The sequence below is a fragment of the Shewanella sp. MM_2022_3 genome, assembly GCF_022557375.1.
GTDB lineage: Bacteria > Pseudomonadota > Gammaproteobacteria > Enterobacterales > Shewanellaceae > Shewanella > Shewanella xiamenensis.
On record NZ_JAKZGV010000011.1, the window covers coordinates 1 to 114770 of the forward strand.

Sequence of the window (114770 nt, forward strand, 5' to 3'; positions counted from 1 at the left end):
CGATATCTAAACCGATTGTAGTAATCTTCATAGGTGGACCCGTCCTCTTTCTGATGAGTTTTAGCGACTACATCGTGGCCCATTGCGAGGCCGATTTAAAGTGGATGGGTCCATTCCATTATCCATGACCAACAAAACCAAAGGTATTGCTTAGAAATTAAGCTTACCTGGGATATCTTGAACCTTGGCTGAACCATAACCTTACTGCTCGTTACGCATCTCTTGGCATTGAAATCCCTGTTTACGGGAGTCAAAACCACATTTTAGACCGCATTCCCAAGGCACGTTATCGTAAAAAGATGATTGCTCTTTGGCAAAATCTCGACAGGCCTCATAGCTATTGAAATTATCAGTTTTTTTATACTTACCTGAATCATAACCATGGGTATAAATAAAAGATGACCAAGTTTCTGGGCGCGTGTCTTTCTCCCCTGAGGAGATAAACCAAATCGCGCTGGCAAAACAGGAAAGTAGGATCAATACAAATACAGGTACAACGGGGAATTTCATTTTTAATTAGAGGTCATAAAACAGTGTGCGAAGGATAATACTTTTTTAGGTAATATGCGCGTTAAAAAGTCACAAATTAATAACTTTATCCCTTATTGGGTATTGGATACAAAAAGATACGATATCATCTGAAATTTTCTATCATATTTACTAATTTATACAAAAGCTTACTGATTATGTGCTGTTAAGGGGAGCGTTTTGCATTAAGCTCGAGTTCAGGTTAGATTTTGTACGGTATAACGCAGAAACTATTAGGCCTAGGAGGCAAATATGAAAGTCCAGTTCCTATTACTCGCCGGTGTGTTGAGTTGCAGTAGTGTGTGGGCCGCCGATGAGGCGAAAACTGACCCTGTGACTGAAGACGGAGTGGTGAAGATTGTTTGGCAAAATCCAAAAGATTTTCGTGATATTAAATCTTCGGGCGAAATTCAGTCCCGTTATGAAAAGCGTTTATTCGATACCTTAACCACCAATATCAATAAAGAAGCCGTAAAAGTCTTAAAACCGAACCAAAAGTTGGAGATGACAGTTACTGATGTCGACTTAGCGGGCGATATGCGTCCAACCTTTGGGGCGACAGCTGATGATTTACGGGTGATAAAAGATCTTTATCCACCCCGTATAACCTTTAGTTATCAAGTGCTTGAAAATGACAAAGTGATCATCGCGGGGGATGAAAAACTCTCCGACATGGGCTTTATGTCCGGCATTCAGTCAGTGAATGATAAGCCATTTATGTATGAAACAAAAATGCTCAGCGATTGGTTGAAAAAAACCGTTGCGCCTAAGTTGTAGGCATTATTCCCATCTAAGCACTCAAGGCTTGAAGAGTCTCTTCTCGTTCTTCTAACAGGCAAAATCCGTTACTTGCGGATTTTGCCTGTTTTTTTGCCTTGGCACTTAAGGTCGATAGGCTGTGTTCATTGCAGTTAAAGGTATGGGCTGGTGTGAGTACGCCGACGCATAGGCTGATCAACTTGTGATAACAAGCTTGTCCTTGCCTGTCATCTGCCAGCATCTCTTGGGCTTGCCAATGTTCGGCACTATAGAAGAGAGGTTTATTGGTTTCAAAATCCGTCAATATCCGTTGGCAACGATCGATAAGTTGATTGCAGGTGCTGATTACCACAAAGTCATCGCCGCCCACATGGCCAATAAAGCAGTTGTCCGTCTTGTATTTCACTAATAGATTGGCGACCTCGCAGATCACCTCATCGCCGCGGCAGAAACCGTAAATATCGTTGTAAGGCTTGAACTGACACAGGTCAAAATAGGCCAAGTAGAAAGGCTTTTGCTGAGTTCTGAGACGTTTTAGTTCTTCTTGGATCGGCACATTACCGGGTAAATCAGTTAAGGGATTGGCATGTCTTGCCATCTTGATCCTGTGCTCGGTGATCCGCTGGAGCAAATCTTTGGTGTGGCCAATGCCGAGCAACTTGCCACGGCGCAGAATAATAAATTGCTGGGCGACGGTATTGGCGCTCTCCGAGGTCAATAACTGACTCACAATGGAGAGCGGTTCGTTAGCTTCAATTTGTAGCACTTGGTGATCCATCACCTCGCTAACCGCATGATTTTCATGAAGCGCCCGACCATAGGGGGTACTGAAAAGTTCGAGCAGAGTTGCTCGGCTAATAATCCCCAGCGGCAGTTGATCTTGCGCCACAACGACAGCTTGTAAGGTGGGTTGGGCGCTAAAGGTGTCGCTTAGGTGCTTCAGCTTGAGTGTCGGCACCACTGTTATTGCACTGGTACAGAGGCTTTCAGCGGATTCGCTATATCTTGGCTGAATTTGGGTGTTGTTAGGGACTAAGGTCGCTTTCATTGCGCGACTTGGTTGTGCCTCTGGACGTCCAAGCAAATAACCTTGGCAATAAACAATTCCTAGCTGCTTAAGTACGGCTAGTTCTTCTTGGGTTTCAATTCCTTCGGCAATCACTTTACAAGTAAGGCTTTGACAGAGTTCGACAATCGAGCGCACAAACTCTTGTTTAACTGGGGTCGAATCAATTTGGTGGATAAAGTGCCGATCGATTTTTACATAGTCGGGGGATAACTCTGACCACAGCCGTAAACCCGAATAGCCTGCACCTAAATCATCAATAGCCGTCATAAATCCTTGGCTACGATAGTGATTCAGGCAAGATTTGAGTAAATCAATGTCATCGGCGGGATATTGCTCCGACAGCTCAATTACCACTTGTGAGGGTGAAATCCCGAGTTGTTGCAACAGTTGCAGCGTCATACCTTTAGGGTGAGCCGGATCGAGCAGGGCTTTTGGGGAAATATTGATAAACAAGCGCCCTTGAAACTGACGTAGCTTAAATTGCTCCAGCGCAATACGGCGGCATAAGGTTTCTAACTCACTCAACTTGCCTTGATGCTCGGCGGTTTTAAAGAGGGGAACGGGTGAATAAAGTGGGCTGTGTTCTGGCCCACGACTGAGCGCCTCAAAGCCGTGGATCTTATGTTCCAATATATTGAAAATGGGCTGAAATAGGGGGCTGATTGCCCCCTTCGCAATTATCTTATCAAGCTCTTGTGCTAGATCTAAACTCGTCATTACTTCTGCCCCCGCAACAATGTTTGCGGAGTCTATGACTTAGAAATGACAAAATGATGACAATTTGTGCGGCTGAAAATCCACTCGTGGAAATGGAATTAACTTTGCTTTTTAAAGGCGTGCAGCGTTTGCAGCAGCGCGGCCAGTTGACGCACTAAGGTTTCGAGTGCGACGGGGTCAAGGCTACTGTGTTGCTGCAATTTAGTTAAGTCATCGACCAGTTCTTGCACGTATGGCAAAAAGCGATTGCTTGAAACCATAAACCCTTGTTCGGCTGTAAAGATACTCGTGAATTTTCCATGGCCAGCTTTTTTCAATTCATCTAACTTAGCGTCGGCATCGATGGCTTGGCGATAGGCGATTTGAAGATTTTCTTTCAGTTGCTCTATAACCTTAGTGTGTGGCATAACAGCGTCTCATTGCAAAATTTGCAGGAATTATAAGGGGCAAAGGATATGGCAACAAGTCGGTGGCGACTATTACTCGTACTCTTAAGTGTTACGCTGTTTGCAAGTGGGATAACTTGGGCTGCACCTTCGGATAAACCGCCATTTTATCGTGTGCAATGGCAGGGGAAATCAGCTTATCTGCTGGGCTCTATTCATATTGGTCGTGCTGATTTTTATCCTATGCCTGCACAAGTTGAGGCGGCGTTCGCCAAATCCAAAGGACTTGTTGTCGAAATCGATATGAATAAGGTTGATAGCCGCGCCTTATTGCAAAAATACGGTATGGCAAATTCAGCGCAAGGGCTTGATTGGCAAAGTAGAGATAAACAAACAGTCACTACAATGAACCAATATTGTGGGGATAAAGCGAGTTTATGTCAGTCAATTCAAGCTTTCGCGCCTTGGCTACAGGCATCTCAACTTAATCTATTACGCTACAATGGCTTAGGTTTTAGCACCGATTATGGTGTCGACATGCAGTTGCTTGGGCGCGGGGATAAGCCTGTTTATGAGTTAGAGACGGCTGAGTCACAGTTTCAATTACTTGCCTCCTTCGATAGTCAAATCCAGTGGGCAATGGTACGTGAAGCTATTGATGCGCCGGATGCTGAGCTGCTCTCACTGGTTGATGCATGGCGCAGTGGTGATGAAGCCGCGCTGGATACGCTAATGCAGGAGCAACTGGGTGGCGAGGGTGATACACAGATGCTGGATAAAATTCTCTGGCAGCGTAATAAAGTCATGGCTGATGGGATAATAAGATTGATGGGTTCAGTAACTGATAGCGAGCCTTTATTTGTAGTGGTGGGAGCGGGCCATGTGGTTGGCGATAAGAGTGTGGTGCAACTCCTTAAGCAGAAGGGCGCGACAGTAACCGCCTGTTGGCGTGAGCAATGTGACTGATCATACTGATATTTAGTGATTTGACTGGGATTGTGCTTGGGACTCTGAGTTTTAACGCACTTGGTGCACTGAGTTAGGAGCAAATCATCGGGTGATTTAATAATACAGGACGCCAAGGCGTCCTGTATTATTTCGCGATATTACTCAGATGCTTGGGACGTTGCAGCGCTTTGCCCTAAAAAATGCACATAACGACCGAGCGAAATATAGGGCTCGCGTTGGGAATATTCGAGCTCCATCGCCAGCAGTTTTTGATAGTCAAAATCCGCAGCTTGCTGTTTTTTCAAATAATCGTGGATCACTCGCACGCCCGACTCGCGCTGCAGGGTCATGTGCCATTCGGCAAACCATTGTTTAACATCATGGATATAAAGCGGGTGCGTTGGCGTGAGGCGTACCTTCTTCTTCACCTTTAGATCGGCGGCCACATAGTCGAAATTACCCGACACGAGCGCATGGAATCGCATCGCTTCTTTATTATAAAACATCAGCGAAAACAGCCCATTGGGCTTAAGCATGGTCAATAAGCCTTCCATGGTGGTCTTGGCATCGACTAGCCATTCAACCACGGCATGACAAAGGATAAGATCGAACATGCCATGTTCAGCAATCGATAAGGCTTGAATGGGCGAATGTACTAAGCTGATGGCCAATGGCGTGTCGCTGGCATCGATTTGCTCTTTCGCTTGGGCGAGCATTTCGGCGGAAATATCGCACAGTACGACTTCATGTCCGAGACGTGCTAGCTTTTGGCTGAAGTAACCAAAACCGCCGCCGGCATCTAAAATTCGTAATTTTTTATCGCCAAATTGCGCTAATGCAGGAGCAAGATCGCGCCATAGCACGGCAGCACGGATTTCACCTTTAGGCGTGCCATAAATATTCTTCGCGAATTTTTGCGCGAGTTTATCGAAATTCTTATCTTGCACGGGTTAACTAAGTTAAAGACTGGGGGCGATAGTGTCGCACAGGCGGCATATTTTCGCACTTTTCCTGTAGCTGCGATGATTGTTGCTTTAGGGGTTTAGTGTAACTTTTTGATTTTAAAGGTAGTAAAAAATCCTACTTTACTTAGGGATACCCAGAACTCGATCCTCTAGGGTATAATCATGCCGTTTTCGATAAACCTGACTCTAATATACCCAAGCGACCTGAAGATATGAGTTTCAGAGCGTCTAGGGGGCTTCAATTCAAGGCGCATCAATGAAGGAATGTGAACACCTTGTGAATTGATGCAACACCGAAGTGGAGTGCCCTAGGCGCTCCGTCTCGGCGGGTTTTAACGCTCTTTATGCTGTGTTGGTTATTTTTAACTTAGTCCACTAGGTCCGCAAATAACCGCAAGCGCCATGGAAGGCGTGAATGCCATTTATGCAGGAGCAATAGATGGCCTTGCCTAAAGAGCGTTACATTCCCGCTGAATCCTCATCTTCAGGTTGTTTGGGTATAATTGTCCATTCGGAGAGTCAGCATCAGCCCTTTTAAGACACTGTTTTGCCTGTTTTACACTCGTGATTTTTTGATTTTCCAGATGTTATGCATCTGTTCGGGGGTATTGCTGGCTATCCGTGCATAGGGATAGTTAATTAAAAGGTACTCAGACTTGAATAATGCATATTGTGTTGAATTGAACGCGATGCCGTCGCTGTTTTCTCTTTATCGCAAGATTTTCTTTGGCCGTAAACCCGGTTGGGATCAACAGCCGCTGCCTTATATCAAGGTGAGCGCGCCCAATGTGAAGGTGTCCGAGGCAAAAGTCAGCCAATATGCGCAAGTGTGTGGTTTTGATTTCGACGGTAAAATATTACCTCCCACCTACCTTTATGTGATGGCATTTCGCCTGCACGCGGTGATTTTTACCCATGATGGCATTACCTTCCCGTTACTTGGGATGATCCATTTAAAGAACCGTATTCAAGTCTATCGCCCGACAACGGTCGATGACGTGTTTTCCCTGGAATGCGCGCTAACAACCAGCCGTGAAACCGATTCGGGCTTAGAGTTTGAGTTTGTTTCTAAGGCCTTTGTGGGCGAAGAATTGGTGTGGGAATCGCTGTCGACTTACCTCTATCGCATAGAGACTGCCGGTCGTCGCGTTCGTCCACCAAAGGCACTTGAAATGGCCTGGGACTCGCCTCAATCTTGGGAGTTGAGTGAAGATTTAGGTCGTCGTTATGCCAAAGCGTCGGGTGACTATAACCTGATCCACTTGCATCCCGTGTTGTCGAAACGTTTTGGTTTTGACCGAGTGCTGGCCCATGGTATGTGGTCTAAGGCGCGCTGCTTAGCGGAATTGATGCCTGAGATTGGTGAGCGCCCCTTTGTGGTTGATGTTGCCTTTAAGCTGCCGTTACTGATGCCTGCCGAAGTGGGATTTGGTTACGAAAAGTCGCCAGACAAGTGGGTGTTTGAGCTGCGAGACAGTAAAGGTCGCAGACCGCACCTCAGTGGTGAAGTTCAGCTTTAAGCAGGATCAAGATAACGGCGCCAAGTGCGCCGTTATTGTTGGTGTTGTTTGAGGGGGATTTGCGGGGGTTAAGGCACGCTGTGTCCGGTTGATGCTTGCCAGATACTAAACCATTGCTGCCGGTCTAATGTGAGCGTCTGTGCGGCCACCGCGGTTTTTATCCTCGCGATATTACCACTGCCAATAATCGGTACGGGTCGACTCGGTAACATCCGCACCCAAGCATAAATCACTTGGCTGATATCTTGGGCGCCAATCTCATCGGCGATGACTGCTAAGGTTTGTTGCAAGCGAATGGCCTGTGGATGGCTATTGTCAAAGATTTTTCCGCCGCCCAAACATGACCAAGCCATCGGCCGAATGCGCCGCTCCTGACATAAATCGAGACTGCCATCGTGTAAACTCGCCATCATTAGCGGAGAGATCTCCAGCTGATTAGTGACTAAGGGCTCAGTTAATCTCGACTGCAATAATGACAACTGCGCATTGGTGAAGTTAGATACCCCAAAATGTTGCACTTTCCCTGCTTGTTTTAAGTCAGCAAAGGCATCGGCCACTAGATCGGCATCCATTAAAGGATCGGGTCTGTGGATCAGCAACAGATCTAAATAATCGGTTTTAAGCGACTTTAGTGATTGCTCCACGCTGGCAATAATATGCGCTTTGGAGGTGTCGTAATGGTTCACGTAGCGCTCGGGACGGCAATTGAAGGCGGGTTTTATGCCGCATTTGCTCACTAATTGCATCTGCTGTCTTAATGCTGGTTTTAGCGCTAATGCTTCGCCAAACAGGGTTTCGCACTGGTATTGGCCGTAAATATCGGCGTGGTCCATAGTGGTCACACCTAGGTCTAAATATTGTTCTATCAGGTTAAGTCGCTCGGCGGGTGACATTTGCCAACTGTGCATTCGCCAAAAGCCGGCAACAAACTCTGAAAAAGTAAAAGGGGATCCGTTCATGTTGTTTCTCTTTTGGGAATCTGTATTTTGTAGGGTGAAGGGCCTTGGTCTATTTATTTGATGCAGATTAAGGAATCGCTCATTAACCCTTTCGATGGCTATATATCTTAAAGCTAATCACCTACTATCCGCCATATTCAATCAGCGGTGGCTGATACAAACTGTTTGCACGCTTTTGTTCCGTATACTCATTTCCTATAAAAGTTTGTATACCAAAGTTCCAGAGGAAAATATTACCCATGCTAACCGATATGGAGATTTCGCGCCGCGCGCATCTAAAAGATATCGCACAACTTGGTGCAGAGTTTGGGTTGTTGCCCGAAGAGATGCAGCTATTTGGTCATACCAAAGCTAAGGTGGAGCCACAAGTACAGCAGCGCTTAGCCGGGCAACCAAAGGGGAAGCTGATTATTGTGACCGCAGTGACGCCAACGCCCCATGGTGAAGGCAAAACCGTGACGACTATTGGTTTAACGCAATCGCTCAAGGCGCTCGGCAACAAAGTCTGTGCCTGTATTCGCCAGCCAAGTATGGGGCCTGTATTTGGGGTGAAAGGTGGCGCCGCAGGCGGTGGTTACGCCCAAGTGGTGCCCATGCAGGAGCTGAATTTGCACCTAACAGGCGACATTCATGCTGTGAGTAGCGCACATAATCTTGGTGCAGCGGCGATTGCTTCTCGGCTTTACCATGAGACGCGTTTGGGGCGGGCGGAATATGAGCGTCAATCGGGATTAAGGTATTTAGATATTGAGCCTAAGGGTATTCGTTGGCACAGGGTGGTTGATCATAACGACCGTTGCTTGCGGGAAATTGAGGTGGGATTGGGTGAAAACAACGGTCCTGCTTATCATTCAAGATTTGATATTACTGCCGCTTCAGAGTTAATGGCGATTCTGGCGCTGAGCGGCAATCTGGCGGATATGCGCGCACGTATAGGTAAGTTAGTGCTAGCCCTTAATCGTCAAGGGGAAACCATTAGCGCGCAAGATCTTGGTGTCGCAGGTGCGATGACAGCGATTATGGCGGAGGCGGTAAAACCCACTTTAATGCAGACCTTAAACGGTGCTCCTTGTCTTATTCATGCGGGCCCCTTTGCCAATATCGCCCATGGCAACTCATCGGTGATTGCCGATGATATTGCGTTAAAGTTAGCCGATTTTGTGGTGACCGAAGGTGGGTTTGGTTCTGATATGGGCTTTGAAAAGTTCTGTAATATCAAGGCGCGTCAGTCGGGATTAACCCCGAGCGCCGCCGTATTAGTGACCACTTTGAAAGCACTTAAGGCCAATAGTGGCCTAACGTCCGATGCGGATATTAATGTACCAGACCAAGTCCGTCTCGAGGCGGGTTTTGCCAACTTAAACTGGCATATCAACAATGTAGCGCGTTACGGAATTCCCGTTGTGGTGGCAATTAATCGCTTTGCCACCGATACGGACGCCGAGCTTAACTGGTTAATTGAGGCTGTAAGTGCTACCGCGGCATTTGGTTGCGAACTTAGCGAGGCTTTTAGCCAAGGTGAAATCGGCGCCATTAGCCTCGCACAAACCGTAATCCGTGCCTGTGAGCAGCCAAGCGAGTTTCGGTTGTTATATCCTGATGATATGGACTTAGAAGCTAAATTATCGACCTTAGCTGAAGTGGGTTATGGCGCCGCAGGGGTGAGCTTATCCGATGCGGCTAAGCTGCAATTACAGGAGCTCAACTCGCTTGGTTATGGGCATTTACCTGTTTGCATGGCGAAAACACCCTTATCCATTAGCCACGATCCTCAGCTTAAAGGTGTCCCTCAAGGCTTTATGGTACCCGTGCGTGAATTGGTACTGCATGCGGGGGCTGGGTTTATAACAGCATTGGTAGGTAATGTGATGACCATGCCTGGGCTTGGGTTAACCCCTGGTTATTTAAAGATAGATATCACCGCAGATGGTGAGATTACTGGATTAGGTTAGTTTGTTAGCCATTTGAATCTAAAGATGAAAAGGCGCAATCAAAGATTGCGCCTTTTGTTAAGAATTTGCTTTGACGAAAGACTATTTACTGGTTTGGTAAATATGCACATCGCGCTGTGGGAAAGGAATGCTGATACCCTCAGCATCGAAGCGCATTTTCACCTCACGGGTGATATCCCAATATACATCCCAATAGTCTTCTGGTTTTGCCCAAGGGCGGACGATAAAGTCGACCGAGGATTCTCCTAATACGTGCAACTTGATGAGTGGAGCCGGTACTTTTTGCACTTTAGGATGCGCCTCAACAATCGATTTTAGTACCGCTTCGGCCTGCTCAATACTATCGCCATAGCCGATGCCAAATGTCATATCGACTCGGCGCTGGTGCTCGGCGGTAATATTGTTGATGGTATCCCCCCAAATCTTATTGTTGGGAATGATAAGTCTCTGGTTATCTAATGTTTTAATGGTGGTAGAGACTAGGCTCATATGGCTAACGCGCCCCGATACGCCAGCCGCATTAATCAAATCGCCGACATCATACGGACGATAGATCAAAATCATCATGCCTGAAGCGAAGTTGGATAGAGTATCTTGCAGGGCAAAACCGATGATCACACCCGCGATACCAAAGCCAGCCAGTAAGGGGCCTAATTCGATACCAAGCTGGGATAAAGCAATCAGTACGCCGATAGTAAATACTGCCTTGCCCGAGAGTGAGGTAAAGAAGTCTTGTAGTAACTTGCTGAAATTCAACTTAGAGTTGCTAACGGTATTACTGACAATTTTTTTCACCAGTTTGCCTGCAAGGCCAGCGACAAACAGGATCAGAGAGAAGATAAATAACTTAAAGACCAATGTTGGTCCATGATTAATGGCTTGATCCTTCGCAGTATTTAGCCATTGCTCTATTAAGCTCGATGCCACATCAATGTTTAATACGTCCTGCGTAATATCACCTGAAATACTAAACAAAGTCTTTTTCAGCAAGGCGGTATTTTGCCCTAGTGCATCCAGTAACTCGATATTGGTGCTGAGGCTCTGGCTGTTTTGTGCTAAACGTTCTTTTAGTTGTATCACGCGACTGGTTTGCGCTGCGGTAACGTCTTTCCCTGCATTGGTGGCATCATTTACCGCATTTTGTAACTGCTGTTGGGTGTAAGTGACAAAGCTGTCGAAGTTATCGGCGCGGTTAAGCAGGAGTTGGGTGAGCTGTGTTTTTTCAGCTGTTACATCTTGGCCAATTTGGGTTAGCCAGTTTAAGGTCTCAAGCCGTTGCTTGTAGTTATTGTCTTTGTCGAGTTCACGTTTGGAGATCTCGAGTAAGGTGGCCTCATCATCCGCTGTGCCAAGTTTTTGAGCCAACTTGGTGATGAGATCATTAAAGTAGTCGTTAATTTTCAGATTAAACTGCAATTGCTCTTGGATTAGAGCCAGCATAAAAGTTTTATCGTAAGTATTATCATCTAAGAGTGCTTTAATCTTATTGCGTAACTGTAAGGTCTTATTTTGAATGCGATATTCAACAATGGTGCGTAATTCACCTTGGTATTGAGCTAAGCGCGCAATGTCCTCTTTAATGGCGGTCTGAAGTGTGGTTAATTCACTTTGGGTTTCGTTTGATGCCGAAGCGGTTGGGCTGGTCGTAATGGGGTCTGGATCTGCAGCGAATACCTTGGCACTCATCAGTAGCGGAAAGCTTAGGGCAAGTATCAATATTAGCGAGCGGCGCATAGACGTTATCTTCGACAAAAAGAGGTAGGTATATGATAGGTGTAGAGCTAAACCCTGTAAAATATCAACAGCATAATAGACTAACAATGTTTAAAATTTGTGCGCCAGTTTACAGCTTTAGGCCATAGAATGAAGCTCTGAAACCTCGACGCTAATTAGTTCGACTGAATGGGATAAGGATCTGATAAACTTAGCGCCCCATAGTTAGGAATGTACTTTACATGCTGTGCTCCCAATGTCATCAGTCGATTAAAATTGCCCAAATTACCCAGCAGCGCGGAAAGGGCTTTCACGCCCAAGTCCAATGTCCCCATTGTTCAGCGTGGCTTGGTCATAGTCCTAAATTATTGAAGTTAAAGTTGTTTGGTTTTTATGCGAGTGCCCTGACGGGCTTATACAGTTACTTCGATGCCTCGACGCGGCATTTTTTGATCCCTGTGATGATCTTCTGTGTAATGTTGCTGCTGGTGAGCCATTTTATGGATCAACTGCAAACGATTGAGGCGCCAGAGAAGGAAGACGATAGCGATCAACGGCAAAAATATCGCTAGAGATGGGATGACACTGGTTTAACCCTGTCGAGCCGTTTAGGGGCCTACCACTGAGGCTCGACATTGTTTTACAGGGTGAACCTGTTATTGAATAACCTGTTCTTGACTCTCTAATGAGTGTTCTACGTAATAAATCCCGCCCAAAATGACTGCGCCGAAAATCACTATCCCTAAGATTAATCCTAAGTTTTCACGAAAGAATGCTAGCATTTTGGTTGCCTTTTGCTGGGTTGAATAGAATTAAATATTTAGCCTGTATAACACTGGGCACATAATAGATTCACTGACTTAAGCTAATCTTAAATAACTATTTTTGCCAATAATGTGCTCTTTTTAAGGCGCCATCAGTTGCAATGGTAAATATCTTGTAACGCATTGCTTGACCATTACCTTATTGCAACTTACTAGCGGCCTGACTTAAACTTGTGCCACTTTTTACTATGGGGACGACTGAGTGAGACTAGATAGTCACTTAAGACGCACAATTTCGATATGGCTTGCCGCCGTATTGATACTGCTGTCTTTTGTTGCCTCAGCCCATAGTGTGACTCACCTTGATGATGGGGCGAAGACGCACTGTACGCTCTGCTTCCATCAACATCAGCTAAATAAAATTCTGTTCACAGCTCCGCAGACGCTAAATTTAGCGATACAGCGATTTGATGTTTGTGAGTTTGTCTTACCCGTTACCTTCTTCAAACACGTCAGTGTTTACCTAAGTCGTGCGCCGCCTGTTCTCCATTAAATCAACTTTAATATTTTAACTTATTGTATTTCTTGATGACTTAACTTAGTCATCGAGTGCTAGTTGTATTTTGGAGATATCATGACTGTTTTTAACAACCGAATTTCTTTGGTGGCCTTGGCGTGCGCATTTGCTTCGCCGACGTTATTTGCCGCTGACTCAAGTTTAACCAATCCGGCGATCAGTGCGGTGCTGAATGGCTATTATCAAACGGCTGAACGCCCATTGGCAGAAACCGCCGAAGGATTTGGTTTAGGTGAAACTGAGTTGGCGATGAGTGCCAATATTGACGACATGTTCTACGGCAAAGTGACCGCCGTCGTTGAGATGCATGATGGTGAAACCGAGCTTAATCTTGAAGAAGCCTTTATCCAAACCATGGCAATGCCTGCGGGTTTTTCCATCCGTGGCGGACGTTTCCTGTCGGATATCGGTTATCTAAATAACCAGCATTTACATACCGATTCTTTCACCGACCGCCCGATTGCTTACCGTGCATTTTTCGGCGGCCACTACTTCGATGATGGCGTGCGCTTAAACTTTGTTGCTCCAACTGATCTGTATTGGACCATTGGCGCTGAAGCGTTCAAGGGCGACAGCATGCGCGCCGCCGATGAACATGGCGAACGTGAGTTTAAAAATGTCGGTGTGTACACCTTATATTCAAAAATCGGTGGCGATATAGGGGATAACAGTTCATGGCAGGCGGGATTGAGTTACTTACGTAACGAAAACGGTCAAGTCACAGCCCATGAAGAAGGCGATGAGCACGAAGACGAAACTGCCGAGGAAGGTCATGACCACAGCCATGCGGCATCTTACACAGGTAAAAACACCTATGGTGCTGATTTTGTGTATAAATGGGCTCCAAATGGTAACTATAAATACCAAAACCTGACGTTAAGCGGTGAGTATTACCGCGTGACTGACTTTGTGCCTACCGATCTTCATCCCGAAGATGCACCGAGCAAGGACTATCATCAAGGTTGGTATCTGAGCAGTGTGTATCAATTCACTCCTAGCTGGTCTGCGGGTGTGCGTTACGGCGAGGTAGATACCCAAGAGCTCCATGGCGAGCATTTTCATGGCCAGAAGTTAAAGGAATCTGAGGTGAGTCTAGCGTGGCATTCGAGCCATTTCTCGACAGTACGTTTCCAGTACACCAATCAGAAGGGAACTAACTTCGATGGAATCGAAGACGACAATGTTTTCACTATTCAATACATTATGTCTCTGGGGGCTCACGGTGCGCATCAATTCTAATGTTGTTAAAGCGGCCGCAGCGGCCCTGTCTTTCGCTTGTTCAGGCTTTGCCCACGCAGAGCTGAATGTGTTTGCCTGTGAACCCGAATATGCCGCATTGGCAAAAGAGTTGGCTCCAAACGCCAGCATTTATTCGGCAACCACGGCCTTACAGGATCCGCATCAAGTGCAGGCGCGCCCGAGTTTGATTGCTAAAATGCGTCAAGCGGATCTGGTGGTCTGTGCAGGTGCCGATTTAGAAGTCGGTTGGCTGCCGATGCTGCAAATGAAGTCAGCCAACGCTAAGGTTCGCTCTACCGATCAAGGGCTATTTTTCGCCGCCGATCAAATCGATACCTTAGATAAGTTAGCGAGTGTGGATCGCAGTATGGGCGACGTGCATGCTCAGGGAAATCCGCATATCCACTTCGATCCGCATCGTTTGCTTAGCGTCGCGAATGCGCTCAGCGCTAAGATGAGCCAACTAGATCCGAGTGAAGCGGCTAATTATCAAAAGGCCTTAGCGGACTTTAGCACTCGTTGGCAGGCGGCGATCCCTCGTTGGGAAGAGCAAGCCAAACCGTTAAAGGGTAAAAAGGTCATCGCCTATCACACCAGTTTTAGATATCTGTTCAACTGGTTGGGGATTGAACAAGCCGCTGATCTTGAGCCTAAACCCGGTCTAGCGCCGACCAGTGGCCATTTAGCAAGCCTGCTCAGCCGTGCCGAGCAGGGTGATATTCTTGCGGTGGTTGTGGCGTCCTATCAGGACGAACGTGGTGCTAAGTGGTTGGGTGAAAAAGCGAATTTTCCAGTACTGATGTTACCTATGTCTGTAGGTGGAAATGATAGCAGCCAAGATCTCTTTAGCCTCTACGACAGCGCGATTTCCCTCTTAAACGGGGTGAAATAAGCCTATGTTGGATCTGGAACTGATGTCGATCCTGCTGCCTGCTCTAGCAGCGGGGATCTTAGTGCTCTCAACGCACATTGTACTTGGTAAACAAGTGCTTAAGCGTGGGATTATCTTTATCGATTTAGCCATTGCGCAAGTCGCCGCGTTGGGAGCAATTGTCGCCCACATGGACCACAGGTTAGAAGACATGCCATTTTCTAATGTGTGGATGCCGGCCTTGTTCGCCCTTGCGGGGGCGGGATTTATCGCTTGGTTATCTAAGAGAATGGCGGGTGAGTTAGAAGCCATGATCGGTTGTTTTTATGTGCTATCGGCCGTGGCTGCTATGCTATTGCTGGCGAACGATCCCCATGGTGCAGAGCTGCTAAAACAATTGATGTCGGGCCAGATCCTTTGGGTGAGTTGGTCGCAATTAGTGTTACCGACAGTGGTTTATGCTGGGGTGTTGGCGTTGATTTTTTGGCGGCCACAAATATTAAATGGTGCCGGATTCTATCTCCTGTTTGCCCTAGTTATTACGTTGTCGGTTGAGCTGGTGGGCGTCTATTTAGTATTTAGTACCTTGATTTTACCTGCACTTGCTCTGAATAAATACCAAGGTAAAAACGGCTTGTTTTACGCCTATCTGGTCGGCCTTATGGGTTACTTACTTGGTCTGGTATTATCGGCAACCATGGATTTACCGAGTGGGGCGGCGATAGTCGCAACCTTGGCAGTCAGTGCACTGGTATTTCGTGTAGGCTTAAGCAAAATGGCTACAGTGAGTCAGATCTAACGCTAGGTTTTATGCTGAGTGTTAGGCGTTGATATTGATTTAAAAGCCCATCGATACGCTTATTGCGTGAGCAACGATGGGCTTTTGTTTGATTGTTAGCAACTCAGCTAACAGATGTAAACATTATATTGAGTCCCTAGGGCTGGGTGGCTATACTGTCGCCACTTTCACCCTTGGAGTATGTCGTGCTATTAATTGTCAGATCTGTGTTGTTGGCGGTGTCATTGTTACTTGCATTTATTTTTGGTGGTTTGGTTTGCCTATTACGACCTCGTCACCGTGACAATGTACATATGTTCGCCAAGATCTTTTCATCCGCAGCGCCGATTTTAGGGCTTAAAGTCATAGTGCGTCGGCCTAAGGAAGTGCAGGATGGCCCCTATATATTTCTTGGAAATCATCAAAATAACTTCGATTTATTCACACATACTAAAGCCGTACCTAAAGGCACTGTGAGCTTAGGGAAAAAGAGCTTAGTGTGGATCCCCTTGTTTGGCCAGATCTATTGGTTGTCAGGTAATATTCTGATCGATAGAAAAAATCGCAATAGTGCTTTTGATACCATGGCGAAAACGGCGGAAAAAATTAAGCAGAATCGTCTTTCCGTGTGGATTTTCCCTGAGGGTACGCGCTCACGGGGGCGCGGACTGTTGCCCTTCAAAGCGGGAGCTTTCCACACTGCGATTGCGGCTGGTGTGCCAGTCGTACCCGTGTTGACGTCATGCCAAAGCCATATTGATTTGAACCGTTGGGATAATGGTGTGGTGATTATTGAGATGATGGCGCCAATCCCGACTGAAGGTTTGGATAAAGCTGACGCGAAAGCCTTTTCGGCACAGGTGCACGAGATTATGTCGGCAAAATTTAACGAGATAAATCGCGAAGCGGCAACATTAATGGGTAAAACTATCCCGGCTGATGACGTATAATAACGCCAATTTGAGCCAGTTTTATCTTAACGGAGACAAGTCCATGTCTATTGAAAGTCAGTTAAAAGCCCAATTCGCCGAGAATCGTGACATAGTGCAAGCCTTGCTCGACGATGGCTCAGAGCCAGATGCTGAATACACCATTGAGCATCATTTTTCATCGAGCAATTTTGAGCGCTTAGAAAAGGCTGCGGTTGATGCATTCAAACTTGGATTTGAAGTCAATGATGCTGAAGAAATGGAATTGGAAGATGGTTCGGTGATTTTCTGTTTTGACGCTGTTGCTTATCACAAGTTAGAAATTCCATTATTAGACAAAGCGACTGAACAGTTATTGCAACTCGCAGCCAAGCAAAAAGTGGATTACGACGGCTGGGGAACCTACTTTGTTGGCGATGAAATCGACGATGAAGAAGACGACGAAGATGACGAACAGGACGATGGTTTTCCACATTAATACGTTGTCATAATTCTTATAAAGTAAAAGCCCATCAATGATGGGCTTTTACTTTATTAAGCCTAATTAAGTGGAAATTGGTGCTGCATGTAGGACGCTACAATTTCGACCTTTCTGTTTGGCCTCGTAAAGCGCTTTGTCTGAGCAGGAAATCCAACTTGAACTGCTCGTAATATGTTTGCCTATTTCACATACGCCAAGGCTGACAGTCACTTTAATCTTCAGCCCCTCATACACTACGGTGGATTCAGCGATCTTTTCCCTCAAACGCTCGGTAAAGTTGAGGGCATCGGTGCCACTGGTATTGGGCATGACTACCGCAAACTCTTCGCCGCCATAGCGACCGACACAGTCGGTTTCCCGCAATGAATGACTCAGAAGATGGGCGATATGTTGAATAACCTTATCACCTGCAAGGTGGCCGTAGGTGTCATTGATATTTTTGAAGTGATCAATATCAATCATCACCAAGCTTGCTATACCGGAATAGCGGGCATAGAGATCGTACTCGTGTTCCAAGCATAGTTGCCAATGGCGGCGATTATGCAGTTGCGTTAATCCATCGGTTTGACTGAGACGCTCTAACTGTTCGTTGGCGGCCTTGATCTGCAACTTATTCACGGCGATATCGGTGACATCATAAATAATCACACTGATATGGGTAATTTTGCCGGTTAATGAAGCGAGAGGCAGCAAAGTCACGTTCTGGTACATAAAATCGGCGCGCCCAGTAATTGGGCGATAGTTTTTAAACTGAAACACGTAAGGTCTTTGTTCCCAGCTAATGAAAGCTCGATTTTTAAGCATAAAAACCGATTCCATTTTTTGTTTTAACCAAGTTGCTGGCAAATCAGGGAAGCGGCTAAACAGGTTGTGACCTTTAATGGAATTGGGTGAAACGCCACTATGGTTTTCCATAAAGCCATTCCACAGTTGGATATTATAATCGCGATCTAATACCACAAGACCCACTTCTATGGTTTGTACCATATCGATAAGCCAATGGAGTTCGTTCATTGCGCTTTGATCGTTTGACATAAGGTAAAGTCCAACTGATTAATCGAGTAAATAACCGAGTTTATAGCTCAGTGTCGGAATAGAGTCTTCGGTAAAGAGCAACAGTAAGTCGCATTGAATATTATGATTTTCAATACGATAGTTGATTTCCATCGCTAATGTTCTGTGCCATTTTTCCGAATTATCATGGATAAGATCATTCACTGTACAGTGACGGCCCAACACCACAGGATGGGCTTGGCTGAATTTCATATCGAGTTGTTCTGAGATCCCATTCAGGAATGCACCAATCAATACGTTTCCAGTGTCGATCAGTACTTCAATCTCGGTATTCTTATCCTCAGGATTTGCAACCCCCATGAGCTTGGCCATATCTTTAAAGCTTGAATCATGGAATAACAACAGTGCTTCACCCGCAACTCCTGCACCAATAAATCCTTGGCAAAGTGCTGAAACAGTTGAGCTTTCTTCTGTTGCTTTCAGAGCCATGGTCAGTTCGCTGACTTCGAGCACGTTCACATTGGGGATAGGTAATAGGACAAATACGTCAAGTAATTTGGCGAGCAAATCGGCTGCACGGCCCATGGCAACGTTAGCGATCTCTTGGCAGGCATCACGCATATCGACTTTGATCATCGGCGTGTCTTCCACCTGATCTTTCTGCGTTAGGGTAAGAATGCCGTACTCTTGGAGGATATTACTGATGGCATCAGCACTGACGGGTTTTTGGATAAAGTCCAATGCACCTAGAGCTTTAACACGTTCATGAGCTTTAATTTGTATGTCACCCGAGACCACAATGATAAGGGCGGGGAGATCGTTTTGTTGAACGGTTTGTAGTACTTCATAACCATCCATTACGGGCATATTGAGATCGAGGAAGACTACTTCGCCTTTACCTGCGCGAATGGCATCTAACCCTTCGGCACCATTGGTCGCGTAGGTAATCTCGACATCCCATTCTTTGGGAAGGGTGCGAGCCATTTGTTTACGCGCCATAGCGGAATCGTCACAGATGAGTACAGAGATTGTCATGCTGACTACAGATCCTTATTTGCCCATTTATTGAAGATAACACTATTTCTTCATGTTTGAGTGACGAATTATGTGCTTCGGGCAAGTTTGATTTACATCATCTATATATAACTCATAGATTTAATTAGCTAATTTTATTTATCTTGCCATTAAATTCTAAAGGCATAGTGCGATTAAAATTGTGGTTAGCTAAGTTAACTTCGTTATTTATCGCAAAAAATACCTCGATTTTGCGACCATCTATATGCTTAATCCATCAACAGATGTCTACAGTATCGATCCTCTATCATGCACAGGTATACATGCTGTAGGTAAGCGGAGTTGCTAGAGATGCATTTTGTTCAAATTAGACGCTGGCATGGGCTGAACAGCATCGTAAATTTATTCTAACAGCTTCATAAATCAGAATTTGTTAGGTTTTAGATTGCAGCCTAACATAATCGCACACTAATACTTAACGGTGACTGACAATATTTTGACTAAAGTCAAAATTCGGCCTTATGTTACATGTTTTGGTTAATCATGCCAAACATGTTAACATTTGGTCTGGACTGACCAGTAGCAGGATATTTCATGGGTGAGCGTTGTGTGCAAGTTACGGTTGAGAATGGCATCGCAAATGTTGTGCTTAATCGTCCAGAAAAGTTCAATGCAATTAATTATTTGATGTTTAGCGAACTCGATAAAACCATCAAAAGGATTAAATCAGATCCGCGTATTCGGCTAGTAATTTTATCTGGCGCTGGAGGTCATTTTAGTTCTGGCTTGGATGTCAAAAGCGTGATGTCGGCGCCGATGCAAGCAGTTAAATTGCTGTTTAAAGGGTTGCCAGGCAATGCCAACCTAGCCCAAAGAGTATCCCTTGGCTGGCAGCGTTTACCTGTACCCGTTATCGCGGTATTGGAAGGCTGCTGTTATGGTGGAGGAATGCAAATCGCTTTAGGTGCGGATTTTAGGATTGCAAGCCCTGACAGTAAGTTATCCATTATGGAGGCCAAATGGGGGCTGGTGCCCGATATGGCAGGCCTAGTGGCATTGCGGCAAATTATGCCAAAGGATCAAGCGATGTTACTCAGTCTCACGGCAAAAGTGCTCTCTGGCGAAGAGGCTAAAACCTTAGGTTTAGTGACTCAGTTAAGTGATAACCCAATGTTAAGCGCGCAACAATTGGCGGAAGAACTCCTCAATACCTCCCCCGATGCGGCTGCGGCAATTAAGCTGAGTATTAACCGCAGCTGGACTGCTTCGGTCCGTGCGTTGCTATGCCGCGAGTCATGGAGCCAAGTGAGATTGCTGCTTGGCAAAAATCGTACTATCGCTGCGGTTCGTCAGTTAAAAGATCCCACTAAACCCTACAAGGATCGCCAGTCTGGCTGGTAACTTGGTTGATGCCCTTAGCGAGAAAGCCATGGTAAAGACTTCCTTAATGCTGAGGCAGCGTTGATGTGTCGAGCTTTATTTTGTACTAGCAAGCCGTGCTCGTAAAATCAGGGGATTCAAATTTCAATAGGCGCCGCTCATTCGGGCGGCGAATCCTCTTATGGCCGTTAAACAATTCTGCCAAGCGCTTTCATTATCCAGATTCAATGCCAGCGTTGTCTGCCGATAATTGGGTGCCTCTAAGGTCACTGCCAGCGTTTTACGTTGTTCAGCCGTTTCTAATGAGGCGGGGTGACCATCGGGTGATTGAATATCGAGTATCGGCATCGTGAGTTTAGCGAGCTTCTCGGCTATGGCTTGGTTGCGCGTTTCGTCTTCACTGTAGGGATTGATGACAATCAATACATCGGGATCGGCAATTTTCTTTTGGCTTAATAGGCTTATCAATAATCCAGCACTTTGATCGGCGGTGATCAGTACTCGTTTGCCAGGATAATCGCTACCAACGCTGTCGAGCTGTGACATGCTTTTAACGAGAAAGTCTTCTTGCTCAAGGAGATGCTTATTACTGTCTTCCGGCTTTACCTTTTGACTTGGTTTATTGGAAGGCGCGGTTAATTGCGCTGACCCCGCAGTCGCGACTTCAGTTGCTGGGGTGGCAAAATTGGGCGCTGGTGGTTCTGTTGGCGGCGTGAGGCTTAAGCTCGCCCAGCCAGCCGCATTGATATTACGTCGGACAAAGGCCATTAACCCGGGCGCATCGGCGGTGCCATTAGTGGCGGGTAAAATAATGGCTGCACCGAGTTTTTTCCGGCCTTCCCACGAGCGGACTAAGAGTTCAAGTGGTTGGTCATCAATGGTGATTTGTTTGATCTCATTGGCGGGTAAATAGCTGCTCGCTCTTTTAGCGGGCGTCGGTTTGTTGGGATTAGACTGAGCTGCTTCGGCACTTGGCTCGGGAGTTTGGCTACTGGGATCGGCGGCGAGTAAGCTCGCACTGGCTAGAGCTAAGGTGAGGCTCAATACCGAGGGAATGATACGCGCCATAGAATTGATAACCACCTGTGTAGTCTTATAAATTCAATTAGCTAGAGTATAACCTTAAGCAGCGTAGCAGAAGCAATTTTTGCTTGAGCTCGTGACGGCGACCGCGCACTGCGGCGCCTAGACAGACTTATGCGAAAAAAATGTTTATACAACAGAGAAAATAAAAACGCCCAGCGATTGGCTGGGCGTTTGTGTTTTAGCTTAAGCGAGCCGGATAAGGCTCGGTTTAATGCCAATCAAGATTAAACATGGCTAACTAGCACCATACGAATCGCATCAAGCTGCAACTGACTCGCATCGAGGTAAGTAGTCAGCTCCCGCATTTGGTTGCGTAGGTATTCTAATTCTTCCTCACGTATATTGGGGTTGACCGCTTTGAGAGATTCTAAACGTTCGAGTTCGCCTGTAAGCTGGCTGGTCATCTTCTCGCGCGCTTGAGCCACTAACTCATTGACGGCCACTTGGGCATACTCTTCGCCTTTAGCAAATAACGGATGCAGAATTGGCTGTGATGCAGTGACTAACTTGCTACCAATATGACGGTTTACCGCGCTTAACTGTTTGTCAAAACTGGTGTAATCGACCTTGGCTGACAGATCGTTACCATTTTTATCCAGCAGAATACGGATAGGCGTAGGCGGTAGATAACGATAGAGCTGGCTCGATTTAGGCGCCGAGGCATCTGCCATATAAATCAGTTCTAAAAACAGGGTGCCCGCAGGTAATGCCTTGTTTTTTAATATCGCAACACTTGTAGTACCGGTATCCGAGCTGGTGATCAAGTCGAGGCCGGTTTGCACCAGTGGATGCTCTTGGGTGATCAAGGCAATATCATCACGGGAGAGTGCAGTATCACGGTCGAAGGTGACCGTCACGCCATCCTCATGCAGGCCGGGATAAGTCGGGAACATCATATGTTCGCTTGGACGCAGGATAATCGAGTTTTCGCCTTTATCTTCCTGGTCGACACCGATAATGTCCCACAAGCGGATCACTGAGCCAATAAGTTTAGTATCTTGATCGCTTTGGGCTAAACGCTCGACAATCGCCTTGGCTTTATCGCCACCATGGGAGTTGATTTCCAGCAGTTTATCACGGCCTTGCTCCATGGCGTGTTTCAGTTCTTTGTAACGGCTTTGGGTGTGATTGAGCAGATTGGTCAGCTCGTCTTCATCACCGCCTACAAGAACATTTAACAATTCTTCGGCAAATTCACTGAAAAGTATATGGCCGCCAGGGCAGGTAAGCTCGAAGGCATTTAGACCTTGGTGATACCATTGGAGTAAACGCTCCTGCGCCGTATCTTGCAGATAAGGCAAGTGAATTTGGATATCGTTCTTTTGACCAATACGGTCTAAACGGCCGATACGTTGCTCTAATAAATCTGGGTTTAATGGCAGATCGAACAACACTAAGTGGCTGGCAAACTGGAAGTTACGACCCTCTGAGCCGATTTCTGAACAGATTAATGCTTGAGCGCCGCCTTCTTCTTGAGCAAAGTAAGCACCCGCTTTATCGCGCTCGATGATCGACATACCTTCGTGGAACACTGTGGCTTGAATGCCTTCACGGGTACGCAGGGCTTCTTCTAGGCTCAGGGCGGTATCGGCGCCACTGGCGATAATCAGCACTTTCTTGCTGCGGTGCGACTTTAAGAACTCGATTAACCAATCCACGCGAGGATCGAACTTCCACCAACTGGCGCTGTTGTCTTCAAATTCTTGATAGAGTTTTTCAGGGCTTAAGGCTTGTGCCGCTTTCGCTTCTAAGGTTTTACGACCGCCCATCATCTCATTCACGCGTGCAGCGGTAAGATACTGCTCAGGCATCGCATGGGGATAGGCGTTGAAAATACGTTTCGGAAAACCTTTTACCGAGGCGCGGCTGTTGCGGTAAAGTACGCGGCCAGTGCCGTGGCGATCAAGCAGTTCTTGCAGTAATTCGCTGCGGGCAGCTTGTTGTAACTCACTGTCGATGCCTTCGGCTTGAATTAACCGAATGCTCGGCGCTATGTCTTTTTCGCTGAGTAATTCGGTTAAGCTGTTGATAGCGGTATCGGATAATTTGCTTTCGCCCGCTAAAGCTTCGGCGGCGATGGCGACATCTTTGTAGCTGTTTTCTTCAGCAAGGAAGGCGTCGTAGTCATAGAAACGATCTGGGTCGAGTAGGCGCAAGCGCGCAAAATGGCTCTCGTGACCGAGTTGATCCGGTGTTGCGGTCAGTAATAATACGCCCGGTACGACTTCGCTTAAGGCTTCAACCACTTGGTAGGCGCGGCTTGGGGCGTCTTCGGTCCACTCTAAATGGTGCGCTTCATCAACCACTAACAGATCCCAATCGGCATCGAGTGCTTGGTCGAGACGTTTCTTTTTACGCAGTAATTCGAGTGAACAAATCACTAACTGTTCGGTATAGAAAGGGTTGTCATGGTCGGCAAAGGCTTCAACGCAACGGTCTTCATCAAACACGGAGAAGCGCAAGTTAAAGCGGCGCAGCATTTCCACTAACCACTGATGGCGCAGGGTATCCGGCACAATAATCAATACTCGTTCGGCACGGCCTGTCAGCAGTTGTTGGTGGATAATTAGCCCTGCTTCGATGGTTTTACCCAAACCCACTTCGTCGGCCAGCAACACCCGCGGCGCATAACGGCGACCCACTTCATGGGCAATCCACATTTGATGGGGGATAAGACCAACGCGTGGCCCTTGTAAGCCGAGTAAATCAGAGGTCGCCAGTTGATTGCGCAGTAACTGGCATTGGTAACGAATGCCGAAACGATCGAGGCGGTCAATCTGACCCGCAAACAGGCGATCCTGCGGTTTGTTAAAACGAATGTTGTGGTTTAACAGGGTCTCACGCAGGCTGGTTTTCTCACCTGTTTCGCTGTGGATTCCGTGGTAGACGACGAGACCGTCTTTTTCGGTGAGTTCTTCGACCGAGAGACTCCAGCCTTCATGGCTTTCAACCGTATCGCCAGGGTTGTATATGACGCGGGTCAGCGGGGCTTCGTTACGCGAGAACATACGGTTCTCACCAGTCGCAGGGAATAACACTGTGACCATGCGGCCTTCAACTTGTACGACTGTTCCTAAACCAAGCTCTGACTCGGTATCACTTATCCAACGTTGTCCTAAGGCAAACGGCATCTTAAATTCTCATCTCTGGGCGGACTCTAACAAAGGGCGCGTATGTTATATCAATACTAGGGATATTTGAATCGCCCTCTCAACCGTTAGAGACTAATTCTCCACACAGCAGATTACAAATTGAACAGTGAAGAAAATTCTCTGTTGCAGCTCGAGGTTTTGTCATGCTTCTGTCATATCGAGGGACCTACACTGCTTTCGAGTCTCTGATGATTTGGTTGGCATTCATTGAGAATGGTGCCAATATTAGTGTAAGCCGCTAGCTATCTTTATTCGGTAGAGGCTTGAACTTAAAGATCATTCTTAACCTAACGCCAATCAGCAAAGGAGCCATATCCACTCACTGGGAACGAGATATAACATAAAAACAATCGAGCACTCTGGAGGCGCCATGGAACAAGACGACAGAAAGTTGTTTGTACTGGATACCAATGTGTTACTACATGAACCTTTGGCGATCTATTCGTTTAAAGAGCACGATGTAGTCATTCCGATGACTGTGCTAGAAGAGCTAGACCAGATTAAAGATCGAAAGAGTGATGTGAGTCGCGATGCGAGAGTTGCCATTCGGGCATTGGAAGATACCCTCGGCGGCGATACAACACCGGAACAAATTATTAATGGCGTCCCTTTGCCAAGTCGAGAAGGGCATGCCGATGCAATAGGCTCACTTTCTATTTTCCCTGACCATCTTGTCGATTTTACCTTAGGTGCCCTGCCGGGGGATGGCAACGATAACCGCATTATCAATACCGCACTACATCTACAAAATCTTCACCATCCACGCACTGTGGTACTCGTCACTAAAGATATCAATATGCGTCTTAAGGCCAAGGGCGCGGGTATTCAATTGGTTGAGGATTATCGAACCGACCAGCTGATCGACGATATTCGTTTCCTCAGCAAGGGCTTTTATCAGTTCGAAGGTAATTTTTGGGAGCATTTAAACAAAGTGTCCACCGAGCGCCACGGTCGGCATACGATTCATGAAGTCCCACTGAAAGATTTAGACAACGAACCCTTTTACATTAACCAGTATCTGATTGACACCGAATCTGATTTTTGTGGGCGCGTCACCGAGCGTAGCGATACTCATCTGCATATTTTGGATTTGGGCCGCGAGCGCTTAAAAAACCTCGAGGCGTGGGGCGTTAAACCTAAGAATGTTTACCAAGGCATGGCGCTGCAAGCCTTGCTCGATCCCGATATCGATCTGGTGATCTTAACGGGGCCAGCGGGTTGCGGTAAAACCTTACTGGCAATGGCGGCTGCGCTTGAGTTGGTAGTGGAGCGTAATCGCTACGATAAGGTGATTGTGACTCGTAATACGCCAGAAATTGCCGAATCGATAGGTTTTTTACCCGGCACCGAAGAAGAAAAGATGATGCCATGGCTGGCGGCGATTACCGATACCTTAGAAGTGCTGCACAAGAATGATGTCAATCCGACCGGCAGTTTGAACTACATCATGGAGAAGGCGAATATCCAATTTAAGTCGATCAACTTTATGCGCGGCCGCTCGATCCAAAACTCCATTGTACTCTTGGATGAATGTCAAAACTTAACGGCGTCACAGATCAAAACCATGATCACTCGGATGGGGGAAGGCACAAAATTGATTTGTTGCGGTAACTTAGCACAGATCGATTCGAATTATCTCACCGCAGTGACCTCGGGCTTAACTTACATAGTGGAACGTTTTAAAGACTTTGAAGGCAGTGCAAACTTGTACCTGAATGGCGTGGTGCGTTCACGCTTAGCTGAATACGCTGAAGAACATCTCTAACCATTAACTAAATTGTTACAAAAGGTCTCACTTGTGGGACCTTTATTTTTAGCCATTTCTATGATTTTTCAGTTAGCTAACCATAGACTTTGCTAGTCTGAGAGCGGCAATTATTTGATGTGACTCGGGGTTTCTTCCTGCTAATATAAGGACCCATAAATGAACTCCGTAACTTTTGCCACCGATGGCTAAATCAAGTGCTGTAATCAAGGGTAGTGGATGAAATCGAGTGAGCCGGATCTCCAGCTAAAATCGCCGATCCAAAAGAATTATAACCGTGCCGTTTTTTATACTTATATCGGTGTAATTGTCCTGTCGTTGCTGACGGCGTGGATGTTTTTCGATCGCCAGAAAAGCCAGCAGATGGATCAGCGAGAAGAGCAGGTTGAACGCCATGTATTGCAAATTGACTTACTACTGGAGTCGAGCATTCGTGCGGTAAAGAGCTTGCGGGATGTGGCTGTGGATCACCTACGTTTAGGTGAGTTAGTGCGTAAGGATCGCTTACCGCAGTACGGCAAATTTAACGAAAGTGGTCAGTATTTTACCTTAGAGCCTAATTACGCCAAAGGTGGCAAGCCATTCACTAATATGGGGCGGATCACGGGCGCGGGTTCCCTCGATGGTCGCAGTGATAAGTTCTACCAAGAGCTGGAAATGCTGTTCGAGTTATCGCTGTCTTTCCCTGTGGCCAAAGAAGCCGCACCCAAAGCCTCGGCAATTTATTATCTATCGCGCCAGCGGATGATGTCCTACTTCCCTTGGACCAATGATGATCAACGTTTTAGAGACGAGTTGCTCAATAAAAAACAATTCCAATACGCGACGCCAGCGATGAACCCGCAACGCAGCGTGTTTTGGAGTGAGGCCTACGTCGACTCCACAGGTAAAGGCTTATTGACCACCTTAGGTGTGCCCGTTTACCTCGACGATGAGTTTATGGGCTCGATAAACCTCGATATGACCTTAGCCTCATTGGCGCGGCAAATTCGGGTGTACTTCAAAATGCCGGGGACGGTGATCCTGCTCGATCAGCAGAATAATATTTTATCCCACAGTGATTTTGATGGCTCTGATATCAATCGGGTGTATCACATCAGCCAGCGCATTCCTTCTGAGCTGCATTCGTTGCCTGAGTCTGAATTATTCGACGCCCACGAAGGCATTATTCGTAACGGTTACTATATCCACTCGGTTGCGCTGCATAATGCGCCTTGGCGCTTGTTATATCTGCAAAATGAAGACGACCTGTTTCAAGATTCGGTCGAAAAACTGCAACTGACCTTTATCCTTGTGGTCATCGCTCTGTCGGTGCTGGTGACCATAGTACACTGGCAAACGCGCCGCTCTTTTGTGAGCCCTGCATCGCGGCTGTTATCCCACTTAGAGGGCTGCTCCCAAGAACCGCGTAAACCGCCGGAAAAAATCACCCCTGGTTGGGAGCCTTGGTTCCTATTGGTCAGCCGCATTTTTGAGGAAAACAAGCAATACACTCACCATCTGGCCGAGCAAAATAAACGACTCGATAAACTGGTCGCGCGTCGTACTGAGCGGTTAAAAGATGCTACCGAGCGCCGCGAACGTGAATATGCGTTATTGCGGTCCTTACTCGACTCCATACCAGAAGCCATTGTCTTTAAAGATAAAGAGGGCAATTACCTCGGCTGTAACAAGGCCGCCGAGCGGATGTTGGGTTACACCGAAAGCGAGATGATCGGTCTGTCGTCGGAGGATTTAACCTCGCCAGAGATGGGCATTCGTATTCGTGCCGAGGATGAGCAGATCCTAAAAGATCGCACGCCGCTGCGTTATCAAGAGAAGGTCGAGTTAGCGGGTAAACCTGTGTTGCTCGACACCCTGAAACTGCCTTTCTATAACCGTCGTGGTGAGCTGCAAGGCTTAATTGCCGTGTGGCGCGATGTGACGCGTGAGTACGAGTCCGCCGAACAGTTACGTCTGTCGGAAGAGCGTTACCACTTAGCGATGGATGCGGTAGAGGACGGTCTATGGGACTGGTATTTGGATTCGGAGCATATTATTTGCAACCCATCCTATTATTCGATGCTGGGGTATAAACCCAATGAATTCCCTGCGTTATTGTCGGCGATTGATCAACTGACGCATCCCGACGATAGAATTCGCGTCGAAGAATATCGTAATCAGTATCTGCAAAACCCGGTCGATGCTTATGAAATCGAGTTTCGGATTTTAGGTAAAAATGGCAGTTATCACTGGGTGCTTTCCCGTGGACGGGTAGTGGAATTTACCGCCGATGGTCAGCCTAAGCGTATGGTCGGTACCCATAAGGACATCACGCGCCATAAGAGTAACGAAGTGGCGCTGTTGGAGGCGAAGCAGGACGCGGAATTGGCCAACCTGTACAAGAGTGAATTTTTGGCGAATATGAGCCATGAAATCCGCACGCCAATGAACGCTATTATCGGTATGTTGCAGTTGGCGCAGCGCACCTCGCTGACGGCGCAGCAGAAGGATTACCTCGAAAAAGCCGGTTTCTCGGCGCAGTCATTATTGCGAATTATTAACGATATTCTCGACTTCTCTAAGATTGAGGCGGGTAAGTTAGAGTTGGAGCGGGTGCCGTTTCCATTGGATAAAGTGCTCGATCATGCCCTCGATCTCAACGCGCTTAAGGCGCAGGAACAAGGCGTCGAATTATTGCTGTATGCGCCAGTGACGGCTGGACTCATTCTTAAGGGCGATCCACTGCGTCTAGGCCAAGTGTTGATCAATCTGTTGTCGAACGCGGTGAAGTTTACCCAATCCGGCGAGATTGAATTGGGATGTGAAGATGTCGGCGAGCGCGATCACCGGATTACCTTAAAATTCTGGGTGCGTGATACCGGTATTGGGATCAGTAAAGATCAGCAGGAAAAGTTATTCGATGCCTTTGCCCAAGCCGATGGTTCGACGACCCGTAAATACGGCGGCACAGGCTTAGGTTTATCGATCAGTAAGCATTTGGTCTCCATGATGGGTGGCAAGATGCAAGTACAGAGTGAGTTAGGCGTTGGCAGTACCTTTAGCTTTACCATCAGCTTTGAGATTGCCGAAGAGGCCAAGGTTGAGCCCTTAGTTGTGCCTGAAAAACTCAATAATTTACGCACACTTGTGGTGGATGATAACCCAACGGCGCTGCAAATTTACTCAGCGTTGATGCGCGATTTCCACTTCGAGGTGGATACGGCCGCGAGCGGTGCCGAGGCGCTGTATAAGTTGTCGCGAGATCCTATCGATTTATTGTTGCTCGATTGGATGATGCCAGAAATGGATGGCAGTGATGTGATTAGCGCCATCGATACCATGGTGGCCGAAGGTCGGATTGCGAAACGGCCAATCATTATTATGATGACGGCCTATGCGGCTGAACCTTTGCAACTTGAAGTCGATAGTGCCAATGTGTTTGCTGTGTTGCAAAAGCCCTTTAAGGCCTCGAGCCTGTTCGATGAGATTATTGCCGCCTTTGCCGACGAGCCAAGGCTCAATGTCGCACAGCCTATTGCTGAAGTGGCTGTCGAAGAAGGTGAGCACACAGGTTTAGTGCTCTTGGTTGAAGATAACTTTATCAACCAACAGGTTGCGACAGAGCTGTTAAAGAGTGCGGGTTACGAAGTCGTCGTTGCAGGAAATGGCCAAATTGCGTTGGATATTATCGACTCGCGCCCCTTCGATGCGGTATTAATGGATATTCAAATGCCAGTAATGGATGGTTTAACGGCGGCGCGGGCACTGCGTGAACGTTACAGCGCTGATGCCTTACCGATTATCGCCATGACAGCCCATGCGATGTCTGGTGATCGGGAAAAGAGTCTCGCCGCAGGGATGAATGCCCATATTACTAAGCCTATCGTGCTATCCGAATTATTTGAAACTTTAACCCATTGGATTAAGCACAAACATAATCACCATTAATTGTTCGCCCGGGGCCAGTGATGGCCCCGCGTGGTTAGTTTCATAGCGTGACCACGTAGACAGCCAGTTCAGGAGGAAAGATGAAACCCCATAGCCTAGCCCTCGCCATCCTGCTCTTAGGTTTGCCAGCCCTTAGCGTTGCCGCTACTCTGCCGAGCACTAAAATTGTTAAGCAAAGCCAAGTAGCCAAGGGATTTCTCAATTTTTACTATGAACCGAGCGAAGGGGAGTTATACCTTGAGGTGAGTCGCCTCAATCAGCCCTTTCTCTTGGTGACTAGCTTACCTGAAGGGGTTGGTTCTAACGATATCGGCTTAGATCGTGGCCAGTTAGGTCAAACCCGCATGGTGCAGTTTGAGCGCCAAGGTCCCTACATCCAGCTTAAGCAACTGAACACCCAGTATCGCGCCAATACCCAAGATGCCGCCGAAAAACGAGCAGTAGATGAAGCCTTTGCCGATTCGGTATTGTGGCAGGGAAAATTGCTCGAAGGTAAGCCGGATATGGTGGCGATCAGTGAGCTAGTGCTTAATGATCTGCACGGTGTCTCACATGTGCTGCAACAGACGGGACAGGGCAATTATCGTCTCGACTTAACCCGCTCGGCGATTTTGCCCACGGGAGTCAAATCCTTTGAAAAAAATAGCGATGTAGATGTGCAATTGACCTTTAAGGGCGATGTTGCTGGCGAGCAAGTCGCTAAGGTCACGCCCGATGGCACCTTTATGTCAGTACGGATGCGTTATTCTTTTGCTGAATTGCCAGACGAAGGCTATCAAGTTCGCGCCTATCATCCGATGAGCGGCTATCTATCCGATGAGTACCGCGACTATGCGACGGATTTTTCTGAGCCTCTGGTGCAGCGGTTTATTTTGCGCCACCGCCTGCAAAAGGTGAACCTAGGCCCTGCGCCTAGTGAGGTGGTTAAACCTATCACCTATTACCTCGACCCAGGTGTGCCTGAGCCTATTCGCTCGGCACTGCTCGATGGCGCACGCTGGTGGGAAACGGCCTTCACCCAAGCGGGATTTATCAACGGTTTTAAGGTTGAACTGTTGCCGCCCGATGCCGATCCGCAGGATATCCGTTATAACATGATCCAGTGGGTCCACCGTGCGACGCGAGGCTGGTCCTATGGCGCAGCGCTCACTGATCCGCGTACTGGCGAAATCATCAAAGGCCAAGTGACCTTAGGTAGCTTGCGGGTGCGCCAAGATTACTTGATTGCCAAAGGGTTAACCGCAGGTTGGCGTGATAGAAGCGCCGCCGAGCAAGCGGCTAATGACTTAGCCTTAGCGCGTATTCGGCAACTCGCCGCCCATGAGGTCGGCCATACCTTAGGCTTAGATCATAACTTTGCCGCCTCGACTAATCAGGATGCCTCTGTGATGGATTATCCCCATCCTAAGATCATGCTGAAAGGCAATGATATTGATATTTCAGCACCTTATAGCGTTGGTGTCGGGCCGTGGGATAACTTTGCCATCGCCTACGGTTATAGCGATGAAGGCGATGTGACTGCCCAGTTGGCGCTGCAAAATCAGTTGCTGGCCGAAGTGGCCCGTAAAGGGCTGCGCTATATTGGCGAAGCCGATTCGCGCCAGAAGGATGCCAGCCAAGCCTATGCTAGCCTGTGGGACAGTGGTGATGATCCAATCGCTCAACTATTGGAGCTAAATCGCATTCGTGCCAAGGCGATTGAAGGCTTCAGTCGAGCGGCCTTATTGCCTGGCGAGCCGCTTGGTGAATTGGTCGATGCTTTTGTACCTATCTATCTACTCAATCGTTACCAAATCGAGGCTGTCGCAAAATTTATTGGCGGCACCGACTATCACTATTTGTCTATCGGTGAGGGCGGTCGCTGGAGCTATATTGCACCGCCATTACAATTGTCGGGTCTCGATGCGTTGTTAAGCACCTTAGATGCAGCAAGTCTAACTGTCCCACAAACATTGTTAGACACTTTAGTCCCTAAAGCGGGCAATTATCAGCCAACGCGGGAGTCGTTTGAATCGGGGCTTGGGGTGGCGAGCGATCCCCTTGGCATGGCAGAAGTGTCTGCTCGCCACACTGTAAGCTTACTGCTCATGCCAAAACGCTTAAATCGTGTGAGCCAAGCGGCGATGGCCGATAATGAGCAACTCTCGGTTGAGACCCTACTGAATAAGTTGTTTGCCGCGACGTTATATCAGGAAGATAAGCTTGGCTTAGTTGAAGGTGTGTGGATGCGCGTTAATGCGGTGGTGATCGATGAATTCTTGTCGACCTACCACGATCCGCAAACTGCGCCAGAGGTTAAGGCTGCGCTCTTTGAACGTGCTCAATTTGTGATAAAGCAGCTCAAAGCCAAAGCTAACCGAGCCAATGCTAAAGTGGCTGCCCACTATAACGGTTTGGAGCAGGGCCTTAGTGCGGGGCTCTTGGATGCTAATAAAAAACTTATCCCTAAGCCCTTAACTTTACCGCCAGGCTCACCTATCTAGTCTTGCTTGGGCTATCAGCATAATAGGCGCTAACGAAGAGAATCGTTAAGCGCCTATTTCTTTTGGATTTTTAGGATAAAAATACTCGGGCTTACGTTCAATATGGGTAAAGCGACGGGTATTTTTATAGGGCAGTTTCATAAAGCCGGAAACGCCATGACCTTGAATTTTACCGACATAATGCAAAATGCGGTCGAGGCTGGCGCGAAACGCCGCCTGTTTACGCGGGTTGAGCAACTTTAAGTAACTGTGGATCTTTAAGTGGTTCGGTAGGGCTTCAAAAATAATGCAACCCGTATGGTGGATTTGGTTGATCCTCGCCAATTCCTCCATAATTTCGTTCGGTAGTTCAAGGTTTTCATCCGGATCCTTACCATCTTCAAAGTAAGAATGCAGCCGCGATTTATCCTCGAGGGTTGGCACATCGCCCACTTCAAAGGGCAGTTGTAAATCGGCACTGGCGACAAAAGGTTCGTGAATGTTTTCACGCTCGATATGCAGCGTATCCCTGGCGTTAAAAAAGCAGGCCTTAAAGACGCCGATCCGTTTAATTCCCCGTGCGAGGGTCACCATATTATTAACGGCGATGATGAGCGCGCTTTTTTGTTTGGCATCGTAAATGGCAAGATTAGAATCAATAAACACGCCGGTTTCTTGCCAATGAATCGCTAGTCCGCCCACGATCGGATATTGGCCTAGACGACCCACGGCGGCGATAAAGCCTTTTTCGGTGTCGCCCATGCCAGCTAAGAAGTTGCGATAGTATTTTTCGAGTTGAATATCGTCCATCTTGGCGATGGGATCGTAAGCATTATGTTCTTTTAAGAATGATTTACGCGAACTGTAACTGACGGTTTCGACATCTTTTTCACGGGATTGGACCCAGACGGGGATGTCCCCCATCAGCTCAGCTTTTGGCAATTCAGGTAAGTGCAATCTATGGCTGTGGCGCATGCTTTTGAGAAAATAATCTCCCGCTAGATTGCGCTGCACGGCATCACTACTGAGCATGCCTTCCAAGGTGCGCGCTAATTCCATCGGTAAGCCAATGCTGGTGGGCGGGATAACCTGCGCACCGAACCGACTGGCTTGTCCAGAGGCTAAGGCATATAAAGTTGCTGCGACGCCTTGCTCGTCAAAGCGTGGGCTGGAGAGTGCGCCGTTTAGCTGTTCTTCTCCAATAAAATACACATCTCCCATGCGAGCATTGGTGTGTTGCTGATCGCTCGACATCAGTGTCATCACATTGTCTTCGACGGCCTTGTTATATTCATCCCGTTGTGCAAATACGGCTGAGCCCCAGTCGATTAAGGATAAGTGTTGGCTTTCAATATCATAAACAAGATTAGAGGGTTTAATATCGCCATGTACTAAGGGTTTGCCAGTGCGCAGATAGTAGAGAATATCGGCGAGTTGGCGGGCGATACTCATTACCATTGCGGGAGGCAGAGCGCCTAAGCGGCGGCAAAGTTGCTCCAAATCTTCACCTTTAGCCCGCTCCATCACTAAAATCCCTTGTTTGCCGACCCGTTCAAATTTGATCGCCCCCGGAATGTTGGGGTGTTTGAGCAAGGACAGCATAAAGGCTTCTTCCTCTAAGCGGTCTTGAATATGCTGCGGCAGATTAATTCTTGAGAATTTAAATACATGGGCTTCGTCGGCCTGATTAATTCCCGCAAACACAAAGCCATAAGCCCCCTTACCGATAAACTCAATGTCTCGATAACCCAACTTACTTAACTGTTGTTTACATAAACGGATCCATGCCTTGTGCTTGCGGGCATCGTTAGCCTTGAGCAAATAAATCGATTGCTCTTCGGAAATGTAAAAATGTTGTAGTTGGGGTGTTTGCAATGCGAGGCTCCTTGTTTGGGTTATTTAAACAGCAAGCGGGTATGTTAAGCAAATAGGAGCGGTGATTTATTTTAAGAGGATAAAATGCGCACTGTTTGCGGCTCACCTATCCCATCATTTCGTCGCTGACTTTGATTTATATCAAGTTAAATCGTATAGAGTCTAGGTAATCTTAAGCACATTGGATTGGGATATATTTTTGTTAAATTTCCCGTGGACAAAGTGGATTTAAGGAGGGCATATGCCCGCCCCAGATAAGGCTTTATTGATCGAGTTATTAGAGTTTCCGCGTAAGCGAATTTTACAGTCAATGGAAGTGACTCATTGTCCACATGCGGTATTTTTTAATGATAGCGATGAGCAGTGTCTAACATGCCACCAAGGTATGGAGTGTATCTGGATGAACCAGAATGATGAGCTGGTGGCCGTCGAACAAAAATCCATCTCCGAGCTTAAGCAGCAATTGCTTATTGCCGTCGACTTTATTGATTCTTCACTCAGCCCACACCATCTTTCCCGTCGCCAATGCCAATGTGATAACTGTGCTTGGTTACGCCGGGTGCAAGAAGCATTGTCTTAATCATTAACTATTTCCATCGCTATGATTAACTTGCCGTATTTGAGATTTTGCATCCACTCGTAAATGCCATTAGAGTAAGGATAACTTTAGCCTTTTGAGATATACCTATGGAACCTGGTTTTTGGCACGAGAAGTGGCAGCAACAACAGATTGGTTTTCATCAACAAGACGTTAATCCTTTCCTCGTCACGTATTGGCATCAATTGGCGCTTCCCGCCGATGCCAAGGTTTTTGTTCCCCTGTGTGGTAAGTCTTTGGATATGTGTTTTTTAGCCGAGCAGGGGCATCAAGTGATTGGTTGTGAGTTGAATGAACTCGCTGTGCAACAGTTTTTTAGCGATAACCAATTGCCAATGCAGCAAAGTGCAGAAGGCGAACATCAGCATTACCAAACCGAACAGATAAGTTTGTATCAAGGCGATATCTTCACCTTACCTCAGTCTATTACGGCGCAAGTGAGTGGTTTTTATGATCGCGCGGCCTTGATTGCCTGGCCTGAGAGTATGCGGGCGCAATATGCCAAGCAATTAGCGCAGTTATTGCCTTCGGGCAGTGTTGGTTTATTGGTGACCTTAGACTACCCGCAGGACGCTTTAAGTGGGCCACCTTTTGCGGTGTCGCCAACTTGGGTAGAAACACATTTAAGTGACGATTTTGAAATCCAGCTCTTGGATTGTCAGGACGTGCTTGCGGACAACCCGAGGTTTGTTAAGAAAGAAGTCCCTTGGTTGAATGAAGCTGCGTATTTATTAAAACGCCGATAAACAGAGTGCATCCCATTGAGCGACAAGCATTTGTGCTGTTGACTGAGTGGGATGTCCCATTAAGGGGATGTGCGGCAATATCTGTTTTTAAGCTTGATATTGTGCAATATCTCAAAACGATGTGGATGTTAGCGATTAGGAATATCAGTGAACACAAAAATGATGTTTTGCTTAAAGGGGTTGAAGATTCTAAGTTAAGCGACTTCGTAGTAATTAGGTTCGATTTCGAGTTGGTTTTGGATGATTTGTACGGCCATTCTTGCGCATTTGCCGCATTGATCGGCAACGCCTAAACGCTTTTTAACGTCAGCAAGACTTGTATCGCCTTGGCTTACTGCGTTTTTGATCTGAGTATCTGTGATGGCGTGACAAAGACAAACGTACATTTTTGGAACTCCAACATAAGTTGGGCTAATTCTAAATGAAAACGCTTATCAAATGCAATATTGTTGGTGGTCTTGTTTTCTCAATTTTCTATTTTGTTACCTTTAGCACATTTTTTGAGCTAATCTCAAAGAGCGTGAATCAAGGCTGAGTGTTTAGATCAAAATGGATGATTGAATTGGTATCAGGGAAGGATAGCTCATGGATGACTGAATAATAAATTCATAATAGATCCAAGGGTTATCATGAGAAAAAATTTGCCTGTAACACAACGTGAATATGACTATCCAGCGGATTGGATTTTACTGTCAACCACTGACACTCAGAGTCATATAACCTACGCCAATCAATCCTTTTGCACTGTAGCGGGATATACCCTCAATGAGATGTTGGGGCAACCCCACAATATGGTGCGTCACCCCGATATGCCCCCTCAAGCGTTTGAAGACCTCTGGAAAACTATCCGTAAAGGAGAACCTTGGAAAGGCATTGTTAAAAACCGCTGCGCCAATGGTGACCATTATTGGGTTGATGCTTATGTATCTCCCATTGTTATTAATGGTCAGGTGGCCGAGTTTCAGTCGGTACGTACTAAACCCAGCCGCGAACAGATCAACAGAGCAGAGGCGGCCTACGCCGAGTTAAATAAAAGCGGCCATGTTAACGCGTTAAAACGAATCTTGGATATGCCAACTAAGTTAGCGCTTTTAGTGTTTGCGGCTTTGTTGCCCATGCTGTATTTGGCGCTGCAAGTGGGAGTGGTGGGATTTATGGCGCTAGCCATCAGTGCCTTAGTGCTTTTTATTGGCGGTAATTTGATTTTAGGTCGGTATCGGGCTTTGGTCGCTAAGGCGAAGAAAATCTACGATAACCCTTTAATGGCATATATCTACACTGGACAATCCGATGATGTTGGCTCGATAGAACTTGCACTGCAAATGCAAAACTCAGAGTTAAAATCTGTGCTCGGTCGTGCCCGTGATTCCTGCGATAAGGTGACTCAAGAAGCCAAAGTATCAGCGGCAAAAGGCGAAGAAATTCAAAATACAAGCCAGTCACAGCTTTCTGAGATCGAGCAAGTAGCAACTGCAATGCAGCAAATGACAGCAACCCTTGGTGATATGTCTTCTAACTGTGCCGATGCGGCGAGCGCTTCGCAGATGGCATCAGAGCAAACAATCAACGGCGATAAAACTGTGCTGAGTACGATTCAATCTATTCAGGCCATGGCGCAACAGTTGCACGAAACCTCGAAAGTAATCAGTGAATTAGAAGGGCATAGTAAAGATATTGGTAGGGTGCTGGATGTCATTCAAAGCATTGCAGAGCAAACAAACCTATTGGCATTAAATGCCGCCATTGAAGCGGCGCGGGCAGGGGAGCAAGGACGTGGTTTTGCGGTTGTTGCCGATGAGGTGCGGGCGTTAGCGAAACGTACCCATGATGCAACAAAGGAAATCCACAGTATGATTAATCTGTTGCAGCAGGGGACAAATAAAGCTGTGCAAAGTATGCATGAAGGGGTTGAAGCTGCCTCCGAATGTATTACCACGGCAGATTTAGCCGGTGCGGCGCTGCGTACCATACGTGAGGCCATAGTGACCATTACCGATATGAATCACCATATTGCCAGTGCGGTGGAAGAGCAATCGAGTGTGGCGAATGAGATGAACCGAAGCGTGGTTAATGTGTCTCAGTTTACCCATTCCAGCCACCAACTTGGCTGTGAAATGGTTGACCTCAATGATGAAGTGATCAGCGAAATGGATTCCCATACCGTGTTGGTTGGGCAGTTTTTAAAACGCAGTTTTAAAGTTTAGTATCGTCGCTATCCAAAATTTTGAATCAAAAGGCAATCAATCTTTGATTGCCTTTTCTTTTCTGCCGTAGGGATTGAGCCTCGATTAATAGCCCTGAGTAAAATTGACCTGATTTTGTAGCGGCTCGGCGGCGATATAGCGGCGATAGTTGTCGCTAAAAATACGAACGATTTGCTCAGGTTGACTCGGCGCTGAGATATGGGGCGTGATAATGACGTTTGGCCTCTCCCAAATCGGATGCGTTGCAGGGAGTGGCTCCTGTATGAACACATCGAGAATGGCATGCTGCGCAGGTTGGGCAATCAGCTGGGCATTGAGGGCATCGAGATCGAGTACATCACCGCGGCCAACATTTACCAAAATCGCATCGGCTTTGAGCTTAGCGAGCATTGACTCATTCAGAAGCTGGCGCGTTTCTGGTGTACTTGGCAGTAAGTTAGTGACCACATCGTTGTGGCTTAAGCATTGTGCGAGCTGTGAGAGCGGCAAAATTACATCAAAGCCCTCGACCTCACGGCCGCTGCGGTTTATCCCAGTAACATGAATGCCGAACTGTTTAGCCGTCTTGGCCACGTGCTGGGCGATGGAACCTGTGCCTAAGAGTAATAATCGCATCCCTTGTAAACTGGTGCGCGTAGCACTTTGTACTTGCCAAATTTTTTGCCGCTGTTGCGCTTGGTAGAAATGGTGTCCTCGCACGTGGGCGAGCAGATAACCGAATAGATATTCGCTCATTAAGGGGCCAAAAATCCCTTTGATGTTGGTAAGTTGATAATCCTTTCTCGCCCTTGGGCCCATCAGGGCATCAATGCCCGCAAAACTGGATTGCAGCCATTGCAACTGCTTTGCATGCGGCAGTAGTGGCGCGGCAAGTTTGGGTTCGGCAAGCCAGATATCGGCCTGTGTAATATTGGTGGGATTATCATCAAGCAACTCAAGGTCGGGCAACTGCTGCGCCTCAATGAGCTGGCGATATTGTTCATTCGCCTTAGTGAGTAAGAGTAACTTGTGCCCCATGTCGTCTCCCTTTATGCTTGGTTGTCTTTATTTTTCAATATGCTGCTGTCTTGTTTTATTTTTGCAGCGCTATTTAGGTTGAGTCTTATGTTTGATCAGTTAGTCGCCATTATTGGCCATTTAGGAAATATGTTGCGTCCTTGGTCCTTCGATATCGCCACGGCCATGGTGGTGTGTTTGATTTTAGTGTTTTCAGCCGATATGAATCGCATCATCAGACGGCATTTAGTTGGTCACTCTTTTATCCTGCGAACCTTGGTTTTTATCATTGTGAATGCCTTTGGTTATGGCCTATTGATCGTTAAAGCCACGCCTTGGGTGGCAAGGCAAATCGTTGCCATGCCATCCCATTGGATGTTTTTGCTGATCGTCGCCATGTTTATTTTTATCGGCTATTGGGCACAGCGAAATAGCCAAGCTTAAGGCGTTAAGTCCGTGAAATGCGGTTATTCGAAATAACCGCGATAGTCTGTATTGGTCGGGTGTGCTAGCGCCTGCATCGCACGGTCGGGGTAATTGCTGAAGATGCCATCGACACCAAGCTGCTTAAGTGCATGAATATCATCGCGGTGATCGACGGTGTAAACATACACCTTAGCGCCTCTTTGGTGGGCGTCATCCACTAGAGCTTGGCTGATAAAACTCACATCTAAATGCAAAGAATATGCGTTTAGCTCGCTTACGACCGCTGCGCCATCGAGGGGAATACTGGCGAGCAAGGGTGCCACTAATGCCTGTGGTAGAGCCTGTTTAACTTGCTGTAAATAAGGATGATTAAAGGAGGAAATCAGTAATTGCTCGGTACTGAACCCTAGCTCGGTGATGGCTTTTGGATAAAGTTCGAGGAGTGGCGTTACTGTATTTACGCCTTTAAGTTCAATGTTTACTGTGGCGCGACCTGCGACCAGTTCGAGCACTTGCCAAAGTGTGGGAATGGGTTCGCCTTTAACCGTGACTTGCTCTAGGTAGTCCCTACTTACTAAATGGATAATGCCTTGGCCTGAGCTTTTATTGTCGAGCCTGCGGTCATGAAATACGACTAACTCACCTTCGACATTGTGCACATCCAACTCAATGGCTTTGGCGCCTAATTCAATCGCTTTGGCCATGGCGGCTAAGGTATTTTCCGCCACATAACCGCTGGCACCACGGTGAGCAAAAATAAGCATGTGATTTTTCCTATTAACTGCGGATTATGCCGACCTGATCGCGAGTTTGGCCATTTTTAATATGGATTTCCATTTGCGGATAGGCGAGTTCCAAGTTGTTTTCTTTAAGCTTACGGGTAATGCGTTTATGCAGATCGTGGCGTAGTGGCCAGCGTGCCGACATATCTTTTGCATAGGCTCGTACTTCATAGTCTTGAGTATGTTTACCAAAGCCCGCAAACCACACTTCTGGCTCTGGATTCGGCAGCGCATCTTCGCATTCCTGAACAGCTTGATAAAGCGTTGCTTCCACTTTTGCTGGATCCGAATCGCGGGCAACCGACACATAAACAATGACACGGGTAATAGGGTCCGACAGCGACCAGTTAATCAATTGCTCGGTAATAAAAGCCTTGTTAGGAATGATAATTTCCTTTCTGTCCCAGTCGATAATGGTGGTGGCACGGATCTGGATTTTACTCACAGTCCCGGTGAGATCGCGGATTGTCACCGTATCGCCAATACGCACTGGCTTTTCGAACAGAATAATCAAACCCGAGATAAAGTTGGCAAAAATCTCCTGCAAACCAAAACCGAGACCCAGTGACAAGGCTGCAATCAACCATTGCAGTTTTGACCATTCCATCCCGAGATTTGAAAAGCCAATCAGCAGGCCTAAAAACACCACTAAATAACGACTTACTGTGGTGATAGCAAAGCCAGTGCCCGGTGTCAGGTCGAGACGCTGTAGGATCATCAGCTCAAGCAAACCGGGTAAATTGGTCGCAATCATCAGCGAGAAGCCAACGATGATTAAGCCGAATAACAGCGATTTCATGGTGATGGGGAGCTGCTGCTCGACACCATTGACGCTGGTATTGGTGGTCCAGAGGGTGATGCCATCCAAGAAGGAAAACAGCGCCGTATGGGTTTGCGTCCACAGGCCAATCAAGCTGGCTAAAAACGCCAGTAGCAATAAGGAACGCACCAATCCAAGGGACTGACTCGAAATGGTTTCGAGGTCGACTACGGGTTCTTCGTAGGTATCTAAGCCATCATTGGAGCTATGGTGTGTTTCGCCCTTTTCCCGTTGGGCTAAACGCTCAGCCCGTTTCGCTTTCGCGCGGTCGAAGGCAATGCGGCGGCGCTCAATCAACATCCAACGTTTAATTAATTGATAGAGCAGTAAAAAGCTTAATCCCAATATGATCGATAGCTGCAACTGCAACAGCATTTGGAATGCGGTGAAGTAGTAGCCCCTAAAGGCGAGCCCAGCGCTCAGTAGGGGAACAGCGATCAACAATGCCCAGAGCATTTTTTGGATCAGCCGTTTGTTCTTCCCCTCTTTTTGAGCAACGCTATTTTGCCGGCTTAATAGCAAAATATCCTTGTATAACAAGAATAACACCACACAAAAACAGATAAATGCGCCGCGGCCAATGCTGTTGCGGATAAGCGAGGCATCGAGTATTTCGGTAAAGCCCATAATGCCGAGCAAGGGACTGGCGACAAATACAAAGTGTTTGAGCCTGAGCTGGCCTGCCTGAATCAGTTTTGAGGGGCGTTTGAAGTGACCTACCAATACGCCTTTATCTAGAGCAAGAATAAAAATCAATCGATACAATAGGTAAACCAATCCTATTGCTAAAATTCCCATGCCGACCGCTTGCACAAAGTTACGGTCTGATTGATAGAAAATCCATCCTGCTGCCACTATGGGGAGCGGTTTGATTAAGGCATAACCTAGGCTAAGGACTAAGGATTTGAAGGTATAAATAAATTTATCCTGAGTCACATTACCCACATAGGTTGCATAGTTGCCGAGTAATCGATTGAATTTAGGTTTTATTAAATCTTGAACCACTAAACAGAGCACTAGCAGAATGATCCACCATGACCAATAGTCGTTTTGCTCCTGCCAAGCTTTGCTCAGTTGTCCCCATTGTGCCTGTTGGATTAGCCATAGGGCGCTACGTTGAATATCGGTGAGCCAGAGTTTGTTAATGCTCGCGGCATTAGGCACCCAAAATAGATGTTCGTTTAGGGTGTTTTTTAGCGTCAGGTGCTGTTGGCTAAGCTGCTGATAATTCACTTTAAGCTTGCCTAGTTCACTCAAATACTGGTCATAACTCTGCATTAGCTGAGTCAGCAATGCTTGCTGTGAGCGCAGCAACTTAATCTGCCCCTCATTATAGAGATTGGCTTGTTCGAGTTCTTGTTCGTTGAGTGCCTGCTGTTGCTCTAGGTGATACCTGTCGAGACGCGCATCGGCGATAAGAGTTTGTAGTTTTTCATGGTTTGGCGGTTTGGGCAGCGATTGCAACATCTGCAAAAAGCGTTCGCCAAAGGCGGAGTTCATTTTGACCCAAGTAATTTGCTCTTGGATATTAGCGAGTTGCTTGGCTTGGGATTGATATTGGAGCTCAGCCTGTTCTTGCTGCTCTACCACGTTATTGATTTGCAAGGTTAAGGTTTGCAGTTTTTGGCCGTAGATCTGATTGGTATCGGCGATATTGCGTGTAATCGGATCGATGACTTTAGTGGTATCAACTAAATTCTTGGCCAGCGTGGCATCGGTTTGTTGTTGGCGCTGCTTGTTGATCGCCTTATTGATAGTTTCAATAAAGGCTTCTTGCTGGCTCAATTGCTGGCGAACTAACTGTAACTGTAGCTGGGTAAGTTCGATACGCTTTTGGCTACTGGCAAGCTCGGCCTCATGTGTGGCTAGGCTCTGTTCGAAGAAAATCCGCTGTATTTGCTGTAATTCACCCGCTGGCGTATCGATAGGCGCCAATTCCGTTTTTTTATTTTGCAGCACATTTTGTCTTGCATTGGCAATGACGGAAGGCAGTAGATTATGCCGCTGTAGTAGTTCGTTGACTTGATTGCCGAGAGCCGCCTCGCTCTCTTTTAACTCAGATAGGCGTAAATAAGCCATCGAGGCTTGCTGGTTAAGATCTGTTCCTTTATCCAGCTTTAATGGCTTAGTGGCCTCTTTTAAGCCCTGATCGATGACCTTTTTATTTTTTTCAAAATCCAGCTGCGCCTGCTGAAAACTGCTCGCATTGGCCGCCAGTCTGTCAATGTTGTTTTTAAGCTCAACAATTTGATCGTCAATGCTAATATTTTGTTGCTGATTTTGGTTGTTTAGGCCAAGACGCTTGTCCAATTGCAAGGGCGAATTGGCATGGAGAGAAAAAGACAAAAAAGCAATAACGAACAATAAAATACGTGGCATATAGGCAAAAGCAATTAGAGGCGAAAGACGCACTCATCTTAGCCAACTTGGGCCAAGATTGGTATGTTTCAAATGTTCTTTTTTCGCCGTTGTGACTGGTGGGATTGATGGGTTTCAAAGATGGCGGTGGCGACTATGATGGTTCCGCCTATCAAAGTATTTACATTCAGTGCTTCACCTAAAATCAGCAAAGCCAACATGGCCCCATAAAAGGGTTGAAGGCAGGAGACTAGTCCTACTGTTTTAGCACTTAATTGGCGCAATGCCGAGGTGAACAGCGCATGGGGCGCGGCAGTAAACACGACCCCGAGCAGCACAATCAAACCCCAGGTCTCGAGGGAGATAGTCTGTAACTCAGTTTGATGCCAAGGCATAAGAAACACCGCCGCCACTAAGGTTTGATAAAACATGGCGTGGGGGCCACTATACTGGGAAAAATAGCGTTTTTGCAGTAGGTTACGGGCGGTAAATAACATTGCCGACAGAATACCGATTGCAATTCCTAGAGTCGTGTCGTTGCCAAGATTGGCTTCGGGGATCAGCAGTACAACACCTATCAGCACGAAAATGCCGCTGATAATATCCATCAGCTTGATTTTATTGCCCGTTAATAATGGCTCGGCAATCACCGTCATCACTGGATAGGTGAAGAAGGCGATCATGCCGATGGCGACCGATGAGAGTTGCATCGCGGCAAAGTAGGTGACCCAGTGTAAGCTGACTATCACTCCTAAGCCGATAGCAACCAGATAATCCTGTTTGCTGGCAAGGCTTAAGTATTTACCGCGGAATTTGATGAGCAATGCCAACACTAACGCCGCGACTACACATCTTAGGAAGGTAATATCGAGTGCGCTTAAGGGGATTAACTTTGAAAACAACGCTGTGCCGCCAAACATCAGCACAGCTAAGTGTAATTCGATTAATCCCGAAGGTTTACTGGTCTGGCTCAATTGGGTCGCCGTAGTTAGTCGGCTGACGCCTGATTTTTCAGATTAGCAAAGGCTTGACCCATACGAGTCACGGCTTCTGGCTCAACGCCTTCGGCGAAGGTGTCGATAGCCTCTTTTGCAAACAGCATGACGACGGTACTGCCAAGCTTGAAGCGACCCATTTCTTCGCCTTTCTCTAAGGTAATCGCGTCAGGGCCTACCGTTGGATATTCCCAAGTGAATACTTGCTTACCGGTTGGCGGCGTAATAGTGCCTGCCCAAACGGTTTCGATGCTCGCCACAATAGTTGCACCCACTAATACCATAGCCAGTGGGCCAAGCTCGGTTTCAAAAATCGCCACAACACGTTCGTTGCGAGCAAACAGGCCTGGTACATGGCGCGCCGTTAATGGGTTAACGGAAAACAACTCACCTGGCACATAGGTCATCTTCGACAGCGTGCCTTTAATCGGCATATGGATGCGGTGATAATCCTTAGGAGCCAGATAAATTGTCGCAAAATCACCACCTTCGAAGCGTTTGGCATCTTCGGCTTGGTCGCCAAGCAGAGTGAGCGAAGAATAGTGATGGCCCTTGGCTTGGAAAATACGCCCATCCTTGATGGGGCCAAGTTGGCTGACGGCGCCATCAACGGGGTGCACCATGATGTTGGCCGCAGTATTAATTGGGCGAATACCAGGCTTAAGTGCACGGGTAAAAAAGTCGTTGAAGCTTTTATAAGCCTCAGGTTCGCTCTGAGCCGCTTCGCTCATATCGATTTTATATTGCTTGATAAACCATTTAATCGCGGCAGTCGTTAATGCGCCAGCTTCGGAAGCGGCAAGTTTACCGACTAAGCGAGATAACAGGTGCTTTGGCAGCATGTACTGCAGCGCAATTTTAACTTTATCCAATTTGTGTTCCTTTCCTTTATGTTGCTCAACTTAGGTTGAGACTTGTTTTGCGTTAATTCTATTCGTTGTGATGGCTTTGTTGTACTCGTTATTCATCGCTTTGGGCGCGAAATTGCCGAGCGTGACGCTGCTCATCAAGGCTTGCGATAATACGATGATAGTTATTAAAGCGATCTTCACTAATCTTACCCGCTTCGACTGCGGCTTTTAAGGCGCAGCCTGGGTCATCGCCGTGCTTACAATCGCGGAATTTACAGCCACCTAAAAAGTCGCGAAATTCGATAAAGCACCAACCGACACGTTGGGCGGGTAAGTGCCAGAGGGCAAATTCGCGTACGCCGGGGGAGTCGATTAAATCACCACCACTCGGTAAATGTAGCAACTTAGCGGTGGTAGTGGTGTGTTGTCCAAGCCCTGAGTTATCGGAGACATCGCCTACCAGTAGCTCGGCTTCGGGCAGTAAGGCATTGACCAGAGAGGATTTACCCACACCAGACTGGCCAGCAAATACGCTCACTTTATCTTTCAGCAGGGCTTTAATGGTATCTAAGCCTTCGCCTAACTTACTGCTGACCTTATATACTGGATATCCAATGGCTTCGTAGCGCTTTAAGGCTGCATCGATGACGGGGGCTTCTTCCGGCGTTAACAGATCAATTTTGTTCAAAATGATGATCGGCGGAATATCTGTGTCTTCGGCTGCCACTAAATAGCGGTCAATAATCTGGGTGGTAAAGCTAGGTAATACGGAAGACACAATCAAAATTTGGTCGATATTCGAGGCGATAATTTTCACGCCATCGTATAAATCGGGGCGCGAGAGGGAAGAGCGTCTTGGATGCACTGCTTCCACAATGCCAGCTATACCACTATTTGCTTGGCTTTCAATAGCTAAGCGTACAATCACTTTATCGCCAGTCACTAAACTGCTAATGGTGCGGCGAATGTTGCAGCGCACAATCAGGCCATCTTCGGTTTCAATATCGGCATGTTGACCAAAGCGGGAGATCACGGTTCCGCTCTGTTCTGGGCCGAGTGAGCTATCCTGTAACTCAGGCGCATTTTTATCACCATTGTCACGATTGAGGCGTTTCTCGTGATTGGCGCGCATACGGCGTAATTGGCCTTGGCTTAGGGGTTTCTTTTTACTCACTGGTTTGTCTTCGTCAATTAGGTGATATTTTGTGTTTGAAAAAAGCAGTATGATACACGCTCTTGAATAAAAAAGCCTGAATTTAGGCTAACTGACATGATAAGGCGCAATTATGGCGGCAGACGCAAATAATCTCATTTGGATCGATCTCGAAATGACTGGGTTAGAACCCGATGTCGATAGGGTCATTGAAATTGCTACCTTAGTAACAGACCAAGAACTCAATATTATCGGTCAGGGGCCAGTGATTGCTATTCATCAATCGGATGAAGTACTGGCGGCCATGGATGATTGGAACCAAAAACATCACGGTGAATCGGGTCTCATCGATAGAGTGCGTGCCAGCCAAGTGAACGAAGCGCAGGCTGTTGCACAAACCATCGCATTTTTAGAGCAATACGTGCCTAAGGGTGCCTCGCCTATGTGTGGTAACAGCGTGGGGCAGGACCGTCGCTTCTTAAATCGTTATATGCGTGAATTGGAGGATTACTTCCATTATCGCAATCTAGACGTAAGCACGGTTAAGGAGCTAGTGAAGCGTTGGAGCCCTGAAACTATGGCCGGTTTCAAAAAGCAAAACACTCATCAAGCGCTGCAAGATATCCAAGAGTCGATCGCTGAATTACAGTATTACCGCAGCAAAGTATTTAAAATTTGACCGATCAGCAGATAAATCTGCAAGAAGGGGTTGCAGCCGCATAAATTTTTCATATAATGCGGCCTCAACTTTTTGATGCGGGCATGATTGTCTAGTCAAATAAGTAAAGGCGACATTAGCTCAGTTGGTAGAGCGATACCTTGCCAAGGTATAGGTCATCGGTTCGAACCCGATATGTCGCTCCAATTTCAGACGGTTACAGTCTTAAAATGTAAATGCGACATTAGCTCAGTTGGTAGAGCGATACCTTGCCAAGGTATAGGTCATCGGTTCGAACCCGATATGTCGCTCCAATTTTCTAAATCTCCCCATAATCAAGTACTCAATTTGCATTAGCTCAGTTGTGCTTTTGATATTGCGATACCTTTCTTTTTCAAGGTATAGGTCATCGGTTCGAACCTGATATGTCGCTCCAATTTTTCTCGTCAGTCTCCCCATAAAATCTTCATCATTTCAAACTAAGTTATCGCAACTGACATAGCGCTATTTTACTTTTCTGTACACTTAACATGTCTGTTCCGTTGTTGATTATTCCATGCATTTTTTGAGCACGTTCATCGCTGCAATTTATTAACCTTTGTTTTCATGGTTATTTTTAATACTAATGCGGTTAAGTGTTGCAGGATTTGCCTGCTCTGCGGCTGTTGTCGATGATGTTTTCTATTTTGTAAAAAATAAAACAGCAAGGTTAATGCGTGATCTGCACCTTGTTTCTTCAAGATTTCCTAAATTAGACGGCGTTGCGAAAGTTAAATTATGACCTTGCTCAAATATTCGTAACGCTTTTACTTACATAATGAATCCAGACAAAGTTAATAGCGCCAAGTAGTTGGCTTAACACTGGAGTGCATTATATGCGTATTCAACAATTACGTGATTTACTTGAGTATGTGGCGAACTGCCGCTTAGATATGGCGCAACTCTATGGCCGACTGAACAATTATGCTGACTCCGCTCGAGTAAAGATGATGCTGGAGTATTTTGAATCTCATCAAAAGCATGTCGCTGAAAAATTGCGTGATTATATGGATGAGGCGCCAGCGAGGGTACTCGATACTTGGTATAAAGACTTTGTGTTTGAAGATTTTACTAAGCGTTGCCAAGATACCATGTTACCCGCCAATATGAACGAAGATGATGTGTTGAATTTACATCTCGACCTAGAAAATCGTTTGATTGGTTTATTGGAAAAAACCGTCAACTCAACCACCGCTGAAGATGCGCGTGCGGCATTAGAAGGCTTAATTCGAGTTGAGAAAACTCAACAGCAACGATTAGTTCACAGCACTATCCGGATGGACGATATTTAACCTATCGATACCTCATCTGTGTTCGTGTAAACACCGAAAGCCAGCTAAATGCTGGCTTTGTTGTTTTTGGATGATAAGTGTTATCCATATTCACTGCTTTTTGCATGGCATCTGATTTACGTCATAACTTTTCTCGAAGCTTTTTGCTACTTTCTTGATCTCATTAGTTGATTTGACCATTAACTGTTTAGTGTTCATCCATAGCGATGGTCGATTAGATGAGTCACCCTTTTGTTATTTTGTCGCGCAGGAGATCCTCTATGGCACAAGATTTATCGAGTTTACCCACAGCGCTTTATACGCAAGAGCAGGTGCGAGCTGCTGAACTGCTCGCAGTTTCAGAAGGGGAAGCTACGTTGTATCAATTAGTTGAACGTGCTGGATGCGCAGCGTTTAACTATTTAACAGAGCAGATAGTGCGCCAGCCTAAGCTTGGGGCTATGCCATTATTGGTACTCGCAGGTAATGGTAATAACGGTGCCGATGCCCTCGTTTGTGCTCGACTAGCTCTAGAAGCAGGACATAAGGTTCACGTTTTTTTACTAAAGACCAAGGGTACGCCAGAATTTGAACAAGCGCTTTCTGCTTACCTTAATCAAGGTGGGATAGTCGATTCTCCTAATATTGATGCGATCTTACAGGCGCCAATCCTTATCGACGGATTGCTGGGGACTGGCGTTCAGGGCGCGGTGCGAGAACAGGTTGCAGCGCTTATCCATGCGATTAATCAGAGTAATGCTTGGGTGCTTAGTTTGGATCTCCCCTCGGGGATCTTGGCCGATACCGGTGTTGTCGCTCAAGTCGCAGTGATGGCGGATGCGACTTTATGCTTTGGCGGTTTAAAACAAGGCCTACTCACCAGTAAGGCAAGACATCACTGCGGTCATCTTGCTTTTGCCGATTTGGGATTAACTCCTTTTTTTAATGGTGAAAGCGCGACTCGAGTGGGTGGTGAAATCCTAAAAAGCTATTTTGCCGCCAGAGCAAGGGATAGCCACAAAGGTCAATCGGGTAAAGTGACCCTGATTGGTGGTGACTTTGGCATGGCTGGGGCGATTCGACTTGCCAGTGAAGCTTGTTTGCGTGCGGGGGCTGGATTAGTCACAGTGATCAGTCGGCCTGAGCACCAACTTACGGTAAATGTATCTCGACCTGAGTTAATGTTTTGGGGTTGTGAGCTAGTCGATATGGAGGTGTATCTGCGCCTTGGTTGGGCACAGGTGGTTGTACTTGGCCCTGGGTTAGGTAAACACGATTGGGGTTATAACTTGTTTAAAGCCGCGGGGTTAAGCGATAAACCCTGTGTACTCGATGCCGATGCATTGAATTTACTCAGTCAAGAACCGCGCAGACAAACTAACTGGGTACTCACGCCCCATCCGGGAGAGGCCGCACGACTGTTGGGATGCAGTGTCGCTGATATTGAGCATGATCGATTCGCAGCCGTGCGTGCTTTGCAGCAAAAATACGGTGGAGTTGTGCTGCTTAAAGGGGCTGGAACCATCATTTTTGATGGAAAACAGATGGTCGTGGCGCCAGTTGGTAATCCAGGTCTTGCGAGTGGTGGGTGCGGTGATGTGTTATCTGGTATTATAGGCGCCCTTATGGCTCAAGGTATGGATAATATGCAGGCGACAGTTGTTGGCGTTGTCGTTCATGGTTGCGCGGCGGATCTTGCTGCGGTTCAAGGTGAACGTGGCATGTTAGCCAGCGATTTGATGCCTTTTATTCGCCAATTAGTAAATAGTGATTTACTCTAGGCGCTGTAAAATTTAAGCGCGTGTGGACTGCCGCGCTTAAATTGCCTCCTTAATCGATAACGGCAGTGATATAAGCGGACATGACAGAGACAGAGTTAACCTTTCAATTACATAATGAAGACGAGACTATTGCGGTTGGGCAAAAATTGGCTCGCCATATTCAAGCGCCTTTGACTCTGTATTTAACGGGGGATTTGGGGGCGGGTAAAACCACTCTGAGCCGCGGTTTGATTCAAGGATTAGGACATAAAGGTGCAGTCAAAAGCCCAACTTACACTTTAGTTGAACCTTATGAGCTCGACGGTGTCGAAGTTTATCATTTTGATTTGTATCGTTTAAACGATCCCGAAGAGTTAGAGTTTATGGGGATCCGTGATTACTTTACCCAGAGCAGCCTCTGTATCGTAGAATGGCCTGACAAAGGTGAAGGGTTGTTACCCGATGCTGATATCCACCTACATTTAAAATATTTTAACCAAGGACGTGAAATCCATATTCGAGCCTTAACCGAATCAGGTAAAACGCTATTAGCCGCGATAAAATAAAAACAAAGATGACTAAAAATAAGTATTACTTTCAAAGAATTATTCTTTTTTTATGCGCGTTTTTTGCTGTTGCAGCCCACGCGGCCAACCAGCTCGAAGGTGTGCGTATTTGGGCAGCACCCGAGTCGACACGAATTGTGTTCGATTTGAGTGAGGTGCCCAATTACAGTTATTTTTCCCTCGATGGTCCTCATCGTTTAGTGGTCGATCTAAAAAAGGCATCAACTAAACTGAGCCTGAAAAATATCGATAACAACAGTAAGTTAGTCAAAGGCATACGAGTCAGCAAATCTCCGACGAAAGGCGATTTACGTCTGGTTATTGATTTAGTTAAACCCTTAAATACGAACTTATTTTCGTTACCCGTGACGGCCCCTTATGGTAATCGGCTTGTGGTTGACCTAGAGGATAAAACTGTGACGGCTTCGCCGTCAGTCACGAGTTCAACTTCAGTTAAAAAATCCGTTAATCAAAGTGTGCCATCTTCCCGCGATATTGTTATCGCGATTGATGCTGGGCATGGTGGTGATGATCCCGGCTCGATTGGACCATCCGGTCTCTATGAGAAAAAAGTCGTGTTCGAAATTGCAAAACGGTTATCGAGCAAAATTAACGACACACCTGGAATGCGTGCAGTGATGATCCGCACTGGTGATTACTTTGTGAATTTGAATAAACGCTCTGAACTTGCTCGTAACAGTAAAGCAGATTTGCTGATCTCTATTCATGCGGATGCTTTTACATCACCCAATCCACGAGGTGCATCTGTGTGGGTATTGTCGATGCGCCGTGCAAACAGTGAAATTGGTCGTTGGTTAGAACAAAAAGAGAAACACTCAGAGTTGCTGGGTGGTGCTGGGGAAATTATTCAAAATACTGATAATGAACAGTATCTTGCTATGACCTTACTCGACATGTCTATGAACAGCTCTATGGCCATTGGTCACTCGGTTGCTGGGGATATTTTAAAAGATTTAGGTGCAGTGACGGAGCTGCATAAGAATCGTCCTGAATCAGCCAGTTTTGCAGTGTTAAAGTCTCCTGATATTCCGTCAATCTTGGTGGAAACGGGCTTTATCTCGAATCCGAAAGAAGAACGTTTGCTGAGCAGCAACCGTCATCAAGAGAGTATTGCCACTGCGATTTACAAGGGCGTTAATCGTTATTTCCAAAACAACCCACCGGCTGATACCTTATTGGCCAAGCGCAATCATGGAAGTTCAACGGCGCCATCAAGTACAAAATCTGCGGGAAATATTAAGCATAAGGTGAGTCGGGGGGAGTCGCTTTCTGCTATTGCCCAGCGCTATAAAGTCCCGATGGCTAGCATTATACGTGCTAATGGCATGAAGACTGATGTGGTACAGCTTGGGCAGACACTCGTGATTCCTGAGAGCTAAATAGGATGAAGTCTATGGGGATCCAGATCCTTCCGCCGCAATTGGCGAACCAAATCGCCGCTGGCGAAGTTGTCGAAAGACCGGCCTCAGTGGTGAAAGAACTCGTTGAGAACAGCTTAGATGCTGGCGCAACCCGTATCGATATCGAAATCGATAAGGGCGGCAGTAAGCTGATTAAGATCCGTGACAATGGTTCGGGGATCCCAAAGGATGAATTAGCCTTGGCGTTGTCGCGCCATGCCACCTCGAAACTGCATTCCCTCGACGATCTTGAAGCTATCCTCAGCTTTGGCTTTCGCGGTGAGGCTTTAGCAAGTATCAGCTCCGTCTCCCGTTTAACCTTAACGTCGCGCACTGCTGAGCAAACCGAAGCGTGGCAAGCTTACGCTGAAGGCGTCGATATGGCTGTTAAAGTCATGCCTGCGGCGCATCCGGTGGGTTCAACCATTGAAGTCGTTGATCTATTTTTTAATACTCCGGCGCGTCGACGCTTTTTAAAAAGTGACAAAACCGAATTTACCCATATTGATGAATGGTTAAAGCGAATTGCTTTGGTGCGGGGGGATATCCATTTTACCCTGACACACAATGGTAAAACCGTGCGCAATTATCGCCCGGCGATGAATGAGTCACAATATTTACAACGACTGACCCAGGTTGCGGGCCGGCCGTTTGCCGATCAAGCACTTAGAATCGAATGTCAACACGATGATTTACGTTTAAGTGGTTATCTGCAATCGCCTTGGTCAACCGTGCAGACCGATACTCATTACTTTTATGTGAATGGCCGTCTAGTGCGCGATCGTTTAGTTAATCATGCGGTACGTCAAGCATTTGCACAAAAGGCCGAAGTAGAACAACCCGGCTATGTGCTGATGCTGGATATTGATCCTCATCAGGTGGATGTGAACGTGCATCCAGCAAAACATGAAGTGCGGTTCCATCAAAGCCGTTATGTGCATGATTATATTTTGCAGGCACTGCAATCGGCGTTAGAAGAAGCCGGAGAGCTTAGTTTTGAACGTCCTTTCGAGCTGGGTTCGCCCCAAGTGGAGGATGATGTTTCAGAACCCAAGTCTGAACATACTGCCTTCGAGCTGCAATCTCCGAAAGCTAACTTAGCTTGGACTAATACTCCTCAACCTGAAAATTATCGAGGGAGTCAAGTCGATACGCCTGTTGGTGAGTCTCGTGCTCGAGATATTGCCACCGTACGGGCGGGGACTATGGTGCAGAGCAATGCCTATGGAAGCATGGAGGTACCTAGGGAGTCACGCAGTAGTTCGGCTGGAGAAAGCCGTGCAAGAGCTGAGCTGCCTTCTAAGACAGCGATTGCCAGTTATGGTGCATTACTGCAGACCCCATCTTACAACGTACAGGACAAGGCTTATCAAGCTGTTTTACCTATGCCATCGATACTAGATGGACAATTTTGGGTATTTAGTGATGGGCCAAAATTAAGTTTATTACGTATTGAGTCTGCAGCATTAGCAGTCCGTAGCCATGAGATTGAAATAAAACTGGCTACAGGGTTGATTGGGCAGCCTTTATTGATGCCAGTATCGGTCGCCGCTGATCCTGATTGGGCAGCGTTACTCGAAGAGCATGCAACACTTATCCGTCAACTTGGTTTAGAGCTAACAATTCGTTACCAGCAGTTGATTATTAAAAAAGTGCCCCCATATCTGAGGGACTGTCAGTTAGCGAAGGTCATTCCTGAGTGGTTACAATCGCTACGTTTTGAAGCGCCAGCACCCAATGCATTAGCGTTATGGCTGGCAGAGCAAAGCCTAACTGGATTTATCTCGGCACCCGATATTTGGGCCGCTTATTGTCAGTTAACGGAAGATAAAAGGCAGAAAATTGCCAGTAAAGCAGTATCCTTACCTTGGCAATCGTGGCTAGAAGAGCAAGCAATTGAATAAAGAATTACAGCCTAAAGTGGTTTTTTTGATGGGGCCAACGGCGTCAGGAAAAACGGCTTTAGCTCTCGAATTAGCCGAAAAGCATAATTGCGAAATTATCTCGGTTGATTCAGCATTAATCTATCGCGGCATGGATATCGGCAGTGCTAAGCCCTCTGCCGAGGAATTAGTGCGAGGTCCGCATCGTTTGATTGATATTCGCGATCCGAGTGAAAGTTATTCGGCTGCCGATTTTAGAGCCGATGCGCTGCGCGAGATTGAACAAATTATCAGCATGGGCAAGACCCCTTTATTAGTGGGCGGAACCATGATGTATTTTAAGGCTCTATTAGAGGGATTATCGCCGCTACCCAGTGCTGATGAGGCTATTCGCGCCGATATTCAAGCTGAGGCGGATATAAACGGATGGGAAGCGCTGCACGAGCAATTGAGGGAGATAGATCCCGTCTCTGCAGAAAGAATTCATCCTAATGATCCACAAAGGCTTTCAAGAGCGTTAGAAGTCTATAGAATAAGCGGTAAGAGTTTGACTGAGTTAACAATGACCAAGTCGGCTCCTTTACCCTATAATGTGGTGCAATTTGCCATTGCACCGCGAGAGCGTAAAGTATTGCATGCGTTAATCGGGCAGCGTTTTCGCATAATGTTAGAGCAAGGCTTTATTGATGAAGTCGTCCAGCTTAAAGCGAGAGGTGACTTGCATTTAGATTTACCCTCAATGCGTTGCGTGGGATATCGACAATGTTGGCAATATCTCGATGGTGAATTTGACTATGATACTATGGTCGAAAAAGCCGTTGCCGCTACTAGGCAATTAGCTAAGCGTCAATTAACATGGTTGCGTAGTTGGCCAGAGTTGAATTGGCTGGAAAGTGGTGCTGAGGGGAATTTAGTTACACTTATGCGTCAATGCCGCTAGCTTATTAGCCCTTGCTGTATAATACTAAAACTAAACAAAAAACTTCACTGATATCGATTTATTTTTATATAAATTAAAAAGGAAATAATAAAATGGCTAAGGGGCAATCTTTACAAGACCCATTTTTGAACGCACTACGCCGCGAGCGCGTTCCTGTATCTATTTACTTGGTAAACGGCATTAAACTCCAAGGACAGGTAGAGTCGTTTGATCAGTTTGTCATTCTGTTGAAAAACACAGTGAGCCAAATGGTTTACAAACACGCTATTTCTACTGTGGTTCCTGCTCGTCCATTTAACGTTGCTGGCCATCAAAATGCCCAGGGCGGTTATGGCGCGCAAGACGATATGCCAAGTGGCGAATAAAGTTTAGTTAAGGAGTTTGCTTCTTGTTTGATCGTTATGAGGCGGGAGAAACAGCGGTTCTTGTCCATATCGACTTTTCCGATGAGGAACGCCGAGAAGACTTAGTGGAGTTACAGCTATTAGTCGAATCAGCTGGAGCACGCTCAGTCGGGGTCATTACTGGAAGTCGACGCTCACCAGACCGTAAGTTTTTTATTGGTTCTGGTAAAGCCGAGGAGTTAGCCGCCTTAGTGGCAGCCACCGAGGCTAATGTGGTTATTTTCAATCACGCCTTGAGTCCAGCTCAGGAGCGAAATCTTGAACAGGTATGTCAGTGCCGAGTATTGGACAGGACATCACTGATCTTAGATATTTTCGCCCAAAGAGCTCGGACTCATGAAGGTAAGCTGCAGGTGGAGCTAGCGCAATTGCGCCACATGTCGACTCGCCTAGTGCGTGGTTGGACTCACCTTGAGCGCCAAAAGGGCGGTATTGGTTTACGTGGCCCAGGGGAAACCCAGCTCGAAACAGATAGGCGCTTGCTTCGGGGGCGCATTAAAAATATCAACAAACGCTTAGAGCGTGTTGATAAACAACGTGAGCAGAGTCGCCGCGCCCGTAAGCGTAGTGACATGCCAACCGTCTCATTAGTGGGTTATACCAACGCGGGCAAGTCGACGCTGTTTAATGCCTTAACCTCATCTGATGTTTATGCAGCTGACCAGCTATTTGCGACTCTTGACCCTACATTGAGAAAGTTAGATCTACCCGACGGTGCCGTAATTTTAGCGGACACTGTAGGTTTTATTCGTCATTTGCCACATGATCTCGTTGCTGCATTTAAAGCAACATTACAAGAGACGCGTCAAGCAGATTTGTTACTGCATATTGTTGATTGTGCAGATGAAAATATGGCGGATAATTTTGAGCAAGTGCAATCAGTGCTTAAAGATATCGATGCTGATAAAGTGATGCAATTGATTGTTTGCAATAAAATTGACTTGCTTGAAGATGTTACGCCGCGTATCGAATATGATGAACGCGGTAAGCCTGTACGAGTCTGGGTTTCGGCACAAAAGCGTTTGGGGTTTGATCTGCTCTTGAAGGCGATCACTGAGTTAATTGGTGAAGTTATTCATGAGTTTACACTTAAGATTCCGGCAACAGCTGGACATTATCTTGGCCAGTTTTATCGACTGGATGCGATACAGCAGAAAGAGTACGACGATCTGGGGAACTGTATTTTGTCTGTTCGTTTATCGGATGCCGATTGGCGCCGATTAGCTAAACAGAGTCAGGGTGAGTTAGAAACCTTTATCTACGATGCGTCGATAGAAAAGGCTGTTTGTTAATAATCTAATTTATTTCATCCACTTATGGAGTGCTAAATGGCTTGGAACGAGCCCGGTAACAAGGGTAATGATCCTTGGGGAAATAAAGGTGGTAACGACAAAGGACCACCGGACCTTGATGAGGTTTTTCGTAATCTTTCAAAACGCTTTGGCGGCAAAGGTAATGGCTCTTCTGGCCAAAACTTTAGTTCCTTTAGCTTAATCATCATTCTTGCCATCGCTTTTGTTGTTTGGGGACTTTCGGGTTTGTACACCATTAAAGAAGCTGAACGTGGCGTAGCGTTGCGTTTTGGTCAACATAATGGTGAGGTGGGACCGGGTCTTCACTGGAAACCAACGTTTATCGATGAAATTTATCCTGTTGACGTGCAATCAGTTCGCTCTGTGCCATCATCTGGCAGCATGCTAACTTCTGATGAAAACGTCGTGAAGGTTGAGCTAGACGTGCAATATCGTATTTCAGATGCGTATGCCTATCTTTTTAGTGCGGTAGACGCCAATGCCAGTTTACGTGAAGCCACTGACAGTGCGCTGCGCTATGTCATTGGTCACAACAAGATGGACGATATTCTGACCACAGGCCGTGATGCTATTCGTCGCGATACTTGGAAAGAATTAGAACGCATTCTTGAGCCGTACAAGTTGGGCTTGGCTATTGTTGACGTTAACTTCTTGCCAGCGCGTCCGCCTGAAGAGGTGAAAGATGCATTCGACGATGCCATTTCAGCGCAAGAAGACGAACAACGCTTTATTCGTGAGGCTGAAGCCTATGCCCGTGAGATTGAACCGAAAGCACGTGGTGAAGTCGAGCGCATGGCGCAACAAGCTAATGCTTATAAAGAACGTGAAATTTTAGAGGCGCGCGGTAAAGTGGCTCGTTTCGAGTTGCTCTTACCTGAATACCAAGCTGCACCTGAAGTGACCCGTAAGCGTTTGTATCTCGATGCAATGCAACAGGTGATGACTGACACTAACAAAGTCATTATCGATGCTAAAAACAACGGCAATTTAATGTATCTGCCACTAGACAAGTTAATGAAAGAGAAGCCTGCGACTATGCCAGACGTTGAGCCTAAACCTCAACAGAATGTCAATTCTTCATCTATTTCAACGACACGCATTGGTGAGCCTTTGAGTGAACGCCCATCTCGCGAGGAACGTGCTCGCCAGGGGAGGGAGTAATTCATGGGTAGATTAAGTATTGTTCTGATCGCCGTTATATTAGGCATTGGTTTGTCATCTGTGATGGTGGTTAACGAAGGCGAACGTGCGATTGTGGCGCGCTTTGGCGAAATCGTTAAAGATAAAGTTGATGGCAAACAAGTAACACGTGTTTTCGGCCCAGGTTTACACTTTAAAGTACCTGTGATCGATAAAGTGAAGTTGCTTGATGCGCGTATCCAAACCTTAGATGGTGCTGCAGATCGTTTCGTCACCTCTGAGAAAAAAGACTTAATGGTCGACTCCTATGTGAAGTGGCGTATTTTTGATTTCGAAAAATACTACCTCTCTACTAATGGGGGGATTAAATCGAATGCTGAGACCTTACTGCAACGTAAGATCAACAACGATTTACGTACCGAGTTTGGTCGTCGTACGATCAAAGAGATCGTTTCTGGGCAGCGTGATGAGTTACAAAATAACGCGTTAGCGAATGCTGCTGAGAGTGCTAAAGATTTAGGTATTGAGGTTGTTGACGTGCGTGTTAAGCAGATCAACCTACCCGCAAACGTGAGTAACAGTATTTACCAACGTATGCGCGCTGAGCGTCAAGCTGTGGCTAAAGAGCACCGTGCTCAAGGTAAAGAGCAATCTGAAATTATTCGCGCTACGATTGATGCCAATGTTACTGTTAAAATTGCGGAAGCAGAGCGTAAAGCCTTAACCATTCGTGGTGAAGGTGATGCATTAGCTGCAAAAATTTATTCGGATGCTTATAACAAAGATCCTGAATTTTTTAGCTTTTTGCGTAGTTTAGATGCTTATCGTGCGAGCTTCTCCGGAAGTTCAGACGTTATGGTGTTAGAGCCAGATAGCGAATTCTTCAAATACATGAAGAGTAGTGCTACTAAGAAATAAGCGATGCTAAATCGTTCAGAATGGGCCCCAATCACTGGGGCCCATTTTTTTATCCTAAATGAAAACAGTAAGTGACAAAGTGAGCGCTAAAATTACATTAGCAATGCATTGTTTATGCCTATCACACAGTCAATATGCTCAAAAAACAGTTCAAAACGATTAAAATTGCTTAACAGCTGTACTTTTTTTGCCCTTTTTTTAAAAAACTCGCAATCTCCCTAACTTACTTGCGTGTTTTCACTATGATCTGCTTCTAATTTTTAGCTATAATGAGCCCCGCTTCAAACTTCGATTTTTGCCCATGGTGATAACTAAGAGGCAAAAAGTCTTTGAAATATAAAAATTCCAACACCCTCTGGGAGATAAGTGGATGAGCAATGCGCCAGTCGATACCGGACGTCGCAGATTCCTGACAGCCGCAACCGCCGTAGTAGGTGGTGCTGGTGCCGTCGCTGTAGCGGTTCCTTTCATCAAGTCATGGAATCCGAGTGCCAAAGCGAAAGCTGCAGGTGCACCGGTCGAAGTAAATATCAGTAAAGTAGAGCCAGGTCAGCTGATCCGTGTTGAATGGCGAGGAAAACCTGTATGGGTTGTTCGTCGCACTGAAGCTGTGATCAATGAACTGCCAACACACGACGATAAGTTAAGAGATCCAGCTTCTGCTGAAATGCAGCAGCCTGAATATGCAACAAATCCTCTGCGCTCAATCAAGCCAGAGTATTTTATTGCTGTCGGTATTTGTACCCACCTAGGATGTTCACCCACTTATTTGCCAGATTCATTTGCTGAGCAAGTTCAAGGTGTGACTTCTGGTTTCTTCTGCCCATGTCATGGTTCTAAGTTCGATATGGCGGGCCGCGTGTTCCAAGGCGTTCCAGCTCCATTGAACCTAGTTATCCCTCCACATCAATATGTTGATGATGGCACTGTTATCATCGGTGTAGATAAAGGAGTGGCGTAATGGTTAAGAATTTAATTAATTGGATTGATGCTCGGATCCCAATGACGGCGACGTATAATCGCCATGTGGGTCAGTATGCTACGCCAACTAACTTTAACTTTTGGTACTTCTTCGGTTCGCTAGCGATGTTGGTATTGGTTAACCAATTACTGACGGGTATCTGGTTAACGATGAACTATGTACCCACAGCAGAAGGTGCTTTCGCCTCTGTTGAATACATCATGCGTGACGTAGAGTACGGCTGGTTATTGCGTTATATGCACTCAACGGGTGCGTCTGCGTTCTTTGTGGTGATCTACTTACATATGTTCCGTGGTCTGATTTACGGTTCATATCAAAAGCCTAGAGAACTGCTGTGGCTATTCGGTATGTTGATTTTCCTCGTGCTGATGGCTGAAGCCTTTATGGGTTACTTGTTGCCATGGGGACAAATGTCTTACTGGGGGGCGCAGGTAATTATTTCTCTGTTCGGTGCTATCCCTGTTATCGGTGATGACTTAACTCTATGGATCCGTGGTGACTACGTGATCTCTGGCGCCACACTGAACCGTTTCTTTGCTCTGCACGTTATCGCACTGCCATTAGTGTTAGTGGTTTTAGTGTTCTTACACTTAATCGCTCTGCACGAAGTGGGTTCAAACAACCCAGACGGTATCGAAATCAAGAAGAACAAAGACGAGAATGGCTGGCCAGTTGATGGTATTCCATTCCACCCATACTACACAGTTAAAGACATTATGGGTGTTGCGGGCTTCCTGATTGTGTTCTGTTACGTGCTGTTCTTCATCCCTGAAGGCGGCGGTTACTTCCTTGAGAAGCCAAACTTTGAAGCGGCTAACCCAATGAAGACACCGGAGCACATTGCACCAGTATGGTACTTTACACCTTTCTACGCCATCTTACGTGCTGTTCCCGACAAATTGGGCGGTGTTGTAATGATGGGGCTGTCGATTGCAGTACTGTTCGTATTGCCTTGGTTAGACCGTTGTAAAGTGAAGTCAATTCGCTACCGCAGCACGCTGCACAAGTTGAACATCGCTCAGTTCGCTGTATCGTTCATCGTCTTAGGTTATTTAGGCGCTGTACCTGCAACACCAGAGCTGACTATTGTTGCACGTATCTTCACTGTGACGTATTTCGGCTACTTCTTATTACTGTGGTTATACAGCAAAAATGAGAAAACTAAGCCTGTTCCAGCGAGGTTGACACACTAATGAAAAAATTACTGATTGCATTAGTTACATTGATCCCGACGCTGGCAATGGCCGCGAGTGGACACAATGTACATTTAGAAAAAGCCAATGTTGATCTGCATGATAAGGCTTCTTTAGAGCGTGGTCTGGATATGTTCCAACACTATTGCTCTGGTTGTCACAGCACTCAGTATCAACGCTATGAGCGTGTGGCGAACGATCTCGGTATTTCTGCCGATGATATGCGTAGCAAGTACATGTTTACCGATGCCAAAATCGGTGAGCTGATGCAAAACGCGATTCCACACAAAGATGCGGCTAAGTGGTTCGGTGCAACTCCACCAGACTTAACCTTAGTAGCACGCGTTCGTGGCGAAGATTGGGTGTATTCATACCTCAAAGGCTTCTACAAAGACCCAAGCCGTCCATTCGGCGTAAACAACACTGTCTTCCCATCTGTGGGGATGCCACATGTTCTTGAAGAACTGCAAGGCACGCCTGTTAAGCAAGAAGATGGTACAATTGTGGTTTCTGGTGGTAAGTTAAATGCTGAAGAGTATGACCAAGCGGTACGTGATATCACTGGTTTCTTAGTTTATTCAGCTGAACCTGTTAAGTTAGAGCGTCAAGCTTTAGGTTGGTGGGTGCTCGGATTCCTGTTTATATTCTTTATTGTGGCCTACCTCTTGAAGAAAGAGTATTGGAAAGATGTACACTAGGCACCAATAACGGGTAAAATATAGTATCCGCATAGTGTAAACGGGGGGCTTTGCCCCTCGTTTACTTTTGTTTTATTTCGACTCTGGAGGGTATCAATGGCTGTTGCTGCCAACAAACGCTCTGTCATGACACTGTTTTCAGGTGCTGATGATCTTTATAGCCATCAAGTCCGTATCGTGTTAGCTGAGAAAGGGGTTACTGTTGATGTTTTACAGGTCGACCCTAATGAAATGCCTGAGGATTTACTCGAAGTAAATCCTTATAACTCAGTACCTACTTTATTAGATCGTGAGCTTGTACTCTATGAGTCACGCATCATTATGGAATACTTGGATGAGCGTTTCCCTCATCCACCCTTGATGCCTGTTTACCCTGTATCTCGTGGTCAAAGCCGCTTGATGATGCATCGTATCGATACTGATTGGTACTCACTCGTCGCACGTATTCGTAAAGGTGACCGCGCAGAGGCTGCTCGTAAAGAGTTGACTGAAAGTTTACTGTCAATCGCGCCAGTATTTGCTGAAATGCCTTACTTTATGAGTGAAGAATTTGGTTTAGCGGATTGTTACCTTGGCCCATTATTATGGCGTTTGCCTGTATTGGGTATTGAGTTAGACAGCCGCGTAGCAAAAGACATCAAAGCTTACATGACACGTATTTTTGAGCGTGAATCTTTTAAAGCTTCGTTGACTGAAGCTGAACGCGAAATGCGCATGGGTATGTAATGAAAGCGTTGACTCCAAATCGTCCTTATTTACTCAGGGCTTACTACGATTGGTTGATGGATAACCAATTAACACCTCACGTTGTGGTTGATGCCTTTGTCAAGGGCACTCAAGTACCGCAGCAATATGTGAAGGATGGCCAGATTGTATTAAATATCGCGGCTGGTGCAGTGGGCAATTTGCAAATTGGTAATGAATTTGTGGAGTTCAATGCGCGTTTTGGTGGTGTACCTCAGCAGGTATTATTGCCAATGGCTTCGATTGTGGCCATTTACGCTCGTGAAAATGGCGCTGGGACTGTCTTCGATATTGAAGATGCGTACTTAGTCGAAGAGGAAGCCGAATCGGCCTTGTCTATCATTGAGACAAAAGACAAGCCAACCGAACCAACGGATGAACCGCCTAAGCGTCGTAGCCATTTAACCTTAGTCAAATAAGTTACTTGTGCTCTGATCTATACTATGGGAAGCCAGTCAATTGACTGGCTTTTTGTTTTTTAATGCTTAATCCCAAGCTAGTGCTGTGGTAGCATTTGCGCCGCATTTCAGCCGTGGAGTGCATCGACTTCCCATTTGAGCCAATGGATTTTGTATGTTGCTAATGATCGACAATTACGACTCTTTTACCTTTAACTTAGTGCAGTATTTTCAGCAGTTAGGGCAAGAGATCGTGGTTAAACGCAATGATGAAATCAGCTTAGCGGAAATCGAGGCGCTATCGCCGAATCATTTAGTCATCTCACCTGGCCCTTGCTCACCTAACGAAGCGGGGATTTCCTTGGCAGCAATTGAGCATTTTGCTACTCGTTTACCGATCCTTGGCGTGTGCTTAGGACATCAAGCCATGGCGCAGGTGTTTGGGGCCAAAGTCGTGCGAGCACAGCGGGTGATGCACGGTAAAGTTAGCGAGATTACCCATACTGGTGAGCGCCTGTTTAAAGGGTTAAATCAGCCATTAACGGTAACTCGCTACCATTCATTACTGGTTGATACCATACCTGACGGTTTTGTGCTGGATGCTTGGTTTGATGACCCGAGCCATGGGCGCGAAATCATGGCCATGAGTCATAAAGAGTTGCCGCTCTTTGGTGTGCAATTTCACCCCGAGTCGATTCTCACCGAGCAAGGGCATGAATTGTTGGCAAATTTCTTATCTCAATCGGCTTAGGTTGAATCCAAAAAATCGATTTTGCTCTACTCTTTGTTACAAGATTTCTCCTTCATTTAAGCAAATATGTCGCTCAAGTGTGATATAACTGCCGCAAAACGATGCCTGCTCACGTACTCATGGAGTTAGCTCCAAAGTGTAACTAGGGCAGCGATAACAATAAAAGGAAGGACAAATGAACAGCGTAATGCGAAATTTGGGTTTAAGTGCGTTAGCCGTTGCGGTATTGACGAGTTGCGCCGCCACCTCAACCGAAACGGCAACTCCCGCGACCACACCACAGGCTTATCAAGTCCCTTTAGCTCAGCCTCCCCAAGTTTCACAACCGCTTACGCTGAATCAAATTATGGCGAACCCCGATTGGATGGGGATTTTCGCTAAGGAAGCCTACTGGAGCGATGACAGTCAGAGCGTTTTCTTTGCGCGCCAACCCAGTGCATCGCCATTACGGAATTATTATCAGCAGGGCATTAATGACAGCCGCGCCGTTGAACTGGCCATCGATAAGCTACATGCGGCTGATCAACAGTTTGGTGTGTTCGATAGCACTAAAGCTAACAAGGCGTATCTCTACCAAGGCAATATTTTTGTTAAGCATTTAAGCTCTGGCAAAATCACCCAGCTTACCCGCCAGCGCACTGCCATCAGTGGCCTGCGTTACCTTAACAATGGCGATATCGCCTATTGGCAAGGGGATAATGTTTTCCAAATCCATCAAGACAGTGGATTAGTGGAGCAGTTGGCTGAAATCAAAATGGCGAAAGCGCCTGAAGGTGTGAAAGAACCCAGCAGCTACTTAGCCAAGCAGCAGCACAGACTCATTCAATATGTGGCGTTGCAGCAGGAAAATGCCAAAGCCAAAGAACAGTTTAAGAACGAGCTGCAAAAGAGCGATCCGACCCTCGCCGCTAACACTTGGTATCTAGGTGATGCCGAGGTGGTGTCTGAGCTAAGTCTGTCGCCAGACGGTCGCTATCTGTTTGTAGCCCTAACCGATAAAAATTACACCGGCAGCAGTGAACACGACATCATGCCAAACTACCTCGGTAGCGAAGGCTATATCGACCCTGTGCCCGTGCGTGCCCGTGTCGCGGAAGATAATCCACCAGGACAGCGCTTTTTGGTGTTAGACCTCAATGAGCATAAACAGATCGATGTGACTATCGAAGGCTTAACTGGCTTCGATGAAGACGTTTTAGCTAAGGTTAAGAGTGAAAACGCTAAAGCAAAAGGTGAGTCATATCAAAGTACTAAGGCTCCACGTAAAATCCAGCTGATGCAGGATTGGGGCTGGACTCAAAGCGCGATTCAATGGCATGAGTCTGAGAACAAATTGGCTGTAATGGTCGAAGCGACCGATAACAAAGATCGTTGGATTGCCAGTGTCGATCTGGCAAAGGGCAAGTTTATCACCGAGCATCGTCTGCATGATGATGCTTGGGTGAACTACGACTATAACCAATTTGGCTGGTTACCCGGTACGGACAGTCTGTACTATCTCTCTGAAGAAACAGGTTATTCCCAGCTTTATATCAAGGCGAACGGTGAAAAGCCCCGCGCTTTGACCCAAGGTAAGTTTGTGGTGAGCGATATTACTCTATCGCCCGATGCAAACTACATCTACTACAAGGCTAACCAAAGCCACCCTGGTATTTACAATGTTCACCGTGTGAATATCGCCTCGGGCAAAAACGAGCAATTAACTCAGTGGGACGGTAATTTAGATTACAGCTTAAGCCCCGATGGCACTAAGTTGCTGCTGAATGCGTCTCGCCGTACAGAGCCAAATGAGCTTTATATTCAGCCGATTGGCGGTGAGTTAAAACAGCTCACGTCATACACCAGCGATGCCTTTAAGCAATATCCATGGCAAGCACCCGAAGTGGTTGCCGTTCCTTCAAACCATGGCGCTGGCCAAGTGTATGCGCGGGTTTATTTGCCGCAGGGTTATGACAAATCTCGCGCCGAAAAATATCCTGCCGTTGTCTTTAACCATGGTGCAGGTTACTTACAAAATGCCGATTATGGCTTTAGTGGTTACTTCCGTGAGTTTATGTTCCACAACCTACTGACTCAACAAGGCTATGTCGTGATGGACATGGATTACCGTGGTTCTAAAGGCTATGGTCGCGATTGGCGCACGGCGATTTATCGCAATATGGGGCATCCTGAAGTCGAAGATTTAAAAGATGGCGTGACTTGGATGGGCCAAAATGCCAACGTGGATATTAAGCGCGTCGGTACCTATGGCGGTTCTTACGGCGGTTTCTTAACCTTTATGTCCTTATTTACTGAGCCTGAATTATTCCAAGCAGGCGCAGCACTGCGCCCTGTGGCGGATTGGGCACATTACAACGCGCCATACACCTCCAATATTTTAAACACGCCGGATGTTGACCCTATCGCCTATGAGCGTAGTTCGCCCATTGAACATGCCCAAGGCTTGACTAAGCCATTACTGATCATGAGTGGCGTGATGGATGATAACGTGTTTTTCCAAGATAGCGTGCGCATGGTGCAGCATCTTATCGAGCTGGAAAAACCGATGTTCGAAACGGCGATTTATCCGGTTGAGCCCCACGGCTTCCGTCAGCCATCGAGCTGGTTAGACGAATATCGCCGTATTTACAAACTCTTTGAACAAGAGCTTAAGTAAATCTCGCGAAAGTATTAAGGCCTCAATATGAGGCCTTTTTGTTGCGTGGATTTCGGCGCGAGTGAATCTAATCAGGGTTGTAAAATAGTCACTTGTTTGCTTATTGCCAAGAGGTAACCTATATGCTGAAATTGCAATGTTTTTAACGATTTTAGCGTATGCGCGCCACTTAGCACGGGCGAGATAGGAAAGGTAAACTGTGGCGATATCGGTAGCGGGCGGCGTCAGACCTGGCAAAATTTTAGAGATAGAACATAGGCTCTATCAGCAACTTATTCTCGGTAAACAAAAAGCCAGTCCTACTCTATTGGATGATTTAGACCAAGAGCTTGAGGCTGATGCTAATAAACTCGATGTAGAGCGAGAGGCTATACTGTCACGGCTACTTAAACAAATTCAAGCTCGAGAAGTATTTGAGGCCATTTCAAAGCAACTCATTGAGACCGTGAATAATGCTATTGAGCATCAATTAGCTTCCCCTGAGTTAGTGCTAGCCAAGTCGGATATTAACGAATCGCAACTCCTGTTACTTGAATTACTGCTGGCTAAAAATCTTGATGCCACAAGATTAAGACCTTTAATCAGCAATTTAAGCTGGTTATGCCGCGATTTAACCAATATGGTTAATAGTCCTGCATTTCGGGCGCGCCGCCCGCAGAGTTCCGATGTACGCGTCACCGATATCAAATTAGTGATGAATTACATTGGCATCGAAAACCTGCGCACTATTATTCCTTATTTTTGCCTGCGTAATTGGCTGCCCAGTGGCAACGCTAAGTTACTCTGGACCACCCGCAAGTTGTGGCGCTATAGCATTGTCAGCGGAATAGCAGCGAATGCGTTAGCGCAGCTTCATAATACTGACTCAGCACTCGTCTATAGTGGTGCATTAATGAATCAGTTGGGCACTTCAGTCGTGCTGAGTCTTAGTGCGCGTTTATTTGATAAAACTTGGGGCAATTGGATCCGTGAGGCAAGCTCGAGTCGAGATAAAGAAGTGTACGATGCTGTAATTGCCACCGAATTCCCTGCTAAAGTGGTTTTTGAGCAAGTGTTAGCCCATGGACATAAGCTTAATTGGCAACTATTAGAGTTACTTAAGTTTGAACAGAGTCCATTAACTCAATTGCTTAAAGAGTTGGACCAAACCTTAACTTACCGCGAACTCTCGATGCCGGCCGCATTAGTGGCACGGGCGAATTGTTATGCTAAGGTGCTGTTGCTTGAAGAGATGCGCCAAATCGAGCCGCAGGAAAAACGCTTAATGTTCGATTATTACGAGCTCAGCGAGCAGGAAGTGCTGCGCCTAAAAGCACAAAATTATCGGAAGTTGGATCTGCTGTAATCTGCACGCCGTTCCCATCGGTGTCCAATTGCGGCACTGATGTGGAGGACGGAAAATGCCAAGCTGGCAAGCTTCTGTATTAAATACTATTTTATCCTATGTGGCACGGCCATCGATCAGCCGAGGTAAAGCCAAACTTCCCCTAAGCCAAGTACGGCAACGTTTATTAGAGCTGGATAAGCGCTGGTTGCCATGGCCTGAAAAGCTCGTTACTGCCTCAATTCCCTTACAACATTCCACACTACTGCATTACGTGCTGCTCGATGACACGCCGCGTTTGGGCAATCTATTTTACATTCGTGGCGGCGGATTCTGTTTTAAAACTCCCCATGCCCACGCAAGACTGGTGGCCGATATCAGCGAACGTTGTCGCCTTGATACGTTTATCCCTGATTATCGTTTAGCGCCGGAGCATCCGTATCCCGCGCCCTGTGACGATGTACTCGAGGCATACCTGCACTTAATTGAGTTGAAAGGGAGCGATAACCTAGTGCTGATGGGCGATTCTGCCGGCGGTAATTTAGCCTTAAGTCTGTTGCTCGAACTTAAAAAGCGCCATCTGCCCATGCCTAAAGCCTGTGTGTTGTTGTCACCCGCGCTGGATTTAGCGATTACCGGCGATACCGAGCTGATTTTAGGCGCGGATGATCCGTTCTTTACCATTGAGTCGCTATTGCGGCTGCGCGGGGCGTATCTTGCTGGGGCGAATCCTATGTCAGAACGGGTTTCACCTTTACAGGGGAACTTGGCAGACTTGCCACCACTCTTAGTGATTGCCGGTACGCGTGAGTTGCTTTTACAGGACTCAGAACGACTGGTTATGCAAGTTAAGGCCAGTGGTGGCGCGGTAGAATCGCGTTTTTATCACAACATGCCCCATGTTTTTCCCCTGTTCCATCTGTTGCCCGAAGCGCTTGAGGCGAGGGAACAAATTGCGGATTTTGTGCTTTCACAGCTGATTCGTTAAAATTGTGTAGTTATTCATATTCGGTGAATAGCTAGCAAAAATAGAGGTAAATAACTTTTTTTCTGACTAAATATGCTAAATGCCTCTGGCGTAAACGCTTGTATAGTTCTTAAACTGCAATCTTTATGCACTTTGGCCTTAAGCATGGTGAATGTTGTTTGTGAAAAACTGGTATTTTGATCACAATTTCGCTAATAATGGCTATTAATAGACACAAGCATACCCTGTATCACTAACTCAAGATAAAGATACGTTGGGGACTCAGACGGCTCCCGATGCCGTTACATTTAAACAAAGGATGAAGAAGAATGAGCGTTGATATGAAGTTGAATCGTGCCCAGTTTGATGCGGTTATGGTGCCTAACTATGCGCCTGCTGCCGTGATCCCAGTACGTGGCGAAGGCAGCCGTGTATGGGATCAAGAGGGTAACGAATTTATCGATTTTGCTGGCGGTATCGCGGTAAATTGCTTAGGTCACTGTCATCCTGCCTTAGTGAATGCCTTAAAAAACCAAGGCGAAAAATTATGGCATCTGTCTAACGTCATGACCAACGAGCCTGCACTCGAGCTGGCCACTAAGTTAGTCAATAGCACATTTGCTGAGCGTGTCTATTTTGCCAACTCTGGCGCCGAAGCCAACGAAGCGGCACTGAAATTAGCCCGTCGTTATGCTTTAGAAAAATACGGCGTAGAGAAAGATGAAATCATCGCCTTCGATAAAGCCTTCCACGGCCGTACTTTCTTCACCGTGAGCGTTGGTGGTCAAGCGGCCTATTCCGATGGTTTTGGTCCAAAACCGCAAAGCATTACCCACTTACCTTATAACGATGTTGCGGCATTAGAAGCGGCCGTATCGGATAAAACCTGCGCCATCATGCTTGAGCCGCTGCAAGGTGAGGGCGGTATTATTAATGCTGATCCTGCGTTCCTCAAAGCGGTGCGTGAACTGGCTAATAAACACAATGCACTGGTGATTTTCGACGAAGTACAAACTGGTGTTGGCCGTACGGGTGAACTTTATGCTTACATGGGCACCGACATAGTGCCGGATATTCTTACCACGGCTAAAGCACTTGGCGGTGGTTTCCCTATTGCAGCTATGCTGACTACTGCGGAAATTGCTGAGCACCTAAAAGTGGGGACTCACGGTTCAACCTATGGTGGTAATCCATTAGCTTGTGCTATCGGCAACGCGGTATTAGATGTGGTTAACACGCCAGAAGTCTTGAATGGTGTGAAACATCGCGAGCAATTATTACGCGATGGCTTGAACAAAATTAATGAAAAATATCACGTTTTCTCTGAAGTTCGCGGTAAAGGCTTACTGTTAGGGGCGGTTCTTAATGAACAATATCAAGGTCGTTCACGTGACTTTTTAGTGGCATCTGTTGCTGAAGGCTTAATGAGCCTGATGGCGGGGGCCAACGTAGTTCGTTTTGCACCTTCACTGGTGATCCCTGAGGCAGATATTGCAGAAGGTCTGGCACGTTTTGAACGTGCCGTGGCGAGCATCGCCGCTGCCTAAGGACCAAAGGAGTGCTGAATTTTATTCGCACTCCTTTTTTGTCAGGGAATTCTTGCAGATATCATTCCTGTCTTTTGAAGATAGGCGCATTGGTGCACTGCAAGCTTAAGTGAGGAGACACTAAGATGTTAATCATACGTCCTATTCGGGCTGGCGACTTTGAATCTCTATACCAAATTGCCGAAGAGTCTGGTCATGGTTTTACCTCATTGCCAGTCAATGCCGATTTGCTTCGGCATAAAATTGCCCGTGCTGAAGCCTCTTTTGCCAAAGTTGTCGATAAGCCCTTTGATGAAGGTTACTTAATGGTGCTCGAGGATACCGCGACCCGTGAAGTGGTCGGCACCTGCGCGATTGAAGCCGCAGTCGGTATGGAAGATGCCTTCTACCATTATCGCCTCGGAACTGAGGTGTACCATTCTGAGCAAATTGAAGTTCGCAACGAGGTGGAAACCTTAACCCTTTGTCACGATTACACCGGCGCCGCTGAGCTTTGTACCCTGTTTTTACGGGAGCCTTATCGTAAGGGGAATAATGGCCGCATGTTATCCCGCAGCCGTTTTCTGTTTTTGGCGCAGCATGCCAAACGCTTTGGCGAAACTGTGATTGCTGAAATGCGTGGTGTGAGTGATGCAGATGGTCATTCTCCCTTCTATGGTTGGTTGCAAAAAAACTTTTTAGGCATTGATTTTATTCAAGCTGACTACCTGTCTGGCTTAGGTAAAAAAGCCTTTATGGCGGAGATGATGCCCCGTAACCCTGTGTATGTTTGCCTGCTGCCAGAAGAAGCGCAAAAAGTGATCGGCGAAGTACACACTAATACGCGTCCGGCCCTAAGCTTGCTGCAGGCCGAAGGTTTTAGATGCCGCGGTTATGTGGATATTTTCGATGGTGGCCCAACGGTCGAGTGCCGTTTAACCGATATTCGTGCTGTGCGTGAAAGCCGTCTACTGACGGTCGAAATTGGTGATATGCCAGAATCCGATAAGCAATTTATTATCTCTAACACTCAATTAGCCAATTACAGAGCGACCGCAGCTTATCTCTGCGTTGATGATAAAGCTGAGCAGGTGGTAATTAGCCCAGAACTCGCCGAAGGTTTGTTACTCGCAAAAGGCGATCAAATCCGTATTTTGGCAATGTAGGAATAGCAAATGACACATTTTATTAAAGGCCAGTGGCACGCTGGCAAGGGTCATGATGTGACCTCTAGCAACCCAGCAAATGGCGAAATTATTTGGCGCGGCCAAACGGCGACAGCCGATCAAGTCAACGCTGCCGTCGATGCCGCCCGTGAAGCTCAGTTCGATTGGTTTATGTTAGGTTTTGATGCGCGTCTAAAGATAGTTGAAGCTTATCGTAGCCAACTCGAAGCGAACAAAGCCGAATTAGCCGAAACGATCGCTCAGGAAACCGGTAAACCCCAGTGGGAAACGGCGACAGAAGTTGCTGCCATGATTGGTAAGATTGGCCTGTCGGCAACGGCTTATAACAAGCGCACCGGCACTGAAGCCAATGACACGCCAGCAGGGCGCGCCGTGCTACGCCATAAGCCTCACGGTGTGGTTGCTGTGTTTGGGCCCTATAACTTCCCTGGGCATTTACCCAATGGTCATATAGTGCCAGCATTGCTTGCGGGCAATACCGTGGTGTTTAAGCCCTCTGAATTGACGCCTAAAGTGGCCGAGTTAATGGTCTCTCTCTGGGAAAAAGCGGGTCTGCCCGCGGGTGTAATCAACTTAGTCCAAGGTGAAGTCGATACGGGTAAAGCGCTGGCGTCGCACCCACAACTCGACGGCCTATTCTTTACTGGTAGCTCTCGCACTGGTCACCTGTTGCACCAGCAATATGCGGGTCATCCGGGTAAGATCCTCGCCTTAGAAATGGGCGGTAATAACCCGCTGATTATTAAAGGCGTCGCCGATATTAAAGCGGCGGTGCACGATATTCTGCAATCGGCCTATATTTCATCAGGCCAGCGTTGTACCTGTGCCCGCAGGCTCTATGTTGAGCAAGGCGAGCAGGGCGATGCCTTGGTCGCCAAGCTGGTTGAAGCGGTGAAGCAGATTAAAGTCGGTCCTTGGAACGCGCAGCCACAACCATTTATGGGCTCAATGATTTCCGAAGGCGCAGCGAAAGGTATGGTGGCGGCGCAGGCTAACTTGCAGAACTTAGGCGGCGTGTCACTGGTTGAACTCACTCACCTGCAAGCTGGAACAGGCTTAGTCTCACCCGGGCTTATCGATGTCACTGCGGTGAGCGAGTTACCCGATGAGGAATACTTTGGACCACTGCTGCAATTAGTGCGCTACAGCGATTTTGACCAAGCGATTAAGCTGGCTAACCAAACCCGTTATGGCTTATCTGCGGGTATCTTGGCCGATAGCCGTGATGATTATGAGTATTTCCTTGCCCGCATTCGTGCGGGGATTGTGAACTGGAACAAGCAGATCACTGGTGCCTCGGGTGCTGCGCCCTTTGGTGGCGTAGGTGCTTCGGGTAACCACAGGGCGAGTGCATTTTATGCCGCCGACTACTGTGCTTATCCCGTTGCCTCCGTTGAGGCGGATGCGGTGAGCTTACCCGCAAGTTTAAGCCCAGGGTTAAGTTTAGAGTGACATCATTGAGGAAGAACCTAGGTTCTTCCTTTTTCATCACAAGCAGTAACGTTACTTGGGCTGCTACTGAGCGCCGTTGTGCAGCAAGTGGCTAGGGTCGTTACATTGAGTGCGAGCGGCAAAACAATACTCACTATAGTCGCAGCACAATAAAAGGAGTTTTTATGCACACAGATATCAATGCGTTATTTGCCGCCCTCTGGCAAGACTATATTCAAATGACCCCATCTGCGGCCAAGGTGCACGAGCTACTTGGACACGGCAAGCCGATTATCAACGACCATATCGCCCTGCGTACTTTTAACATCGCTAAGGTGAATTTAGCCGTATTAGCAGAGCACTTTACCTCTTTAGGTTATGTGGCCTGCGGTGACTATAAGTTTGAACAGAAAAAACTGGTGGCAAAGCATTTTGAGCACCCAGATGCGACTCAACCTAAGGTGTTTATTTCTGAGCTATTGGTGGAAGAGTTTAGCCCATCACTGCAAAGCACTATCCAAGGCTTGATTGCCCAAGTGGATGAGCAAGCGACGAAAGCGGATAACTTTATCTATTCGGGTCGTCATTGGACGCTGGATGCTAAAACCTACGAGACGCTGCTCGAAGAGAGTGAATATGCGGCTTGGGTCGCAGCCTTTGGCTACCGCGCCAATCATTTTACAGTCTCTATCAACCACCTTGAGGGCTTCGAGACATTAGAATCTGTGAATGAGGCGCTTAAGCAAGCGGGCTTTGTGCTCAATAGCTCAGGTGGCGAAATCAAAGGTTCACCAGAGGTGTTACTGGAGCAATCATCGACTATGGCCGATAAAATCGCTGTGGCATTTAGCGATGCAACGGTTGAGATCCCAAGCTGCTTTTATGAGTTTGCCCTGCGTTATCCAAAGGCGAATGGTGAGCTGTATACGGGATTCGTGGCCGCATCAGCCGATAAGATTTTTGAGAGCACCAACGCGAAAAAAGCCTAATGAATTAGGTTGTTGCTGACTTAATCTCAAACAAAAACGCCATCAATTGATGGCGTTTTTTATGGGTGGCACTTAGAGCAAATAGCTAGGACAACAATAGTTAGCTCAACACATGTTCGCTAAGCACGCTTAGCTAAGCACTCGTTAGCCAAAGACTAGTTCAATACTGAGGCCAGATAAGTGGCTGCTGTGTTTAAACTTAAGTTCAATGCCATATTGCTCGGCAATTTCTTTCACTATCGATAACCCTAGGCCATGACCCATGACGGATTCATCAAGGCGCGTGCCCCTTTGGGTGAGTTTATCGAGTTCGTCGTCAGCAACACCTGGGCCATCATCATCGATGCTAAGGCAGAGTTTGTTTTGCGCCTTCCACAGTTTTACCGTGACTTGGCTACCCGCCCATTTAAAGGCGTTATCGAGCAGATTCCCTAAGAGCTCCATACCATCTTCCCTATGAATAGGCAGGCGTTGGATACTAGGATCGAGCTCAAAGTCGCAGTTGATGTTTTTGCTTCTGTGCACTTTGTTAAGGGTATTGGCGAGGCTGTGAAGATCCCTCGGCACCACTAACTGGGCGGCAGGTAACATATCACCGGTGATCCGCGCCGCCGCAAGCTTACGCTCGACCATTTTATGGATAGCGTCGAGTTGCTGTTGCAACGCCATGGCGGTATCGGGATCTTTTAGCCCCAAGGCTTCTACCTGTTGCTGCATCACTGCCAGTGGGGTTTTGAGCCCATGGCTTAAGTTGCCTAAGTTATTGCGGCTACGTTCTATTTGCTTGGCGGTGTATTCCAATAACTCGTTGTAGGTCTTCGCCAGCGGTTGCACTTCGGGCGGAATGTTATTCAGCTCTAAGGCGTTAATCTCGCCTTCTTGTAGGCGTGACAGTGCATGTTGGATCTGTTTAACGGGTTTAAAGGATTGGCGCAGGATCAGGAATATACCCGCGATCATGGCCACTAACATGGCGAGGTTAACCCCAAGCTTAGTGCCGTAGACTTCACTAAATACCCGCCGACCAATACTCAAATCTTGTGCGACAGTAAGCGTAGCGGTCACATTGGCACTGCTGGAATTTAATCCAAGAGATAACAACTGCATATCATTATTTTTAGGTCCCTTTGCCTGCCAGACACGGGTCTGGTTTGGCGCTAAAGGTTCGATATCGAGCTGCATATCCCACAGGGAGCGGGAGCGGATCACTTCATTGGGCAGGTTTAGCTGGAAATAACGCCCCGAATAGGCGGGGCGGTAGAAGCTCGACAGTTGGCTCTGATCGATGTGGATTTCCCCATTATTGAAATGGGTTGCCAGCATAATGTGTTCTAAATCTTCTTCTAAGCGATTGATAATCGAGTCGTGAAACGCTTGGCGCAGCATGGACTCAAATAATACGAGTCCAACCACTGTGCCTAATACCAATAAGCCCGTTAACCATAAACTGAGCTTAGTGCGAATCGAGATCATGCAGTCACGCCGTGGAAGATATAACCTTGGCCGCGGCGGGTTTCTATCGCAGTTTTACCGAGTTTTTTGCGCAGATGAGTCACGTAAACTTCAACCACATTACTCTCTTTCTCGTCGTCAAACTGATAGAGCTTGTCCGTCAGTTGAGCCTTAGATAACAGCTTCTTAGGTGACATGAGGAAGATTTTTAACAGCCTGAATTCCATGGCAGTCAATTCATATAAATGCTCGCCAACGCTGACGGTTTGTTCGGCTTCATCTAAGGTGACGCCGCCATAGCTAAGTTGCTTGCTGGAATTATTTAAACGGCCATGGGCGCGATGAATAAGCGCTTGGATACGCGCTAATAACTCCTGTGCGTGGAAGGGTTTTCCTAAATAATCATCGGCACCGGCATTGAAACCTTCGACCTTTTCATGCCATTGGCTGCGGGCGGTTAACATAATAACAGGAGTGCTAATGCCTTGATTACGCCAGCCTTCGAGTAATTCCAGCCCATTGCCATCGGGGAGACCAATATCTAAGATCACGCAATCGTATTGGGTTTCTTTAACGAGGTAATCGGCTTCAACCGCTTTGTCAGTAATATCGGTAACGTAGCCAGCCTGTTTGAGTTGTTTCTCCAGTTCGGAGACCAACATCGGATTATCTTCAACGAGTAGCAGTTTCATGTTTTCGACATTCGCTCGGTAGTGCGGTGGAGTGTTCAAGTTGACCGTTGGTGGCATCAATACTCAGATTCACTATTTGGCCGCGTTGCACTTTGATTTGCAAATCATAGCGCCATTTATGATCTTCTTGATAGAGATGTGCGTCAATTAGTTCACCTTGGCAGAATTGATTGACCACGGCTAGGGTGCCATTGAGTGATAGAATTTGCCCAGAGTTGACTAAAGCCTTGGCTTGATAATGTTCTAATTCAATCGGTTCGGCGTTAATTATTGTTGGATGCACCAGCGTAAACAGACTGAAAAAACAGATAAATAACAGCCGTTTCATTTATGCTCCCCAATAAAAAATGGCCTAGATTTTATGCTAGGCCACTTTAATGAAACAGGCTTAAATCAAGCTGAAGTCTAACTTAACGGGTGCCATATACCACAATGGTTTTACCGTGTGCTTGAATGAGATTTTGTTCTTCAAGCATCTTTAAGATACGACCCACAGTTTCGCGGGAACAACCAACGATCTGACCAATTTCTTGGCGAGTGATCTTAATTTGCATGCCGTCTGGGTGAGTCATGGCATCAGGTTGTTTTGCTAAATGCAACAATGTTTGGGCAATACGGCCTGCCACATCGAGGAATGCTAAATTACCGACTTTCTGGCTAGTGCTCTGTAGGCGGTATGCCATTTGAGCCGAAAGCTTCATCAGAATTTCGGGGTTAACTTGGATTAATTGCTTGAACTTCTTGTAAGAGATTTCAGCAATTTCACATGCTTGTTTTGCACGAACCCAGGCTGTACGTTCAGCTTGTTCTTCGAACAATCCTAACTCACCGATAAAGTCGCCTTGATTAAGATAAGATAGGATCATTTCCTTACCTTCTTCATCTTTAATCAATACCGCAACAGAACCTTTTACGATGTAATAAAGGGTATCTGAGTCTTCACCAGCATGGATCAAGGTGCTTTTAGCGGGATACTTATGAATGTGACAGTGTGATAAAAACCATTCCAAAGTTGGGTCCGGTTTTGGCTTACCAATCAGAGCCATGTCGATGTTCCTCGATTGATTAAAACGAAAGTAAGAATATTCTAAATAAGCATTTTACGTCAATTACACCCATAAAAACTTGATGGACATCTTAGTTTAGAATGAGTGAATAAATGCAATTAACCAACTAAAATTAGAGCTTATTTTGCTACTTTAGTGATATTAGTCAACTAAATCGGTGTCAAACTCACTGGATTCACTTAACTCTGTAGAGTTAATCACATCTTATAAAGGCTTTTAAGGGTTTTTTGTGAGTAAAATAATCGTAAACCTTAGTGGCCTGACATTGTGAGTCGAGCAATTTAAAAATCAGCGGTGATTTTTCCCTTTATTTAAGGTCAATTGAACCTATTTAGACTCGACTTATGGGGTTAATTCTGGCTAACTTGGGGACGCGGTTGTTTTTCGAAGAGGTTACCACGTGAAATACAGACAATGGGTTTTCGGTGCAGGATTGACTTTATCCGTTGGATTAAGTTCTGCTGCATACGCATTTTCTATCCCGCAGCCCGCAAATGAAATTGCGGCGAGTAAATTTGTGCATATTCAAGTTCAGGCGGAACAAGGTGATGCCGATGCGCAATTTTTACTGGGACTGATGTTTCTCTCTGGACGTTATGTGCAGCAAGAAGTGCCATCAGGACTGCACTGGATAACTCTCGCCGCCGAGCAACAACACGAAAAGGCGCAGCAAACTTTGGCGGATCTCTCTTTTGAAGGCCAATTGATTAAACGAGACTTAGCTGTTGCCGAGCGTTGGTATAAGGATATGGGCGAGCGAGGTAACCGTTGGGCACAGTTCCGTTTAGGCTTTATTTACGCTTCGGGTGGTGATGGCGTTAAGCGCAATTGCGGTAAAGCGGTAGAGCAATTTTCCCGTGTTGGCGATGATATTGCCCTTGGCAATGTGGCTTGGATTCTCGCAACTTGCCCTGAGGCCGAATACCGTGATGGCAATAAAGCGCTTCAGTTATCTCTACAGCTCCTTAAGGTCAACGAAAACGATCCCACTAATCTCGACAACTTGGCCGCGGCCTATGCGGAAGTGGGCGATTTTGGCGCTGCCGTTTCGACGCAGCAAAAAGCGATTGCAGCTTTGAAGATGACGGCTGAAGCGACTAAAACCGATGAATTTAAGCAGCGTTTACATAGCTATGAGCAAAAACGCGCCTACCGTGAGACACTGCGTTTGCTCGATTAAACCCGTTAGTGTTTTATTATCTTTATCAGCCCGGGCTATGCTCGGGCTGATTGTTTCTGGCGTCTTATTTATTGGGCGGATTCAGGCTGTTCGAGCGGCCAAGAATGTAAGATGTGATATTCCACCCCACGATTACCGCTTGAAGAAAGGTACAAATGAAGCTGTTCGGGAGCGAGCGTTAGTTCAGTTATTGGTGTATTCGCTAGATCCTTGAGGAGAAGTTCGTTATCAAAGGTGCTCAAAGACTTGGCTTTTCTAAACAAGCTGATATGCGGTCGAAATGGATGTTCGCTCTGATGCAATTGCAACTGCTGCGCTAAATCTTGCGCCTGTGATGCCAGTAACGCCAACGCCGGGCTAACCCTATCTCCCTTTAAACAACATACCTGTGCCTTGGGCCAAACGGCGAGCTTATCCAGTTGTACAGTAAATCGTGGCCGATGCAGTTTATCAACGGCTTCGAGCAGTTGCGTCTTTTGAGACTGATGGGCTAAGCCTAAAAAAGCGAGGGTGAGATGAAAATTCGCTTTGCTTACGGGTTTTGCATGGGGCGTTAACTGTTGTGCTAAGCATTGCTGCAATTGCAGCAGTGGCATGCGTTGAGTCTCATTAAGGGCGAATCCAAGAAATAGTCGTTGTAACACTCTTTATCTCCGCTACCTGCTCAAATGCCAAACATAAGCTATGCTTTTGTTTGGTAATACAGAAAGGCCCGTGGTCATTATTCATCATCGGCTTTCGATGACTTGAATTTGTTTCTGGGAAGTGTAGCAATAATACCTTAAATGGAATTGTAGGTAAGGAAATCCCTTTTCATGTCAGATGGTTTAGCAAATTCACTCCAACAGGCATTAGTGACGATTTTTAGCGAAACGCCGCTAGAAACCCTAGAGCAAAATGTTGATAGAGCATTAGAGGCGATTACACTTCAGTTGCACTGTGATGGGGTGTTTGTGCTAACGGGGAGTTTATCCCTCGACCATTTACGCACCCGTAATTTGTATTTAAAACCGCAATTTAGCCAGGGCCAGCAGACTCGCGTTTGGCCGCTTGCGCGTATGCCTTTTTTTCGCTCCCTTGTGAGAAACCCCAAGCTGCTGAATCTACCCGATGTGAATACATTACCGCCAGAAGCTCAGGCGGAGCGGGCATTGTTACGGGATTGGGATGTCAAAAGTCTACTGGTGTTACCCCCCGTCGTATTTGGAGAAACCCGTATTGCCCTTGGGGCGGTAAATTGCTCCGAATGCTGTGAGTGGACCGAGGAGTTTATTCAGGAGTTTCAACATGCGGCTGTGATGATTGGTTCGGCGATGGAGCTGACTCGTATCGCCCATGATATGTTAGCGAGTGAAAACAAATATCGCGAAGTCTTTAATCAATTGCCCTTGGCTTGTGCTTTGCTGGATAAACAAAATCAACTGACGATGCTGAATAAAGTGGCGCTGCAAACCTTGCCAGTGCAGCATGGATACGATTTATTCAGCATGGTGCGCGATGAAGAGCACGCGATGCTCTCCGATACGTTGCATATGGTGCGTGAAGGCGTATTAGGACAAGCTTGGTGCGAATTGCCGCTTAAATCGCTGCATCAATTAGAGTGGTTAAGGCTCAGTTTTAGTCAGATCCACGGTGATAAGGACACCCTGGTTATGATTGCCGAAGATGTGAGTGAAAAGTATCGGCTGGCCGATGAGCTCTCTTTTCATGCTAACTACGATGCTCTTACCGGATTGCCCAATCGGCTGCACTTTGAGGCGTTACTCGATAATTTGCTGCATAGCAAAGATGATATGCCTACCTGTGTTGCCTTTATCGATGTCGATCAATTTCAAGTGATCAACAATGTTAGCGGTCATCAAGCGGGGGATAAGTTACTGTGCCAGTTAACATTGCGGCTTAAACAACTGGTGCGCAAGGGCGATATTGTTGCTCGGCTTGGTGGTGATGAGTTCGGTATTTTAATGCATTACTGCAATGTGGATTCGGCGCAGCATATTGCTAAGCGGATTTGTACTCAGTTAGCAACTCACGAATTTATCTGGGAAAACCGCTGCCACAATGTCAGCGTCAGTATGGGGATAGCTAAGTTCGATAGGTCGGCCTCTGATATTTATACCGTGATGAGCCATGCTGATGCGGCCTGTCGACTCGCCAAAGATAAGGGGCGAAATGGCTGGCATTTATACAGTGCTAAAGATCCTAAAATGACCCGTCTTTACACTGAAATGATGGCCTCGGTAGATATTGTTAGTGCCCTCGCGTTAAATCAATTTGAGCTTTATTTTCAAAGTATTGCACCACTAAATTGCGAAGAGCCAGGATTACATTTAGAAGTGCTGCTCCGTATGGTGCAGCCCAATGGCAACATTGTTTCGCCAGCAATTTTCCTACCTGCCGCTGAGCGCTATAACTTGGCCGCCAAAGTAGACTTGTGGGTCATTGATAATCTGCTGAAGTGGGGGAGTAGCCATTTAGCGATTTGGCAGCAATTGGGGCTGGTATCCGTCAACCTTTCGGCGACGTCTTTGGGTGATAGCGAGTTTATGAATTGGCTTGAAATGCGGCTAATGACTGAACCTGAGTTGGTGGATAAACTCTGCATTGAGATCACCGAAACCGCCGCCGTAAGCCAATTAGATCAAGCAACTAAATTGATTGAAGTGCTTAGGCCATTAAATTGCCAGCTCGCGCTGGATGACTTTGGTGCGGGATTTTCAAGTTTTGCTTATCTCAAACGTTTAAATGTGGATTACGTCAAAATCGATGGTCAGTTTGTTATCAATCTGTGTGACGATGATGCGGATCAAGCAATCATCAAAGCCATCTGTCAGCTCGGACAAGATATGGGATTTGATGTGGTAGCCGAGTTTGTTGAATCGACAGAAATTGGTTTAAAATTAAAGAGCTTAGGAGTGGATTATGTTCAAGGTTATGCGATTAATAAACCCGCGCCATTGCTAACATTAACCTCTGGATTGGCCGAGCCTTGGCTGCTGTAACGGCGGTTATCCTTCATGTGAGTTTTTATACTTCTGCAATTCTTAATTTGTAAGTGACTCATTTATCAATATTTACCTTAATGTGAGCCCATGCAACTTAGGCTGCGACAGATTGTCGCGCCAAGCCGAGTTTTGATTGCACTTATATCACCAGTCATAACAATACCCCCACAAAAATCATTAAAAACAATATGTAGGGGAATGTCATGCCGTATCAACCTATCAAATTAGCGCTTATTTTAGCGGGTGTTTTGAGCACTGCTGCGCCTCAACTGGCTTGGTCTGCTGAGGCGACCGACTGTGGTGATGACCAAAAATGTAAAGATTATCTGCTGGTTACCGCTGATGTGATGCGTCAGCCAGTACACTTAGTGAGTGATCCCAAACAAAATCGATTGCCATTACCCGCCTATGATGGCTCAGGGTTTTTACGCACGATTCCGGGATTTAATATCACCCGTAAAGGCGGCTCTGGCGGCGATCCGATGTTTCGTGGCTTAGGTGGTTCGCGCTTAAACATCGTTGATGATGGCCAGCATGTGTATGGTGCCTGTGGTGGACGTATGGATCCGCCAACCAATTATATTTATCCCGAAACTTACGATCAGATAACGGTTATTAAAGGCCCGCAGACGGTGAAATATGGCCCTGTCGGCACCGCGGGCACAATTCTGTTTGAGAAAAACCGCCATCGTTTTAATCAAGCGGATCTTGAAGGGCGTGCCAGTGCGACGGGTGGCAGTTTCGATAGACGAGATGCCATGGTGGAGTTGAGTGCAGGGGATAAAAATTACTACCTTGATTTTGATATTAATCAATCGAGTAGTGATCATTATCAGGACGGCAATGGCAATAAGGTGCAATCCAGTTATGACCGCCAAAACGCCAATCTTGCCCTAGGTTGGACACCTACTGAGCGTACCGTTGTGGAGTTAGCTTACGGTGAGTCGAGCGGTGAGGCAGAGTATGCCGACAGATTAAATAAGGCTCGCCAAATTGATAACCGTGATGCGGCGGTGCTCATACAACATGAGTTTGAGTCGACCTGGCTGGCCGCAGTCGAGTTACAAGCCTTTAGCAATAAGAACGACCATATTATGGACCGATTTGATGAAGGGGTGAATTCTGGCTCGAATGTGCGCCGGATGACCGACGGTGGTCATCTTTGGTTTGATTTAACCCCGCTCGATGCCCTCGAATTAACATTGGGGCTGGATTATATGTCTAGCGCGCATGATGGCCGCAGCATGGCAACGGGGGATGTTGGTTTAGACGACTTACTCAATAAGCCGTTTAAGGAAGATATGCGCTATAAAAACTATGCGTTGTTTGCCGAATCCCGTTACGGCTTTGATAACCAAGGTTCAGGTAATAGTAGTTTGCACGCTGGACTGAGAGTTGATCGCTGGGATAGCGAATTGTTAATCGCCCAGCAGGGTGAGCGGGAGGATACCCTCTACAGCGGTTATGTGCGTTATGAATATCAACTCGATGCTCATCAATACTATGCTGGATTTGGCTCGGCGCAGCGCGTGCCAGACTATTGGGAGATCATGAAGGCTAGCGCCGATAATCCAGCACAAAAAGCCTTTGATCTTAAGGCTGAAACGACCAATCAATTTGATATAGGCTGGATTTACCAAGGTCCGGTTGAAGCGTCAGTGTCACTCTTTTACGGTGAGATTAATGACTATATTTTGATTGATTCGACCAGCAACACCACGGTAGCCCGTAATATTGATGCCAGCTTATTCGGTGGCGAAGCAAGCCTAGACTATGCGCTTAATGAGCAATGGTCGACTCAACTTACCTTAAGTTATACCCATGGTGAAAACGATACCGACAAGGTCGCACTTGGGCAAATATCGCCGTTAGAGGCAAGATTAATTGTTAATTATCAATGGCAAGCTTGGACAATGGCGGCGCAGTGGCGGCTAGTTGCATCGCAGGATCGTTATACCTTAGGTCACGGCAATATTGTGGGCCAAGACTTAGGCCCAAGTAGTGGCTTTGGTTCCTTGGCACTCAATGCTTCTTGGTCATACAGCAAGGATTTATCCTTTATCTTTGGTGTTGAAAACCTGTTTGATGCAACCTACGCAGAGCATGTGAGTAAGGCGGGTACGGGTAATGATCTGCCTGGCAGTGAGGCCATGTTCAGGGTCAACGAGCCGGGGCGTAATCTCTGGGCTAAGCTGACCTATCAGTTCTAACTCGGCTTATTTGTGCTATTAGCGCCCCGAGAGCCTTGCTGTCGGGGCGATGCTATTTTTAGCTGGCCAATGCCAAACTGCGACGTATCAAAGCCGAGGCTGCGGGAGGGACACTACCAAAGGCCTATGTTAAACTGCCACATTATTTTTCCCTGTTGATACTGTTGCATTGAACAATCTACCTATTCATTCCTTACTGCCATCTCTGCGTGATGCCTTTGCAACGCATGCCCAAGTGATCCTCGAGGCACCCACAGGCGCGGGTAAATCCACCGCCTTGCCTTTAGCTATCTTGGATTGGGCTGAGGTTTCTGGGCGGATTTTAATGCTTGAACCTCGACGTGTGGCCGCCCGCAGTGTGGCGCAATTTATTGCCAGTTGTCGGCAGCAGGCGGTAGGGCAAGAGGTCGGTTTTAGGGTGCGCGGTGAGTCAAAGGTCAGTGGTGAGACTCGGCTTGAGATCGTTACCGAAGGGATATTAACCCGAATGATCCAGCAAGATCCTGAATTGACCGGGATCGATATGATCATTTTCGATGAGATCCACGAGCGGCATTTGACCACAGATCTTGGTTTAGCCTTGGCTCTTGAAGTGCAAAGCTCACTGCGGGATGACTTAAAAATCCTCGCCATGTCGGCAACCTTATCTGGCATTGCGCTCAGTGAGTTAATGCCAAACGCAGCCCTGCTCAAGAGTGAAGGGCGCAGTTTTCCGGTTGAAATCATCTACCGTGCTGTCGCGGGCCAGCAGCATTGGCTCGATCATTTGAGTCGCACCGTGCTCGATAGTGCTACCTCAATAACGGATAGTGGCCCGCAGGATATACTGGTGTTTTTACCCGGTAAGGCGGAAATCCTCAGGGTGGCGCAGTATTTGGCGGAGCGCCTCGATGGTAGCCGTGTGGCAATTTGTCCGCTTTATGGCGAGTTGTCTGCCCAGGAACAGGATAGGGCGATTAAGGCAGACGATAGTGGCAGGCGCAAGATAGTGCTCTCCACCAACGTTGCCGAGTCGAGCCTCACCATTGAAGGCATTGGGCTGGTTATCGACAGCGGTTATAAACGCCAAGCGAGTTTTAACCCTAAAACGGGGGTTACGCGCTTAAGCCTTAAACGTATTAGCCAAGCTTCGGCAACCCAACGTGCTGGCCGCGCTGGCCGTTTAGCGGCGGGCGTGTGTATTCGATTATGGGGCCAAGAGGAGCATCAACGTCAGCTCAAAGCCGATGAGCCCGAAATCAGCCAAGCGGATTTAGTCTCAATGGCCCATGACTGTGCCTATTGGGGCGCAAAATCCTTCAGCGATTTGCTGTTATTGACAGCGCCGCCGAGCGTGAACGAAGCGCTGGCGTGGCAACTGCTGCAGCGCTTAGGCGTGGTCGATGGGCAAAACAAACTCACTCAGCACGGCAAAGCCGCCTATGAGCTGGGCTGTCATCCGCGCCTCGCGCAGATGTTATTAGCTGCTAAATCCCATTCTACAGAACTTGCGGCCTTGGCCTGCTTGCTCGCGGGTATTTTAGAGGCGCGGGGATTGCCACGCAAAGGCGCAGATATCATGAATTACTTGCATTTTGCCACCCAAGGCAGTGCGGGGCAGCAGGCAATACAATGGCTTAAAAAGCTGGCGCTAGATAAGCAATTCACTCAGGCCGATTTAGTGGCCATCGCCTCCCATGCGCATCATCAGGATGTCGGTTTACTGTTGGCGCTGGCTTATCCCGATCGTATCGCCAAATCCCGCGGTGTCGAGGGTTACCAATTAGCCAATGGCACGGGCGTGGTGCTCAGCGCTGAAGATGCCTTAGTGCAAACGCCTTGGTTGGTGGTGGCTGATTTTCAAGAAACCGAAGGTAAAAATGCTGGGCGGATCTATTTAGCTTGTCCGTTGCAACCGAGTCTATTTGATCATGAGTTAGCCGACTTAGTTGATAGTCATGAGCAGTGCGGTTGGGATGAAACCAAAGGTCGCGCTGTTGCTGAGCGGCAAGCAAAAGTCGGGCAGATATTACTGAAATCCGAGACGATTGCTAACCCTAATCGGGCGCAAATTGTGGCGGCATTAGTGAGTTATATCCGTCAGCAAGGGTTACAAATTCTTAATTGGCACGATAACTTAGCGCAGTTTCAAGCGCGATTGCATTTAGCGCGAAGCTTAGATCCGACTGCTGATTGGCCGGATATGAGCGATGCCGCCCTGTTGGCCGATCTTGAAACTTGGCTGGCGCCTTACCTTGAAAATGTGAATAATCTGCCGCAATTACAAAAACTCGATTGCTTTAGCTTAGTGATGAATCAATTGAGTTGGTCGCAGCAGCAGGCGCTCGATGCACTGTTGCCGACCTCCTGGCCTTTAGCCACGGGCACCTTTGCGCCCATAGTGTACGAGACCTCGGGTCGCGCCTTACTGCGGGTTCGCTTGCAGGAAACCTTTGGTATGGCTGACAGCCCGCTACTAGCCCAAGGTAAGCTGAAGGTGACGATGGAGCTGCTGTCTCCGGCGCAGCGCCCTTTGGCACTGACGGCAGATCTCGCCAGTTTTTGGCAAGGGCCCTATGTTGAAGTGAAAAAAGAAATGCGTGGGCGTTACCCTAAACACCTGTGGCCGGACGACCCTGCCAATACGCTACCGACAAAATATACCAAGAAAAAAACCTTAGGTTTATCTCAGTCATAGCCTTTAGACTGCCTTGATTTACAACCTTGTGTTGTGCCTATGACTGATGCCGTTAACGCATAAATGATGAAGTAGATATGACAACTCATACGACAAAAAAAGCGCCAGCCCAACGTAAAGCTAAGCGAAGCCGTGGCCTATTTGGGCAAATTTGGTCGCTCACCTGGAAGCTCGCCTTAATCGGCCTCGCCGTTGTGACCTTCTACGGTATTTACCTCGACCAAATTATCGCCCGTAAGTTTGAAGGGCAAAAATGGCATTTACCTGCACAAGTTTTTAGCCGCTCCATGGCGTTATACCCAGGAGCAGCGGTGAGTCATCCACAGTTGATGGCCGAGTTAAAACTACTTGGCTATCGCAAAGTGGCGACCCCCCGCGAGGTTGGCGAGTTTTCGGCATCGAGCACCAAAATCGAATTATGGCGTCGACCCTTTTTACATCCCGAAGGCGATCAGCCAGAACAGCGAGTGATGATCACCTTCGATAGCGAAGGCGTCAGCTCTATTGCCCGAATGGAGGATAAGCGCCAGTTAGCGGTATTCCATTTAGAACCCGTTTTACTTGACCGCATGATCACGGGCGATGGCGAAGACAGGCTCTTTGTCTCTACCGAAGATATGCCCAAACATATTGTGCAGGCACTATTGCTGGTGGAAGACCGCAGTTTTTACGAGCATCACGGGGTGAACCCCTTTGCAATTTTGCGTGCTGCTTTTGTGAATATCAGTGCGGGGCGTACCGTGCAGGGCGGTTCGACACTGACCCAGCAGTTGGCAAAAAACTTCTTTCTGTCGAGCGAGCGCTCGTTGCTGCGTAAAGTTCGCGAAGCCTTAATGGCGGTGATTATCGATTTTCGCTACAGCAAGGAAGAAATTCTCGAGGCCTATCTCAACGAAGTGTATATGGGGCAAGATAAATCCCGTGCCGTGCATGGTATGGGGCTGGCTTCGCAATTCTATTTTGGTCGTCCCATCGGTGAGTTAACCACGGCGCAGCAAGCCTTTTTAGTGGCGGCGATTAAGGGGCCATCTTACTACAACCCATGGCGTTACCCTGAGCGCAGCTTAGAGCGCCGCGATTTAGTGCTGCGGTTATTGATGGAGTCGGGCGAGCTGACGACCGCGCAATATAAGGTGGCGGTGGAGTCGCCCTTGGGTTTGCGTAATGCCAATAAGCCAGTGCATCAAAAATTACCTGCGTTTTATGCCTTGGTAAAACAAGAGGTTAATCAGCGCTACGGCGATGCGTTATTAAAACAATCTGGGGTGAAGATTTATACCACTCTTGATCCTATGGCGCAGGAAGCCGCCGAAATCGCTGTGACTCAAACCTTTAAGAGCTTAGATAAGGGCAATAAGTCGTTGCAGATTGGTATGGTGGTCACCGACAAATACACTGGCGGTATCGCGGCTATGGTGGGTGATAAAACGCCGGGCTTTGACGGTTATAACCGCGCGGTAGAGATCCGTAGGCCCATAGGCTCGCTTATCAAGCCATTTGTGTACGCCACAGCTTTGGCACCAAATAGTCAATTTACCTTGGCATCGCCACTCAAAGATCAGCCGATTACCTTGAAAAATGAGCAAGGCAAAACCTGGTCACCGCAGAACTTTGACAAGACCTTTAGCGGCCAAGTTTCGTTGTTAACGGCGCTTAAAAAATCGATGAACGTGCCGACGGTAAATCTTGGGATTGCCGTTGGGGTCGATGCCGTGGTGACGACGTTAGCCAAATCGGGCTGGTCAGAGCCGCTTAACGAATATCCATCGATGCTACTGGGCGCGGTGAATGGTTCGCCATTAATGGTGGCGCAGGTTTATCAAACCCTCGCCGATAGCGGTGCTTACCGTAAACTCACCACAGTCACCGCTGTGCTCGATAGTGATAATCAGCCTTTGCCCGTAACGCGTTCTGCCAAGGAGCAAGCGATTACGCCAGATACCGACTTTTTGGTGCAATATGCCATGCAGCAAGTGGTGCGCTCGGGTACGGCAACGCGCTTAGGCAATGCCTTCCCCGGTGTGGCGCTGGCGGGTAAAACCGGTACCAGTAACGATAGTCGCGATTCTTGGTTCGCTGGTTTTGATGAGCGTAACGTGGCGGCGATTTGGGTCGGTCGCGACGATAACGGTAAAACCAGTCTTTATGGCAGCAGCGGGGCGATGGCGGTATACCAAGCATTCTTGAAGGAACGACCACCCATTGGGTTGCGCTCGATTCCACCCAGTGGCGTGATCAAAGGTTATTTTGACCGTGACACCGGTGAGGCCAAGGAAGCGGGATGCAGTAATACTGAGGTATTACCTGCTTTGAGAGGCACCTATAATCCAGCTAAAAACTGCGGCGAGCCGTTGCAGTGGTGGCAGAAGATTTTAGGTCAGTAATACTTATTTTTCATAGGCAAAGACATAACGGCGGTGCAACTTAATTGCACCGCTATTTTTGATAAAGAGAGTACAAGATGTTTAAAACCGCAGCCGCAGTGCATATCCTTGTTAAACACAAAGAGCAGGCGGAAGATATTATTAAGCAATTGAATAACGGTGCTAATTTTGGCGCCTTAGCGAAACGCTATTCCTCATGTCCCTCAGCGAAAAAGGGCGGCGATCTCGGTGAATTCAAGCGTGGGCAAATGGTGCCGCAGTTCGATAAAGTCGCTTTTTCCGGTGAGCTACTGGTGCCACATCTCGTTAAAACCAAGTTTGGCTGGCATGTAGTTAAAGTGCTGTATCGCACTTAGCTATTGATCACACTTAACTATTGGCTATCGAGCGGCGACCGAGCTTGGTAAGTTATTTCATGGCTCGGTGAGAACCTTGCAAGAGCTGAGCGATTACTGCGAACACTTAGAAAAGCGACGACGGCACTTTGCATCAAGCTGCCAGCACTTGCGCTACAACTGACAACGACTTATATAACTTCGAAAATAACCCTTGCTGAGTATCTCCTAAGAGCTGGGATGATTTACCTCGTCTGAAATGCCCCATTTTTTAAGGGATTAGCGCAATTTATTGCCTCAGATGCTGTCCCTATGACTTTTGATGGTTCTTTTTTTAACAATGTTCACTTTTACAAGTTGTAGGCAAACTGAAAGTGCATTATGTTGTTGATTTAAAAATGGGTGGCCAGATTTATGTTTGGCACACCTCTAGCCTACGCCTCATATGATGTTCTTGTTCATCAGCTCGCAAATTTGCTAGCGGCTTCCTTCAGACCAATCCTCGCGGATAAGCCCTTGCCATTCGCTAGTAGTTAACGTTTAATAACAGCATGTTATTGAACGGTGACCTTCCTACAGAGGACTTTCACCTCATTAGTTCATGCCCATGCTGGGCGTACACAAAGCATTTAAGAGTGATTCGCAACGCTTGCCATTTTCGCTTCGCTCAAAGTATGGCCAAGCGTCGCTCACACCTTAATGCGGCGTTAGAAAATTTGGAGAGGTTACTTGGATAATTCATTGTTAAAACTTGGAACTTTGATTGCTGTATTTGCATTCTATATTCCTTTCTTCATCGTGATGTCGAAAGGGTTAGGTGCGAAAAGCGGAAGAAGACATTTTTACAGATCAGTGAAGAAAATACTTGAGAGAGAAGAACAAAATATTAAGGCCATAGATCAATTGTCTATTGTCTACAGAAAAGTCGCTGAGAATAATGCCGAGTTCTCGAAGAAATATAGAACGCCAATTGATATATGTGAAGATCTTTTAAGTCGCTCTACTGGCTTCAATGGATGGGTTTTCAAGTTTCACTATGGAATACAATTTTCAGATGAGCAGGTCAGTCGCATAGCAGAGATAATAAAAACCATTGAAAATGATTTGCCGTTTATTTCTTTGTCACCTAAATATGGTAACCAATTAGACATGTTAAAATTAGCTTATGATTCTAATGATATAGGTTTAGGTTTGAATGGGCTAAAACAACTCGCGAAAGATATAAAATTCCTTGAAACTACGATTGATACTCAAGAACGTAAGAATAGAGTTTCAACATGGATATCAGTAATCGGTATTATTTTAACGATTATCTTTGGTGCCGTTTCTTTAGTCCAAGTTTATTCGGGTGGTAATTTTTTCTAACAAGTTGCTTAAATGCAACTAAAACAGCTGGTTACGTTTCGCTCCACATTATAACCCACAATTTTAGTCCGCTTAGCAAGGCGTTATGAGTTTTGAGTGATCGATAGAGCAAATCTGGTCACCCATCCTTAATTGTGCTGCTGAGACTATTCATCATTCTGTGTCAGATTACCCTCTGCTTTTAATCGCGGTTAACAATGGCTGTTTTTCCAAGCAATTGACCACTACAAGCGCGTGAGTTTGAGGCAATGCTAAAACTGTCTTAGTGTGCTAACCGATTGAAATAATAAAAATCCCTGCTAGGCAGGGATTTTTGCTTTTAGCTTATACCGCAATAGCGCGGCTGATTAACGTAAATCTACTTGAAGGGCCACACCTGCACTTTGGCCTTCACTTTGGAGTGTAATGTAATACCAGCCAGCACTGGGATTATTGACCTTGATTTGCTCCGTAGTGCTGCCAGCGTTTGTTGAGGCGGCTTCATATTGCTGGGCATTAGCCCAGCTGCGACCTGAGTAAAGGCTGACATCTCCAATTCCGTGGGCCGAGCGTACTTCTAATTGGCTTGTTCCTTCGGGAACCCAAAGGTAATAGTCATTACGGCCATTGGCGCTGCAGACGGCATCACCCGGCGTGAGTTGGGTATAGCTCACGGGTGATTTAGTCGCACAGGCATTGGCTATTTGATTAGGAACGCTACTGCCACCACCGGCTTTAAGGTTGAAGCTCACGCCACTAAATTCACTTGCGGTATCAACAGTGATATATCGCCAGCCACGGTTTACCGTAAAGCTAAAGGACTCTTTGTTGCCTTGATTTACACTGCTGGCTTGGGCATTGCTCGCACTTGCCCAAGTATTGGCATTAAAGTAAATATTGGCATCGCCTGTTCCCCCGGTTGTGCTGACACTAAATTGGCTGTTGTCAGCATCGACCCAGAAATAAAAGCTATTACGGCCACCGCTAATACATTCATCTTTTCCGAGGGTTAGCTGGCCGTAATTGATGGTTGCGGCACCGCAATTGCTGGGTACTTCACCACCAGTATCGCCGCCATCACCTAAGTCGGGATCGGTATCGGCAACTAACTCAGTGGTACTGACCAGCATATCAACACCACCAAAATCGCCTTCTAGGGTGATATAGTGCCAAAGTTCATTGGGGTTTAGGCTCACTTTGATCACTTGGTAATTACCGTTGCCGATGCCATAGCCCTGATTTTTTTCAGCACTTGCCCATCCCCTTGAATCGTAATAAATATCGGCATCACCCCAACCACCGCCAATTTTGATCCAAATATCCTGAGCCGAGCGATCACTATTGGCAAAGCTAAAGCTGGCTCGGCCTTGTTTGGCGTCAATACACTCCATAGGTACCTCAAGACTGAGGCTGGCTGACTCGCTATAGCGGTATGCTTCGTTACTGACTTGGCAGGGCGAGTAATCTTTGCTGATGGTGCCCGCAGGGCCTGCCCAGTTACCTTCGCGACCACTGGCATTAGCCTGTTCATCACTTGGGCCTTTATCGACAATACCATTGTTAGTGGTGCTTAAACCGCTGGTGAGCCAGCCGCGCCATTCGTTGTCATAGCGGGTGCCAATGGAATCCATAAATGCTTGATATTCAGCATATTGGTTATTACGCAGGAAGGTTAGGATCTGGCGAACATCATCGCGGTGGTTTTCAAACATAAAGCGCACGGCGAGGTAACCCCAACGGTAGATGCGGTCTTGGCCAGAGTCATAGGTGTTTTTAAAGATGGTTGAGAGCATATACTCGCCCGTTTCCCCCATTGCGATGGCAGCGGGGTTGGCATCTCGGTATGAAATATATTCCGCTAATCCTTCAATCCACCAAATTGTGTTGGCGGATACGCTGCGGCCGAAATCGCCAAACAAGTTATAGCGGCCATCGAGGTAATGCACGTATTCATGCTGTAAGTTCCACACATGAAAATCTGGGCGACGCCATTCGGCCTCATAGGCAATAAAGCGCGCTTGGTTTTTAAGTCCTGCGGGAGAGCCTTCTAAATACATGCCGCCATTGTTGGTATTGATCCCAAAAATGCTGTTGGCAAGGGATTGATATTCTGACGAGCTGCCAAAAATCACCAGCTCTAAATCATCATTGTTATCCTGTGCGACCGCCTGCATTCCGGTTTCGAGTATCGTGTGGAAATGGCTTTCTTGCTGGCTTAATACTCCACATGCCCATTTGGCTTGATCTTGGTAAAGATCTTGGGCGCGGATCTTGAGGCTGTCGGAGCATTTCCAATTGAACGGTAAGCTATCGGCGGCTAATTGCGCCTTGAAACCACAGATCTGATAAGCATTACAGTTGCTGCGATCGTAGTAATCTGCCATCTCTGCGGCAGCAAACCACAGCACTTTACTGGGATCATTTTTGCTGGTGCTATTTAAGATATTTTTGACCAATTGGGTCACTTTAGGGCGCATGGCATCAATGTAGTACAGTCTAGATAACTCTCTGACAGCATTGACTAAAACATATTCAGCATTGGTGCCGAGTAGGTCCCTATGGTTAAGTTGGAACTGGTTGAGCGCATCTAAAATAGCATGATCTCGGGCAAACAGCGCCTGCATGTCAGTATTCCACTGGGCGCGGAATAAGGTGGTAAATACGGTATTTGCGGCCGCATTCATTGCAAAGCTGGCTTGCCATGTGCTGTTGTAGTCATTGAGCACTTTGAGGGTGACAAAGTTAAAATCAGCCCCCAGTTCAGCCGAATCAATCAGGATCAGTGCTTCTTTGAGCACGCTGGCATTGGCATCGGAGAGTGTCCAAATGGCGTTATTGGCAAAAAGCGCATTAAGCGCTGATTTTAAATTGTTTTTCACCGCACTGCTGTAGGCGGGTACGTCGCTGGGATTGTAAAACTGCACATAAAGCGCGGCGCGCACAAAGTAAATATGTGACTCAATGCCTTGGTTATCCACGCCAGTGTATTGGGGCGCCATGGCCGCAATCGCATTAGCAACTGTGGATACATTCGCCTCACTAAATACGCTGCTTGCGTCACTTCCCTTGAGATTAAATAGCTTACCGACACACTGCGGCGAGGACTGCGTTAGCTCGTCTAATAGGGCTTGGCCCGATTTACCAACAAAATTACTACAGTTGGCATTGGCGGCAAAGCTGCTGGCTTTTGATCTCGGAGAGTTCTCGAGCAACGCTTGCTGTTGTGAAGAATGTGCATCGAGATACTCAGAGTGTGTCGGCTCGTTAGGGGAGGCTATCAAGCTGTTGCTGGGTAATAACGGCCGATGGTTGACATCAAAATTGAGTGGCGCTGACGGCGAAGCTATTGGTGCTAACGTACTGGGGATTGCAGCGTGTTGGTCTGATACTAAATGGTTATGGGCGAGCGAGGGTGTAGCGATGGCTAAGCTAATAGCCGCGAAAAGTAGGGTCTGTTTCATGGTGTATCCATAGTTATTTTTATCTGCAAAGCAGATCTTCCTTGGGCGTTATCCGATGTATTACAGCAATTAACCTCGGACCTCATTGGTCCAACTGAATTTAATGCTTGTCTAATTCAGTTAGCGCCGAATTATCATGAAATAAATTGCATAAAATATCCAATATAAATCGATAAAAATTTACATTTTTTTCACATTATTTTTATCATTATGTTTTTATTGTATTTTTTATTGAATTGTCGTGCGGTTAATAAAGATTGGTAATGTAGACGGCAATTGTTTTAATGTGGCATCGTTTCATTCAAGTTGCTGGCGTCCTTTTGTTACCTCGCTAACGGTCAACAAAGTTCATTCCAACATTGTTTGGGTTAATATGTTTTAACCTGAGTATGATGCCGCTATGTTTGCAGCGATAAGCCGAAATCCCAAAGTTGTACAAGGAGTTAGCTATGTCAGATTTACCAAAAGATTATGCCCATATTCATATTGAACAACCCGGTGAGCCAGAGGTGATGCAACTTTCCCGTTCACCCTTACCGGTTGTCGGGGACGGACAAGTTCTTATTCGAGTAAGTGCGGCTGGGGTGAATGGGCCGGATCTCAAGCAAAGGGCTGGAGCCTATCCGCCGCCACCCGGAGCATCGTTAATTTTAGGGCTTGAAGTGGCTGGTGAAATTTGCGCCATAGGGAAAGGCGTGACTCAATGGCAACTGGGGGATAAGGTTTGTGCTTTAGTCCCAGGTGGCGGTTATGGCGAATACACCTTGACCTATGCAGCTCATTGTTTGCCGATTCCAACAGGATTTTCGATGGTGCAAGCTGCCGCGTTACCTGAAACTTTTTTTACTGTTTGGGGTAACTTGTTTATGCGCGCCGGACTCAAGGCGGGCGAAACCGTTTTGATACACGGTGGCTCTGGTGGCATTGGCAGTACGGCGATTGCGCTGGCGAATCGTCTTGGTGCGCAAGTGATTGCGACTACTGGGCAGGATGAAAAGCGCGACTATTGCTCAGGATTAGGTGCCCATCTTGTTGTCAATTACAACACTCAGAATTTTGTCGAAGAAGTCATGAGCTTTACGCAGGGTAAAGGCGTTAATGTGGTATTTGATATCGCGGGTGGCGATTTTATTAACCTCAATTTGCAAGCGCTTGCGTTGGATGGGCGTATGGTGTCGGTCTCAACTCAACGTAGTCCTAAAGCTGAGGTTAATATTCTCCAGCTGATGGCTAAGCGAATTGTCTGGACAGGTTCAACCCTAAGACCACAAACGGTTGAAGCCAAAGCTGAAATCGCAAGGCAATTACACGAACGTGTTTGGCCATTACTTGATAGCCAGCAAATCGTGCCACATATTTTTGCAACGTACCCATTGAACGATGCGCCTAAGGCCCATAGATTAATGCAGTCGGGCGAACATAGGGGCAAAGTGGTATTAACATTTTGAATTAACTCAGCTACAAGCTGTAACCTCTTATCGCTTCAATAATTTAATGGTTATAGGTGCATAATTAAAACTTGATGTGATGTTTTTTTAGACTAAAGTCGTTAGTGACAAATTTTTTTAGAGACTTTGGCCGAAATTAATGCGTAATAAGTGAAAATTTCATGGTTTGAGGCATTGATTATCGAAAATATTCTGTAAAAATACCCAGTTGAAAACGTCAGAGACTTTCCGGCGCTATTCGTGGATCAAAGCAAGCGTCGCTTCGCTTATTCAGACTAAAAAACTCATAGTGTATGTGTTGATTTAAGGGTATTGGCATATATGTATAACACAGCAAAGAAACAGGTTTGGTATGGTGAGCTGAGAACATCGAAGGGCAATGCGATTGTCGTCCACGACAACCAGCTGCCAGAGGCTTCCCCTGGACGAATTTACCTCTACAATACCGACCGTGATGCCATTGTTGAGTATGTAGAAGACATAGTAAAAGTGAACCTATACGACTTAGATGAGGCCGCATTAAAAGCTGCTGAGGCTAAGTTTAGCGGTGCATGGAAAGCGGCTCGCGCTCAATTTATGAGCAAGCATCAAGCTCGTATTGATCTGAACAACGTTAAGGATTCTGGCCCAGTACGTAAGGCTAAACCTGAGGTTGAGCCTGAAATCGAAACCGATGCAATTGGTGCTGATTTCGATGAAGATTGGGGCGATGATTTCGACGATTAATATCCAATTTGCTTCGGCAACATTGGATAAAGGTAAGGAATGAAACGACTTTATTCCTTACCAGCCTTTCTTTTTAATTCCTACAGATGCTCATTTCAACTTTAGTCAACAATATCAAATTGATATCGACTAATATGATGATAGATTTTCCCTGGTACTAACCAGGCATCATCACCCAATTGCGGTTGATTGGGCGAGTCAGGCAGCTTTTGCGGTTCAATACACACGCCCTGATATTGGTGCAAACTTTGTTGGTTTCGTCCCACGGTTCCCGCTAAAAAGTTAGCGCAGTAGAGTTGTACGCCAGGCTGATTGGTAAATACCGTCATGGCGCGGCCGCTGACAGGACTGCTTAAACAACCAAATCGGCGTAGTGAACCATCGGGGTTATCCATCAGATAGCAATGATCATAACCTTGGGTGCTTGTTAGTTCGGGAGCGTGAAGTTTTTCGCCAAGGGAAACACTTTGAGTTAAATCGAAAATACTATCTTTAACCTCAGCAATTCCTGTCGGGATGCCGACTTCATTCATCGTTAAATAGCGTGTCGCATCGATTTGCATCTGGTGCTGATAATTATTGCTCGTACCATCCAGATTAAAATAGCTGTGCTGCGTCAGGCTCACCGGACAAGATTTATCTACGGAGGCCAGCATTTCTACATAGAGATTATTGGCGGCAAGGCGATAGTCTAATTGCACCGTGCAATTACCGGGGAAGCCCATATCGCCATCTGGACTCACTAAGGTTAATCTTACACCATCGGGAAGCGGGCCTAAGTGCCAGTTCTTTCTGTTAAAACCTTCGCGGCCACCATGTAAGCAGTTGCTAGCCTGATTGATATCCAGTTGATAGGTTTGCCCCTGATATTGCAGCTTGCCAAGGGCTATACGATTGGCAAAGCGGCCTGCAATGGCGCCAAGGTGGGCATTTTGAGTCAGGTAATCTTCGGCACTGTCGCAGCCTAAAACGATATTGGCGCGCTCGCCCTGTTTATCGGGCGTCCAAAGCGCGCGAATAATGCCGCCTAAACTGAGCACTTCCAAGGCGATGATGCCATTGTCTATCCGCACACGTTCAATTTCGCCGCCGCGGGGATCGGTCCAAGGATCTAATACACTGAAACGCACCATTTAGTTTCCCTCAATGTCAAAATGCCTACCGTAGATTATTTAACCGTTTGATTTTGCCTCTTAAAAATGACAAATACCACACAATTCATGGTTGAATTCGTATGGTATTAGTGGCGGAGTTAGCAGGTGCGATTAAGTGTTTAACTGTCGATACGGCCCGCGCCAGCACTTGCTGAACAGAGATAAACGGTTGCATCTATCCCTGTTTGCTCGAAAAATGTCTGTTCGACCGCAGAAACTACCGCATCGGTAAGCTCATGGTCGACGAGCGCGACCACGCAGCCATCGGTCATGCGTATGCCACCGCGTTCGCCAATCACTTGGCTAACAATATCCACCAAAGTGTCAAATTCAGGCAGTGTTACCTCAAAATCATCTCGCAGTGATTGATGAGATTGAGCCATTAATAGGCTGAATTTAGAAATATTATTTTGCTCGAGTGCCCGAGCAGCACTCTGAGTGCGTTTATTCTCGGTGACTACGTGTTTGGCGCGGCGATAAAGGGTTTCATCCAATTTATCCTTGGCACTTTCAAGCTGACGCAGTTCAAGATGGCGCAGAGCGTCTAAACCAAAAAATTCGGCAGCTTGAGCGCATTCCTCACGTCGCTGCTGGCTAATCGCCGCTAATCGTTGTTTCTCAATATGCGCATCAATGATGATCAGGCTGAGATTCTCAGGGATTGCAATCGGTTCGCTATCAAGGTCAAGGCAGTCGATGAGCAGGGCATGATCCGGCTCACCCATCGCGCAAACCATGTGATCCATAATGCTGCAAGCCGATGCGACATATCGATATTCGCCACGTTGCGCTAATTGTGCCACTGCCATCGGTGAGAGATGCAATTGGCTGCTGTCACTAATCGCTGTGCCAAAGGCGACGACCAAGGCGCCAGAGGAAGATAATCCTGCTGCGAGCGGTACATCGCCTACCACGGCCAAATCTAAGCCCTTGGCAATGAGCCCTGTGTTGGCCATCGCCGCGGTGAACCCTTTTAAATAATTTACCCAACCGTCCTCGGGATGGATTTCGGTTTCTTTGCCGAAGGTCCATTCTTTAATTTGCCCGGGAAAGGCATCAGCAACGGCGCGAAACTTGTTGTCTTCACGGCGTTTAACGGCAATCACCGTATGAAAATTAATGGCGGCAGGCAAAACAAAGCCGTCGTTGTAATCCGTGTATTCACCGATCAGATTTACTCGACCTGGGGCTTGATATAAATCATCGGCTTTAGTGCCAAAGGTTTGGACAAATAACTTGGTGGCGCGCTGCGCAGGGTTCGACATGCTGAGAAGACTTCCAAAAAAGCTGGGCTAATTTCGTTCTTGTCTTCGATTTATATCACGACTAAGTCGGCGATGTAACTGAGATTTTCTATGGCATTGACGATAAGCTTGTCAGAGAAAACCGATAGTCAAAAACGCCGCAATGTTTGAGCGTGTGTAAGTGCGTTAAGGTGATTGATTTTTAGTGGTTTTGATAGGTTTTATCGGGTGAGGTAATGACTCAGGTTAATCCCTTTCCTGAGTCATTTTTAACCTAAATAGGATGAGTTTTATTCATGATAACAAACGTAAACACGCCTTAAACCGCGGCAGAATGTTGTTTGTTGTCATCGTCTAGGTCGGCAACTGCCTTCGTTTCAGAGTCTGGTAGTAACTCATGAACCACATGGTCGACAAAACCCGCACCCGCCGCTTCGTATAGGTTGTAAACGCTGTGCACACCAGAACTTCTGAGTGATGCGGCATCCTCACCATATTGTACGATTGCACTTAGTTTACCTTGATAATTCAGCTTCTTAAGTTGCTCAACAGCGAAGAGATTCCCCGCATGATGCGGCATTGCTAGCAGCACTAATTCAAGATTGGGCGCTTTATCAAGCTTCTCCCAAAAGTCGGTATCGGAAGCGTCCCCTTGCACAACATTACGGCCTTTAGCGCGGTGTAAATCGACCAAGTCTTGCTTATGCTCAATCCCGAGGATCTCACCGTCGAACCGGGCACGCAGTTCATCGTAGGCTCCACTACCAATACGCCCCATCCCTAGGATTAAAAAGCGTGGATTACCAATGGCAATGGGGCGATCTTCTGGGTGCAATGGGCGTTTTTCTAACCTAACGAGTCGCTGTTGGAAGCGTTGATAAATATTTCCGACCGTAGCATTGAGCGGCGCTGCTAATAAAAAGCTAAAGCTTAAGGCCACGGCAATAATCACCAACCATTGTGACGGTAGCCAGCCTTTGCTGGTGGCAACCGCAGCGACGATCAGACCAAACTCGGAGAAGTTACCTAGGTTAAAGGAACCTAACATCGAGGTGCGCGAACGTAATTTAAAGCGAGTAAGAATATAGACAAACAATAAGATTTTTAGCGGTACTAACAGTACTAATAATGTAGCCAGCACGATATCCGAAATCGTGGGTAAGCCATTGAGACCAATGGTTAAGAAGAAGGCGACAAGAAAGAGTTCTTTAAAATAGAACAATGATTTAGCTAGCTCAGAGGCTTTTTTATGTCCTGCGAGCAAAATACCAATAACTAATGCGCCGAGATCCGGTTTTAAGCCAACGGATTCAAATAACCAAGCGCCGACAACCAGTGCCATTACTAATCCAAATAGCACTAATAATTCACCGTGGCCAACACGGTCAAAGGCTTTATAAATCAGTGGTTTTGCCAGAGGTAATAACAATAACGCAAATGCCCACACCGAAGGCACATCGCCCTTAGAAATGGTTAAAAAGAGTACGGCAAAAATATCCTGCATAATCAGGATACCAATAGCAACACGGCCATACAGGGATTGCATATCCCCTTTATCTTCTAAGACCTTTACCGCAAAAACGGTACTGGAGAAGCTTAACGCAAATGCCAGTAAGGTTAACTGCTCAATCCCTAAACTGGTCAGTTGAGATAATCCTAATAACCCTAATATTTTGAGAATAGGGACGAATACTAGGATCGATAGCATCAAATGCACACTCGACCCCGCCCACACTTCAGCCTTAAATAGGCTACGAATATCGAGTTTTAAACCAATCGCAAACAGCAGTAGCGTAACCCCTAAATTGGCGAGTTCTTGCAGCAGTGGCAGGCTTTCTTTTTCAATACCTAATACAAAGAGTACAAAGCCCGCCACTAAGTAGCCGATGAGTGGGGGCAGTCCTATACGGCTAACGAGCATGCCGCAAATAAGGGTGATAATGAGGATAGCTGGTTCCATAATGCTCCAATCTAAAAAGTCCACGATAAACAAGGATTGTATAAGAAATCGATGACAGCGCGATAAAAAAGCGGACTTTTAATGAAAAAAGTCCGCTTTTTGTTGATTTTACGCTAAAACGCCGCAGAGGAGTGTTAGCGTTTAGTCGAGATTATTTCACCAAGTGATCTAAATGAGCTGCAAACTCCTTGGGACCCATAAAGCCGGTTACCCTTAAATCTTCTCGCTGTTCACCTTGCTCGTTAAACATCAATAATGTCGGTAAACCGAGGACATTGTATTTTTCAAGCAGAGCGACATCCACAGCATCACTCTTAGTGACATCGGCTTGCAGCAGCACGATTTTGTTCATTCGCGCTAATACTTCGGCGTCTTTAAAGGTAATGGCTTCAAACTCTTTACAAGCCACACACCAGTCAGCGTAGAGATCCAGCATCACAGGCTTACCAACTGCCGTGGCAGCGGCAATTTCGCGGTCCAAATCTTCAATGGATTTTATCCGTTTAAAGCCATGCGCTTGCTCAGTCGTTGTTGCAGTCGCAACCGGACTGTGGCTAAAGCCAAAGTGACCCATCACAGCTTGGAAGCCATAGGAGAAGCTTGCCAGCAGGGTTAAGGTGAGTAGCACTGAGCGTACGGTTTGTTTCCAGTTAAAGGCGCTGAGCTTATTTTGGTGCATCAGGTAACCGGTGAAGCTAATGCCCCAAAGCGACCAAAGCACATCGGAAACCACGCCCGTCCAAATACGGCCAAGCATCACAATCGATACCGCAATCAGCAGGAAGCCAAACACGGTTTTAATGATATTCATCCAAGCGCCAGCGCGAGGCAGTAACTTACCACCCGAGGTGCCAATGATAAGTAGTGGTACGCCCATGCCCATACTCAGCACATACAGGGCGAGGAAGCCTTGTAATAAATCCCCGGTTTGCGCCACATAGACTAAGGCGCCAGAAAGTGGAGCCGTGGTGCAAGGCGAGGCAACCAATCCTGAGATTACCCCCATCAAAAACACGCCAACTAAATTGCCGCCTTTTTGATTGTTGGAAATCGAGTTCATCTTCTCCTGCCAGCTTGAAGGCAGTTTGAGATCGTACAAGCCAAACATGGATAAACTGAGTACAAAGAACAGGATGGCTAATACCACGAGCACCGCGGGATGTTGCAGCGCCGCTTGGTATTTCATCCCCGCCGACGCGACGACTAAACCTAAAATCGAGTAGGTGATTGCCATTCCTTGCACATAGGCCATCGACAGGGTGAAGGCTTTGGCGGTCGACAGTTTTTGCCCTTGACCGACAATAATGCCCGATAAAATCGGATACATGGGGAACACGCAAGGGGTGAGTGCAAGCCCAATCCCTAAACCGAAGAAGATCACTAAGGTCCAGAGTAAACTGTCGTTAGACAACATCTGGCTTAGGCTATCCTGCTGAGTAATCGGCTTAGCAGGGGCGCTGCTTGCTTTGGCATCTGTGTCAGTGGCGGCAGGCTTGGTATTTTCGCCGCTATCTGCGCTAGAGGCGATTTGCCCATCATTAGCTGCTACCGCTTTTAAGCTGACATCACGTTTGGTTGGTGGATAACAGAGTTTACCCTCGGCGCAGCCCATAAAGGTGACGCTTAAGGTGCTGTTTTCATCCGCTTGCTTTAGGCCAACGGGAATGTCGATATAGGTGTAGTAAACCTCTTGTTCACCAAAATACTCATCGTTATGGGGCTTGCCCTTTGGTAGGTCAATAGTGCCCAATTCAGCGCCATTGACACTAAATTTGAGTTTATCGCGGTACATGTAGTAGCCGTCGGCAATCACCCAATTAAGGGTAACCTTATTGCCTTCCTGCTTAAAATCAAAGGCAAAGGCTTGATCAACAGGCATTAACTCAGGTTCGCTTTTTAGAAAACCAAAGTTATTCGCAAAAGCATTGCCACTTAGAGTGAGAGGCGCGAGAAGCAATAATGCAGTAAAGGTAAGGCTAAGTAGTTTTTTCATGGCTGAGTGTTATCTTTTATCCAATCTAAGTAGGCTGGTAGCCCGTGAGTCACGGGTACGGCAATAATTTCAGGCACTTGATAAGGGTGAAGTTTAAGCACAAGCTGTTCTAACTCTGGGTAGCGTGTTTGTAAACATTTAATGTGTAAGCTAATTTCTTGCTCTTCACAGATTTTTCCTTCCCACGTATAGACCGAGCGGATGGGTGCTGAAATATGCACACAAGCCGCGATACGCGCTTCCACTAACGCATGGGCGATGCGATTGGCATGAACGTCGTCTGGACAGCTAGTGCTGACCATTAAATACTGAGGTTGCATAGTGTGGGTATCGTCCCCTAACAATCTTAAACTTCGCTTAAGCCTATTAGGCTAAGCTACTTTACGTGTTTTTATGGTCTCATACATTAACGGCTTAACGAAAGAGTGAGCTAACTATCAGAAGTTTCACCGCTTTAGCGCAGTCTGCGCCCTAATGACTTGAATTAAGACCGGATTGCCCCCATTTAGTTTTCAAACGAGCAAGATAAATCTGAGGTCGGTATGTTTTTAATCCTATTTTTATTATTTGTGCTGATCCCAGTTGTTGAGCTGTCAGTGTTAATCCGCGTGGGTGAAGTGCTGGGTACTTGGACCACTATTGGCCTTGTATTATTTACTGCTGTATTGGGCGTGTCTTTAGTACGCAGTCAAGGATTAAGTACTCTAATGCAAGTGCAGCAAAAGCTCGCGCGAGGTGAGGCACCAGGGCAAGAAATTGTCGAAGGTATGATGCTAGCCATGGCGGGGGTATTGCTGGTTATTCCTGGATTTGTGACTGATTTTATTGGTTTATTGTTGCTCACTCCTTTAACCCGTCGTCCGATAGCAGCCTTAGTGTTTAAACGTATGCAACTGCGAGTGGTGTCGGGTTTACAAGGCGGTATGCACGGCGGTTTTGGTGCGGGTCCCTTTGGCTCTCATTCTGGCTCACAAACAAATCCTTTCGAGCAACCTCCCTTTGAGCAAAATAAACATGCCGATGGCAATGTGTACGAAGGCGACTTTGAACATAAGGCCGACCCTAGCGATAAACGTCCTGAAAGCCATCAATTGGCGGATAAACACGAGCAACCCAAAGATCCAAAGGCGTAATCCGCCTTTCAGCTCGGCTTTCTTTCCTCTGTGTAAAGCCTCAAGTTATCCGGGTTAGCCGCTATTCTTCGATACCCAATATGAAAAGGCCAATCGATGCTAATAAGCAGCATCGATCGGCCACGCCGGGAAGCGTTTAGGGGGAGTGGCGGGCTAGTGTTTCTCGCTCGCCACCGCATTCGGTTTGATGTTAAAGGCCAAGCTGTACATCACTGGCAGCACGATAAGGGTCAGCAGCGACGCAAAACCTAAACCAAAGATGATAGTGATCGCCATGGAGCCGAAAAAGGCGTCGGGGATCAGAGGTATCATCCCGAGCATGGTCGTGATCGCCGCCATCATCACAGGGCGAACGCGGCTGACACAGGAATCGATTAAAGCTAAATAGGCGGCTTTGCCTTCACTGAGTTCGAGGTTGATCTGGTCAACCAATACAATACCGTTTTTAATCACCATGCCCGATAGACTCAGTAGTCCCAGCAGCGCCATAAAGCTAAAGGGCGCGTCGAAAATCAATAATCCCGCCGATACCCCAATCAAGGCCAATGGCACGGTAAACCAAATCACTAACGGCTGGCGTACCGAGTTAAACAGGAACACTGTGATTAAAAACATCGCTAAGTAACCCAGTGGAATTGAGCTAAATACCGCGGTTTGGGCTTCGCCCGCCGTTTCATACTCGCCACCCCATTCTAAGTGGTAACCCGCAGGCAAGCTGATGGCTTCGACCTTAGCTTTGACTTTACGTAATACTGAGTCGGCGGTTTCATCGCTACCCAGTTTAGGATCGGCTAAAACGGCTAACATCCGCATCCGATCGCGACGTTTTACTAAGGGGTTTTCCCATTGAGTATCGAAGCTGCTTACAACTTGCGTTGCTGGTACAAAGGTGCTGTGCTCGCTACTCCAGATTTGCAGTTTCCACAGGCTGTCCGCCTGTAAACGCTCCTCGGCGGGTGCGCGGGCAACGATGGGGAGTAAATGGCTGGTTTCACGGTACAGGCCAATCTGTTTGCCGCTAAAGTTAACTAACAGTGCGTTATCCAGATCCTGTTTACTGATCCCCGTTTCCCTTGCTTGAGCATTTTCTAATTGCGGACGAATTAAAGTCACTTGGTTGCGCCAGTCATGGCGAATACCGTCCATACTCGGCTCCGCATGGAAGATGGCTTCGGCTTGAGCGCCTAGAGTACGCAGTACTTCGGGATCATCACCGTAGAAGCGAGCCTCAATCTTCGCGGCGGGAGAAGGGCCGTTTTCCATATTCTTTAATCTGAACTGTGCCTGCGGGAATCTCTGATTTAAAAAGGTTTCTAGCTCTGGCATATAGACTTTTAAGGAGGCTAAATCTGCCATTTCAATAATGAGCTGCGCATAGGCGGGATAGCCCTTTTCGGGTTGATAGGGCAACACAAACCGCTGCGCACCTTGGCCAATGACAGTTGTTAAGTGTTTTAAGCCACTATGTTGTTCCTCGGCTTGCTTGAGTAACTGCTGCTCAATATCGGCGGTAAAGCGTTCAGTGCCTTTAATATCTGTACCTTCTGGCATCCAAATATCGACAAAGAAGATGGGCGTATTAGATGCGGGGAAGAACACATTCTTGATATGACCAAAGCCAATCACTGCGCTAACGAGCATGGCACCGACTAATAAAATGCTGGCGATTCTAAAACGCAGGGCAAAGGTTAAGCTCGCGCGGTATACGCTGAAGAACCAGCCTTTGTAAGGATCCTGCTCCTCCTCATCTGCGGGGGCATCTTTAAACAGCAAATGGCAGAAGAAAGGTGTCAGGGTGATCGCGGTAATCCAACTGATAAATAAGGAAATCATCAACACTTGGAACAGTGAGCGACAAAACTCTCCCGCGGCATTTTGCGATAAGCCAATCGGTGCAAACGCGATAATTGCAATAACGGTGGCGCCAAGCAGTGGCCACTGAGTTTGCGACACAATTTGTTTGGCGGCTTCGAGGCGAGTCTTGCCACGACGCAGACCAATCAAAATGCCTTCGGTAACGACAATGGCGTTATCGACCAACATACCCAAAGCAATAATCAGCGCGCCGAGGGAGATCAGTTGCAGTTCAATACCTAGCACTTTCATCACGATAAAAGTACCGAGAATGGTCAACAGTAAGATGACCCCCATCAATAAGCCTGAGCGTAAACCCATAAACAGCAAGAGTACGGCAATAACGATGGCAATCGATTCTAATAGATTGATCAAAAAGCCATTTACTGTGTCATCCACCGCCAAACTTTGGTTATAAACCGTGTCTAAGCTCATCCCTATTGGGCGCTGAGACTCCAGTTCGGCAAGGCGCTCGCTAACGCTTTTACCCACTTCGACCACGTTGACGCCACTTGAAAAGGAAATCCCAAGGGAGAGGGCGGCTTCGCCACGGTTGTGATAGAGCACGTCAGGGGTTTCATCATAATCTTTTTCTATATGGGCAATATCACCAAGATAGATAAGCTCAGTGCTGCCGGGCGGGCTGACGATCAGACGTGCGAGATCCTGCACACTGCTAAATTCTCCGGTGGGATGGATGCGAATACGATTATCGCCCACCACTAAACTGCCCGCGTTGGAGACCACGTTTTGATTGTTAATCAGGCCGTGGATATAGCTTTGATCTAACCCCAGTGCCGAGAGTTTTTGTTGTGATATTTCAATCACAACCTGCTCAGTTACGCTGCCCGCAACTGAAACCTTTTTGACCCCTGGCACCAGTACCAGTTCGCGGCGCAAATAATCGGCATAATTGCTTAATTCACGGTTACTATAGTCAGGCCCTGAGAGATTAAACAAAATGCCGTACACATCGCCAAAGTCGTCATAGACTTTGGGCGTGCTAGTGCCGGGAGGCAGTTGTCCTGCGGTGTCGTTGACCTTACGACGTACTTCATCCCACACCTGCGGCAGGCTCGTTTTGTCATAGGTTTCTTTGACCTCAATTTGGATCTGCGACAAACCCGCACTGTTAATGGAGGTTACGTGCTTAACCGCATCGAGCTGCTGTAAGGCATCTTCGAGGGGAAGGGTGACTTCTTCTTCCACTTGCTCTGGCGATGCACCCGGATAGGCGGTGATCACTAGGGCTTCTTTAATGGTAAATTCGGGAAACTCTAACTGCCCAAGACCAGTAAAGCTCACACTACCGCCCACGAGTAGCAGTAATACAAACATCCAACTGATGACTTTGTGGCGGATTGAATACTCAGCAATATTCATGGATTAAACTCCGCGCTGCCAGCGTAGTGGTTTGACTTTCATCCCGTCGGATAATTGGGATACACCTGCACTGACAATTAAATCGCCATTATTAATACCGCCAAGCACTTCAACACCTTCACTGGTGACTCGGCCCAAGGTAACAGCAGTGGGTTTCACTTCGCCCGATTGCGCTTGATAGACCCACACTTGGACTCGGCCATCCTGATCGCGTTTATCGATAGCGGTGACTGGCACTATGGCCGATGCTGCTTGGTCTGGGCTTTTCATTAAAGCAAGGGTTAATTCAGCGCTCATCCCTGGAAGTAGTTGAATATCCTTGGGTTGTGGTAGCGAAAACACTACTTCATAGGCCTGAGTGCCGGGTGTAACTTGGGTGGAGTACTCCTTGAATTTCGCATCAAACTCCATGCCTGCTAATGCACTAAAACGCACTTTAGCGACAAACTTTTGCTGCTGGATATAAGTGTTTAAACCAGCGGCCATCGACTCGGGTACTTGGATACTTACATCGAGCAAATGGTTGTTTTGTAGAGTTAATATTCCTTGATTAGCCTGCACAATTTGGTGGTTATCCACTAAACGTTTGGCCACAGTGCCACTAAAAGGGGCGATAAGCTTGGTATAACTTAACTGGTCACGGGCGGCCGCTAAGGCGGCTTTGGCCGATTTAAGCTGTGCTTGGGCGCTATCAAACTCGGCTTGGGAGATTAATTTACGCTTTAGGAGTTCGGTTTTACGCTGAAAATCCGCTGCTAACAGTTCATGGTCTGCTTCGCGGGTCATTAAATTGTTATAGGCATCCCTGTCGTCCAGTTTAGCCAATAGGCTACCTTGGTTAACACTTTGCCCTTCTACCAGCGCCAACTCTGTAAGTTGCCCAGAAATGCGAAAGGACAATTCTGCGCGACTATTGGCGCTCACCCGCGCGGGGAAGGTTCTAAAATCTCCGCCCTCGAGTTTGGCAACCTCAAACAGTTTTACGGGTCTGATGACACTCGCCTGTACCGAGCTTTCCGCTGGCGTGCAGGCTGTAAGCAGGGCTGGCAATAACGCCGCCAAGGGAATAAGTCGATAAGCTTTCATGGTGGAGAGTCCTCAATAACAATTTATCAGCATTTCAGGGGCGCGAAGATATCAGCTAAAGTTGTTGCAATAAACGGGATACTTTGGGATTATCAATCCCACATAATGAGATTGATATTAAGTTAAAAATGAAGACAGAGGACCTCGCGTTATTTCACCGAATCGCTGAAACCGGCAGTTTGATTGAAGCGGCGGATTTGCTTAACTTACCAAAATCGACCGTGAGTCGGCGTTTACAGGCATTGGAAGATGAGCTGAATATCAAGCTATTCCACCGACAGAGCCGCTCGATGACGCTGACCTCGGCGGGAAGCCATTTTTACCAACGTTCACAGAATATCTTGGCGCAGCTCGATGAAACTCTGTTTGAGATGACTAACGAAGATGCTGAGATCAGTGGCCATCTCCGCATTCAAATGTTTCCTATCCACAGTATGAATGTGTTGATGCAAGCCATTTTCCGTTTTATGGATCTGCATCCCAAGCTCACGGTTGAAGTGATTAGTAGCGCAGAATCTGTTGATATGGTTAAGAATAATCTCGATGTAGCCTTTGTGGTCGAACCCGCATTAGATACCTTAGATTTAGTGGTGCGACCGATATTCACCACGGATTTGCGTTTTTATGCCAGTCCCCAATACCTAGTGCAACATGGTATGCCGCAGACTCCACAGGAGATTGAGTCCCATAATGTGGCCTTATTTAGGCTCTCAAATGGCAAGATCTTTAATGAGTTATGGATTGGTGCCGAACAGGAAGTTCGGGTTCGGGGAAATTTCTGCTCCAACAGTGTTGAAGTGGCGGTAGAGTTTGCCCTGCAAGGGCGCGGCATTGTGTATGCGCCTGCGGAAGTGGTGGCTGATTTTGTGGCTTCAGGGCAGCTAATTACCCTGTTGCCCGAGATAGAGTCCCATCCCGGCGAATGCTATTTGGCTTATCCATCAAGACGTTATGTGAGCTTAGCCAGCAGACGCTTTATCGACTTTATTATTAAAGAACTGGCGCCGAAAGGTGTACCAACTAATCTCAGCACGCAAAGTGTGCGCCGAGTTTGTAAGGCATCGGAGGAGCCCTTCCCACCCAATGATGTGCGTTTTAGCCTAAAAAGCACAGCCTAAATCGCGTCGGCGGTCGTGACCTTGGTCGGCTCGCAAATCCGCTGCGCTAAGTAATAACAGGCAATCCCCATCAAGAGGTTGGTGATGGGGAGCGCGAGTAATAAGCCTTTTACGCCATCAATATAAGATCCCAGCGCCGCCAGTGGCAGCATCAATAGCACTAAGCGGCACAGGTTAATCACTAACGAACTCATCGGCCTATGGTACGCATTAAGCGCCGTGGCAAAGATAATCACAATTCCCAGCGGGCCATAGGCGCAGGGCAGCACCAGAATATAAAAACTTAACCACTCTAGCACCTGCGGATCGGTACTAAATAAATTCGCGAGTGGCTGGGCCAAAAACGCCAATGGAATATAGAGTAAGGTTTGGAATACAAAGATAAATTTAAGCGATAGCAGCAAAGCCTGCTTCGCCCTTTGGGGTTGGCCAGCACCGAGATTTTGCGCGATAAACGGCATCAGGCTCGATGATAATGCCATCACCACAATCAACAGCACCGATTCTAAGCGTGTGCCTGCACCAAACGCTGCTACGGCGCTGTGATCGATATGGGCCAGCATCGCCATAATCACCGCATTGGCGAGCGGATTGATTAAATTCATCAATGCCGCAGGCTGGGCAATATGGGCAAGTTTACTCCAGTTGGCACGCATTCTATCGATATCAAATACCGCCCGCTCAAGCATTCGCCGCTTGATGATCAGCAAATAACCCGAGAGCGACAACGCGACAAGCCATGAGAACAGGGTGGCAATCGCTGCGCCTTGGATCTCTAAACGCGGAAAAGGCCCAATACCGAAGATAAGCAAAGGATCGAGGATTAAGTTAATCAGCGCCGCCAGCATCATAATCATCGCTGGTGAGCGAGTGTCGCCCGTGGAGCGTAAGCCTTGGTTGCCCACCATCAATAACACCAACAGCGGCGCGCCCACATACCAATACATCATATAGTCATGAATGAGTGGCAAGCTGGTTTCATTGGCGCCAAGTAAACTAAACAGTGGCTCGATAAAAATACTACCTAGAGCGGATAAACTGGCGATAAGGATAAAGGTCAGCAGCAGCGCATCGTGCAAAAATACCTTAGCTCGTGGCGCATTACCCGAGCCAATCAGCCTGCCAAGGTTAGTGGAAACGCCTGCACCAATCCCAATAGCAATGCTGGAAATAATTAACGTTACTGGAAAGGTAAAACTGATTGCAGCTAAAGGCTCTGTCCCTAATTGGCTGATAAAAAAAGTGTCAGCGAGGCTAAAACCTAGAATGGTCATAATGCCAATCAAGTTAGGGAGGCTCATGTTGAGCAGTACACGACCAATTGGCGCGCTAAGCAGCCCGTGTCTGTCTTTCATGGGGAAAATAGTGCCTTGTTTGCGAGCGGAGGCGAGATTCTAGCAGGATTGTGCCCGCTTGAAAAAACCGACATCAAAAATTTGAATTTTTTTTTGTAAAGGCACTTGGATCTGGCAGGGGTTAACCCCATATCACACACATCAAAGGGGAAGGCGGAAATGCCTCCTCTTTTTCATCACAAAATCGCCTCGATTGTTGGGCATTAAATCATTAGGAGAGTTCATAGATGAATATTCGTCCATTACATGACCGCGTAATCGTTAAGCGTTTAGAAGTTGAATCAACTTCTGCGGGTGGCATTGTATTAACAGGCAGCGCCGCCGAAAAATCGACTCGCGGGGAAGTCCTTGCAGTAGGTAATGGCCGTATTTTAGAAAACGGCACTGTAAGACCTCTGGATGTGAAAGTGGGTGATGTAGTGATCTTCAATGAAGGTTACGGTGTTAAGAAAGAAAAAATCGACGGTCAAGAAGTCTTGATCCTGTCGGAAGCTGACCTGATGGCCATCGTAGGTTAATCCACGACATCAATTCGACATTCCAATTAATCATTAAAAATGTAAAGGATATTCAATTATGGCAGCTAAAGAAGTTGTATTTGGTAACGACGCACGCGTAAAAATGCTGGCTGGTGTAAACATTCTGGCTAACGCAGTTAAAGTGACCTTAGGCCCTAAAGGCCGTAACGTAGTATTAGACAAGAGCTTTGGCTCACCACTGATTACTAAAGACGGTGTGTCTGTTGCAAAAGAAATCGAATTAGAAGACAAATTCGAAAACATGGGCGCGCAAATGGTGAAAGAAGTTGCTTCTAAAGCCAACGACGCCGCCGGTGACGGTACCACTACTGCAACTGTTCTGGCACAAGCCATTGTCACTGAAGGCTTAAAAGCCGTTGCAGCGGGTATGAACCCAATGGACTTAAAGCGCGGTATCGATAAAGCCGTGATTGCCGCCGTTGCTGAACTGAAAAACCTTTCTCAAGATTGCGCTGACTCAAAAGCGATCGCTCAAGTAGGTACTATCTCTGCAAACTCTGACGAGTCAATCGGCCAAATCATTGCCACTGCAATGGAAAAAGTCGGTAAAGAAGGTGTGATCACCGTTGAAGAAGGCCAAGCACTGGAAAACGAACTGGACGTAGTAGAAGGTATGCAGTTCGACCGTGGTTACCTGTCTCCATACTTCATCAACAAGCCAGAAACCGGCAGCGTTGAATTAGATCACCCATTCGTACTGTTAGTCGACAAGAAAATCTCTAACATCCGCGAACTGTTACCAATCCTTGAAGGTCTGGCAAAAACTGGTAAGCCATTACTGATCGTTGCCGAAGATGTTGAAGGCGAAGCCTTAGCTACGCTAGTTGTTAACAACATGCGCGGTATCGTGAAAGTGGCAGCGGTTAAAGCCCCAGGCTTTGGTGACCGTCGTAAAGCCATGCTGCAAGACGTAGCGATTTTAACTGGCGGTACTGTAATCGCTGAAGAAATCGGCCTAGAGCTTGAAAAAGCAACCCTAGAAGATTTAGGTACTGCTAAGCGTGTTGTGATCACTAAAGACAACACCACCATCATCGATGGTAACGGTGAACAAGCGCAAATCGAAGCGCGCGTTAGCCAAATCAAGCAACAAATCGAAGAATCAACTTCAGACTACGACAAAGAAAAACTGCAAGAGCGTATGGCTAAATTAGCTGGCGGCGTTGCGGTAATCAAAGTCGGTGCTGCGACCGAAGTTGAAATGAAAGAGAAAAAAGCTCGTGTAGAAGACGCGCTGCACGCAACCCGTGCTGCGGTTGAAGAAGGTGTGGTTCCTGGCGGCGGTGTTGCTCTGGTACGTGTAGCTTCTAAGATTGCTGACGTTGAAGTAGCTAACGAAGACCAAAAACACGGTGTGGTTATTGCCCTACGTGCAATGGAAGCGCCACTACGTCAAATCGCGACCAACGCAGGTGAAGAAGCCTCAGTTGTGGCGAACAACGTTAAAAACGGCAGCGGTAACTACGGTTACAACGCGGGCAACGACACCTACGGTGACATGTTAGAAATGGGTATCCTTGACCCAACTAAAGTAACCCGTAGCGCACTGCAATTCGCAGCGTCTATCGCAGGCCTGATGATCACCACCGAAGCAATGGTAGCTGAACTGCCAAAGTCTGATGCGCCTGATATGGGCGGTATGGGTGGAATGGGCGGAATGGGCGGCATGATGTAATTTTTGCTGGTTTAAATCGGTGATTACGGCGTTGCTGCTCGCTCACATACAAACAACGTATGCTACGCTCACAGCGCCTTGTACTAACACGATTTATCCTGCGCAAAAAGTATCGGTGGTCTTTAGCTTAATCGCTTAAAACCCAACTTCTTGTAAGAGAAAAATGAAAGCCCCGACTCAGGTAACTGAGTCGGGGTTTTGTTTTTGGACTGGTAATTGGGGGAAGCGGCGTTTTTCAAGCTAGGTGTACTTACCTACACTTTTTGGGTTTTAAGCATTGAAAATTGCTTTTAAAGTGTAACATTGTACACTTTTAGTGGGTTTGTCATTATCAACAATCAAAAAGTGTACGTATATACACTTTTTGATTGAATGAGACTGTTATTAAGGCTAAGGTGTAGGAAGTTACACTTTTGGAGACGATAATGGCATCACCGCTAAATCAACAATCCCTCGGCTTGTTAATTAAAGAACGCAGGAAAAGTGCTGCTCTTACTCAAGACGTGGCGGCCATGTTGTGCGGCGTAACCAAAAAAACGCTGATCCGAGTTGAAAAGGGTGAGGATGTTTATATCTCAACCGTATTCAAAATCCTTGATGGTCTGGGGATTGATATCGTTTCGGTTCAAACCAGCGACACAGAAACTAACGGCTGGTATTAACCTATGAGTACAGCTAAAACGCTTACGCTAGAGATGCACCTCGGTGATTTAATTATCGGGGAATTATCCTTTGATGCCACGACCGACACCTTTGCGGTGTATTACACCAAAGATTGGCAGCAAAGTGGATTTCCACTTTCACCAACTAGTGTGATCGCTAGCAAAACTTGCTAGACATTGCGGCCTAACGGCCGAGGTGAATCAAAGTCGTGGGGCTTCACCCCCTGATTTTTTAATAAAGAGTCGACCAAGGAGGACTGCTCGTCCTATCCTCCTTGCCTATTGTTTTCACATCAGCCAAGACGCCCCTAACGGAGTTGAAAGCCCCTTGGGCATTTAGCGTCCTTATGCTATCGCGTCAGACGCTCGTCCCTGATTCGACTGACGCTATCTCGGCATCTGATAGGAAGGATGCCTGAATGTCGTGAAGTGCATGGATGCACGAGAACGACCATGCCTCGCTCACGCAACGAACGCAAATGCCCTGCGGCAACTCCGAGGGGAGGGTGAACTTCTGTAGCTTTGGTGCCGGCTGTTAAACCCAAAAGAGTTATGGATGTCCCATCTTTCGGTTAGACTGTCCCATCTTTCGTTAAACCCAAAAGAGTTATGCCTGTCCTTTTTTTCTGACGGCCTTGCCTAAGTAGGGCTCCAAGTCAACGTCGATGATCGCCCAAGCCCAGCCTTGGTAATCTTTATTCTTTTGCAAGGTAGCCAGATCACTAGCCTTTGGTGGTAACTCCTCACGCTCGGCCAATTCTTCTAAGTACATTTCAACGGCTTCCTTTGCGTTTGATAACGCCTCTTCTAAAGTATCGCCTGCCGAAAAACAGTTAGGTATATCTGGAAACACTACTCCGTAAGCGTGTTTACTGTCGCCAGTCTCAATTGCAATTGGATATAACATTCTTATCACCTTCATTGTGGGTAAGTGATTGTAAAAGAGTTATGGATGTCCCATCTTTTCTTTATTGTAAAAAGAGTTATGGATGTCCCATCTTTCCCTACACTTTTTGGGATTTAAGCACTGAAATTGTTGCCAAAAGTGTAACATCGTATACTTTTGCAGGTGGTTTGACGGTCCCATCTTTTTTTAGTGTGATCGCTAGCAAAACTTGCTAGTCATTGCGGCCTAACGGCCGAGGTGAATCAAAGTCGTGGGGCTTCACCCCACACCCGACCAAAAGGGGAAAAGCGCCTGTTCCCCTTTTGGATATCCCCCGGCGTCCCCAACGGAGTTGAAAGCCCCTTGGGCATTTAGCGTCCTTATGCTATCGCGTCAGACGCTCGTCCCTGATTCGACTGACGCTATCTCGGCATCCATGCCTCGCTCACGCAACGAACACAAATGCCCTGCGGCAACTCCGAGGGGGGTGAACTTCTGTAGCCTTGGTGCCGGCTGTTAAACCCAAAAGAGTTATGGATGTCCCATCTTTGCAGATATTCTAGCCTCGAATCTTTCACTGTTTATGACCTATCTTTTATATTAAAGATAGTTATTTTTTTAATTTACTGTAATCAATTTTATTATCTATGGATTCGTTGTAAAGCTTTAGAATTCCAGCGTTAAAGTTTTTTGATGTTTTTCTGTTCTTGTTTATCTTTTTTTGAACCTTTTTTATTGCTAAAGATTTGTAATTATTAATTGTGTCTTCATGGCCTAAAGCTAATTGTATAATTATAGGAATGTTTTCCTTGTGGTTAAGGATGAA

92 protein-coding genes, 2 tRNA genes and 2 pseudogenes are annotated in these 114770 nt (G+C 46.9%); 61 read left to right on the forward strand and 35 right to left on the reverse strand.

What is annotated here, in order from left to right:
- Positions 1-201: 201 nt before the first annotated feature.
- Complete coding sequence (locus tag MMG82_RS08580; RefSeq protein ID WP_037414101.1) at positions 202-510, reverse strand: hypothetical protein; 309 nt, start codon at positions 508-510, stop codon at positions 202-204.
- A 270-nt stretch (positions 511-780) separates the two neighbouring features.
- Between MMG82_RS08580 and MMG82_RS08585 the strand changes: the two genes are divergently transcribed.
- Positions 781-1305, forward strand: a complete 525-nt coding sequence (locus tag MMG82_RS08585; protein WP_037430174.1) for a DUF3016 domain-containing protein — start codon at positions 781-783, stop codon at positions 1303-1305.
- A gap of 13 nt (positions 1306-1318) precedes the next feature.
- Here the strand turns inward: MMG82_RS08585 and MMG82_RS08590 are convergent, their stop codons facing one another.
- Both MMG82_RS08590 and MMG82_RS08595 read right to left on the reverse strand, forming a co-directional pair.
- Positions 1319-3073 (reverse strand): GGDEF domain-containing protein, encoded by a 1755-nt coding sequence (locus MMG82_RS08590; protein ID WP_037414097.1) that lies wholly within the window; start codon positions 3071-3073, stop codon positions 1319-1321.
- 98 nt (positions 3074-3171) lie between these two features.
- The gene (locus tag MMG82_RS08595; protein ID WP_047536014.1) at positions 3172-3480 is read right to left on the reverse strand and encodes a hypothetical protein; all 309 of its coding nucleotides are present in this window, start codon (positions 3478-3480) and stop codon (positions 3172-3174) included.
- Positions 3481-3528: 48 nt separating this feature from the next.
- On the opposite strand from MMG82_RS08595, the gene MMG82_RS08600 reads away from it, so the two are divergent.
- A complete protein-coding gene (locus MMG82_RS08600) occupies positions 3529-4425 on the forward strand; it encodes a TraB/GumN family protein (protein ID WP_241406752.1) in 897 nt (298 codons plus the stop codon).
- 140 nt (positions 4426-4565) lie between these two features.
- Here the strand turns inward: MMG82_RS08600 and MMG82_RS08605 are convergent, their stop codons facing one another.
- A complete protein-coding gene (locus tag MMG82_RS08605) occupies positions 4566-5354 on the reverse strand; it encodes a methyltransferase domain-containing protein (RefSeq protein ID WP_069453666.1) in 789 nt (262 codons plus the stop codon).
- Between the two features lie 707 nt (positions 5355-6061).
- On the opposite strand from MMG82_RS08605, the gene MMG82_RS08610 reads away from it, so the two are divergent.
- Entirely contained in the window at positions 6062-6892 is an 831-nt protein-coding gene (locus MMG82_RS08610) for a MaoC/PaaZ C-terminal domain-containing protein (RefSeq protein ID WP_080612392.1), read from the forward strand.
- Between the two features lie 68 nt (positions 6893-6960).
- Here the strand turns inward: MMG82_RS08610 and MMG82_RS08615 are convergent, their stop codons facing one another.
- Complete coding sequence (locus MMG82_RS08615; RefSeq protein WP_240292558.1) at positions 6961-7851, reverse strand: aldo/keto reductase family oxidoreductase; 891 nt, start codon at positions 7849-7851, stop codon at positions 6961-6963.
- 239 nt (positions 7852-8090) lie between these two features.
- On the opposite strand from MMG82_RS08615, the gene MMG82_RS08620 reads away from it, so the two are divergent.
- The gene (locus MMG82_RS08620) at positions 8091-9803 is read left to right on the forward strand and encodes a formate--tetrahydrofolate ligase (protein ID WP_241406753.1); all 1713 of its coding nucleotides are present in this window, start codon (positions 8091-8093) and stop codon (positions 9801-9803) included.
- Positions 9804-9884: 81 nt separating this feature from the next.
- On the opposite strand, the gene MMG82_RS08625 is transcribed toward MMG82_RS08620, so the two are convergent.
- Positions 9885-11537 (reverse strand): mechanosensitive ion channel family protein, encoded by a 1653-nt coding sequence (locus MMG82_RS08625; protein ID WP_144376591.1) that lies wholly within the window; start codon positions 11535-11537, stop codon positions 9885-9887.
- Between the two features lie 221 nt (positions 11538-11758).
- Here MMG82_RS08625 and MMG82_RS08630 point away from each other — a divergent pair, with 221 nt between their 5' ends.
- Positions 11759-12088: a hypothetical protein gene (locus MMG82_RS08630; RefSeq protein WP_241406754.1), complete on the forward strand. Its 330-nt coding sequence runs from the start codon at positions 11759-11761 to the stop codon at positions 12086-12088.
- An 84-nt stretch (positions 12089-12172) separates the two neighbouring features.
- On the opposite strand, the gene MMG82_RS21590 is transcribed toward MMG82_RS08630, so the two are convergent.
- Positions 12173-12298: a hypothetical protein gene (locus MMG82_RS21590; RefSeq protein WP_011621366.1), complete on the reverse strand. Its 126-nt coding sequence runs from the start codon at positions 12296-12298 to the stop codon at positions 12173-12175.
- Positions 12299-12542: 244 nt separating this feature from the next.
- Between MMG82_RS21590 and MMG82_RS08635 the strand changes: the two genes are divergently transcribed.
- The 6 genes from MMG82_RS08635 to rraB all read left to right on the forward strand — a co-directional run bounded on the left by MMG82_RS08635 (position 12543) and on the right by rraB (position 17152).
- Entirely contained in the window at positions 12543-12833 is a 291-nt protein-coding gene (locus tag MMG82_RS08635) for a hypothetical protein (RefSeq protein WP_037430153.1), read from the forward strand.
- A gap of 81 nt (positions 12834-12914) precedes the next feature.
- On the forward strand, positions 12915-14096 hold the full coding sequence (locus MMG82_RS08640; protein WP_047536036.1) for a membrane protein: 1182 nt from the start codon (positions 12915-12917) through the stop codon (positions 14094-14096).
- A complete protein-coding gene (locus tag MMG82_RS08645) occupies positions 14080-14988 on the forward strand; it encodes a zinc ABC transporter substrate-binding protein (RefSeq protein WP_241406755.1) in 909 nt (302 codons plus the stop codon). Before MMG82_RS08640 ends, MMG82_RS08645 begins: the two co-directional genes overlap by 17 nt.
- Before the next feature lie 4 nt (positions 14989-14992).
- The gene (locus MMG82_RS08650) at positions 14993-15766 is read left to right on the forward strand and encodes a metal ABC transporter permease (protein WP_047536041.1); all 774 of its coding nucleotides are present in this window, start codon (positions 14993-14995) and stop codon (positions 15764-15766) included.
- A gap of 185 nt (positions 15767-15951) precedes the next feature.
- Complete coding sequence (locus MMG82_RS08655; RefSeq protein WP_037414070.1) at positions 15952-16695, forward strand: 1-acylglycerol-3-phosphate O-acyltransferase; 744 nt, start codon at positions 15952-15954, stop codon at positions 16693-16695.
- A 43-nt stretch (positions 16696-16738) separates the two neighbouring features.
- Positions 16739-17152, forward strand: a complete 414-nt coding sequence (rraB, locus tag MMG82_RS08660) for a ribonuclease E inhibitor RraB (RefSeq protein WP_241406756.1) — start codon at positions 16739-16741, stop codon at positions 17150-17152.
- Between the two features lie 66 nt (positions 17153-17218).
- On the opposite strand, the gene MMG82_RS08665 is transcribed toward rraB, so the two are convergent.
- The gene (locus MMG82_RS08665; protein ID WP_144346419.1) at positions 17219-18190 is read right to left on the reverse strand and encodes a sensor domain-containing diguanylate cyclase; all 972 of its coding nucleotides are present in this window, start codon (positions 18188-18190) and stop codon (positions 17219-17221) included.
- An 18-nt stretch (positions 18191-18208) separates the two neighbouring features.
- On the reverse strand, positions 18209-19204 hold the full coding sequence (locus tag MMG82_RS08670) for a response regulator (RefSeq protein WP_037414066.1): 996 nt from the start codon (positions 19202-19204) through the stop codon (positions 18209-18211).
- A gap of 573 nt (positions 19205-19777) precedes the next feature.
- Between MMG82_RS08670 and MMG82_RS08675 the strand changes: the two genes are divergently transcribed.
- Entirely contained in the window at positions 19778-20584 is an 807-nt protein-coding gene (locus tag MMG82_RS08675; protein ID WP_037414065.1) for a crotonase/enoyl-CoA hydratase family protein, read from the forward strand.
- Positions 20585-20707: 123 nt separating this feature from the next.
- On the opposite strand, the gene MMG82_RS08680 is transcribed toward MMG82_RS08675, so the two are convergent.
- Together MMG82_RS08680 and rapA are read right to left on the reverse strand one after the other, a co-directional pair.
- Entirely contained in the window at positions 20708-21631 is a 924-nt protein-coding gene (locus MMG82_RS08680) for a DUF3530 family protein (RefSeq protein ID WP_241406776.1), read from the reverse strand.
- A 242-nt stretch (positions 21632-21873) separates the two neighbouring features.
- Positions 21874-24780: an RNA polymerase-associated protein RapA gene (gene rapA / locus MMG82_RS08685; protein WP_037414061.1), complete on the reverse strand. Its 2907-nt coding sequence runs from the start codon at positions 24778-24780 to the stop codon at positions 21874-21876.
- 391 nt (positions 24781-25171) lie between these two features.
- Here rapA and MMG82_RS08690 point away from each other — a divergent pair, with 391 nt between their 5' ends.
- The 3 genes from MMG82_RS08690 to MMG82_RS08700 all read left to right on the forward strand — a co-directional run bounded on the left by MMG82_RS08690 (position 25172) and on the right by MMG82_RS08700 (position 32979).
- Positions 25172-26566, forward strand: coding sequence for a PhoH family protein (locus MMG82_RS08690; protein ID WP_037426948.1), 1395 nt, complete (start codon positions 25172-25174; stop codon positions 26564-26566).
- Between the two features lie 219 nt (positions 26567-26785).
- Positions 26786-30496 carry a response regulator gene (locus MMG82_RS08695; protein ID WP_037414057.1) on the forward strand — a complete coding sequence of 1237 codons (3711 nt, stop codon included), beginning with the start codon at positions 26786-26788 and terminating at the stop codon, positions 30494-30496.
- A gap of 80 nt (positions 30497-30576) precedes the next feature.
- Complete coding sequence (locus tag MMG82_RS08700; RefSeq protein WP_173944722.1) at positions 30577-32979, forward strand: zinc-dependent metalloprotease; 2403 nt, start codon at positions 30577-30579, stop codon at positions 32977-32979.
- Between the two features lie 45 nt (positions 32980-33024).
- Here MMG82_RS08700 and MMG82_RS08705 read toward each other — a convergent pair whose 3' ends face one another.
- Positions 33025-34833: a protein kinase gene (locus tag MMG82_RS08705; protein WP_172589831.1), complete on the reverse strand. Its 1809-nt coding sequence runs from the start codon at positions 34831-34833 to the stop codon at positions 33025-33027.
- A gap of 241 nt (positions 34834-35074) precedes the next feature.
- Between MMG82_RS08705 and MMG82_RS08710 the strand changes: the two genes are divergently transcribed.
- Together MMG82_RS08710 and MMG82_RS08715 are read left to right on the forward strand one after the other, a co-directional pair.
- Positions 35075-35413 (forward strand): hypothetical protein, encoded by a 339-nt coding sequence (locus MMG82_RS08710; protein WP_037414054.1) that lies wholly within the window; start codon positions 35075-35077, stop codon positions 35411-35413.
- 107 nt (positions 35414-35520) lie between these two features.
- Positions 35521-36177 (forward strand): thiopurine S-methyltransferase, encoded by a 657-nt coding sequence (locus tag MMG82_RS08715; RefSeq protein ID WP_037414052.1) that lies wholly within the window; start codon positions 35521-35523, stop codon positions 36175-36177.
- Between the two features lie 194 nt (positions 36178-36371).
- Here MMG82_RS08715 and MMG82_RS08720 read toward each other — a convergent pair whose 3' ends face one another.
- Complete coding sequence (locus MMG82_RS08720) at positions 36372-36563, reverse strand: bacterioferritin-associated ferredoxin (RefSeq protein ID WP_037414050.1); 192 nt, start codon at positions 36561-36563, stop codon at positions 36372-36374.
- 243 nt (positions 36564-36806) lie between these two features.
- Here MMG82_RS08720 and MMG82_RS08725 point away from each other — a divergent pair, with 243 nt between their 5' ends.
- Positions 36807-38381 carry a PAS domain-containing methyl-accepting chemotaxis protein gene (locus MMG82_RS08725; protein ID WP_037414119.1) on the forward strand — a complete coding sequence of 525 codons (1575 nt, stop codon included), beginning with the start codon at positions 36807-36809 and terminating at the stop codon, positions 38379-38381.
- An 84-nt stretch (positions 38382-38465) separates the two neighbouring features.
- Here MMG82_RS08725 and MMG82_RS08730 read toward each other — a convergent pair whose 3' ends face one another.
- Positions 38466-39398, reverse strand: a complete 933-nt coding sequence (locus MMG82_RS08730; protein WP_241406757.1) for a D-2-hydroxyacid dehydrogenase — start codon at positions 39396-39398, stop codon at positions 38466-38468.
- Between the two features lie 87 nt (positions 39399-39485).
- On the opposite strand from MMG82_RS08730, the gene MMG82_RS08735 reads away from it, so the two are divergent.
- A complete protein-coding gene (locus tag MMG82_RS08735) occupies positions 39486-39821 on the forward strand; it encodes a DUF3392 domain-containing protein (protein ID WP_037414115.1) in 336 nt (111 codons plus the stop codon).
- Positions 39822-39844: 23 nt separating this feature from the next.
- Here the strand turns inward: MMG82_RS08735 and MMG82_RS08740 are convergent, their stop codons facing one another.
- The 5 genes from MMG82_RS08740 to rsgA form a co-directional block, all read right to left on the reverse strand.
- Positions 39845-40567 (reverse strand): glycerophosphodiester phosphodiesterase, encoded by a 723-nt coding sequence (locus tag MMG82_RS08740; RefSeq protein ID WP_240292548.1) that lies wholly within the window; start codon positions 40565-40567, stop codon positions 39845-39847.
- 13 nt (positions 40568-40580) lie between these two features.
- Positions 40581-43784, reverse strand: a complete 3204-nt coding sequence (locus tag MMG82_RS08745; RefSeq protein ID WP_047540141.1) for a mechanosensitive ion channel domain-containing protein — start codon at positions 43782-43784, stop codon at positions 40581-40583.
- Between the two features lie 68 nt (positions 43785-43852).
- On the reverse strand, positions 43853-44737 hold the full coding sequence (locus tag MMG82_RS08750; RefSeq protein ID WP_088586178.1) for a DMT family transporter: 885 nt from the start codon (positions 44735-44737) through the stop codon (positions 43853-43855).
- 14 nt (positions 44738-44751) lie between these two features.
- The gene (gene asd / locus MMG82_RS08755) at positions 44752-45630 is read right to left on the reverse strand and encodes an archaetidylserine decarboxylase (protein ID WP_241406758.1); all 879 of its coding nucleotides are present in this window, start codon (positions 45628-45630) and stop codon (positions 44752-44754) included.
- 88 nt (positions 45631-45718) lie between these two features.
- Positions 45719-46783 carry a small ribosomal subunit biogenesis GTPase RsgA gene (rsgA, locus tag MMG82_RS08760; protein WP_241406759.1) on the reverse strand — a complete coding sequence of 355 codons (1065 nt, stop codon included), beginning with the start codon at positions 46781-46783 and terminating at the stop codon, positions 45719-45721.
- Positions 46784-46895: 112 nt separating this feature from the next.
- Here rsgA and orn point away from each other — a divergent pair, with 112 nt between their 5' ends.
- The 26 genes from orn (at position 46896) to MMG82_RS08890 (ending at position 73921) form a co-directional block, all read left to right on the forward strand.
- Positions 46896-47441: an oligoribonuclease gene (orn, locus tag MMG82_RS08765; protein WP_011621392.1), complete on the forward strand. Its 546-nt coding sequence runs from the start codon at positions 46896-46898 to the stop codon at positions 47439-47441.
- A gap of 109 nt (positions 47442-47550) precedes the next feature.
- Positions 47551-47626, forward strand: a tRNA-Gly gene (locus MMG82_RS08770).
- Positions 47627-47658: 32 nt separating this feature from the next.
- Positions 47659-47734, forward strand: a tRNA-Gly gene (locus tag MMG82_RS08775).
- Positions 47735-48295: 561 nt separating this feature from the next.
- Positions 48296-48751: a hypothetical protein gene (locus MMG82_RS08780; RefSeq protein WP_240292544.1), complete on the forward strand. Its 456-nt coding sequence runs from the start codon at positions 48296-48298 to the stop codon at positions 48749-48751.
- Positions 48752-49011: 260 nt separating this feature from the next.
- Positions 49012-50511: a bifunctional ADP-dependent NAD(P)H-hydrate dehydratase/NAD(P)H-hydrate epimerase gene (locus MMG82_RS08785; RefSeq protein WP_047539754.1), complete on the forward strand. Its 1500-nt coding sequence runs from the start codon at positions 49012-49014 to the stop codon at positions 50509-50511.
- 80 nt (positions 50512-50591) lie between these two features.
- Positions 50592-51056 (forward strand): tRNA (adenosine(37)-N6)-threonylcarbamoyltransferase complex ATPase subunit type 1 TsaE, encoded by a 465-nt coding sequence (gene tsaE / locus MMG82_RS08790; protein WP_037414194.1) that lies wholly within the window; start codon positions 50592-50594, stop codon positions 51054-51056.
- A gap of 8 nt (positions 51057-51064) precedes the next feature.
- Positions 51065-52456 (forward strand): N-acetylmuramoyl-L-alanine amidase, encoded by a 1392-nt coding sequence (locus tag MMG82_RS08795; RefSeq protein WP_047539756.1) that lies wholly within the window; start codon positions 51065-51067, stop codon positions 52454-52456.
- Between the two features lie 14 nt (positions 52457-52470).
- The gene (gene mutL / locus MMG82_RS08800; RefSeq protein ID WP_047539758.1) at positions 52471-54381 is read left to right on the forward strand and encodes a DNA mismatch repair endonuclease MutL; all 1911 of its coding nucleotides are present in this window, start codon (positions 52471-52473) and stop codon (positions 54379-54381) included.
- Positions 54374-55300 (forward strand): tRNA (adenosine(37)-N6)-dimethylallyltransferase MiaA, encoded by a 927-nt coding sequence (miaA, locus tag MMG82_RS08805; protein WP_241406760.1) that lies wholly within the window; start codon positions 54374-54376, stop codon positions 55298-55300. The genes mutL and miaA overlap by 8 nt, the downstream gene beginning before the upstream one ends.
- Before the next feature lie 92 nt (positions 55301-55392).
- Entirely contained in the window at positions 55393-55665 is a 273-nt protein-coding gene (hfq, locus tag MMG82_RS08810) for an RNA chaperone Hfq (protein ID WP_011070934.1), read from the forward strand.
- Between the two features lie 23 nt (positions 55666-55688).
- Complete coding sequence (hflX, locus tag MMG82_RS08815) at positions 55689-56996, forward strand: ribosome rescue GTPase HflX (RefSeq protein ID WP_047539763.1); 1308 nt, start codon at positions 55689-55691, stop codon at positions 56994-56996.
- A gap of 36 nt (positions 56997-57032) precedes the next feature.
- Positions 57033-58178 (forward strand): FtsH protease activity modulator HflK, encoded by a 1146-nt coding sequence (gene hflK, locus MMG82_RS08820; RefSeq protein ID WP_037414184.1) that lies wholly within the window; start codon positions 57033-57035, stop codon positions 58176-58178.
- A 3-nt stretch (positions 58179-58181) separates the two neighbouring features.
- Positions 58182-59075 (forward strand): protease modulator HflC, encoded by an 894-nt coding sequence (hflC, locus tag MMG82_RS08825; protein WP_037414182.1) that lies wholly within the window; start codon positions 58182-58184, stop codon positions 59073-59075.
- 370 nt (positions 59076-59445) lie between these two features.
- Positions 59446-60036 (forward strand): ubiquinol-cytochrome c reductase iron-sulfur subunit, encoded by a 591-nt coding sequence (gene petA, locus MMG82_RS08830; protein ID WP_037414180.1) that lies wholly within the window; start codon positions 59446-59448, stop codon positions 60034-60036.
- On the forward strand, positions 60036-61250 hold the full coding sequence (locus MMG82_RS08835; RefSeq protein ID WP_011715793.1) for a cytochrome bc complex cytochrome b subunit: 1215 nt from the start codon (positions 60036-60038) through the stop codon (positions 61248-61250). Before petA ends, MMG82_RS08835 begins: the two co-directional genes overlap by 1 nt.
- Entirely contained in the window at positions 61250-61948 is a 699-nt protein-coding gene (locus tag MMG82_RS08840; RefSeq protein WP_037426994.1) for a cytochrome c1, read from the forward strand. The genes MMG82_RS08835 and MMG82_RS08840 overlap by 1 nt, the downstream gene beginning before the upstream one ends.
- Before the next feature lie 96 nt (positions 61949-62044).
- Positions 62045-62674 carry a stringent starvation protein SspA gene (gene sspA / locus MMG82_RS08845; protein ID WP_037414175.1) on the forward strand — a complete coding sequence of 210 codons (630 nt, stop codon included), beginning with the start codon at positions 62045-62047 and terminating at the stop codon, positions 62672-62674.
- Positions 62674-63111 carry a ClpXP protease specificity-enhancing factor gene (locus tag MMG82_RS08850; RefSeq protein ID WP_037414173.1) on the forward strand — a complete coding sequence of 146 codons (438 nt, stop codon included), beginning with the start codon at positions 62674-62676 and terminating at the stop codon, positions 63109-63111. Before sspA ends, MMG82_RS08850 begins: the two co-directional genes overlap by 1 nt.
- Positions 63112-63265: 154 nt before the next feature.
- Positions 63266-63841, forward strand: coding sequence for an aminodeoxychorismate/anthranilate synthase component II (locus MMG82_RS08855; RefSeq protein ID WP_169548612.1), 576 nt, complete (start codon positions 63266-63268; stop codon positions 63839-63841).
- 175 nt (positions 63842-64016) lie between these two features.
- A complete protein-coding gene (locus tag MMG82_RS08860; RefSeq protein ID WP_172591230.1) occupies positions 64017-66497 on the forward strand; it encodes a prolyl oligopeptidase family serine peptidase in 2481 nt (826 codons plus the stop codon).
- A gap of 199 nt (positions 66498-66696) precedes the next feature.
- Positions 66697-67842 (forward strand): HDOD domain-containing protein, encoded by a 1146-nt coding sequence (locus MMG82_RS08865; protein WP_241406761.1) that lies wholly within the window; start codon positions 66697-66699, stop codon positions 67840-67842.
- A 55-nt stretch (positions 67843-67897) separates the two neighbouring features.
- Positions 67898-68809: an alpha/beta hydrolase gene (locus MMG82_RS08870; protein WP_037427002.1), complete on the forward strand. Its 912-nt coding sequence runs from the start codon at positions 67898-67900 to the stop codon at positions 68807-68809.
- Between the two features lie 308 nt (positions 68810-69117).
- On the forward strand, positions 69118-70335 hold the full coding sequence (locus MMG82_RS08875) for an aspartate aminotransferase family protein (RefSeq protein ID WP_088586173.1): 1218 nt from the start codon (positions 69118-69120) through the stop codon (positions 70333-70335).
- 125 nt (positions 70336-70460) lie between these two features.
- Positions 70461-71480, forward strand: a complete 1020-nt coding sequence (gene astA / locus MMG82_RS08880; protein WP_037414161.1) for an arginine N-succinyltransferase — start codon at positions 70461-70463, stop codon at positions 71478-71480.
- 9 nt (positions 71481-71489) lie between these two features.
- Positions 71490-72953: a succinylglutamate-semialdehyde dehydrogenase gene (gene astD / locus MMG82_RS08885; RefSeq protein ID WP_088586172.1), complete on the forward strand. Its 1464-nt coding sequence runs from the start codon at positions 71490-71492 to the stop codon at positions 72951-72953.
- A gap of 164 nt (positions 72954-73117) precedes the next feature.
- Positions 73118-73921 carry a DUF1338 domain-containing protein gene (locus MMG82_RS08890; protein ID WP_037427007.1) on the forward strand — a complete coding sequence of 268 codons (804 nt, stop codon included), beginning with the start codon at positions 73118-73120 and terminating at the stop codon, positions 73919-73921.
- A 144-nt stretch (positions 73922-74065) separates the two neighbouring features.
- Here MMG82_RS08890 and MMG82_RS08895 read toward each other — a convergent pair whose 3' ends face one another.
- The 4 genes from MMG82_RS08895 to crp form a co-directional block, all read right to left on the reverse strand.
- Complete coding sequence (locus MMG82_RS08895) at positions 74066-75394, reverse strand: ATP-binding protein (protein ID WP_037427010.1); 1329 nt, start codon at positions 75392-75394, stop codon at positions 74066-74068.
- A complete protein-coding gene (locus tag MMG82_RS08900; protein ID WP_037414152.1) occupies positions 75391-76065 on the reverse strand; it encodes a response regulator transcription factor in 675 nt (224 codons plus the stop codon). Before MMG82_RS08900 ends, MMG82_RS08895 begins: the two co-directional genes overlap by 4 nt.
- Positions 76046-76393 carry a hypothetical protein gene (locus tag MMG82_RS08905; protein WP_037414150.1) on the reverse strand — a complete coding sequence of 116 codons (348 nt, stop codon included), beginning with the start codon at positions 76391-76393 and terminating at the stop codon, positions 76046-76048. The genes MMG82_RS08900 and MMG82_RS08905 overlap by 20 nt, the downstream gene beginning before the upstream one ends.
- A gap of 82 nt (positions 76394-76475) precedes the next feature.
- Complete coding sequence (crp, locus tag MMG82_RS08910; protein ID WP_011070954.1) at positions 76476-77111, reverse strand: cAMP-activated global transcriptional regulator CRP; 636 nt, start codon at positions 77109-77111, stop codon at positions 76476-76478.
- A gap of 421 nt (positions 77112-77532) precedes the next feature.
- Between crp and MMG82_RS08915 the strand changes: the two genes are divergently transcribed.
- Positions 77533-78312 (forward strand): tetratricopeptide repeat protein, encoded by a 780-nt coding sequence (locus MMG82_RS08915; protein ID WP_037414147.1) that lies wholly within the window; start codon positions 77533-77535, stop codon positions 78310-78312.
- A 68-nt stretch (positions 78313-78380) separates the two neighbouring features.
- On the opposite strand, the gene thpR is transcribed toward MMG82_RS08915, so the two are convergent.
- Positions 78381-78956: an RNA 2',3'-cyclic phosphodiesterase gene (thpR, locus tag MMG82_RS08920; RefSeq protein ID WP_218737483.1), complete on the reverse strand. Its 576-nt coding sequence runs from the start codon at positions 78954-78956 to the stop codon at positions 78381-78383.
- Positions 78957-79127: 171 nt separating this feature from the next.
- On the opposite strand from thpR, the gene MMG82_RS08925 reads away from it, so the two are divergent.
- The 7 genes and pseudogenes from MMG82_RS08925 to MMG82_RS08955 all read left to right on the forward strand — a co-directional run bounded on the left by MMG82_RS08925 (position 79128) and on the right by MMG82_RS08955 (position 90288).
- A complete protein-coding gene (locus MMG82_RS08925) occupies positions 79128-81314 on the forward strand; it encodes an EAL domain-containing protein (protein ID WP_241406762.1) in 2187 nt (728 codons plus the stop codon).
- A 206-nt stretch (positions 81315-81520) separates the two neighbouring features.
- The gene (locus MMG82_RS08930) at positions 81521-83527 is read left to right on the forward strand and encodes a TonB-dependent copper receptor (protein WP_241406763.1); all 2007 of its coding nucleotides are present in this window, start codon (positions 81521-81523) and stop codon (positions 83525-83527) included.
- 169 nt (positions 83528-83696) lie between these two features.
- On the forward strand, positions 83697-86204 hold the full coding sequence (gene hrpB, locus MMG82_RS08935; protein WP_241406764.1) for an ATP-dependent helicase HrpB: 2508 nt from the start codon (positions 83697-83699) through the stop codon (positions 86202-86204).
- 77 nt (positions 86205-86281) lie between these two features.
- On the forward strand, positions 86282-88588 hold the full coding sequence (mrcB, locus tag MMG82_RS08940) for a penicillin-binding protein 1B (protein ID WP_241406765.1): 2307 nt from the start codon (positions 86282-86284) through the stop codon (positions 88586-88588).
- Positions 88589-88665: 77 nt separating this feature from the next.
- A complete protein-coding gene (locus tag MMG82_RS08945; RefSeq protein WP_011070961.1) occupies positions 88666-88944 on the forward strand; it encodes a peptidylprolyl isomerase in 279 nt (92 codons plus the stop codon).
- Between the two features lie 37 nt (positions 88945-88981).
- Positions 88982-89107: pseudogene (locus tag MMG82_RS08950) on the forward strand (transposase); the annotation flags it as partial.
- 545 nt (positions 89108-89652) lie between these two features.
- Positions 89653-90288 carry a hypothetical protein gene (locus MMG82_RS08955; RefSeq protein WP_047539791.1) on the forward strand — a complete coding sequence of 212 codons (636 nt, stop codon included), beginning with the start codon at positions 89653-89655 and terminating at the stop codon, positions 90286-90288.
- A 347-nt stretch (positions 90289-90635) separates the two neighbouring features.
- On the opposite strand, the gene MMG82_RS08960 is transcribed toward MMG82_RS08955, so the two are convergent.
- Entirely contained in the window at positions 90636-93728 is a 3093-nt protein-coding gene (locus tag MMG82_RS08960; RefSeq protein ID WP_241406766.1) for a M9 family metallopeptidase, read from the reverse strand.
- A gap of 449 nt (positions 93729-94177) precedes the next feature.
- On the opposite strand from MMG82_RS08960, the gene MMG82_RS08965 reads away from it, so the two are divergent.
- Positions 94178-95176, forward strand: coding sequence for an NAD(P)H-quinone oxidoreductase (locus tag MMG82_RS08965; RefSeq protein WP_037430339.1), 999 nt, complete (start codon positions 94178-94180; stop codon positions 95174-95176).
- A gap of 321 nt (positions 95177-95497) precedes the next feature.
- Positions 95498-95902, forward strand: a complete 405-nt coding sequence (locus MMG82_RS08970; protein WP_037414254.1) for a hypothetical protein — start codon at positions 95498-95500, stop codon at positions 95900-95902.
- 101 nt (positions 95903-96003) lie between these two features.
- Here MMG82_RS08970 and MMG82_RS08975 read toward each other — a convergent pair whose 3' ends face one another.
- From MMG82_RS08975 to cutA, 5 genes are all read right to left on the reverse strand, one after another.
- Complete coding sequence (locus MMG82_RS08975) at positions 96004-97035, reverse strand: aldose epimerase family protein (RefSeq protein WP_241406767.1); 1032 nt, start codon at positions 97033-97035, stop codon at positions 96004-96006.
- A gap of 140 nt (positions 97036-97175) precedes the next feature.
- On the reverse strand, positions 97176-98321 hold the full coding sequence (gene galK / locus MMG82_RS08980) for a galactokinase (RefSeq protein ID WP_037430344.1): 1146 nt from the start codon (positions 98319-98321) through the stop codon (positions 97176-97178).
- Between the two features lie 298 nt (positions 98322-98619).
- The gene (locus MMG82_RS08985; protein WP_037430346.1) at positions 98620-100260 is read right to left on the reverse strand and encodes a cation:proton antiporter family protein; all 1641 of its coding nucleotides are present in this window, start codon (positions 100258-100260) and stop codon (positions 98620-98622) included.
- 151 nt (positions 100261-100411) lie between these two features.
- Entirely contained in the window at positions 100412-102253 is a 1842-nt protein-coding gene (locus MMG82_RS08990; protein ID WP_241406769.1) for a protein-disulfide reductase DsbD, read from the reverse strand.
- Positions 102250-102573, reverse strand: a complete 324-nt coding sequence (gene cutA, locus MMG82_RS08995) for a divalent-cation tolerance protein CutA (RefSeq protein WP_037414243.1) — start codon at positions 102571-102573, stop codon at positions 102250-102252. Before cutA ends, MMG82_RS08990 begins: the two co-directional genes overlap by 4 nt.
- A 222-nt stretch (positions 102574-102795) precedes the next feature.
- On the opposite strand from cutA, the gene MMG82_RS09000 reads away from it, so the two are divergent.
- On the forward strand, positions 102796-103386 hold the full coding sequence (locus tag MMG82_RS09000; protein ID WP_241406770.1) for an FxsA family protein: 591 nt from the start codon (positions 102796-102798) through the stop codon (positions 103384-103386).
- 153 nt (positions 103387-103539) lie between these two features.
- On the opposite strand, the gene MMG82_RS09005 is transcribed toward MMG82_RS09000, so the two are convergent.
- Together MMG82_RS09005 and MMG82_RS09010 are read right to left on the reverse strand one after the other, a co-directional pair.
- Positions 103540-106623, reverse strand: a complete 3084-nt coding sequence (locus tag MMG82_RS09005) for an efflux RND transporter permease subunit (RefSeq protein WP_241406772.1) — start codon at positions 106621-106623, stop codon at positions 103540-103542.
- A 3-nt stretch (positions 106624-106626) separates the two neighbouring features.
- Positions 106627-107709: an efflux RND transporter periplasmic adaptor subunit gene (locus MMG82_RS09010; RefSeq protein ID WP_241406774.1), complete on the reverse strand. Its 1083-nt coding sequence runs from the start codon at positions 107707-107709 to the stop codon at positions 106627-106629.
- Between the two features lie 128 nt (positions 107710-107837).
- Here MMG82_RS09010 and MMG82_RS09015 point away from each other — a divergent pair, with 128 nt between their 5' ends.
- Positions 107838-108827 (forward strand): LysR family transcriptional regulator, encoded by a 990-nt coding sequence (locus tag MMG82_RS09015; RefSeq protein ID WP_047539118.1) that lies wholly within the window; start codon positions 107838-107840, stop codon positions 108825-108827.
- Here the strand turns inward: MMG82_RS09015 and MMG82_RS09020 are convergent.
- Complete coding sequence (locus tag MMG82_RS09020; protein WP_037414232.1) at positions 108824-110182, reverse strand: MATE family efflux transporter; 1359 nt, start codon at positions 110180-110182, stop codon at positions 108824-108826. The two genes, MMG82_RS09015 and MMG82_RS09020, sit on opposite strands and share 4 nt — an antisense overlap.
- A gap of 227 nt (positions 110183-110409) precedes the next feature.
- Between MMG82_RS09020 and MMG82_RS09025 the strand changes: the two genes are divergently transcribed.
- The 4 genes and pseudogenes from MMG82_RS09025 to MMG82_RS09040 form a co-directional block, all read left to right on the forward strand.
- On the forward strand, positions 110410-110700 hold the full coding sequence (locus MMG82_RS09025) for a co-chaperone GroES (protein ID WP_011071021.1): 291 nt from the start codon (positions 110410-110412) through the stop codon (positions 110698-110700).
- A gap of 58 nt (positions 110701-110758) precedes the next feature.
- Positions 110759-112396, forward strand: coding sequence for a chaperonin GroEL (gene groL / locus MMG82_RS09030; RefSeq protein WP_037430013.1), 1638 nt, complete (start codon positions 110759-110761; stop codon positions 112394-112396).
- A 425-nt stretch (positions 112397-112821) separates the two neighbouring features.
- Positions 112822-113058 (forward strand): type II toxin-antitoxin system antitoxin HipB, encoded by a 237-nt coding sequence (gene hipB / locus MMG82_RS09035; protein ID WP_105253052.1) that lies wholly within the window; start codon positions 112822-112824, stop codon positions 113056-113058.
- A gap of 3 nt (positions 113059-113061) precedes the next feature.
- Positions 113062-113205, forward strand: a pseudogene (locus MMG82_RS09040) (type II toxin-antitoxin system HipA family toxin); the annotation flags it as partial.
- A gap of 460 nt (positions 113206-113665) precedes the next feature.
- On the opposite strand, the gene MMG82_RS09045 reads toward MMG82_RS09040, so the two are convergent.
- Positions 113666-113965, reverse strand: coding sequence for a type II toxin-antitoxin system HicB family antitoxin (locus MMG82_RS09045; protein ID WP_188870027.1), 300 nt, complete (start codon positions 113963-113965; stop codon positions 113666-113668).
- 589 nt (positions 113966-114554) lie between these two features.
- Positions 114555-114770, reverse strand: a 216-nt coding sequence (locus MMG82_RS09050) for a hypothetical protein (protein ID WP_241406775.1), incomplete at its 5' end; no start/stop codon positions are given.

What these genes read in the sequence shown, in the direction of transcription:
- MMG82_RS08625 (WP_144376591.1), bottom strand. Translation starts at nt 11,537, where the DNA reads ATGCGCCGCTCGCTAATATTGATACTTGCCCTAAGCTTTCCGCTACTG.
- MMG82_RS08895 (WP_037427010.1), bottom strand. Translation starts at nt 75,394, where the DNA reads ATGATCTCGATTCGCACTAAGCTCAGTTTATGGTTAACGGGCTTATTG.
- MMG82_RS08905 (WP_037414150.1), bottom strand. Translation starts at nt 76,393, where the DNA reads ATGAAACGGCTGTTATTTATCTGTTTTTTCAGTCTGTTTACGCTGGTG.
- MMG82_RS08615 (WP_240292558.1), bottom strand. Translation starts at nt 7,851, where the DNA reads ATGAACGGATCCCCTTTTACTTTTTCAGAGTTTGTTGCCGGCTTTTGG.
- MMG82_RS08930 (WP_241406763.1), top strand. Translation starts at nt 81,521, where the DNA reads ATGCCGTATCAACCTATCAAATTAGCGCTTATTTTAGCGGGTGTTTTG.
- MMG82_RS08855 (WP_169548612.1), top strand. Translation starts at nt 63,266, where the DNA reads ATGTTGCTAATGATCGACAATTACGACTCTTTTACCTTTAACTTAGTG.
- MMG82_RS21590 (WP_011621366.1), bottom strand. Translation starts at nt 12,298, where the DNA reads ATGCTAGCATTCTTTCGTGAAAACTTAGGATTAATCTTAGGGATAGTG.
- MMG82_RS08665 (WP_144346419.1), bottom strand. Translation starts at nt 18,190, where the DNA reads ATGTCAAACGATCAAAGCGCAATGAACGAACTCCATTGGCTTATCGAT.
- MMG82_RS08715 (WP_037414052.1), top strand. Translation starts at nt 35,521, where the DNA reads ATGGAACCTGGTTTTTGGCACGAGAAGTGGCAGCAACAACAGATTGGT.
- MMG82_RS08900 (WP_037414152.1), bottom strand. Translation starts at nt 76,065, where the DNA reads ATGAAACTGCTACTCGTTGAAGATAATCCGATGTTGGTCTCCGAACTG.
- MMG82_RS09020 (WP_037414232.1), bottom strand. Translation starts at nt 110,182, where the DNA reads ATGAAAGACAGACACGGGCTGCTTAGCGCGCCAATTGGTCGTGTACTG.
- MMG82_RS08745 (WP_047540141.1), bottom strand. Translation starts at nt 43,784, where the DNA reads ATGCCACGTATTTTATTGTTCGTTATTGCTTTTTTGTCTTTTTCTCTC.
- MMG82_RS08960 (WP_241406766.1), bottom strand. Translation starts at nt 93,728, where the DNA reads ATGAAACAGACCCTACTTTTCGCGGCTATTAGCTTAGCCATCGCTACA.
- MMG82_RS08585 (WP_037430174.1), top strand. Translation starts at nt 781, where the DNA reads ATGAAAGTCCAGTTCCTATTACTCGCCGGTGTGTTGAGTTGCAGTAGT.
- MMG82_RS08835 (WP_011715793.1), top strand. Translation starts at nt 60,036, where the DNA reads ATGGTTAAGAATTTAATTAATTGGATTGATGCTCGGATCCCAATGACG.
- MMG82_RS08620 (WP_241406753.1), top strand. Translation starts at nt 8,091, where the DNA reads ATGCTAACCGATATGGAGATTTCGCGCCGCGCGCATCTAAAAGATATC.
- MMG82_RS08780 (WP_240292544.1), top strand. Translation starts at nt 48,296, where the DNA reads ATGCGTATTCAACAATTACGTGATTTACTTGAGTATGTGGCGAACTGC.
- sspA (WP_037414175.1), top strand. Translation starts at nt 62,045, where the DNA reads ATGGCTGTTGCTGCCAACAAACGCTCTGTCATGACACTGTTTTCAGGT.
- MMG82_RS08640 (WP_047536036.1), top strand. Translation starts at nt 12,915, where the DNA reads ATGACTGTTTTTAACAACCGAATTTCTTTGGTGGCCTTGGCGTGCGCA.
- MMG82_RS08860 (WP_172591230.1), top strand. Translation starts at nt 64,017, where the DNA reads ATGAACAGCGTAATGCGAAATTTGGGTTTAAGTGCGTTAGCCGTTGCG.
- rraB (WP_241406756.1), top strand. Translation starts at nt 16,739, where the DNA reads ATGTCTATTGAAAGTCAGTTAAAAGCCCAATTCGCCGAGAATCGTGAC.
- MMG82_RS08875 (WP_088586173.1), top strand. Translation starts at nt 69,118, where the DNA reads ATGAGCGTTGATATGAAGTTGAATCGTGCCCAGTTTGATGCGGTTATG.
- rapA (WP_037414061.1), bottom strand. Translation starts at nt 24,780, where the DNA reads ATGCCGTTTGCCTTAGGACAACGTTGGATAAGTGATACCGAGTCAGAG.
- MMG82_RS08695 (WP_037414057.1), top strand. Translation starts at nt 26,786, where the DNA reads ATGAAATCGAGTGAGCCGGATCTCCAGCTAAAATCGCCGATCCAAAAG.
- MMG82_RS08710 (WP_037414054.1), top strand. Translation starts at nt 35,075, where the DNA reads ATGCCCGCCCCAGATAAGGCTTTATTGATCGAGTTATTAGAGTTTCCG.
- MMG82_RS08970 (WP_037414254.1), top strand. Translation starts at nt 95,498, where the DNA reads ATGTATAACACAGCAAAGAAACAGGTTTGGTATGGTGAGCTGAGAACA.
- MMG82_RS08740 (WP_240292548.1), bottom strand. Translation starts at nt 40,567, where the DNA reads ATGCTTATTTTTGCTCACCGTGGTGCCAGCGGTTATGTGGCGGAAAAT.
- galK (WP_037430344.1), bottom strand. Translation starts at nt 98,321, where the DNA reads ATGTCGAACCCTGCGCAGCGCGCCACCAAGTTATTTGTCCAAACCTTT.
- MMG82_RS08670 (WP_037414066.1), bottom strand. Translation starts at nt 19,204, where the DNA reads ATGACAATCTCTGTACTCATCTGTGACGATTCCGCTATGGCGCGTAAA.
- MMG82_RS08675 (WP_037414065.1), top strand. Translation starts at nt 19,778, where the DNA reads ATGGGTGAGCGTTGTGTGCAAGTTACGGTTGAGAATGGCATCGCAAAT.
- MMG82_RS08610 (WP_080612392.1), top strand. Translation starts at nt 6,062, where the DNA reads ATGCCGTCGCTGTTTTCTCTTTATCGCAAGATTTTCTTTGGCCGTAAA.
- hfq (WP_011070934.1), top strand. Translation starts at nt 55,393, where the DNA reads ATGGCTAAGGGGCAATCTTTACAAGACCCATTTTTGAACGCACTACGC.
- MMG82_RS08890 (WP_037427007.1), top strand. Translation starts at nt 73,118, where the DNA reads ATGCACACAGATATCAATGCGTTATTTGCCGCCCTCTGGCAAGACTAT.
- MMG82_RS08965 (WP_037430339.1), top strand. Translation starts at nt 94,178, where the DNA reads ATGTCAGATTTACCAAAAGATTATGCCCATATTCATATTGAACAACCC.
- MMG82_RS09005 (WP_241406772.1), bottom strand. Translation starts at nt 106,623, where the DNA reads ATGAATATTGCTGAGTATTCAATCCGCCACAAAGTCATCAGTTGGATG.
- MMG82_RS08600 (WP_241406752.1), top strand. Translation starts at nt 3,529, where the DNA reads ATGGCAACAAGTCGGTGGCGACTATTACTCGTACTCTTAAGTGTTACG.
- MMG82_RS08985 (WP_037430346.1), bottom strand. Translation starts at nt 100,260, where the DNA reads ATGGAACCAGCTATCCTCATTATCACCCTTATTTGCGGCATGCTCGTT.
- mutL (WP_047539758.1), top strand. Translation starts at nt 52,471, where the DNA reads ATGGGGATCCAGATCCTTCCGCCGCAATTGGCGAACCAAATCGCCGCT.
- MMG82_RS08975 (WP_241406767.1), bottom strand. Translation starts at nt 97,035, where the DNA reads ATGGTGCGTTTCAGTGTATTAGATCCTTGGACCGATCCCCGCGGCGGC.
- MMG82_RS08795 (WP_047539756.1), top strand. Translation starts at nt 51,065, where the DNA reads ATGACTAAAAATAAGTATTACTTTCAAAGAATTATTCTTTTTTTATGC.
- MMG82_RS08690 (WP_037426948.1), top strand. Translation starts at nt 25,172, where the DNA reads ATGGAACAAGACGACAGAAAGTTGTTTGTACTGGATACCAATGTGTTA.
- MMG82_RS08590 (WP_037414097.1), bottom strand. Translation starts at nt 3,073, where the DNA reads ATGACGAGTTTAGATCTAGCACAAGAGCTTGATAAGATAATTGCGAAG.
- MMG82_RS08700 (WP_173944722.1), top strand. Translation starts at nt 30,577, where the DNA reads ATGAAACCCCATAGCCTAGCCCTCGCCATCCTGCTCTTAGGTTTGCCA.
- MMG82_RS08680 (WP_241406776.1), bottom strand. Translation starts at nt 21,631, where the DNA reads ATGGCGCGTATCATTCCCTCGGTATTGAGCCTCACCTTAGCTCTAGCC.
- hflC (WP_037414182.1), top strand. Translation starts at nt 58,182, where the DNA reads ATGGGTAGATTAAGTATTGTTCTGATCGCCGTTATATTAGGCATTGGT.
- MMG82_RS08925 (WP_241406762.1), top strand. Translation starts at nt 79,128, where the DNA reads ATGTCAGATGGTTTAGCAAATTCACTCCAACAGGCATTAGTGACGATT.
- cutA (WP_037414243.1), bottom strand. Translation starts at nt 102,573, where the DNA reads ATGCAACCTCAGTATTTAATGGTCAGCACTAGCTGTCCAGACGACGTT.
- tsaE (WP_037414194.1), top strand. Translation starts at nt 50,592, where the DNA reads ATGACAGAGACAGAGTTAACCTTTCAATTACATAATGAAGACGAGACT.
- MMG82_RS08720 (WP_037414050.1), bottom strand. Translation starts at nt 36,563, where the DNA reads ATGTACGTTTGTCTTTGTCACGCCATCACAGATACTCAGATCAAAAAC.
- petA (WP_037414180.1), top strand. Translation starts at nt 59,446, where the DNA reads ATGAGCAATGCGCCAGTCGATACCGGACGTCGCAGATTCCTGACAGCC.
- MMG82_RS08850 (WP_037414173.1), top strand. Translation starts at nt 62,674, where the DNA reads ATGAAAGCGTTGACTCCAAATCGTCCTTATTTACTCAGGGCTTACTAC.
- MMG82_RS08725 (WP_037414119.1), top strand. Translation starts at nt 36,807, where the DNA reads ATGAGAAAAAATTTGCCTGTAACACAACGTGAATATGACTATCCAGCG.
- MMG82_RS08840 (WP_037426994.1), top strand. Translation starts at nt 61,250, where the DNA reads ATGAAAAAATTACTGATTGCATTAGTTACATTGATCCCGACGCTGGCA.
- astD (WP_088586172.1), top strand. Translation starts at nt 71,490, where the DNA reads ATGACACATTTTATTAAAGGCCAGTGGCACGCTGGCAAGGGTCATGAT.
- mrcB (WP_241406765.1), top strand. Translation starts at nt 86,282, where the DNA reads ATGACAACTCATACGACAAAAAAAGCGCCAGCCCAACGTAAAGCTAAG.
- MMG82_RS09025 (WP_011071021.1), top strand. Translation starts at nt 110,410, where the DNA reads ATGAATATTCGTCCATTACATGACCGCGTAATCGTTAAGCGTTTAGAA.
- MMG82_RS09010 (WP_241406774.1), bottom strand. Translation starts at nt 107,709, where the DNA reads ATGAAAGCTTATCGACTTATTCCCTTGGCGGCGTTATTGCCAGCCCTG.
- MMG82_RS08785 (WP_047539754.1), top strand. Translation starts at nt 49,012, where the DNA reads ATGGCACAAGATTTATCGAGTTTACCCACAGCGCTTTATACGCAAGAG.
- MMG82_RS08580 (WP_037414101.1), bottom strand. Translation starts at nt 510, where the DNA reads ATGAAATTCCCCGTTGTACCTGTATTTGTATTGATCCTACTTTCCTGT.
- orn (WP_011621392.1), top strand. Translation starts at nt 46,896, where the DNA reads ATGGCGGCAGACGCAAATAATCTCATTTGGATCGATCTCGAAATGACT.
- MMG82_RS08650 (WP_047536041.1), top strand. Translation starts at nt 14,993, where the DNA reads ATGTTGGATCTGGAACTGATGTCGATCCTGCTGCCTGCTCTAGCAGCG.
- MMG82_RS08945 (WP_011070961.1), top strand. Translation starts at nt 88,666, where the DNA reads ATGTTTAAAACCGCAGCCGCAGTGCATATCCTTGTTAAACACAAAGAG.
- MMG82_RS09000 (WP_241406770.1), top strand. Translation starts at nt 102,796, where the DNA reads ATGTTTTTAATCCTATTTTTATTATTTGTGCTGATCCCAGTTGTTGAG.
- astA (WP_037414161.1), top strand. Translation starts at nt 70,461, where the DNA reads ATGTTAATCATACGTCCTATTCGGGCTGGCGACTTTGAATCTCTATAC.
- MMG82_RS09045 (WP_188870027.1), bottom strand. Translation starts at nt 113,965, where the DNA reads ATGTTATATCCAATTGCAATTGAGACTGGCGACAGTAAACACGCTTAC.
- crp (WP_011070954.1), bottom strand. Translation starts at nt 77,111, where the DNA reads ATGGCTCTGATTGGTAAGCCAAAACCGGACCCAACTTTGGAATGGTTT.
- MMG82_RS09015 (WP_047539118.1), top strand. Translation starts at nt 107,838, where the DNA reads ATGAAGACAGAGGACCTCGCGTTATTTCACCGAATCGCTGAAACCGGC.
- MMG82_RS08735 (WP_037414115.1), top strand. Translation starts at nt 39,486, where the DNA reads ATGTTTGATCAGTTAGTCGCCATTATTGGCCATTTAGGAAATATGTTG.
- MMG82_RS08595 (WP_047536014.1), bottom strand. Translation starts at nt 3,480, where the DNA reads ATGCCACACACTAAGGTTATAGAGCAACTGAAAGAAAATCTTCAAATC.
- MMG82_RS08630 (WP_241406754.1), top strand. Translation starts at nt 11,759, where the DNA reads ATGCTGTGCTCCCAATGTCATCAGTCGATTAAAATTGCCCAAATTACC.
- MMG82_RS08990 (WP_241406769.1), bottom strand. Translation starts at nt 102,253, where the DNA reads ATGAAAAAACTACTTAGCCTTACCTTTACTGCATTATTGCTTCTCGCG.
- MMG82_RS08730 (WP_241406757.1), bottom strand. Translation starts at nt 39,398, where the DNA reads ATGGGGCACAAGTTACTCTTACTCACTAAGGCGAATGAACAATATCGC.
- MMG82_RS08870 (WP_037427002.1), top strand. Translation starts at nt 67,898, where the DNA reads ATGCCAAGCTGGCAAGCTTCTGTATTAAATACTATTTTATCCTATGTG.
- hipB (WP_105253052.1), top strand. Translation starts at nt 112,822, where the DNA reads ATGGCATCACCGCTAAATCAACAATCCCTCGGCTTGTTAATTAAAGAA.
- groL (WP_037430013.1), top strand. Translation starts at nt 110,759, where the DNA reads ATGGCAGCTAAAGAAGTTGTATTTGGTAACGACGCACGCGTAAAAATG.
- hflK (WP_037414184.1), top strand. Translation starts at nt 57,033, where the DNA reads ATGGCTTGGAACGAGCCCGGTAACAAGGGTAATGATCCTTGGGGAAAT.